This window comes from Streptomyces sp. ISL-99 (assembly GCF_018614005.1).
GTDB classification, from domain to species: Bacteria; Actinomycetota; Actinomycetes; order Streptomycetales; family Streptomycetaceae; genus Streptomyces; species Streptomyces flavidovirens.
Genome location: NZ_JAGGPC010000045.1, coordinates 1 through 115,343, shown reverse-complemented (window position 1 = coordinate 115,343; position 115,343 = coordinate 1). Strand labels below are relative to the sequence as shown.

Below are 115,343 nucleotides of genomic sequence, written 5' to 3'. Positions count from 1 at the left end.
ACACGGCGCAGTGTCGCCTCCTCGGCGACGGCCTTCGCGCCGTTCTCACAGAACTCCGCCCTGTGCCGCTTGTCCTCCTCGGGCCAGGCGCAGCCGGGGCAGTCGAAGCCGTCCTTCTGGTTGACCTTGAGGAGCGTCTGCGCGGTACGGCGCACGCCCATCTGCTGCTGGGCCATCTTCAGCGTGTGTCCGATGGCGGGGAGCCCTGCCGCGGCGTGCTGGGGGGCCGCGACCTGCGGCGCGTCCTGGACCGGGTCACCTGTGGGCGGCTTGGCAGCCATGGCGCTCCCCTTTGAGCGTGCGGTTCTGTTACGTACATCTCCGATCCTGTCACGCTGCGCTGACAGTGAGAGGCCGCGGGCCCCGATTGTCAGTGGTGCGGCCTAGGATCGTGGGCGTGTCAGAGACAGCATCGAAGAAGACCGCAGACAACCGTCCCCGCCTGCTCCTCATGGACGGGCACTCCCTGGCGTACCGAGCGTTCTTCGCGCTGCCCGCGGAGAATTTCACCACCGCGAGCGGCCAGCCGACGAACGCCATCTACGGCTTCGCGTCGATGCTGGCGAACACGCTGCGCGACGAGGCGCCCACGCACTTCGCGGTGGCCTTCGACGTGTCGCGCAAGACGTGGCGCTCGGCCGACTTCCCGGAGTACAAGGCAAACCGCTCGACGACCCCCGACGAGTTCAAGGGGCAGGTCGAGCTGATCGGCGAGCTGCTGGACACCATGAACGCGCAGCGGTTCGCGGTGGACGGCTTCGAGGCCGACGACATCATCGCCACGCTCGCCACCCAGGCGGAGGCCGCCGGCTTCGACGTGCTGATCGTCACCGGCGACCGGGACTCGTTCCAGCTGGTCTCCGACCATGTGACCGTGCTGTACCCGACCAAGGGCGTCTCCGAGCTGACCCGGTTCACGCCGGAGAAGGTCCAGGAGAAGTACGGGCTGACCCCGTCGCAGTACCCGGACTTCGCCGCGCTGCGCGGCGACCCGTCGGACAACCTGCCGGGCATCCCCGGCGTCGGCGAGAAGACCGCCACGAAGTGGATCAACCAGTTCGGTTCGTTCGCGGAGCTGGTCGAGCGTGCCGACGAGGTCAAGGGCAAGGTCGGGCAGGCCCTGCGCGACCACCTGGAGTCGGTCAAGCTCAACCGGCACCTGACCGAGCTGGTGCGTGACGTGGAGCTGCCCAAGGCCGTGGCGGACCTGGAGCGCGTGCCGTACGACCGGTCCGCGCTGAAGGGCTTCCTGGAGGTCCTGGAGATCCGTAACCCGAGCCTGCGGGAGCGGCTGCTCGCTGTCGACCCGGGCGCGGAGGAGGAAGAGGCGCCGGCCCCGGACGCCGGTGTTCAGCTGGACGGCTCGGTGCTGCGCGCCGGCGAGCTGGCCACCTGGCTGGAGCAGCACGGCGGGCAGCCGCTCGGCGTGGCGACCGTCGCGTCCTGGGCTCTGGGTGTCGGCAATGTCAGCGAGGTCGCGCTGGCGGCCGCCGACGGCAAGGCGGCCTGGTTCGACACGACCGAGCTGGACGAGTCGGACGAGCGGGCCTTCGCCGCCTGGCTCGCGGACCCGGCCCGGCCGAAGGTCATGCACAACGCCAAGGACGCGCTGCGGGTCTTCCCCGAGCACGGCTGGCACATCGAGGGCATCACGATGGACACGGCGCTCGCCGCCTATCTGGTCAAGCCCGGCCGCCGGTCCTTCGCCCTGGACGCCCTGTCCGTCGAGTACCTCCACCGTGAGCTGGCCCCGGCCGCCGCCGACGGTCAGCTGTCCTTCGGCTCCGACGAGGACGAGCAGGCCGAGGCCGACGCCCTGATGGCGCAGGCCCGCGCGGTCCTCGACCTGGGCGACGCGTTCGCCGTGAAGCTGAAGGAGGTCGGCGCGACCGAGCTGCTGCACGAGGTGGAGCTGCCCACGTCGCTGCTGCTGGCCCGGATGGAGCGGTACGGCATCTCGGCCGACCGCGCCCATCTGGAGGCGATGGAGCAGCAGTTCGCCGGCGCGGTGCAGCAGGCGGTCAAGGAGGCGCACGCGTCGGTGGGCCACGAGTTCAATCTCGGCTCGCCCAAGCAGCTCCAGGAGGTCTTCTTCGGTGAGCTGAACCTCCCCAAGACGAAGAAGACCAAGACCGGTTACACCACGGACGCGGACGCACTGGCGTGGCTGGCCGCGCAGACCGAGCACGAACTGCCGGTGATCATGCTGCGTCACCGTGAGCAGGCCCGGCTGCGGTCCACGGTCGAGGGTCTGATCAAGACGATCGCCGGTGACGGCCGGATCCACACCACGTTCAGCCAGACGGTCGCGGCGACCGGACGCCTGTCCTCCACCGACCCGAACCTGCAGAACGTGCCGGTGCGCACGGACGAGGGCCGTGCCATCCGCCGCGGGTTCGTCGTCGGCGAGGGCTTCGAGTCGCTGATGACCGCCGACTACAGCCAGATCGAGCTGCGGGTGATGGCGCACCTGTCGGAGGACGAGGGCCTGATCGAGGCGTTCACCTCCGGCGAGGACCTGCACACCACCGTCGCCTCCCAGGTGTTCGGTGTGGAGCGGTCCGCGGTCGACGCGGAGATGCGGCGCAAGATCAAGGCCATGTCGTACGGTCTTGCCTACGGCCTGTCCGCCTTCGGCCTGGCGCAGCAGCTGAACATCGAGGCGGGCGAGGCGCGGGTCCTGATGGACACGTACTTCGAGCGGTTCGGCGGGGTGCGCGACTACCTGCGGCGTGCCGTCGACGAGGCGCGCGCCACCGGGTACACGGCGACGATGCTCGGCCGCCGCCGCTACCTGCCGGACCTCAACAGCGACAACCGCCAGCGCCGCGAGGCGGCCGAGCGGATGGCGCTGAACGCCCCGATCCAGGGCACGGCCGCCGACATCGTGAAGGTCGCCATGCTGAACGTCGACCGGGCGCTGACGGAGGCGGGCCTGAACACCCGGATGCTGCTCCAGGTCCACGACGAAATCGTCCTGGAGCTGGCCCCGGGGGAGCGCGAGCGGGTGGAGGAGATCGTCCGCCGCGAGATGGCCGGCGCCGTCAGCCTGCGCGCCCCGCTCGATGTCTCGGTGGGCGTGGGAACCGACTGGGAGTCCGCCGCGCACTGATACGCGTACCTGATAGGCGTAACTGATACGCGTCCCTGCCTCCTTGCGGAGTGGGGGAGTGCCCTCAGTCGCCGGACCGGCCGGCGTTTCCGGCCGGGACAGGTGATTCGTGCCTGTCCGGTGACTGAGGGCCGACGTCTGCGGCGGCGGCGTCGCGCTGCGGGCTGCCGCGCAGCCACAGCCGCACCCCCACGGCGTACAGGACGAGCCCCACGGCGAGCCCCGCGCCGGCGCCGAAGCATGCGGTCGGGACGAAGTCGAGCGGCGTCAGCGGCACGGTCTGCGCGGCGTACCAGCGCACGCACCGGTGTACGGCGCCGGCCGCCACGCACAGTGTGAGCAGCCCCCAGGCCGCCCACCGCCCGCGCGCGTCCAGCAGCGGTACGGAGCCGGGGGCGGGCCCGTCCGGCCGGCGCCGCAGCGCCGAGACCGTGAACCACACGATCACCACGAGGGCCACCGCCGAGCCGCCGTACTGCGCGTACATGTACATCGGGAAGCCGGCGACGATCTCGCCGAGCACCGGGAGGACCTTCATGCCCCACCGGTCGAGATGCGTGAAGCTGTCCCAGAAGACGTGCGTGCAGCTGCCGATGGCGGCCGAGAGGAAGAACCGCCAGGCCAGTGCGGGGAGTTGGATCCCCTTCCAGTCCTGGCCGCGTACGAAGCCGTGGAAGCGGGCCTGCCGGCGCCGCGGCACCAGCGCGAGCAGGGGTTCGCGCATCAGCAGCCACAGGCCGACGAGCGCCGCCGTGATCAGTACGTCGACGGTGACGAGACCCGGCAGGGAGTGCGTGACATCCCCGAAGGCCATCGCGGCCGGAACGGCGGTGGCCGCGAAGTAGGTCATGTCAGGCGCGAACGACCCTGCGACGAGGGCCGATGCGAGCAGCGGTCCGCGCCCGGTACCGTCTCGTCCAATGCCTGGCAGTACCGCCGCCGCATGGCTGAGTGTGAACGGCAAAAGTCCCCCTTGGTCCTCTTTCGATCAATGACGATCAGTATGCCGCCCATGGTTCCGAGTTGAATTTCGGTGAACAAGCGGCAATAAGACGACAGCGGCCGGTGTCCCGGCACCGCTAGTTGTCGTAGTGTCACCTGAGTCCTCGCGCTGGGGAGCGCGAACAGCCGTTGACGGGAGGGGCCAGACGTATGGCAGCGCAATTCGGTCGCAGGCTGCGCAAGGGGGCGACAGCCACCACGGTGGCAGCGCTCGTAGTGGCAGCGCTCTCCGCCTCTCAGGCGCCGGGCAGCACTTCGGTGCCGGCCGGCGAGAGAGCCGGCGAGGCGACCGAGCCGCCCGGTACGCCGGTGACGGGCAACTCGCCGTACTTCACGGACCTTCCACCCCTGAACACGCCGAACAAACCGAACAAGCCGGGCACTTCCATCGACCTCCCGGTGGTGGCCGGCCCGGCCGAAGCCGGCATACCCGCCACCGTCCTGGACGCGTACAAGCGGGCGGAAGAGACGATCAGGGACACCAAACCCGGCTGCCGCCTCCCGTGGCAACTGCTCGCCGCCATCGGCAAGGTCGAGTCGGGCCAGGCGCGCGGCGGCCGTGTCGACGCCAACGGCACGACGCTGACACCGATCCTCGGCCCGCAGCTCAACGGCGTCGGCTTCGCCAACATCTCCGACACCGACGACGGTGCGTACGACGGCGACACGACGCACGACCGCGCGGTCGGCCCGATGCAGTTCATCCCGTCCACCTGGGCGGTCTGGGGCCAGGACGGCAACGCCGACGGCCGGAAGAACCCGAACAACATCTACGACGCGGCGCTCGCCGCCGGCCGTTACCTCTGCGCCCACGACCGTGACCTTTCGGCGCAGGGCGATCTCGACCAGGCGATCCTCGGCTACAACCGTTCGCGGGAGTACCTGCGTACGGTCATGTCGTGGTTCGACTACTACCGGCGCGGCAACCACGAAGTGCCAGACGGTACGGGAGTCCTGCCGGGCAGCGGCGAACCCGACAGCCACGGCGAGGGACGCGGCAGCGGCAACGGCCTTCCCAACGCTCCGGTTACGACTCCGCCGTCGACCCCGGAAACCCCCGGCCCCGGCAAACCCTCCACACCCGGAAGGCCGGGCGGCGGCGACGGCACCAAGCCCCCGACCAACCCGCCCACCACCCCGCCGGTCAAGCCGCCCACCACGCCCCCGGGCACCAAGCCGCCCACCACGCCTCCGCCCGCCACACAGCCCCCGGCCCCGGCCCCGGCACCCGTCACCGCCCTGGAGCGTCTCGGCAGCGCGAGCGTGACCGCCACCGAGGGCGAGAAGTTCACCGACCGGCTGCGTGTACGGGCCAAGACCTCCGCGGGCAAGGTGGTCGCGGGCGCCAGGGTCCAGTTCCAGATCATCGGCGACACGGCGGCGCGCTTCCCGGGCGCCGAGACCCGCATCGTCGTCACCACCGGCACCGATGGCATCGCCACCGCGCCCACCATCGGCGCGGGCGGCCGGCCCGGAAAGTTCATGGTGCGCGCCAAGGCGCTCGGCACCACCGCCCCCGCCGTGGACTTCGCCGCCAGTGTCGCGGCCAAGCCCGCGCCCGCGCCGCGGTCCGACGCGCTGGTCCGTACGTCCGACAAGGAGCTCAAGGCCGGGACCGGCGGCTCCTTCGCCGACGCGGTCGAGGTGAAGGCGACGTACAAGGGCAAGGCCGCGGCGGGCGTCGGAGTGAGCGCGACGATGGTCACGGACGATGCCGACCAGCCCGTGGAGAACGACAAGGGCCCGTACTTCAAGGACGCCGACGGCAAGACGGTCCGTACTCTGACCGCTCTCAAGACCGACGCCAACGGCCTTTTGAAGCTTCCCGAGATCTTCACCGACGGCAACGCGGGAACGTACAAGCTGCGTCTCACGACCGCCGACGGAGTCGTCCTCACCGTCGAACTGACCGTCACGGCGGCCACCACCGACCCGTCGACCGACCCGTCGACGACTCCCTCCAGCACGCCCACCGAATAGGACTCCCGCTCCTCGGCTCTGCCGCCGCTGCTCCGCCCGGACGCCGTTCCGGACGGGGCAGCGGCATGTGAAGCGGCAGCGGCATGTGCGGGGCAGCGGCATGTCGGTGCGACGTGTTCTCATCTCGCGGCTCCATTGCTACGGTGCCACCGCCCATCCGCCTGACGCAGTATCAGATTCCGGGAGGCCGAGCATGCGTGCTCTCGTCGCCGCCGCCATCGGGCTCGCCGCCGCCCTCGCGCTCGTCCTCACCGTCACGGCCGTCGGCGCCTCGCAGGGGGAGACCTCGCCCAGGCCCCTGCTCACGACCGTTCCCGGGCCGAAGAAGTAGAGGGGCCCGCCGTGCGCCGTAAAGCCAGCCTGGTCCTGCTCGCCTTCGCGGTCTTCCTCGTCGCCCTGGCACCGCTGCTTCGCTGGTACGCCTTCCCGCGCCTAGCCAAGATCCCGGCCGGCCAGTACCAGGAGATGGTGCTGGAGGCGAAACCCGCGACGCTTCTCGAGTACGGCTCCATGAAGGCGAAGGAGGTCGAGAAGGTCACCATCGTCCAGACCCTCAAGGGCAACGTCGAGGAGTCCGAGAAGATCGAGCGGAGCGCCGGCCGCGACGTGGTCGTGTGGGACTCGCTCTCGTACGTACAGGGCCCGGACGGCAAGATGGTTTCGGCCATTCCCGAGCGCTACATCTTCGACGCCCACAGCCAGGACCCGGTGCACGCCACCGGCGAGATGGTCGACGGCGACCGGGTCAGGCGCGAAGGCATCGAATTCAAGTGGCCCTTCCTCACCGAGAAGCGCGACTACGAGTACTTCGACGCGCAGACCCGCACCTCCGCCCCGATCCACTTCAAGGGCGAGCGGACGTTCCGTGGAATGGACGTCTACTACTTCGAGCAGACCATCCCCTGGACCAAGGTCAAGTACCCGAAGAAGATGCCCATGCCGGGGATCGACGCGACGAAGCTGGAGCAGCAGACCGGTACGACGCGCTGGTACACCACCCGACGGATGTTCTGGGTGGACCCCGTTACGGGCGCTCCCGTGAACGGCGAGGAGATTCACCGGGAAGAGCTGCGCGGCGGCAGCCTGCTGGGCGGCCGTGACAAGGTCACCGCTTTCGCCGGTCACGTGAAGATGCGCGAGGACTACATCGACTCCACCGTCGAACTCGTCAGGACCAACCGCGTCGCCGTACTCATGCTCACGTCGTACCTCCCCTGGGGCTTCCTGCTCCTCGGCGGCTCCCTGTTCGCGCTCGCCCTGTACCTGGAGGCGCGCGGTCGCAGACCGGGGGACTTGGCCGAAAACACCACCTTGCGGCCGGAGCCGGTCGGCACGTGACGGGTCCCGAGACGCTCCCCGGACTCAGCCCCGCCCGAGGCGCGCCTTCGTGTACTTCGTCGCGACAGCCGCCGCCGGGTCCTCCGGCCACGGGTGCTTCGGATAGCGGCCCCGCAACTCCGCCCGCACCGCGCGGTACCCGTCCCGCCAGAACGACGCGAGATCCGCGGTGACGGCCGCCGGGCGCCCGGCCGGCGACAGCAGGTGCACCAGCACTGGCACCCCCGCCACCCGCGGCGTCTCGGCCAGCCCGAACATCTCCTGGAGCTTCACCGCCAGTACGGGCTGCTCCCCGCCGTACTCCACCCGGATCCGCGACCCGCTCGGCACCTCGATCCGTTCCGGCGCCAGTTCGTCCAGCCGCGCCGCGTCGCCGGACGCCCACGGCAGCAGCCGGTTCAGCGCCTGGCCCGCCTCGATCCGGCCCAGGTCGGCCCTTCGCCGCGCCCGTGACAGCTCCGGCTCCAGCCATTCGTCGGTACGTTCCGTCAGCGCCGCGTCGGAAACGTCGGGCCACGGGGCGCCCAGCACCCGGTGCAGGAAGGCGAGGCGCTCCCGCAACGCCTGCGCGTCGCGCGTCCAGCGCAGCAGCCCCAGGCCCTCGCGCCGCAGCCCGTCGAGCAGCGCTTCCCGTACGCGTTCCGCATCCGGCTTCTTGAGCGCCCGTACGGCCAGTTCGACCGCGCCGAGGCGCCGCACGTGGCGCGCCACGACATCCCCGTCCTCCCAGCGCACCTCTTCGCCGGACACGAGCAGATGCTCGGCGGCCAGCTTCGCGGTGTCCTCGTCGATGACGGCGGCGAGGCGTACGCGCGCGGAGGCGGCATGGACGGAACGGTCGGCGACGGCGACCGCCAGCCACGGCGCACTGCGCAGCCGGGACCCGTCGCCGAGCTCGGCCCCGGTCCCGGAAGCCATGAGGAAGGCGCCCTCACCACGGGCCCTGGCGACCCGCTCGGGGAACGCGAGGGCGGCCACGAGTCCGGCAACGGCGTCGTCACTCCCGGCACCGGTGCCACCGGCGCCTGCTGCGGCGCCGGTTTCGGTGGCCCCCCGGCCGCCCACGGGACCGCTCCCGACACCCGTGCCACCGGCTGCGCGGTTGCTCCTGCTGCCGGGGCTCGCGGCCACTGGGCTCCCGGCTCCCATGCCGGCCGGCCCTGCGGCGTCGTCGGCTCCGGCGGGGTGACCGGTGCTCTGCCCGCTGCGGGGCTCCGCGCCGGAGCCTTCCGCCGCCGAAGCCAGTCGCCTCGCCTCCTGGCGCCAGCGCGCCCCGTACGCGTCGTTCCCCCGACGGGCCGCCCGCCAGGCCGCGGCCAGGTCGTCGCCGTACTCCCTCGGGGGCTCCTCGCTCAGCAGGGCGACCACCTCCGCCGCACGGCGTACGCCGACCTCCCGTGCCCCGTCGAGGAGCGCCCGCGCGAGCCGGGGGTGCAGGCCGAGGCGGGCCATCCGTACGCCCCTGTCGGTAGCCCGGCCGGATTCGTCCACGGCCCCGATCGCGGTCAGCACCGCACGGGCCGCCGCCATCGCACCGCCCGGCGGCGGATCCAGCAGGGCGAGTCCGCTCGCGTCGGGGTCGCCCCAGCACGCCGCCTGGAGAGCGAACGCGGTCAGGTCCGCGACCTTGATCTCGGGGGAGGGGAAGCGCTGCAGCCGTACGTCGTCGGCCTGGTCCCAGCACCGGTAGACCGTGCCCGGCGCCTCCCGCCCGGCACGTCCCGCGCGCTGCCGTGAAGCGGCCTGCGAGGCCCGTACGGTCGTGAGCGCGCTCAGCCCCCGCGCATGGTCCGTACGGGGCTCACGCGCGAGCCCCGCGTCCACGACGACCCGTACACCCGGCACCGTCAGGCTCGACTCGGCCACCGAGGTCGCCAGCACCACCCTGCGCGGACCGGCGGAGCCGGCCAGCACCGCGTCCTGCACCGCCGCCGGCGCGCGCCCGTGCACCTGGAGCACCTCGGCGCCCACCCCGGACAACTGGCCGGCGACACGCGCGATCTCGCCCACGCCGGGGAGGAAGCACAGCACATCGCCCTCCCGCTCGGCGATAGCTCTGCGCACCACGGCGGCCACATGCGTCAGCAGCGCCGGATCGACGCGCATGCCGTGCGGCGGCCGCACCGGACGCGTAGGCGGCGCCCACACCGTCTCCACGGGATGCGAGACGCCCTGTGCCTCGATCACCGGCGCGTCGCCCAGCAGCCGCGCCCAGCCCTGCGCGTCCGTCGTCGCGGAGGCGGCGAGGAGCCGCAGCTCCGGCCGCAGGGCGGCCCGTACGTCGAGGAGGAACGCGGCGACGGTGTCCGCGTCCAGGTGCCGCTCATGACACTCGTCGAGGACGACGACATCGACCCCGGCGAGTTCCTGGTCGCGCTGGAGACGCTGGAGCAGTACACCGGTGGTCACCACCTCCACCACCGTGTCGCGCCCCACCACGCGTTCTCCGCGCACGGTGAAGCCCACGCGCCCGCCGGCCTTCTCGCCCAGAAGCCACGCCATGCGGCGCGCCGCGGCTCGCGCCGCGATCCGTCGCGGTTCCGCGACGACCACCTTCCGCAGCGGCCGCCCCTCGTCGAGCAACCCGGCCAGCACCAGCGGAACGAGCGTCGTCTTGCCCGTCCCCGGCGGCGCGCACAGCACCGCTGTCCCGTGCGCGTCCAGAGCGCGCTCCAGGGAGGGCACCGCGGTGCGTACGGGAAGCTGCCCGAGGGCGTCGGTGCGGATCACGCCCCTAGTCCCGTACGCAGACGAAAATCGCCGTTCCCGGGATCAGGTTTCCGCGCAACGGGGACCAGCCGCCCCACTCCTGCGTGTTCCAGGCGGGCCATTCCGGCTCGACGAGGTCGATCAGGCGGAAACCCCCGGCCACCACGTCCCGTACGCGGTCCCCGATCGTTCTGTGGTGCTCCACGTAGACCGCGCGTCCCTGTTCGTCCTGCTCGACGTACGGGGTGCGGTCGAAGTAGGAGGCGGCGACCGACAGGCCCTCGGGACCCGGCTCGTCGGGGAAGGCCCAGCGGATCGGGTGCGTGACGGAGAAGACCCAGCGCCCGCCGGGCCGCAGGACACGCCGTACCTCGCGGAAGACCTCCGCCGGATCGGCGACGAACGGCACCGCGCCGTAAGCCGAGCACGCCAGGTCGAAGGACGCGTCCCTGAAAGGCAGCGTTCCTGCGTCCGCCTGCACCAGAGGCACGTCGCCGCCGATCCGCAGTGCGTGCTGAAGCTGCCGGTGGGAAAGGTCCAGGGCCACGGGGCGGGCGCCCTGCGCCGCGAGCCAGCGCGAGCACTGCGCGGCGCCCGCGCCGATCTCCAGAACGTCGAGTCCCTTCAGGGACGCCGCCGGGCCCAGCAGGCCGGCCTCCGCCTCGTCCAGCCCCTCCGGGCCCCACACGAAACGGTCGTCACCGAGGAACGCGCCGTGCTCGCTCTGGTACTCGTCCGCGTTCCGGTCCCACCAGCCCCGGCTGGCCCTGCTGCTCTCCGCCTCGCCGGCCTCGCGGCGGGTCGCCTCCCCCTCTTCGGGGTCGTCCGGCACGTAGGTGTCGAGGGCCTCGAAGGCGTCTTCAGGGCTGCTGGTGTACTTACTGTGGCTCATTGCGCCCGTCTGTCTCGTCTGCGTAGGCTCCGCTCGAACCGGTAGCTGCAGAGTGCGGTGCGGCCGTTGTGGCCTCGCCAAACATTGATTGTGCCGGGTATGGGACGTTCCGCCCCGGGTGTGCGCCTTCGTGCATTGACCCTGCCCGGCTGCCCCCGTATGCTACAAGTTGCGCTGCGAGCCTGCGCACCTCAGACAGAGCAGGCTGCGCTTGCACCGGTTGTATGTCCCCTCGGTTGTCGAGGCGTTTCCGTTCCCGGGAATCGCGCCTCCTAGGCTGCCCGGCGTCAGCAGGTGCCGATACGGGCTCCCGGCGTAGCAGTACCTACGACTTACTGTCCGTACCGGAGCCCTTACCCACATGACGAGCAGCACCGAGACCACCGCGCCCACCACCCCGCAGGTTGCGGTCAACGACATCGGTGACGAGGAAGCATTCCTCGCCGCGATCGACGAGACGATCAAGTACTTCAACGACGGCGACATCGTCGACGGCGTCATCGTGAAGGTCGACCGGGACGAGGTTCTCCTCGACATCGGTTACAAGACCGAAGGCGTCATCCCCTCCCGCGAGCTTTCGATCAAGCACGACGTCGACCCCAATGAGGTCGTCAAGGTCGGCGACGAGATCGAAGCCCTTGTTCTCCAGAAGGAGGACAAGGAAGGTCGCCTCATCCTGTCCAAGAAGCGCGCACAGTACGAGCGCGCCTGGGGCACGATCGAGAAGATCAAGGAAGAGGACGGGATCGTCACCGGCACCGTCATCGAGGTGGTCAAGGGTGGTCTCATCCTCGACATCGGCCTCCGTGGCTTCCTGCCGGCCTCCCTCGTCGAGATGCGTCGTGTCCGCGACCTCCAGCCCTACGTGGGCAAGGAGCTCGAGGCCAAGATCATCGAGCTGGACAAGAACCGCAACAACGTGGTCCTGTCCCGCCGTGCCTGGCTCGAGCAGACCCAGAGCGAGGTCCGTCAGACCTTCCTCACGACCCTGCAGAAGGGCCAGGTCCGCTCCGGCGTCGTTTCCTCGATCGTCAACTTCGGTGCGTTCGTGGACCTCGGTGGCGTCGACGGTCTCGTGCACGTCTCCGAGCTCTCCTGGAAGCACATCGACCACCCCTCCGAGGTTGTCGAGGTCGGCCAGGAAGTCACCGTCGAGGTTCTCGACGTCGACATGGACCGCGAGCGCGTCTCGCTGTCGCTCAAGGCGACGCAGGAAGACCCGTGGCAGCAGTTCGCCCGTACGCACCAGATCGGGCAGGTTGTTCCCGGTAAGGTCACGAAGCTCGTTCCGTTCGGTGCGTTCGTGCGCGTCGACGAGGGCATCGAGGGTCTGGTCCACATCTCCGAGCTGGCCGAGCGCCACGTGGAGATCCCGGAGCAGGTCGTCCAGGTCAACGACGAGATCTTCGTCAAGGTCATCGACATCGACCTCGAGCGCCGTCGCATCAGCCTCTCGCTGAAGCAGGCCAACGAGTCGTTCGGTTCCGACCCGGCCTCGGTCGAGTTCGACCCGACGCTGTACGGCATGGCCGCGTCGTACGACGACCAGGGGAACTACATCTACCCCGAGGGCTTCGACCCCGAGACCAACGACTGGCTCGAGGGCTTCGAGACCCAGCGCGAGGCGTGGGAGACCCAGTACGCCGAGGCGCAGCAGCGCTTCGAGCAGCACCAGGCCCAGGTCATCAAGTCCCGCGAGGCCGACGAGGCCGCCGCTGCCGAGGGTGCTGCTGCCCCGGCCGCCGGCGCCCCGGCTGCCTCCGGCGGCAGCGGTGGCGGCTCCTACTCCTCGGAGTCGGCGGACAACTCCGGCGCCCTGGCGTCGGACGAGGCCCTGGCCGCGCTCCGCGAGAAGCTGGCGGGCGGCCAGAGCTGACGCTCTGACCACCAGCTGGTAACCGGCTGAAAGTAAGGCCCGCTCCCCATTGGGGGTGCGGGCCTTACTCATGCCCGCACCGCTTGATCACAGAAGGGGCGCGGGCCGGGAATGCCCGCGCCCCACGGCACGTTCTTCCGTACGAACACGAGGAGGAGCGGTAATCGTGCTTGATCCGCAGGATTTGTATGAGTGGGAGCCGAAGGGCCTCGCCGTCGTCGACATGGCGCTCGCGCAGGAATCGGCCGGACTGGTCATGCTCTACCACTTCGACGGCTACATCGACGCGGGTGAGACCGGCGAGCAGATCGTCGGGAAGCTGCTGGACACGCTGCCCCACCAGGTCGTGGCACGCTTCGACCACGACAGGCTGGTGGACTACCGCGCCCGCCGCCCGCTCCTGACCTTCCGGCGCGACAAGTGGTCGGAGTACGAGGCGCCCGAGATCGACGTCCGGCTCGTCCAGGACGCGACCGGAGCGCCCTTCCTGCTGCTCTCGGGACCCGAGCCGGACGTGGAGTGGGAGCGGTTCGCCCTCGCCGTACGGCAGATCGTCGAGCGGCTCGGTGTGCGCCTCTCGGTGAACTTCCACGGCATCCCGATGGGAGTCCCGCACACCCGCCCCGTCGGCATCACCCCGCACGGCAACCGCACCGACCTCATGCCGGGCCACCGCAGCCCCTTCGACGAGGCTCAGGTGCCGGGCAGCGCGGAGTCACTCGTCGAGTTCCGGCTCGCAGAGTCGGGGCGCGACGTGCTCGGTGTCGCGGCGCACGTGCCGCACTACGTAGCCCGTTCCTCGTACCCTGACGCCGCGCTGACCGTCCTTGAGGCGATCACGGCGGCGACCGGCCTGGTGCTGCCGGGCGTCGCGCACGCGCTGCGCACGGAGGCCAGGCGTACCCAGGACGAGATCGACCGGCAGGTCGGTGAGGGCGACGAGGAGCTCGTCTCGCTCGTACGGGGCCTTGAGCACCAGTACGACGCGGTGGCGGGCGCGGCGACGCGGGGCAATCTGGTCGCTGAGCCCGTCGAGCTGCCGTCGGCCGACGAGATCGGTCTCGAATTCGAACGCTTTCTCGCGGAGCGGGAGGGCGACGTCTAGGGCCTGTCGTCAAACTCCCGCCGTCCGCCCGAAGGGCGGGTCCTGCGGCGTCTGGTGCGTGCTCTCGGCGTGCCGGGCGGAAGCCCTCGTACTGGACGTACTTGGGCTTTCGCCCGGTGCGGCGAGAGTGCGTGCCAGGCGTCGCGGGGCAGGCGGGAGTTTGACGACAGGCCCTAGGTCCCTCCGGGCCCCTCGTCTAGGCTTCCGCGCATGCTGAAGGTGGGCCTGACCGGCGGAATCGGTGCCGGCAAGAGCGAAGTGTCACGGCTGCTCGTCTCGTACGGAGCCGTACTGATCGACGCCGACAAGATCGCGAGGGAGGTCGTCGAGCCCGGAACGCCAGGGCTCGCGGCCGTCGTCGAAGCCTTCGGGGAGGGCATCCTCGCCGCGGACGGCACTCTGGACCGGCCGAAACTCGGCTCGATCGTCTTCGCGGACGCCGCCCGGCTGGCGACGCTGAACGCGATCGTCCACCCGCTGGTGGGCGCGCGCTCGGCCGAGCTGGAGGGCGGGGCGGGAGCGGACGCCGTCGTCGTCCACGACGTACCGCTGCTCACCGAGAACGGTCTCGCGCCCGTGTACGACCTGGTAGTCGTGGTGGACGCGTCACCGCAGACACAGCTGGACCGGCTCGTGCGGTTGCGCGGCATGACCGAGGACGAGGCGCGCGCCAGGATGGCGGCGCAGGCGAGCCGGGAGCAGCGGCTGGCCATCGCGGACCTGGTGATCGACAACGACAGGCCGTTGGAGGCCCTGGAGCCGCAGGTACGCAAGGTGTGGGCGGAACTGACGGAGCGGGCCGCGTCGGCGACGTCCTGACGGCGGGCTTCCTGGGTGGCGCCCTTCTTGGCCGGCGCCTGCTTGGCCGGCGTCCTGCTCGACCGGTGTCCTGCTTGACCGGCGGCCTCTGGCGGAATACGGCATGTTGCCGGGGCCGTTGGAAAGAATCAGGTGAGCGGAAGGATGCAGGCGTGCCCGAAAGCAGCCCGGAGACCCACATCATCGACTACCGCGCGGCGGAGCATCTGCTGGCCGCGCGGGATCCGCGCGGAGCCGTGAAGCTCCTGGACTCGGTCATAGCGGCCCACCCGGAGAACACGGCAGCCCGGCTCCTGCGGGCCCGCGCCTTTTTCGCGGCTGCCCAATTGCGCTCGGCGGAGCTCGAATTCCAGCTCGTGCTGGAGCGCGAGCCCGACAACGCCTTCGCTCACTTCGCCCTTGCGCGTACGTACGAGCGTGCCTTGCGCGCGGACCGGGCGAAGCGGCACTTCCGGCTGGCGGCGGCCCTTGACCCGAAGCCGGAGTACCTGGCGGCGGCTGGGTTCGACGCGGACGACTGACCGGACGACGCGGACGACTGACCGGGCGGGGCTCACCGGCGCGGCGGATCGTACGGCGGGACGTCGCGGCCGGGCTGGTAGTGCGGGCCCTGACGGATGTGGCGTACGACCATCACCAGGTCGGCGATGATCACGACGGCGAGGATGCCGCAGGCGATGGCCCAGCCGGTGCGGCCGGTGGCGGCGAAGGCGAGCGTTCCGCCGACGGCCCAGAGCAGGCCCCACAGGCCCAGCACGAGCCGGAGCCGCAGGGGACTGCGTGCGGTCTTCGGTTCACTCCCAGTACGCATGATCATGACGAATCGCCTCTTCCCGTGGGACATGTACCCGGCGATGAGTTCCGGGACGCGGCACGGTCTGTATCTGTGAAAGCACAAGGCGCACCGCTTCCCAGGGAGACCACGATGTCCGAGGCAACGACCGTCAGCACCGTCACGACCGCCAGTGAATCCTCTCGGGCGGCGCGTATTGCCGTGCGCGTCCTTCAGATCCTGCTGGCCGTGTTCTTCGCCGTACCGAGCGCGTCTCCCAAGCTGGTCGGTCACTCATCGGCGTCGGAGAGCTTCGACAAGATCGGTTTCGGGGACTGGTTCATGTACGTCGTCGGGGGCCTGGAGCTGGCGGGCGCGATCGCGCTGCTGATCCCCGTTCTGTCCGGGGTGGCGGCGCGCGCTCTCGGTGGGCTGATGGTCGGGGCGTTCGTCACCCAACTCCTGGTGTTCGACGGCCAGTACGCCGCGACGCCGCTGATTCTCCTGGTGCTCCTCATGGCCATCGCGTGGACCCACCGGCACCACAACGCGGAGCTGGTCGCGCGGATACGCCGTCGCGCGTAACCGGGGCCCGACCGGCCACGGAACCGGCGTCCCCCGCGAATCCGGCGCGGGGGACGCCGGGCGTTCGGCGGATGATGGCAGCGCGGCGCGGCGTTCCTCGTCAGCCCGGCGTCGGCTCTGTTACGCGTCCCCGTCCCCGTCCCGGTGCCTGTCTTCCTCGGTGACTGTGCCGGTCCGGGCCGGGTGCCTCATGGCGTGATGTTCATGCGTGCGTTATGCGTACGCCGCCGCCCCCGCCTGCGCGGCGTCACCCGGGACCAGTGTCAGACCCCGCCCGTAGACTCGCACGTGGACAGGGACACAGGCGCCACGAGCGCACGAGTACGACCATGCGACCAGCGGGGACGGGGGTGAAGCCATGACGGGCACGGGATGTCGCGCCGCGGTTTTTCTTCCTGCCGAGCTGCCGCGTGAAGGCCGGATCGCCCTGTGGGATCCCGACGGCGGCGCACTGCCCGACGCCTCCACCGAGATCACGGTCGTACGTCGCCAGGGCGCCGGCACAACCGCCGTACGCAACCACACTGTGCCGGCCGTCCTCCTGCCCCTCTCCGAAGCCCTGCCGCTGCTGGCCCGAGCCCGCCATGACCCCGCCGCCCACGCCGCCACCCGCTGCTGGGGCGCGGCGGCGCTGCACGCCCTGCATCTGGCCGCGCGGGGCCGGCTGCTGCCCGGGCTCACCGCCGGGGACCACGACGCCTGGCGGGCCGGGCCGCTCGACGCCGACGACATCGCGCAGGTACGCGCGATCGCCGCGGCCATGCCCCCCGAGGCGCACGCCGTCCCGCTACCGGGACGTACGCCCCTCGAGCTGCCCGCCCCCGAGGCCCTGGTGAGGGCGTTCCTCGACGCGGTCGTGGACACCCTGCCCCGCACGCCGTCAGCGGCGTACGCGGTGGGCGCGCCCTTCGCGGCACGCACCGCGCAGCACCTTCCGGGCCTGCGGGAGTGGGCGGCGGAGGTCGCGGCCGGGATGGACGCGGGGGTGCGCGTATCGCTGCGCCTCGACCTGTCCCAGTTCGAGCTCTTCGACAGCGCGGCGAATGAGACGCGGGACGAAGAGACGGCAGAGACGGAAAAGTCTGAACAGCCGGCAGAGACTGGACAGACGCGCGAGAGCGGGGAGGGCCGCGTGGAGCGCCGAGCCGGCACCGCCCTGGTCCAGGTGCACAGCCTGGCCGACCCCACACACGTCATCGACGCGGCCGCCCTGTGGTCGGGCGGCGGCAGCGAGGGCTTCGGCCCGCGCGCCCGCATCGACGCGGTGCTGGCGCTGCGCCGCGCGGCGCGCGTCTGGGAACCACTCGGCCGTCTCCTCGAACGACCGGTCCCCGACGTACTGCCTCTGTCCGAGGACGAGTTGTACGAGCTGCTCGGCCCGGCGGCCGCCAGGCTCGGTGCGGCGGGTGTCGCGGTCCACTGGCCCAGAGAGCTGGCCCGTACGCTCACGGCGACCGCGGTCGTACGCTCCGCGCCCGGGTCCGCGACCGACGGCACCCCCTTCTTCGACGCGCAGGAACTCTTCGCGTTCAGCTGGCAGCTGGCGGTCGGCGGCGAGCCGCTCAGCGAGGCGGACATGGACGCACTCGCCGAGGCGCACCGCCCGATCGTCCGGCTCCGGGACCAGTGGGTGGTGGTCGACCCGGCGCTCGTACGCAAGGCGCGCAAGCGTGAACTGGGCCTGCTGCAGCCGGTGGACGCACTGGCGGTGGCCCTCACCGGCAGTGCGGAGGTCGACGGCGAGCAGGTCGAAGCCGTTCCGGTGGGCGCCCTGGCCGCACTCCGGGACCGCCTCACGGCCGGCACCGGCGCGGGCGCGCTCGTCGCCCAGCCGCCCGGCCTCGACGCCACCCTGCGCGACTACCAGCTGCGCGGGCTCGCCTGGCTGGACCAGATGACCTCCCTCGGCCTCGGCGGCTGCCTCGCCGACGACATGGGCCTCGGCAAGACGATCACGGTCATCGCCCTCCACCTCCGCCGCGCCCGCACCGCCCCCACCCTCGTCGTCTGCCCCGCGTCCCTCCTCGGCAACTGGCAGCGCGAGATCACGCGATTCGCGCCCGGCGTCCCCGTCCGCCGCTTCCACGGCGCGGCCCGTACCCTCGACGACGCCGGCGAACCCGACGGCGGCTTCATCCTGACGACGTACGGCACGATGCGCACCAGCGCACCCGAACTGGCCGCCCACACCTGGGGGATGGTCGTCGCCGACGAGGCGCAGCACGTCAAGAACCCGTACTCCTCCACGGCGAAGGCGCTGCGCACCATCCCGGCCCCCGCGCGCATCGCCCTGACCGGAACCCCCGTGGAGAACAACCTCTCCGAGCTGTGGGCGCTCCTGGACTGGACGACGCCGGGCCTGCTCGGCCCGCTGAAGTCCTTCCGCGCCCGCCACGCGCGGCTGGTCGAGAGCGGCGAGGACGACGAGGCCTCCGAGCGCCTGGCCCGTCTCGTACGCCCTTTCCTCCTGCGCCGCAAGAAGTCCGATCCGGGCATCGTGCCGGAGCTGCCGCCCAAGACGGAGACCGACCACCCCGTCTCGCTCACCCGCGAACAGGCCTCCCTCTACGAAGCGTCCGTACGGGAATCCATGGCGGCCATCGAGGAATCGGAGGGCATCGCGCGCCGAGGCCTCGTCATGAAGCTCCTCTCCTCCCTCAAGCAGATCTGCAACCACCCCGCGCAGTATCTGAAGGAGGACACGCGGCGCCTCACCGGCCGTTCCGGCAAGCTGGAGCTCCTCGACGAGCTTCTCGACACGATCCTGTCGGAGGGCGGCTCGGTCCTGGTCTTCACGCAGTACGTGACCATGGCCCGACTCCTCGCCGACCACCTGACGGCCCGCGCGGTGCCGTCCCAGCTCCTGCACGGCGGAACGCCCATCGCGCAGCGCGAGGAGATGGTGGACCGCTTCCAGTCCGCCGAGGTCCCCGTCTTCCTGCTCTCCCTCAAGGCGGCCGGCACCGGCCTGAACCTCACCCGGGCCGCCCACGTCATCCACTACGACCGCTGGTGGAACCCGGCGGTCGAGGACCAGGCGACCGACCGCGCGTACCGCATCGGCCAGACGCAGCCGGTGCAGGTGCACCGCCTGGTCGCGGAGGGCACGGTGGAGGACCGTATCGCCGAACTGATCGCGTCCAAGCGGGCGTTGGCGGACGCGATCCTGGGCGGCGGGGAAGCGGCCCTGACGGAACTCACCGACCGTGAACTGGCCGACCTGGTCTCACTGCGGAGGCCGGCATGAGCGCGACCAGCAGCAGTTGGTGGGGCAACGCGTGGGTAGAGGCCCTGGAAGCACTCTCACTCGACCCGGCCCGGCTGGCCCGTGGCCATACGTACGCCAGTGAGGGCAACGTCGGCGCGATCAGCGTGACGCCGGGCCGGATCATCACGTACGTACGAGGCAGCCGCCCGCGCCCGTACCGTACGGAGATCCGTCTGCGCACGCTCTCCGACGACGACTGGGACCGTTTCCTGGCCATGGCGGCGGCCAACCCGTCCCACATGGCGGCCCTGCTCGACAAGGACATGCCGCACTCCCTGGTCGATTCGGCCGCCGAGGTGGGCGTGGACCTGCTGCCGGCCCCCGGCGACCTGGTCCCGTCCTGCTCGTGCCCGGACCGCGGCCACCCCTGCAAGCACGCGGCAGCCCTCTGCTACGAGACCGCCCGCCTCCTCGACGCGGACCCCTTCGTCCTGCTCCTCATGCGAGGCCGGGCCGAGCGCGACCTGCTCGACGAACTCGCCCGCCGTAACGCCGCCCACTCCGCCCGCGAAAAGCCCGCACCCCCGCCCTTCCCGGGCGTACCGGCCACCACGGCCCTGACCCCGCGTACGCTGCCGCCCCTCCCCGGCACCCTGCCCGTACCCCCGCACCCGGGCCACGCCTCAGGCGCGTACCCAGGCACACGAGGCGCCCCGGACCCCCTCTCCCTCGACCTCCTCGTAACGGACGCGGCGGCCCGCGCCCACACGCTCCTGACCACCGGCACCGACCCCATCGCCACGCTCACCCCCTGGCAGGACGCGGTCCGCCTGGCCGCCGTCCAGCCCGGCTCCGGCCTGACAGCGGCCACGCGCACCCTGTACGCCGCCCTGGCCCGCGCGACCGGCCGCACCCCCACCGACCTGGCCCGCGCGGTGGCCGCCTGGCAACAGGGCGGCCTCACCGGCCTGTCCGTCCTCGAAACCCCCTGGGACCCTCCGGCCGGCCCCTTCGACCGGGCCCGCCCCGCCCTGGCCGCCGCCGACCTCCCCCGCCTGCGCCCCCACCGCAACCGCCTCAGCGACGCGACCCGCGGCATCCAGCTCCGCCTGGGCCACGACGACCGCTGGTACCCCTACGAATCGGACCCGGGCACAGAAGACTGGTGGCCAACGGGCCCCCCGGACGAAGACCCGGTAGGCGCACTGACGGCACTGCTGGACGCCTGACACTTGGACAGTGACCGGATCCCACTGAGCATCCGCGAACCGCAGCCGGGCGCGCGGAAAAGCGCTCGACAACAACCGGTGGCGCGCGACACGCTGCGCACATGCAAGCCCATTGCCAGAGTTCCCCATGTCCCGCACTCTCCACCACGTACCGCTGAAGCACCGCGACACGAGCTGGTGGTCCACCGGCCGAAGTCCGTGGTCATCGCACACGCTCGTAGACCTGCGCTACCCCGGCACCGAGTCGGCGCGAGCTCACCGCGAGGGCCGCCACCCCACACCGGCCTGCCTGAAGCGCACCTTCGCGTCGTACGCATTCCCACGCGCGTCAGGCACCCCGATCCGTCGTCAACGCGAACACGAGGCCTGAGCCCGCACCGCCCTCCCCTTCTTCACCACCCGCGCGTGCAAACAGCTCCGCGGCGCGCCCGCCGAGGATCTGGATCACCCTCCGACCCGCCACCGCAACACCTGCATCTGGCAGGGCTGACAGGCGGGCAGGCTCGCACATGGTCCGGGGTCACAGATCGTCGGTGTCATCCGCCTCGTCGAGACTTATGGGCGCTTCCGAAGCTCCGGGAGCATCGTCCACAATGACTTTGCCCATCTCTGCCGAGATCCTGCCGAGCAGCGCCGCCTTTCGTCCCGCGAAGAACCCGTCGAAGTCATCAGCCTCCATCAACTCCGGGTCGCCGAGGTGGGACCGGATATGCTCCGCCACCACGTCCGCTCCGGTTTCGGCGCTCTTTGCCAGCCGGACCAGGTATTCGGAGGGAGCCGCGCCCCCGATGACCCTGTTGGTGCGAGCGGTCAACGGCGTCTTGTTGACAATGGAGTTGAACATGGCCGGCGCGTATCCGGCATTCAGGCACCACGCCTTGGGGAAGATGTGGTGGATGTCGATCGACTCGTCGAAGTACCCGGTCACTTCGGCCTTCTCACCCGTGCGCCAGTCGACGGCCCCGGCCTTGAGCAGCAAGGCGTAGATGCCCTTGTACGCCGCGCTGTTGCGAGTCCGTAGCGTGAGGAGCCGGGCCGGGGCAAACTGTGCGGCGGTGACCGTGCGGGGTTCGGTTGCCGAACCGCGGACCCATTCGGTGACATCAGGCAGGTCCTGGCTGAACCGGGTCTCGGTGGAGCCCCCGTAGAGCTCGCCGAACACCCCGCGCCAGTACCAGCGGGCGATCTTCTGCTGAGCTCCCGCGCTCTGCGCGTCGACGCCGACGAGTGCGAAGACAGCAGCGAGGGGGATCAACTGAGTGCCGTACGGAAGAAATTTGGTGTCGAAGAGGTACTGCTGGTGCAGAAACTTCGCCGCGGCCTTGAAACCCGTGACCACGGCAGGGGCGAACCGTCGGTACTCATCCAGCGACAGCGCGAGCATGTCCTTGCGCTTGCAGCCGATGCGGGGCAGACGCTCGGCATCCTCGCCCCGCGCGGCGGCCGCGTTGCGCCGCTCGGCGGTGGCGAGCAGGGTGACTGCCTGGAGGAAGTCCGTATTGGAGACGTCCTTGAGGATGCGGTACCCGGGTGCGTTCCAGGCGGCTTTGCACTGCTCCTCCCAGTGCCGTCTCAGGTCGAATTCGTCCGCCGCGAATGTGGCGGTCAGCAACTCGAAGACCGTGAGAGTGACACCCCCGGTGTTGACCTTCTCGAATACCTGGCAGACGGCCTGACGCGGAGTGGCCTTCCCGAGTTCGATGACGGGAACGTGGTATCGGTCGAAAGGCTTGACGAATGCACTGTAGAAGGCCTTCCAGAGCTTCCTCTTGGACCTGTCGTCCTCCCAGTAGTCCTCGAACCCGGTCTCCCAGTCGTCGTAGTCGAATACAGAGCTCAGCGGAAAGAGGTGAGCCGCGTACTCCCTTTCCGGCGTCGTGTAGTCCTCGACCACCTCGCTGCGGAAGTTGCGTACGACGCGATCCGCAGGAAGGAACCGGATCGCCTCCTCGCGATCGGCGGTCTCGTCGACCGCCGCGAGCATGTCCACGTAGAACCAGCCGGACACCCGGTGCTTGCGGAGATCCTGCGTGACGACGGGTTCGCCAAGCTTCAGCGACTGGTACAAGGAGGTGAGCCGCTGCTGACCGTCGAGAACGAGGGTGTCCGGCTCGGTCCTGTCAGGGGGTGTCGCGCCCTCGATCGGCCGGCACTTGAACCGGACGTCGCCGCCGGCCTGGAGCAGCATCACCGTTCCGACGGGGTAGCTCAGCGAGATCGACGCCAGCAGACTGGTGATGTTCGGGTGTGGCCAAACCCAGCCCCTCTGGAATTCGGGCAGTTGGGCTCGCCCGTCCTCGACCTGCCGAAGCAGATCTCGCAGCGGTCGCTTGTCGATGCTGAATGCCTCGTCGGCCACATTGCCTCCTTGAGGGACTCGCCGCCGGGTGCGGTCGGTTGCGTACGTACTCCGGGGGCGTGGCGCCGGATGTCGCGCGTACAGATGAGATTACTGGCTGTGAAGTGACGGGGACTCCGCTTCCGCATCAACCCCAGCGTCCCCCGGCAGGTGGCTCTTGCTCAAGATGAGCCGGTCGACCTCGGAACGAGGCTTCTGGCACACGGGATCACGTACGGGCCGGGCACCAGGGTTCGGCGCGTCTCCTGTCACCCTGTCAGCAGAGGCCGCAAGAAGCGGCTCGGGGTACCGTGCCAGAAAATGGCGAGCGTGTCCCGCGAGCGGGTTGCCGCGACGAACAGTAGGGAGCGAGCCCGTTGCAGTTCCCTGCGGTAGCGCATCGCATCCGTATGCTCCAGGTGTGTCACCGCATCCCGGGGGACCAAACCGTCGCGGACACCGGCGATGATCATGCGTTGATATTCAAGCCCTTTGAATCGGAACATGGTGCCAATGTGCACGCCGCCGCCGTCACGTGTCCCGTCCGGGCCGATCTCAACTGCTTTGATGCCGTGTTGGGCCAAGGTGTAGGCGACCTGCTGAGCCATCGCGTTCGTAGGAACGCAGATGGCGATCTGTTCGAGGGGAATGTCGTCCCAGTCGGAGATGCGCTCGGCGACGGCTTCTCGCTCGGCATCCCAGTCGGAAGTGGCATGCAGTTCGGGGAGGCCACCGCTCAGGATCGAGCGGTATCCGGCCAGCGTCTCCTCGTTGCCGTCCAGGTCATCGAACTGCTCTCCGCTGAGCAGGCCGATCGCGGACCCCAGGATCTGACGTGTGGTCCGGTAGCTGAGCATGAGTTTGGCAGAGCGGCCGCGGATATTGACGCCGAGACTGCCCAGCGTCACATGGTTGTTGTAAATCCTCTGATGCGTGTCACCGACCAGAAAGATGTCATTGCGCCCACGCGGCACCATGGCTCTGAGCATCTTCCAGTGCGCGGCTTTGAGGTCCTGGGCTTCGTCGACCACGACGTGCTGGTAGCGGTACCGCAGCCACCCCCCGGAACCGGCTTGAAGATGGATGTTGTCCAAGCCCCCGGCCTCCTCACGCTGCCGGTCGATGGCCTGGATTCGCTGTTCTCTTTCCAGTTCGAGACGGGCGGCCCGCTCGGCCACCTGCTCCCAGGTCTGTCGGCCAAGGCGGTCCAGGCGCTGTGTGAAGCGCTCGGCCAGCTGCCAGATCTCGGCCCGCTCGGCCCGACCGATGCTCTTGCCACGACCCGCACGTCGGGCCCGGAAGTACTCAGTACGCGAGGTCACGGCCTGACCGAGAATGACCTGGGTCCACTCGTCGTGCAAGAACTGCGCGTCCCAGCCCGTCTCATCCAGCTCGTCAAGCAGCGACCGCCACTCACGCAGCGCCTGGCTGTCGTCGAGAGTCTGCTTCTTGCTGCCCGGCTCGGCCTCGCGGACGATACGCAGAGCGACCTGGTCGACGTGGCTGATCTCCACTCGGGAGAGAAGCCGCTCGCCGCCGAGTTCCAGCAGTCGCGCCCGGAGGTCCGCAGCCAGGTTCTTGTTGTACGTGGTGAGCAGTACGGGCTTGTCGCGTCCCGGTGGGAGCTGCTCCACGAGGTGTTTGACGCGGTGCAGGGCGACGATGGTCTTGCCCGTGCCAGGGCCACCGCCCACACGGGCGGGCCCCGAGTAATCACGTCCCACGAGCTTTGCCTGCGTCGGGTGCAGGAAGACCTTCCAGCGGCCGAAATTGCCGCCTTCCAGGGCTTCGCGCAGCGCTTCGTCCGTGGTCGTGACCATGGTGGCCGGCCGCTCGGCCGCCACCTGGAAGTCCTCAGGGTCCACGGCTTCCGGCGCCGCCACCGGTGCGGTGACCTGGTCCAGTACGTCCTCGTACGACTTTCCGTCGGCGAGGGCGAGCAGGACTTCGCCGGTCAGCTGCGGTGCATATTCGACGAGGCCGAGGAGCTGATCCTCGGTGGTGAGCGTGCGGACGACCGGGACGAGCGGCTCGGCCACACCGAGGTCGGTGAGTTGCTCGTCGGAGAAGAGTGCGAACAGCGGTTCCGGCTGCGGCGGCTGGGTGGGGGTCCGAGCAGGCTCCGGCCGCGCGGGAGCAGCCCGGCGCAGCACACTTTCTTCAACGATCTGGAGATCGACGTACTCAATACCACCGGTGATCTGGTTGATGCCGTAGCTCAACCGGCCGAGATTGTCGTAGACATCCTTGCGGTGTTTCACCGCGACAATCAGCCAGTCGCCGTCCGCGAGACGCAGGAGAAGGGCCCGGTACTCGTCATTGACCCGCGCCGACCACAGGCGGTCATGTCCCTTGAGCTGCTTCAACTGCAGACCGGTTGCCCCGGGGTTGTCCTTGAACTTGTGCTGGAAGTCGTAGATCGCGCCCTTGACCGAGCGGGGGAGCTTCAGGATCTCCTTGTCGGCCTTGTCGAGGAGACGCAGAGAAATGGCGGAATAGGTCATGACTGTGCTTCCCCGTGGGTTGACGCGTTGTCCTGTGGATCACGATGCTCGGCGCGGCCGAATGGTTTCACGCCGAGGACTTCTGAGAGCTCGGTGACAGTCCATGCGGGAGCCGGACGTACCTCCCAGCCGGCGGTGGCGAAGGCCTTGTCCCGGTCTTCGGCTTCGTAGTCGGGCTCGTCGCTCGCCGGCCTGGGTGCTGTGACGATGCCAATCCTGGCACCGGGCCAGGCGAGCTCGGCCATCCACCCCCGGTCATCGAGCTCGTAGCCGGCAGCTGGTACGGGCACCCCCAGCATGGCCAGGTCTTGGGCGAGTTCGGACAGTCCGGGCTCGTCCGGGTCGAGATACTCAAGCACCTTGGTCCAAGCTCCTTCACGTACGACCGTGAAGGGTGCCGGGGCCGGTTCCGGGGCGGGGGCCATCTCGGCGGGGGCACTCTGAGTCTCCGGCCCCGGAAGCTCGATACGCGTGGAGGTCAGCCAGCCGGAACCCCCGGTCACGGCCAGCACCTCGGTGGAAAAACCGTCAAGCTGGCTTGTTGTCAGCTGAGCGCTGTCGCCACCTCCTCGCTCCAGGAATTGCAGCAGATTGCTCCAGTACAGCCACGCCTGCCAACGGCGCTTGTGTGCTTCGTCGGCGAGCGCACGGGCACTGTCGTCCAGCACCGTGAGTGCTGTCCAAGCGGGTGGCTTGTGACGTCCGTCGGCTGCGGCAGCCACCGGGCACCCGGACAGGTCGGCTGCTGTCAGCACCTGTACGGGACCTCTCGGCCCGGTCGGGTCTGAGCCGCGCAGCACGGCGGAAAGCTGTGCGCCGACCACTTCCGGGGAGAGCGCCACCGCACGGGCGCCGGCCCCGGTGAGCCCGGCGACGGCAGCCTCCGCACGCCACAGCCAGCGATCGGCATCGGGCGCACGCAGATAGGAGAGAAGCAGGTCCGCCGGGTTGACCCACACCGTCTCTGCCAGTTCGCCCGGGAGGCCGCCGCGGGCACTCGCGTAGTACGAGCGGGCGCGGGCCTGCCCGCTGTCCCCGTACGGCCGCCAGACCGGATCGGCCGGTCCGGCACCGGCGTAGCCCGTGTCGCGTACCCGCGTACGCCACTCCTTGACGTCGTGGTACGTGAGCTGGAATACCCGCAGGCCCTCGGCCCGCAGCCTGGTCCGCTTCGCGGCGTCATCGGCGAGCCTGTTGTGTTTCTGGCTCGCGTGGAACTCGAAGCCGTCCAGGTAGAGGGCGAGGCGGGGCCCAGGAGCGTCGAGGCGCTCGAACAACACATCTGGGCGTGTGCCGTCCAGCACACGCTGCTGGGACACACGCCAGCTCAGGGTTGCCCCGTCGACGCCGGTCAGGCGTAGGTCGAGGGAGTAGGTGCCGGCCGTGGTCGTGTAGGCGTCCGCGCTCGCTCGCGAGTCGGCCAGCCCGGCCCAGTCCTTGAGCGTGTCGATGAACATGACCTCGAGGTCGCTCTCGGCCTGTCGGTCCATCGGGATGTCATGGGTTGCCGCGACCGTGGACGTCTGCCACGCCTCGCCGTGCTCGCCGAGCAGCTCGTCCAGCATCTGCCGTACTTCGTTGCGGCTGACCTTGTCGTAGTCTCCGGCCGGAACCCGGCGCAGCAGACAGCGGTGGCAGCCGTCCAGGCCCTTCTCGATACAAGGGCAACTCTCGATGACCTCCCGGGCCTTGAGCAGCACCTCACGGAAGCCTTCGGCGCTGGCGAGCCGGTGCAGGTATCCCGTGCCGCCGGGCAGCCGGTCGTACACGACGAGGAAGCGGCGCGGCCAGTCGGAGTCGCCGCCGTCCGGCATAGAGGCAGGGGCGATGTCGATGTGGTCCGGGTCGCCGCCGTAGCGAGCGGCAATCCCTGCGAACATGGCCGCGGTAAAGGAGGCGAGACGTTCCTTGGCGCGCGCGACAGACGCGGGCAGGAGGATGCGTACGGCCTCCGTCACCAGTTCATGGGCGAGCAGCAACGGCACATCCTGCCCCTTGCCCTGGCTCCCGGCATCGGCCGGTGCGGTCCTGCGCCGGGGACACCACAGCAGGTGGTGCGTGCTGGCCTTCGTGCTGGCTGCCAGGGACTCGGTGAGCGCCCCCTGCGGCTGGTCCACGACCGGGCGCCCGTCTGCCGTGGCGCCACCACAACTCGTACAGACGTAGAAGGGATTGAGCCGGACGTCGTCCCCCGCGACCGGGACGGTGCTGCTGCCGTCCTGCCGGTCCAGGCCGAGGTTGAGGGTCCTGATGACGGCCCGGCGGGTGAAGTCGACACCGAAGATAGCTGTGTCATGCCGCCAGGAGCCAGGCACGAGGTGCACCGGGTCGATGTCGACGGTCGTGAGCATGGCGAATCGTTTACGGTCCCGCTCTTCCTTGTCGTCCCGTACTCTCGCGTCATCCCGCTTGTCGCGCGCGATGACGCGCTTGGGCTCCAGCACGTACTGAACGCAGCCGGCGTCGGCGATTTCCCGGCCACCACAGCGCGGACAGGCGGACGTATCGGCCTGGGCGTTCTCCGTACGGGCGTAGCCGCAGGCCGGGCACAGCCGCCAGACCGACCACGCGCGTCGCTCGGGGCTCCCGATGTCCAGCGCACGCACCACATGCTTGTAGCCGTTGACATAGAAGGTGTTGCCGGGGGCGAGCTCGGAGAGGGCGAGCTTGCGGGACCGCTCGTAGTCCCGCACTTCGCTCCGGTACGCCTTCTTGGCGCCTTCGTCGCTGCCGCCGGCCGGCTCCTCGGTCCAGTACAGCGTGGCTTCGAGCTGGGTTGTGGTGTCGGCGAGGCTGTAGTTCGGAAGCAGGCCCAGCTCAACCAGAGCGCCATGCGCACTCGACTGGCTCAGGTCGCGCAGCAGGTTGCCGGTCGCACGGCGCTCGGCCAGCAGCTCCCTTCGCTCACGGTCCTGTTCGGGATCGCTGCGCACCAGGCTGTCCATGGCTGAATCGATGGCCTTGATACGACGGCGCAGCTCCTCGCCGCGCGCGGTCCAGTCCTCCTCAGCCTCCTGCAGTGCGCGGGCGATGCCGGAGACCGCGTAAGCCCTCAGCTCCGCAGCGGCATGATCGGATACGCCGCTCTCCTCCGCGCCCGCAATGGACGGGAAGAGCGCGAGGAAGTCCTCAGCCAGTGCGGTGCCGTGGGTGAGCGCGGCGTCGGCAAGGTCCTGACACCAGCCGGACGTACCGAACAGTGCGGACACCATGCGGGGGACGGGCTGCATACGCTCACCGTCAGCCGTTGTCAGCGCCCCACGTGCGGCAAGGTCGAGGAGGTGCGCCGTGTACTGACGACGCAGAATCTCGACCGCTGAGACATAGCAGCCTGGCGGCACGATCTCCCCGGCGATCATTTCCCGAGGCTCGTCCAAGTAGTACAGGTCTCGAGCGCGCCTGCCACCGAAGGCCACTACCAGAGTGTTCCCCGTCTTGCGGCCGGCGCGGCCCGCTCGCTGGACATAATTTGCGGGGCCCTTCGGGAGAGACCCCAGGAGTACGGCTGACAGATCACCGATGTCGATGCCCAGTTCGAGCGTCGGCGTGCAGGACAGCACATTGGGGTCCGTGTAGTGGGTGCCGTCGCGGAACGTCCGCTCGACCCGCTCACGCTGCGGCCGCGTGAGCATGCCTGTGTGTTCTGCGGTGGCAACACGGAATGTGCCGCCAGTGATGTACAGGTGGCGGTAGTAGTCGTCTCGGTAGTCACGTGCCTTGGAGCCGCCGAAGCTGCTACTGCCGGTTACGGGAGACCCCGGCTGTGGAGCTGTCATGTAGCCCCGGCAGCGGTATCGCGGGCACGGATGTCCGTACCAGCGGGTGCGCTGCGCGGGGTCCACGACTTGCTGCCAGCCGCAGTCCTCACAACTGACAAAAGCCTTGTTCACCGCGGTGTCGGCCAGTGGCCGCACCTGGATGTGACCCGGCTGGAGCCCGTACACCCTGGTCGTACGGTCCTGAGCCGTACGCACCGCGAGTGCGCCCTCCTCGGCGAGTACGGGAAGGAGCCGTCGCAGGTACTCGGTGGCCCCGGCCGCGTCGAGCTCCAGGCATCGGCTGGTCCAGTCCTGGTACCAGCCGAGGCGCCCGGTGATCGTGTCGAAAGCCGACCGGTCCTTCTGCCCGTCCAGCAGAAATCGCGGCGCGGCGATCCCATCCGGAAAGGCGGGCATACCGTCGGGGCGGCCGCCCCAGATCTTGAAGCGGGTGACTCCCGCATCCTTCATCCAGGGCTCCAGCCAGCGATGGCGAATCCCTCCGCGCTGACGGATGCGTTCCAGCAGCCCGCGTACGAAGGCCAGATAACGCTCAGCGGTCGGCAGACCGCCCACCGCGAGAAGCTGCCCAGGCAGTGAGAGATGCAGATCCCGTGCGAGGCTGGTGATCCGGTCCGGATTCTCGATGAGTACCTCGGCCGCCGCCGTGCGCGTCAGCTCCAGCGTCCGTCCCTGGCGGGACCGGAGTCCGAACTCCATCACCGTGGCGAACGCGAGCCGCTCACCGATGAGCTTCCACGTACGTACGTCTCCCGTGCCTCGCCCGGACAACAGCCGGTCCACGCCGGGCTCGTCATGCAGATCCGGCGGAACGACGGCGGCCAGCGCCTGTGGGTCGTCGACCGAGTCGAGGATGTTCCCGATCAGGTCGTTGAGCGCGATGGGCTCCCCGGAATCCTCCAGGTTGTGCGCGAGTAGAGAGCGCAATGAGAACGTGTACGACCGGTTTGCCACATATCCGGCCCGATGTGCCGCGTCCTGCGTCGAGTCGTTGAACAGCAGCGTCTTGCGCTCTTCCGGTACGAGCGCGATGTCGCCGCCGGTGAACAGCTGAGTGACGGTGGCAGCGGCCAGCGCCGCCAGCCGCGTACCGAGAAAGCGCACCGCGTTGTCGCTGTTGCATGCCGGGCAGCGGTCGTCCAGCGCCGCCTTGTCCGCGGACTTCTTCTCCGTGATGGCGAGGGCGAACCAGGCGTCCTGAAGCTCTTCCGCATCGGAGGCAACGGGGAGCCGGTACGTCCCGTTCGCCCCGTCCAGGACCACAACCGGTGGCGCGTCCGTCCCGGGCGAGGGCTTCGCCGAGGTGACTGCGTCCAGCGCGTTCTGCGCCTCCGCGGCTGTCGCGGCGATGAAATACCGGATGCGCCTCTTGTCCCGGCCCACGCCGGCCCGCCAGATCTTGTCCTGGCCCATGACCAGCTGCTGCGGGTCCGCCTCCGGAGAGATCGTTGCCCATCCCGAGCGTCCGCAGTTGCGGCAGTACACGGCCGGAAGCCGGACAGAGGCTTCGCGCACTGTGGTGTCCGTGCCGGGGAAGGGCTGCGGCCGCCGTGAATCGCCCGAAGTCCACCCGCTCGATGCCCCCTCTTCGTCTTCGCTTCCACCGGCGGGTGCGGCAGCCAGCGCGGCTCGGCGGGCCGCCGTACGGTCGTCCTCGAACCACCAGAACTCGGGCTTGGGGCCCACACCGCGCAGGATGCGTCCCACCGGACGAACCCACAGATGGGCTTCGATATGCAGCAGCGGCCTTGGCCGCCTCTCGTCCGACTCCGGGTCGCGAGCCGCCGACAGCAGCGCCACGAAACGAGACAGTGCCCGGAGCGCCAGGCGGGGATTCTCCCGCGCGGTCCGCCCCCACGCGTACCCGAACCGCCCCATGCGATCTCGCAGTTCCCACTCGCTCAGCGGCTCACCGTTCAGCAGCGACAGAACGCCTTGTGTGAAGTCGTGCCGCTTCAGCATCCGGCCGATCTGGAATGCGGTCAGCCCCCGCTTGCCCAGCAGCCGGGCCGCCAGCCCGTCCATGTCCAGCCGGTCGGGATGCGACTCCACCCCAGGGCCGCCCGAGCACTCGATGACCTCCTTGGGCGACGGCGGCTCCGGCAGCTCGTAGTCCACCTCACCGGTGAACTGCTCGGCGGTCATCCGCTCTTCACCGATCACCGCATCCGCCGGGAACGGCATCCCGAAGACCTGCGCCGCGACCTCCAGGAGCCCGCCCGAGCTGCTCCCCGGCCGACCTTCGCCGAGTGTCGCCGAAGTCGCCACGGGGCAGATCGACCCGAGCGGTTTCCCCGGCCGGCTCTGCCCGGTGGCCGACGCGAGCCTGCGCAGCAGCATCGCAACATCCGTGCCCTGCGCACCGTCGTAGGTGTGGAACTCGTCCAGTACGACGTAGGAGATCTCGGCGTCCGCCCACAGCGCCCGGTCCTCGCTCCGCTGCAACAGCAGATCGAGCATCTTGTAGTTCGTCACCAGCACATCGGGAGGCGATACCCGCATCTCCTCGCGCCGGGTCATCACGCGCCGGAAGTCCGTGTCCGGCCGGTCGCCGATGTACAGCCCCGCTGTGACCTGTGCCAGTTCAGGCTGCGCCAGGTACTCCCCGATGCGCCCCGCCTGGTCGGTTGCCAGAGCGTTCATCGGATAGAGCAGTACTGCCTTGACGCCGCTGCGCCCCTTGGCGCGCTCCCGCCGGCAGTGATCCAGCACCGGTACCAGAAAGGACTCGGTCTTGCCGGAGCCCGTGCCCGTGGTGATCAGCGTCGGCTGAGCCGCTCCGCGCAAGGTGCTCAGCCGCTCGTAGGCCTTGGCCTGATGCCGATAGGGGGTGAAGTCCGGCGCCCACTCCAGATGCTGTCGCCACGCGTCCCCGGCCTGGTGGAACGGTGTCCTGATCCGCAGATACGGACCCCGGAAGATCCCCCCTTCCGGGTCCTCGAGAAACCGTTCCAGCGCGACCCGGGTGTCCTCGTCCGTGAGCGCGTACGTCGTCGTGAGGTACTGCGTCAGACTGCCCTGCAGCTGCGCGGCTGCCAGCGTCGGCCTCACGGCGATCTCCTTCGTGCTGTGGGGTGCTGTGTCAGATCAACGAACTGGATCAACCGTATAGCCGACCTCCGACAAAGACTCCCGACGGATGTGGGCTGATATATACGCTGACCGGATACGGAGTCTCGGGGGAAGCGGTGCGTATGGCTCAGGCAGGACTGCCCTATCCGGCGGAAGAACTTCTGGCCGCGGTCCGTGCCGAGATAGCCGCGGAGTACCGCAGCGATGCCGAGGGCGCTGTAAAAGTCTCGCTCTCCAAGGGGCGGCGTACGTCACGGGCCGGCGAAACCCATGAGTACGTTTTCGAGTGCCGAAGGTGGCACGATTCCCTGGACGGCCACCCGGTAGTCGTCCGGGGGTCCCGGTCACGGGGCGCCTGGGCGTCGGCGGAAGCGTCCCGGGCACCGGATGGGAGCGTGCGGCTCGCCACCAAGGCCGATCTCGGCGCGAATCCGGGAAATGTTCAGCTTCGCCTCGATGAAGCGGCCAACTGGGCTGCGCTCGCGGAACGCATTGAAGCGGTTGGCGAGAAGAGCAGCCCCGTCAATGCCCAGCGCGCCGGTTGGCTGGTCGGGCAGGGGACCCCGCGCGTCGCGCAAGAGGCGAACCCGGGCCGATGGGTCGCGAACTGGCCAAAGCTCCGCCTCAATCCACGCCAGCGTCAGGCCGTCACTCAGGCTCTCGCCAGCGAAGCTCTCTTCCTCTGGGGGCCGCCCGGCACCGGGAAGACGGATGTCGTCGCCCACATCGTCGAGGGCAGTTACCGCCAAGGCTTGAACGTTCTCTTCCTCGCCCCGACGAAGGTGGCGGTGGACCAGGCCCTGGAGCGCATCTGCGACCTTCTCGCGCGGGAAGAGCGATTCGGCGAAGGACTGGTGCAGAGGGCCGGAGAGATCGAACTGCCGTCACTGCGCAGCCGTTACGGTGAGCAGCTTGATCCATCGCGGATCGCCGCCAGGCTGATGCACGACATCGATGCGGCTCTCAGCACCGCCACCGCCCGCGTCAAGGAAGCCAGGGGAGCGGTGGCGCTGCATGACACCGTGACCGACCTGGAGGCGGCGATCAGTGACGCGACTACCGCGCATGCCAATGCCGTGACGGCGGAGACGAACGCCAACGGCGCGATCTTGAAGGCTGAGGCGAAAGCAGCCCCGCTCCGGCTGAAGATCAGCAAAGTTGGACAACCCACCGGGATCTTCGCGGATCGCAAGGCCGCGAAGCTGCGCGAGCTTCAAGCGGCGCTTGGCGAAGAGACCGGGAAGTTGTCGGCCGCCAAGCAGGCCCTCGGCTCGGCTCAACGGACAAAGCGGGAGGCCGTGGGCACTCTCACGAGCAGCCGCGCCGCGCTTCCCGCCGCCCATGCCGCCGCAGCCGGTGTCCCGCCCCGCGTGAACCTGGTACTCACCATCACCGCATGTCAGCAGGAGATCGACACGCTCAGCGAGCGACGCAGGCGCATACAGGACGACATCCGGTCGCAGTGCCGCGTATTGGGAGCCACCGTTGCCAAGGCCGTGCAATCCCGGAAGCTGCTCGACCGGATCGATGTCGTGGTGATCGACGAAGCGGGAATGGTCAACCTCCCGTCCGCATGGTTCGCAGCCGGCCTGGCGGGCAAACGCCTCGTCGTCGCCGGTGACTTTCGCCAGTTGCCTGCGGTGATCAAAGGCGAGGGGGACCGCAAGGCCAGTACGGCGGAGCGGTCTCATTCCCGGGAGTGGGCGGCGAGGGATGCCTTCCACGCCGCAGGGCTTGTCGGACCATCCGGAGCGGTCCGTCAGGACCCTCGATTGGTGGCGCTCGACACTCAGTACCGCATGAGGAAGGCGATCTGCGCGGTCGTCAACGATGTCGCCTACCCCGACTCGCCCTTGAAAACAGGGAGGGACGACAACAGCCGCCTTCCATTCGCTCCGCTCATAGACGCACCCGTGATCCTGGTCGACACATCCGGCAAGTGCATCAGGAGCACGACCCGAGATGCGCACAAGTCGAATGTCGTCCACGAGGCAGTAATCCACGAACTCACTCGCGGGCTGCAGTACGAGAAAGTTCTGCCCGGTCGCAAGTGGCAGGACGTGCCGGAGGGCGAGAGAGCAACCGACCGGCTCGGAGTGATCGCCCCCTACCGGAATCAGGTCAAGGCGCTCAAGGGCAGCCTGGCCTATCGCTTCGGCGAGGACTACGAAGGCCTCGTCGATACGGTTCACCGGTTCCAGGGCAGCCAGCGACCGGTCATGGTTGTCGACACCGTGGCCGGCGCCGGCAGGGACCCTGGGTTCTTCTACTCCGGCCTTGGGCTGTCCTCCAGTACCTGCCGTCTGCTCAATGTGGCACTCAGCCGTGCTCAGGACCACCTGGTGGTCGTTGCCGATGTGGCATTTCTGCGCAGGCATCTGCCGCCCGGCAGCGAGGCATTGGCGATGCTGGATCATCTCCAGGCCCATGCGCAAACCATCTCCGCGGATCAGCTCATCCCGGTCCGGGGCGCGGAAGAGCTGGCAGAGCTCTCCGACGAGGAACTGTCAAGGCCCGCCTTCTTCGACCAGAGCGAAGTGCCGCGCGCGGTGACTTGGGACATCGAACGCGCGGTACGTGGCATTGAGCTGTACTCCGCCTTCATTGACCAGGGCCCGGTCACCAGGTGGGCAAGTCTGCTGGGCGCTCGTGCCGCTCAAGGCGTCAACGTCACCGTGTTCACAAGGCCGCCGGAAGAACAAAAAGAAGCGGCTGCCGAAGCGCGCCACAAGCTTCGGGTCGACCAGCTCAGGGCGGCCGGTTGCCGGGTGGAGTTCCGTGACCGTATGCACGAGAAGGTGCTGATTCTCGACGATGCCGTTCTCTGGCACGGTTCCAAAAACCTCCTGGCGAATGCGGGGCCCACCGACATTATGATGCGCATCACCGACCCCGATTCCTGCACCCGGGTCCGGCGCCTGATGGACTCCTCCCGGCTGGAGAAGCCCGCTTGGAATCCCCGTCGCACAGAAGCCGCGAAGGCGGTCCCAGCGCAGCCCAAACCAGGAGAAAGGCCCGCCCCCGGAGTAGTTCTCAACGGACGCCTCTACCTCAATGTGCCCTTCCACGAAAAGGATGAGGCAAAGCAGCAGCTCAAGGCCAAGTGGGACGGAAAGTTGTGGCACGTCGACGCGGCGACGGTCACGCGCGAGCAGGCTGCTCGATGGTTGCCCCAGGGGTAACTGCCAGAAACGGGCGAATTGGTTCAAGGAGCCGGAACGGGGGCGCGCGTGCAACGTGCGCGGTACGACCAAAGGGTGCTCGCGCTGGTCGAAGTGCGGGGCGAACAACGGGACCACGACCAGGCGGAGCAGGAATTCGAGCATCGTGGCTGGCCGGTCGTCACCTCGTTTCCCCGAGGGCAAGGCGCATCGGCGGGCGTGCTGAGCGCTGCCCTTGCCTCACGGTTTTACTGCGTAGAAGTACGGCTGTTCGGCGCCCGGAACCGCAGGACGGAGCGTGCGGCTGCCTGGCGTGTGCAGCGTCTGGCGAAGGCGGCGCGGCTGGAGATGTACGTAAGACGCTGCGACCTGGTGGACCGGGACCGGGAGCAGCTGACCGAATGGCAGGTCCACACCGTCTCTCACCGCCCATCGCTTCGCCCTGCGCCAGGACCGATGACGGTCTCCGCGAGACTGCGACGACGGTGGCTCATGGTGCGTGCCCGGTACACCGAGCGGCGGGGGCGCCACGACACGGGCTCGCTCGTGACCGGCACCGCCTCGGAGGCCCGGCGGCTCTCCCGTATGGCCATGCCGGAGGGGGCTCCGGGCCGTACAGACATCGACGTACGCGCGCTTCATGGACGGGAACGCAGCTCGATCGTGCAGCGCCGTGAAGAGGCTGGGACGCGACGGGTGTACCGCCTTGCGGCGTGGCTGCTCGCGATGACGTTCTGTGCCGTTCTCGCCCACCACCACACGGGGTTCCGCCGGTGGCTTTGGGGGGCGGTCGCGGTTGCATGCTTCGCTGCCGGTCTGCGCATCGGCAGCACAATGTTCGCGTCCGGTGGTCGTGCGCACAGTGTCCTTGTCAGTTGTGTGGCAGCGGTCCTCTTCCTGGGTGCTGCACTCGGCTGGATCTCACCCGACGCACAAGTCTGGAGCCCGGAGCAAATGGTGGTGCTCGGGGCTGTCACCCTCACGGTTGTCGGGATCTGGCTCCTGGTGCGGCAATGGACATGGGGCGAGTGGCTGGCCTGGGCGGCCCCGCTGGCTTTCACCGCGGTGGTTTCCTTCGTCGTCGCGTCCGGATCAGTGCTGCACGCGCTGTACGCGGACGGGCTCGGCCTCACGCCGGAAGATCTGGACGTACCGGGTATCTGGCAGGCCTTGTCCGCGGCCAAGTTGCTGGGGTTCCTGAGCCTGGCGCTATTTGCGCCGGCCGTCTGGGGCATCGTCAAGCATGTCCATGCCCCGTTCGCGCGCCCTGGAGAGCACCTCAGCGTTCCGCTGTACGTGCTGGCGCAGACCATGGTGATCGTCCAGGTCGCCGGCCTGGCGGCAGATTCTGCAGGTCGTGCGGTGGATGCCGTGAAGACAGCGGCGGTTCGGAGAGAGGAACCACCGCCGTACTTCGGAGTCGAGCCCGAGTGGACCTGCGTCGAGCCGACCGTCCTGGTAACGCGGCTGAACGTTCAGGGCGGCGAGCTCCGCGCGGAGCGCCCATACCTCTCCTTCGGAGTGGCCGGGGGCATGGTCAGTCTGTGGAACACCGACACCGAGGAGCCGCTCAAACTTCCGGCCGGACAAGTGCGGCTCCTTCCTGCGCAGGACAGTCGGAGCGCCTGCGAGTTCCCGCACAGGGAGCGGGCAGGCGTATAGCGTCGCGAATCGTTTGATGGCTCATGGCTTACGCTGCGGCGGTCTTGTTCTCGAAGAGGGTGTACGCCTGTCTCGTGTCGATGCAGGTGGAGCCGATTCGTCGGGCAGGGGGCCCAGCGGCTGGACGGGCGGGGCTTCCAGGCCGTCCACGGTTCCCATACCCGGCAGCATGTCCTTGGCTGTGGCGGAAGGGCGAGGAGAAGCGGCGTGGGCGGGGGCTTCGAGGATGCCGCGCCGAGTCAGTTCCGCGACGTTGACCAGTGGTCCCGACACCACAGCGGTCAGCAATTCTGCCTGCACCGGCTCCACCTCGGTGAGGTGCCGGAGGGCGCTGAGGACTTCGACGAGTTCGATACTCCACTCAGCGCGCCATCGTTCGCTGTGTATCCCGTCCAGCGGGCTGCCGACGCGGCCGGTCGGCCGACTGCTGCGGGCCGCCAGCCAGTTGTCGAGGACCTTCCGGTGCCCGACGGTGTAATTCCGCATGCGGTCGCTGACGCCCGTGAAGATGCCCGTGCCGATGAGGAGAGCCTGGCGCCCCGCGTCGTACGACAGGGAATCGGGCAGCGGGGCCGGTGCAACGCGCTGGGTGTACGTGACTTCGGGCTGAGCCTGTCGGCACACTCCGGCTGAGCCGGCCGGGCGCCCGTTTCGGGGATCGGCGTACCGCTCTCCGAAGGTGGAAGCCCAGATGACACGACGACCGATGCTGACGCCTTCACGCCACAGTCCGCGGTCTGCGGTGAGGGGGACACGTACGCCCAAGGAATTGAGATCCTCGGCGAAGGTGGCGGTGAAGCCGGGATGAGCGGTGAGGCCGGCAATGTACGCGGCGAGGTCGTCGATCGAAACTGACGCCAGACCATAGGAGTTGGCCAAGTGCTCCAACAGACCGGGTGCGACATTCGGTGTGCCGTCCTGGTGCCTCAGCGGCAGCACCCGGCCGCCGTTGTTGTTGAAGTAATGCACGTCTGGCACAAGCGAGGTGAAGACGAGGGCAGGTCCTGACGTGATGGGCTGCCGGTGCTGCTCGACCAAAAAGACCTGATTGTCCTGCTGGGCTTTCCAGAGGTCCGGCCGGGGGTAGTCGACGACGCGGCTGTCGGGTATGAGCCACTGCCGGTCGAAGCTCCGGCGCGCGATGCGCACGGGCTCAGGGCAGGCATGGTGTTCTGTGGCAAGTGGTTTTCGAGGGGTGGGGTGCCCCGGAAACGGTAGGGCCGAGCTGTTCAGCTTCCGGTCTCTCGTTGCTTTGAGCAGCTTTTCCTTTGCCGCGAGGTCAGGCTCGCACACGAGGCGTTCCCAGCGCTGACGCAGCAAGTCGGGATCTGGACTCAGTACCCAAGTGCGGTTCGGGTTGAATCCCGGCTTGTGCCAGGGCATCAGCGTCCCGACTGCGGGGAAGTCGTCCCAGCCGCTCTCGGGTGCGGGAGTAAACGGGGCGAACCACTCCGTCCGGGTCGACCGCCAGCCTGCTCCGCCGACGGCCAGTCCACGCAGCTGTTGGAGCTTCTCTTCCCGACTGCCCTGCAGGGCGACGTAGTGGACCGGCGCTGCCTGGCGAGAGTCCTGATCGCGATGGCGTACGAAGATCGCAATGGCGAGTTCCCGCTGCACCCCCGGAAAGAACCGACTTGAAATGGGGGGCTGTTTGCCCTCTGGCGAGAGGTCGATGATCCAGCCCTCGGTGCATGTGCTCCGCAGGTACTCGCGCATTCCCTGGAATGCGGGGCCGCGGAGAAAGCCGGCGGTGGAGATGAAGCTCACCACGCCCTGCTGGTGGTCGGGGGAGTGCTGCTCAAAGACTTTGTGTGTGGCCCAGCGCCAGAAGTAGACGTAGAGGTTCTTGAGCTTGTTCTCGTGCCTGCCGTTCTTTCCACCAAGACGGAAGCGGTCGAGGGGAGGCGGGCCATGGCCCACCGCTCCCAGCTCGATCCATCCACCCTCCCCCTGGGCCCGTTCGCGGTCGGGCGGGTTCCCGATGACCACGGTCAGCCGCTCTTCGCGCTTGATCTCGTTCGCGGCCTCGGCGTCCTCCCGGAGGGGGGCCATCGCGGCGCCTCCTATTCCGAAGAGTGCGGACGGTCGCCAGGGGTCGGCCAGCGTATCGGTGAGATGGAGCCGGAGATCTCGCAGCCCGATGTCCGCGTCTTGCGCACGGAGAGTATGCGCGATGCGCATTTGGGCAACGGCGTAGGCGGCCATCTGCTTTTCGAATCCGATGAGCCGACGAGAGAGCTCCTCTACGGCTTCGGCGCGGAATCCGAAGTTTCCACCCGACGAGCGGCGCTTCGCCACGAGATCGATGATCGCGCTGAGAAAAGTGCCGGTGCCCATGGCCGGGTCAATGATGGCGACGCGTGAATCAGCGAAGCCCTCGGGGCAGTTGAGTGATTCCCGCAGTACCTCGTCCACGAGGCGCACCATCTCGTCGACGAGAGGCGCCGGTGTGTAGTACGTCCCTGAAGCTTTCCTGAGGTCGGGATCGTATTCCTGCAGGAAGTGCTCGTAGAGATGGATGTGGGCCTCGGGTTCCCGGCTGAGTACGGCCGGCCAGTCGACGGCACCGATGACGCGGACCATCATGTCGAGGCTGTTCCTGAACTGCTTCCCGACGTGGTCTGTGAGGATTTGCAGGGCCCTGCCCATGACGGTGTGATCGGCACCGAGCATGTCACCGATCTCGTGCAGGCTGTGGTCGGTCAGGGAGATGCCCTCGGCGCGGGCCAGGAGCAGGGCGAAGGTTACGGTTTGTGCGTACCGATCGGCGAACGCCATATGCGGGTCACGGTCATCGGTCTTCGGGAAGAGAATGAGCTCCCAGGTCTCGGCCAGCTCCGTGAACGGACGTTCCCGACGCCTGTCTGTCGGCCCTCGCCTCTCATCCTGGAGCCGGTCCCGCACTTCCTCGCGCAACAGTCTGCACAGTGGCGCTACCGAGCCGACCAGTTGAGCTACGGTCCGCAGTGGTTCCGGCTGCCATATCAGGAACTCCCGGAGCAGCCGTTCGAACGATGTGCCCGCGGCGCCGGGGGCACGTAATCGGCGCCCTGCCCGGTAGAGATCCCCTTCCAGGTGCACGGGTTCGCCGTGCTGTTGCCCGAGGCGATAGAGGATCCAGGTCTGACCGTTGGTGTAGATCAGATTCGGCAGTCTCGACATGCCCTCCCACTGCTTGCGGTCATTCCCGCGCAGAGCCCCCGGGCTGATGTTCGGCTTCTCTGGGCTCTTCAGCTCGATGTAGCCGACGATGTGCTGCCTGTCCCGTCCGACTCTGGCCGCGAGATCGGGGCGGATTCCGAGGTCGGGGCGCCTGGCCTCGGGATGGAGGTGGAGTTCGAGCCCGAGGTGCGTGGCAGCCGCCGACAGTAGATTCTCCACCGGCCTGCGGATCGCTGCCTCGTCCTCGGCGACCTCGCCGAGGATCTGTCTGCACTCGGTTCCGAACCTGGCGACGATCTGCTCGATCCACACTCCGGCCGTCATGTCCCGCTCGCCCCCCAGCAAGTTCACCGGACACTCTGGGTATCCGGGGCATTCACGGTAGGTACTTGCGGGCCGCCCGTCGAGAGTGCCTGCGGGTACGGCGGCGAACCAGCGTCAGAGGTGAGGGCCGATGTAGGCGATGCGGAGGGTCTTCAGCTCCGGTACGAGACGGAAGTAGATCCGTCCCGCATCCCGGTTCATCCGGCCGTGCATGTCGAAGCAGCGGCTGACCCCGTCCAAGTCGTCCCACCAGCGATGCCGCTTTGCCCCTTCGTGCTCGGGGGTTATGCGAGGGGCCTGCCAGTCGGGGAAGTAGGAGGCGACCGGATCCCAACCGGCGGCCGATGCTTCGAGTCCGGCGAGGAGTCGCCGCGCCGGCCTGAACCACTTGGGATCCAGGTCTTCGAGATCCTCCTGAACGCGGGGCAGGAATTCGAGGTTGGGGAAGAAGTCCGCTCTCTTCTCCCACATCTCGATCGGCGACCCGACGGTATCCAGCCCGTTCGAACGACCCCATGCCTCGTGTACGTCCAGATGCTCGACTTCTGCAGCATGCCGGACGGAGTCCGTGAGGTTCTCGACGACGAGTTCACCGTTCGCATCTTCGGAAAGCTGCTCGACATCGACCTCCAGCCAAGAGGTCTTCCACGCGACGTCGAGCGGCAGACTGACTGCTAATCCCCCTGCGAGGCGGGCCGCGCCAATGCCCTCAACAGTCCGCCCGTCAAGGCGGTGCTCTGCCTCGCCCTGGTCGGGTGCGGCCGCGTCACGAAGCGCGGCGGCGAAAGACGGCTGCCGGTTGCGCAGGGCCAGAATGTATTGATGCCGGGTCTTGTTCCGGTTGTCGGCGCACCACTGGCCGTAGTAGTAGCCGGAGGCGAGCTGGGACTGCGGGAGTGGGCTCTTCGTGACGAGTTTCAGCTCCCGCCATGTCTTTATCTGTTTCAGTACGTCGATGAACTTGCCCATCGCGTCGGCGACTTCCGCCGGCGTGGACTCGGACTCGCAGGAGCGCTCGTTCAGAAACACCAGCAGTGCCATGGCCCCCACCCCCTCCCCAGTGGCTGTGTTGTCAGTCAGTCCAGCAGCTGTTCGATCGAGTTCTCCCACTCGTCGAAGAAGCCTTCGGGCCAGTCGGACAGCATGCCGTCCTCGCCCATGCGCGGGCTGATGATCTCCGCGGCCTGGCCATGGCGACGGAAGAAGTGCACAGCGGTGGAGGCGGCCGGGAGCCGACCGTCCTTCACTGCGATACGCAGCCCGTTGAGTACGTGATCGGAGTGGGTCTCCATGATGACCTGTGCACCCGCGGCCACCGCCGCGACCGTGAGATACGCCAGCCAGGTTTGCCCCTGGGGGTGGAGGTGGGCCTCCGGGTTCTCCAGCAGGATCAGCGAGCCCGGCTGCGCGGAGAGACAGGCGACGACGACCGGCAGCGCATAAGTGAGTCCGAAGCCGACATTCGTGGGCCGGCGCCGACGAGTGGAGTCCAGCCCGGCCGTGCCACCGAACCCGTAACTCAGCCGTACGGAGTCGATGCCCGGGATCTCCTCCGCGGCCAGGTTGACTCCAGGACACAGCTTCTGCATCCAGGCGACGACCTGGTCCATGAGGGTGTGGGCCCGGGCCTGCGGGTGGCGCAGCGGCCCGTCCGGCACCACGTCCTGCGCATGGTGTCGGAGGAAGTTGACCGTGTGTTCTCCTCGGGCCCCGAGGAAGCCGCGGCCGATCGCCTGGTGATGCGATCGCGGGTACGTCGTCGCAGGGACAATGCGATCGGCCTTCAGGTACTGGAAGTGCCGTGAGAACAGAGGGAGGTCAGTGAGAGGCGTATCGGAGGCGGTCCGGGTCAAAGGAAGTACATCGTCTTCCGGGGAGTACTTGGCGCTCCATGAGTAGGTGCGCCCCTGGTCAGTGCGGAACGCGACGCTGATCGTGGGGTCCGGCTCGTCCGGCTCTGTGCGAACGAAATCCTCGTGCAGCAGGTCCTGCCCTGTCCCCAGCTCCACGAGTTCACCGTCGAGGAGGAAGCCGCCGCGGCTGTCGGAGTCGCCGTCGGTGGAGAGCAGGGTGCCGGACTCGTACGACTGCCGCAGCAGGGCCAGCGACTGGAGGACCGTGCTCTTGCCGGACGAGTTGAGACCGGTGAGCAGCGTGATCGGGGCGAGCCGGAGGTCGGCCGACCTGAAGGCTTTGAAATTGGTCAGTGACAATTGCTCGATCACTGTGCGCTGCTCCCGATCTGTTCCAGGACGGTACGGAAAAGCTTCCGCACCTCGGCGAAGCGTGTGACTACCTTGGCCCGGTCACCGGTACCCACGGACACCGCGCGCTCGAAATCCCGGTTGCTCATGAGGTGTTGGAATCCCTCGATCACCTGCTCGCGCGACGCTACCAGCACCTCGTGCTCGAAATCCGTGAGCTCGGAGAGGTTCACCGCGACCGACTCGAAGATGGCCTTGTTGACCGGCGAGCGCCGCACCTGGCCCAGATACAGCTTCCGGAAAGCGTGCCCGTCGAAGATGCGCTCGGCCGTCACCATCGCCCGCTTGAAGTCGTGAGCGTGTACGGCTCGCTCCTCGGGCGAGAGCCGGTTGACCTGCCGCATGGTGAGTGCGAGGAACTGATCGAAGTCCTGAGACTTGAAGGTGCTGGGTGGCATCAGCCGGAACGCGAGGAATCGGAGCACCATTTCCCGGTCCGCCATGCGCTCGCTGTAGACGCCGTTACTCGTCGCCGACGCGAATTCCGGCGACTCGGCGAGCGAGGACAGCAGCTGCCGAGCCGGCCCCGGGATGAGCGCGTGCCGGATTTCCTGGCGGGTGAGGGGAAGCCCGCCCGTATTGATCCGGGCGAAGATATTGAACTTGACCGCCTCCGGTGTGCCGGGGCGGATGACGTGCACGACGACCTGCGTCTCATTGAGGCGGATCTGCATTCGCCCCGCGAGGTCGGCGTACCCCTTGCCCTCGAAGTCCTCCTTCAGATACTCCAGCCCGCGCAGCCTGAGTGGCCTGGCGTCGATCCCGGCCATCTGCGCCAGGGCGTCCGGGGCGATGAACCGTGCGATGGCTGTCAGCCGCTGGATGCCGTCGACGATCGCCCAGGAGCTGTCCTGCGCCCAGGAACTGTCGTCGAGCTCGGCCGCGTAGAAGGAAGGGATCGGGATGCGAAGCAGCAGCGACTCGATCAACCGGCTCTGCTGTTCGTCGGACCAGATGCCGGCCTTGCGCTGGAAGTCAGGAGCGAGGTCGATCATCTTGTTGTTCAGCCGGGACATGAGCAGGTTGATCGTGGGATTGGAAGTCTGGATCTCGATCTTGGAGGGGTCGTACGGAGCTGTGATGTGGTCGGGACTGCCCTCGGGACTGGTGTCGGGAAGTTCCAGCTCCACATCCGTCCCGCCACCGTCTGCACCGACTTCGACCCGAAAACCGCCGCTGTCCTCGATCGAGGTCTCGTCCTGATAGCGGCCGTACAACGACAGCTGTTCCTTCGCCGCTGCGGTACGGCTGCCGGTGCTGTCCTCCAGCGACATATGTCCTCGTGTCCCGTTTCCTGGTCGGAATGGCGTTCAGCCCCTGGCCTCCGATTCTGCCTGACGCGGCTCTCGCGGGCCACGGTCTGAGATCTTGCGGCGGGCATGAAGCGTGCCGAGGAGACTGATTAGAGCGCACAGGGTGACACAAAGGCTCAAGGACACCTCCGCGCGCAGGTCCCATGGCATCCCGGCTGCCGGTTCGGCGGGAGGGCACCACAGGGCGAGGAGAGACGTCATGGTGAGCAGGGTGGGCCAGCGCTTGCGTACCGGATAGCCGGCTGCAATGGCGCAGGCGAGCACCAGCAGTCCCACGGAGAGCGGCAGCAAGAGGGGGTACCCGAACCAGACACGGTCGCCGCCGTATCGAAGCGCTGCCTTCGTGAACCACACAAGGCCGAACAGCGAGACGACTCCCCCCATCGCCGCTGCGAAGGCCGGTGCGGTGCGCAGGCCGGGCGGCACGATGCGTACCCGCCATGGCTTGGCGCCGACAAGCTCTGTTCCGCTCATACGGGCGGCGAAGTCGTTCGCACTCGCTCCGGCAGACCGGTGGGCGATCCAAGTGAACAGTCCGCCCAATGCCGACAGCACGATGGCCAGCAGCAATGAGCTGCCCAAGAGCGCTCGGGAAAGCGAAGCATGGCGGTAGAGGGCGGGCGCCATCAGGAGGGCTGCGACGAGACCGAGCAGCAGCCCGTGCAGCATGCGGCGGCGGGCCGCCTGCTGCCGCCGGGTGTGGTCGAACGCCGCAACGGTCCCGTCCCATGCCTCCGCTGTCCGCAGCAAGGCGTTCTCCGGCGTACGGGCCGACAGATCCCGCAGCAGGTCTGCGGCGAGCCGGCGAGGCAGCACCCCCGAGTGGTGGAAGTAGAGGATGTGGTCCGCGACCGGCTGCCCGGTCGCGGAGATCCACGGTTGATCGACACCCTCGGGAACGCCAGGTCCCAGCATGCGTCCCACCATGTCGTGGGGGCTCGTGTACTCACGCCACTCGATGCCCCGGCGCTGATGGTCCAGGGAGAACGTGGCCGACGGCTGGGCGCGCAACGCAGCGTGGGCGACGCTCCCCGCCAGACAGGACAGGCTGATCCCACCGGCGATGGCCGCCGTGTGCGCCAAGTCCAGGCGGAAGCCGGCCGCGACGACTGACGCGAGCTGCCACAGCTCCGCGGCGACGCCAGCCAACCAGAGACGTACGACTTCGGGATCAGAGGCGAGCGCAGCCGGCATCACCGTGGCGTGCAACGTCATGTAACAGGAGCGGAGGAGAGCGCTCAGCTCGGGGCCGAGCAACTTCCACGTCAATGGGCCGATTCCCCAGAGGGTAAAGGGCATGGCGAGGACAGCGAGCCAGACCGCGGCTTTGAGGTCGGGGCGAGCAAAGGCCTTGAGGAGGGTGATGGGTTTCAGCCCCGACCCGACCCCGATGAACCGCCGCACCTTGGGGTGCTGATGCCCCGAGTCCGGGGAGAGGACACGATGCATGAGATACCCGCCCTGGGAGTGGGCGACCACCGTCACCTCGTCGCAGTGCTGTTCCATCCAGCGCAGCTTCTGATGAAGGTGCGCGAGTAGCTGCTCCGTACGTTCCTCGTCCGTGGCCGCGACCCGGACGTGCCAGATGACGTTCTTGTGCGAGCGCGCCAACCAGCCGAGCAGGCCAAGAAGGATGAGCAGCAGGACGCTGAAGCCTACGGAGCCGCCGAGGGCCAGCGCGGTGCTGTAGACCACCATCCACACCAGGACGGTCAAGGTCATGACGCGCCAGAGAAGCCTTCCCATGCTGCGCGTCTCTGGCGCGGCGAGCGACGAGACCGGCGCGGTGATTGTCCGCCCCGCCTTGGTCAGCCCGTCGCGCAGTGCGCTGCGCCAGGTGACGGGGGTCGAGCCGAGGGCCTGTAAGTCACGGTGGTCCGGCCCGATGATCCAGAACAGCAAGGGAAGGCTGGCCAGCAGGAACGCGAGTGTCCGCCGCATGGACGGTCGCCCCAGGGAAGCGAACTTCTCGGACCACAGCGCTTCGGCGAACAACGCGGTGCTTACGGTTCCGCCGATCCTCAGGGCGACTTCGGCGTGGCGGGTCGCGGTGTCTTCTCGTGTGGCCGCGAGCGGCTGGTTCGTCCACTGCACGGCGTCCGGGCCGTGCACATCCCGCAGGGCCCCGGCAACGGTCTCGCCCCATGCGAGGGCGTCCCCGGGCTGTTGATTGCCGACTCCATGGACGAACAGATAGCCGACGCGCCAGCGAGCGGATGGTGTGAGGTTGGTTGAACGCGACGCAGGGCGAGGGATACGCCGGTCACGCTTCTTGGTCCTGCTCAAAGTGGCTTTCCTCGACGTCAATTGACAATGCCGGGTGCTGGAGCTCCAGAGATGGGGGCAGTCTGCACCCCGTCACTGACAACGACCTGTTGTCACTTGTGGTGCTGCGTAGGTGCAGCTCGGCCCAGACCGTTTTGCCGGGGGCGGCGGTGCGCCGGGTGACACCCCAGTGGGTGGCGAGGGCGGCGACGAGGAGGAGGCCGCGTCCGGAGGTGGCGTCGGCGGGGGTGTGGGCGAGGAGGGGCTGCTTCTCGGTGCGGGTGTCGGTGACTTCGATACGGAGGGTGGCGGCGGTTTGCGTGAGACGCAGGTGGAAATCGCGGCCGGGGACATGGCCGTGGCGCACGGCGTTGGAGGTGAGCTCGGCGGTGATGAGGGTGAGGGTGTCGTTGGTGTCGACGCCGTAGGGGTGGCCCCACTCGTGGAGGCGGTGCGAGACGAGACGGCGGGCGAGTCGTGCGCCGCGTGGGGTTGATGTGAATCGCATATCGAACTCACGTGTGTCGGCGAGGTGTTGGGGTTCGATCGTGGGGTGGGGAGTTGCTGGCTTCATGAGGTAAACGGTCCCGCTGCGTGAGTAACGTTGACCAGGAGTGACGCCCTGACGGGCACGGAGTGTGTGCGGCTGTGGCGCGGGTGTGTGAGGTGCGGGGCGTGACCGGAGAGGGTGCGGGTGCGTTCGCTTGGGTTGGTTCGGGTCGGTTTGGGTTCAGGAGGTGCGGGTCGTGGACGATCAGTCGCCGGGAGCGGAACATGAGGTTGGGTCGGGCATCTTGGTGGTGTTCGGGCGGCAGCTGAAGGGCTTCCGAGTGTGGGCGGGGCTGGAGCGGTCGGAGTTCGGGAAGCTGACCGGTTACTCGGCGTCGACCATCGCGGCGTTCGAGCAGGGGGTACGGATCCCGCCGCCGAGGTTCATCGACAAGGCGGATGAGGTGCTGGGCGCGCGCGGCATCCTGAAGGAGATGAAGGAGGAGGTGGCTCGGGCGCAGTACCCGGCGTTCTTTCGGGACGCGGCCAGGCTGGAGGCGGAGGCAGTTGAACTGCATGTGTACGACAACCAAGTGGTCAACGGCCTGTTGCAGACGGAGGAATACGCGCGGGCGGTATTCGCGATCCGCCGGCCCCTGCTGGACGAGGCGACGATCGAGCAACGAGTCGCGGCACGCTTGGACAGGCAGAAGATCTTCGACAGGAGGGCCTTGCCTACGATTAGCTTCGTCATCGAGGAATCGGTGCTGAGGCGTCCAGTCGGCGGGCGTTCTGTCATGCACGGCCAGTTGGAGCAGCTGCTGCTGCATGGTCATCGGCGGAACGTCGAGATTCAGGTGATGCCGACGGTCCAGGGAGAACATGCCGGACTTGCAGGGCCCTTCACCTTGATCGAGACCAAGGAAGGGCGGAGGATCGCCTACGTTGAGGCCCATAAGGACAGTCGTCTGTACACGGAGCGGAAGTCGGTTCGGGAGCTCGAAGAGCAGTACGGGCTCCTGCGAGCCCAGGCGCTCACTCCGCGCGAATCGTTGACCTTCGTTGAAAAGTTGCTGGGAGAGACATGAGTGTCGAAGAACCCGTGTGGTCCGTGCCTGAGTGGGCCTGGTTCAAGAGTAGTTACAGCAGCGGTGAAGGTGGTCAATGCATCGAGGTGGCCATGACTTGGTGCAAGTCCAGCTACAGCGCCGGCAACGGTGGTGAGTGCGTGGAGGTCGCGACGTGCCCCAGTGCGGTGCATGTCCGTGATTCGAAAGTTACCGCTGGGCCGATGCTCACGCTGGGGACGCAGGCGTGGGGGGCGTTCGTCGGGTTCGCGGCGGAGGTTCGTAGAGCGTAGGGGTGTAGGCAGTACGACGTGGGGCGGCTCCCGGTGGTTTCGGGAGCCGCCCCACGTTCATGCGCGTCAGTCTTCCGTTACGGCGGCGGGTGCTGCCGGGGTGGGCGGGGTCCAGCGGCCGGCGGCGATCTCCGCTTCGAGGCGGGCTGTGAAGTGCGCGTGGGCGGCGCGCATTTCGGATTCGCGGTCGGCCTTGTAGAAGGGGGCGGTGTAGCCCTCGGGGGGTGGCGTGGTGGCGGGGCTGGTCAGGTGATCGAGGAGGGTGAGGTAGTCCTCCTTGGTCTGGCCGTGGCCGTAGGTGTTGAAGTCTCCCGCGACCTTGCGGCCGTTGGCGTCGAAGTAGGTCACCGACTCGTAGTTGTACAGCTGCGGGTAGCGGGACTTGAAGATCGCAACGAGCTGGTCGGCGGTGATGCCGAGCCAGACGGCTACGAGGGCGTCGAGCTCGACGACGGCGGCGCGGCGCTCAAGCTCGGTGCGGAGCGGGGTGGTGTACTCCCAGGTCGGCTTGAGGCCGGAGGCAAGGGGCCTCAGGTACGGCCAGTGGGGATTGCCCCAGTCCTCGTAGCCCGCCCAGCGAGGATCGAACAGCTCCTCCCAGAGCGGTGCGTAGTGGGCGGTGAGAGCGTTCAATCGGAGCGCGCGGAGAAGAAGGGCGGGGGCGAGAGGGTGCTTTGCGTCCGGGGCTGGCATCTTGCGGGCCTCGCCGACTTGGAGGTGCGACTGGCCGGTGATGCGCAGCAGATAGTCGAGCGGCAGAGTCGCCCAGAAGCCCGCGTTAAGGGCGGTCAGCCGATTGTTTTCCAGGGCTGCGGAGTGCACGTTGTGGATGTGTGCGGGACCGGGCGGGATGAGGGCAGCCTGCAGACTGCGGCTATTGTTGCTGGGGATCATGACTCGCCAGGCAAGCCGGAAGAACGTGGTGAACGGCCTTCCTTGCCAGGAGTCCTGAGCCGCCCGATACGTTGCCTCGTCGGTGGCCCGGACATAGTTAGTCACGGGGACGCTCGCTTCGGACAGTTCTGTTGGCACGAACGAGACCCAGTCCCTGTTACTCCGGCAGGGAATTCTCGGCTCCTTCGAAAAGGGAAGTGCCGAGGAGAAGTGCGGTCCCTGAACAATGACGTCTGACAACTCATGGACGGCCCGGTTGCCCCAGCGGATCAGCCCCTGCTTCTTGGCCCCAGCTTCGTCGTATCCTCTTGTGATCATCGGGCTGTAATCGGCCAGGCTCTTGCCAAAAGCAGCCAGTGCCTCGATTGCCCCTTGCTCGCTCACGAGGACGGGGTAGAGCAGAGGGGTCTCGGCCGCCTTACCCGTTGAGCCCGTCAGGGCCTGCCAGCTGGCGAGCAAGGACGAGTTCACATGTACCACGCGCTCGCGGTGTGGCCTGATGTCCCACGAACCGCTGTGCTTGATGCCAGGCACCGCGCCTCGCCCGTCATGAATCAGAGAAGCTGGAAGGACCTCGGCGTCGCGGAGTTCGCTGAGATGCAAGAAGTCGGGATCCTGCGACGTTCCGTAGATGTGCATCCCGAATTGCTGGGCCCAGTCCAGGTCGTCGAACGCCCATTGGGCTGAGTTGACGAAATGCGCGTGAACACGGAGATGCCGGTATGCGGCAGCCCGGATTGCACCCTCGCGTACGCCACGGAAGTGTGTGTCCGGATGGATCAGGCCCGCACTGCCGCGAGGTACGGTGTGCTGCCATACCTGCGCCATGAAGGCCCGGTACAGGTCGCCTTGGGTACCGACAAGCAGCGGATACGTGGCCGGACTGCCCAGCGCGGCGACGGCTCCCGCATGGGTGGCCAGCTCGCCGAGGAGATAACCCGGGCCGTCCGCCCGCGCGCCCAGCACTTCCTCCTTGCGAAGCCGCCACTCCGCCGCCCCTGGCTTCTCCGCGAGCACGAACCAAGGCTCCGACTCCGCCAGAACCAGATCCTCCTGCCATCGAGGCCGAACCCAAGGCGGATTACCCACCTGCAAGTCGTACCCGCCCCGATCAAACACCTGGGCGTACTCCAACTCCCAGTGGAAGAAGCCCTGCCGGCCCGCGATGTCCTTCGCCTGGGCCGCCCACGGGAACCGACTTTCCAGCCAGTAGCTGCGGTCCATTCCCATGTAGTCCGGCAGCGCGTCCTCGTACGGAGTCAGCTCCGTCAACGACTCGAACTCTCCGACCAGCGACTCCGCCGGAACATCCTGCGTGCCCAGCAGCGACTCCGCGAAGTCCAGCCAGTCGTCCAGGTTCGCCAGCGCGATGACCGCTCGGCGCTGTTCCGTGATCGCTTCCTTGCGGCGGCCAGTGCGCCGCTTGCTCACCGAGTCGCGGGTGAGCGCGCCCGCCTTCGTTTCACCGCCGAAGAGGTCGTCGGACTCCCAGGCCATCAGTACGCCGTCGCCCTCCTCCGCCGCAGAGGCGAGCGCGGTCTCGTACGCCGCCGACTGCTCGGCGAGCTGCGCCGCCTGCTGGTAGCGCGGGTGCGTACCGTCCAGCAGCGCCGCCTCCTGGACCGGCCAGAACCAAAGAGCGCACCACGCGTCCATCAGCGTCTTCAGCCGCCAGTACGGGGTGTCGACCGCCTCCAGGTCGGCGAGGACATCCTCGCGCTGCACAGCCTCCACCGGCTGACGCAGCCAGTCCGGCTCCGCGCCCCACACATCGATGCGGCGCGAGATGTCCCGCTCGGAGATTTCCAGGCGGCGCACGACCAGCTGCCACAGGTACTCCGCCCTGCGCGCCAGGCCCTGAAGCCGGACCGTCTGCCTGGCTGACGGGGTCTTCGTGATCGCCCTGCGCCAGGCCGCCAGCGCCTTCGCCTCCTCCGGGGCCAGCGCCTTCGCTTCCTTCTCGGCCGCTACCGCGCCCCACTCCTTAGCCGGGAGCAGGAAGTGGTGGACCGAGCCCTCCGGGAGGCCGCTCGCCGCCTCCGTCAAGGGGAAGCGTTCCGGGGTCGTGCCCAGCCAGGCCGCCTTCTTCAGCTTGTCCGCCGGGTAGATCTCGCGGCGACCGCCGATCAGTGAGTTCCCCCGCCGCAGATGCAGCCCGAACCACGGGGCCTCCATGCCGGGGTGCATTGTGTTCAGCCACAGCGACACCTCCGCCAGCTCGACCGCCGTCGAGTTGAGGTCGACGCCGTAGGAGTTGTGGAGGGCGATGTACGCCTTGGCCTTCTGGTACTCGATCGGGTAAGCCTCGGTGTCGATCGCGACACCCGTCTCGTCCTGCCGGCGGCGCAGGTACTCGGCGGCGACCTGGTTGATCGCCTCGTTCAAGAACGCGCCCGAGCCGAGCGCCGGCTCGCAGATCTTCCAGTCCAGCATTTCCCGGGCGGGGGTGATCGTGTCGTCCTGGTCCAGGCGGTGCTGGAGCGCCAGCTGCACGGTGACCTTCGTCAGGGGCTCCGGCGTGTAGTACGACGCCGACGTCTGACGGTCGCGGCCCGACAACCGGTAGACGAACGCACCCGGGCGGTACCGGACTCGCACGTCGTCGCCGGTGTCCTCGTCGCGGCGGTGGACGAAGACCTTGTCCTCGTACTCCCCGATCTTGGAGGCCGGGACCAGCCATGAGCCGTCCTTCGGGTCGCCGTTCTTCGCGACCTCGTACAGCTCCTCGTCCGCGATGAAGCCCGAGTACGACATCAGGCCCTCGTACACCGCGCCCAGCTGGTTGATGCCGAGCTGCGCGTACGAGATGAAGCCTCCGCGCTCGCCCTTCTTGCCCTTGGTGAGCATCAGCAGGCGCAGCACCTTGTAGAGGGTGGCGTTACGCAGACGCGTGTCCAGGTAGCGGGGAGCGTCGGTGGCGTCCTCGTCGTGGCGGGGGTCGCGGACCGACTCCTTGCCGATGAGGCGGATGGATTCCGGCTCGAAGAGCTTCGAGTGGAGGGGTTCGAATCGGAGGCCGATGTCCTCCGAGACGTCGGAAACAGAGGCCGAGGCGGGCGCGCCGTGCGTTCGGCGTGGGCGGTAGCCCTCCTGGACCTTCTGGAAGAGCAGGTCCAGGGACTCGTAGAGGTACACACCCTCGCGGGCCTTCTCGCCCACCAGGTCCCGTTCCGCGACCAGCTCGCCGAGGCGGCCCAGGCCGTACCCCTGGTGGTACTCCGGGTAGTCGGACGGGAGGATGCCCAGCTCCGGTCGGGCTTCCGCGTACAGCAGGAAGAGGATGCGGTACAAGTAGCGCAAGGACTCGCGGGTCAACTGCTCAGCAAGATCCGGGAGTTCCTTGACCTCGGCCAGTTGGACGCCCGCCGTGCGGATGCGCTCCAGGACCTCGTTCGCGATCAGCTCGATCGACAGGCGCAGTCCGTCCCGCAGGTCCGAGGACACACCCACCGCGTGTTTCGTGGACTTGTCGACCAGGCCGGCCAGCGGGTTCTCGCCGCCCTCCTCCGGCGTACGGAGTGAGTCCGCGCCGAAGAGGGCCGCCAGGGTGTCGAGCTCCTGGCCGTCCTTCGTGTTGTTGCGCTCAAGCGCCGCGTCCAGCGAGGCCGCGAGGTACCGGCCCTCGCCCCACGTGGCTCGGTCCGCCAGCACGATCACGCCGCCGATCAGGAGCAGAACGTACCGCGGGGAGTCCTCCGTCGCGAAGAGGAAGGAGGCCAGCTTGGAGCCCGTGGCCAGGGTGTTCTGGGCGTCGAGCTGGACGGGGTGGAGGAGGCGGCCCGGGCCCTCGGGGTCCATGGCCGCGTCCGGTTCGGCGGACCAGCCGCAGTCCAACGCCACCAGGCCCGGCTCGGCGTGGGCGACCTGGACCTCGTACGTGTGGTCCGCGCGATCCACCGTCAGGGTCCGGTGCTTCGCGTCGTATCCCAGGGCGCGGAGTACGGAGGCGTTCAGAGCGGCAGCCGCCTCGCGCCACGCCGGAGAGTCGTACGTCGTGGCGTCGTCGAGAGCTGCTTCCGCGAAGAACGCCCGCGACTTGAAGTACTCGCGGCGCAGCGCGCGCAGGCCGAGGCGCGGGGTGACGGGGAGGGCGTCCTCAGGCCGCGGTCGCTCCTCCTCGCGAGCGGCGGCCTCGCGAGCGGCCTCCTCGCGCTCCTTCCAGGTCGCCAGAAGCCCGGACTTGAGGTCCTTCGGGAAGACCTCGGCCAGGTAGTGCGCGGAGAAGTAGTCGCCGCGGTTGACCAGGGAGTCGTACGTCATGGTCGTGAATCTCCTAGGCGCGGGCGGCGGCGGAATTGAGGACGGCCAGGACCCGGAGCATCGGGCGGCCGGTGGTCAGCAGGGAGTCGGCGAGGTCGGCGAGCTTCGCCTTCGTCTGCTCGCCGGTGAGCGTCGGCTGTTCCCACTTGCCCAGGCGCTGCTTGTACTGCTCGATGGGTTCGACGAGGGCCTTGTCCCACTCGGCGCTGTGCCGGGACAGGAACGCCTCCGCCGCCTCCAGTGCGGCCGGGATGCCGGCCCGCAGGGACTCCAGGTCGTGACGCTGCATGGGGTTGGCCATGGTCGGACCGACGCCGGCCCGGCGCAGTACGCCGACCATGTCGTCCGCCACCACGTCGCCGGTGACGGCCATCCACTTCACCACCGTCGGGCGGCCGACCGCGTTCGAGTAGATGCCCTGGACGAGATACGTCGGGGCCGGGACATCGGCGGTGATGACCGGGGCCTCCTGGCGGCCGAGCCGTACGAGCACCTTGTCGGTCAGCCACTCCACCACCGGGTGGAGGTCGGTGAGCAGCGAGATCTCCGGCCAGCTGGAGGTGGAGGACTCCCGGGCCCGTACGAGCGAGAGGTCGGCCAGCTTGCGGTTGAGGGTCACCAGCAGCCGCTCGCCGAGCCGTTGTTCGCGCCGGTAGTCCGGTGGCAGGGCCTTCATGCGGTGGACCAGGTCGGACGGGGGCTTGAAGGAGATGAGGCCCGTCTCGGTGTCGCGGTCCATGTCCAGCTGCGCCTGCGCGTCCGGGTAGACCTCCCGTACCGCCTCGTCGATGAACTCGCGCGTGCCGGTGAACAGGCGCGGTACGTCCGCCGCCGGCGTCGACTCGGCGGCTACTTCTTCGCCGACCGAGCCGAAGAAGTCCGCCAGGAAGTCGTCCGTACCGCCCGCTTCCTCGGCCGTCTGCTGCAAGGACTCGTCGACCGTACGGCCCTTCAACAGGTCGTGGATCAGGGACTTCTCCTCGGCCTCGGCCCGGTACAGGCCCGATACGGCTTCCGCTGTGCCCAGGCTGCGGTGGGCCTCGTCCTCGCGCTCCAGCAGCCGCTCCGCGACCGTGCGGTCGTCCTTCGCACCCTCGGTCTCGCTCGTGAGGATCAAGGCGCGGAACTGCGGTGGGTGAGCCTGCCCGTAACGGTCGATACGGCCATTGCGCTGCTCGATACGGATCAGCGACCACGGCACGTCGTAATGGACGAGCTGGTGGCACTGGCGGTGCAGGTTGACGCCCTCGGACGCCACATCGCCCGTGAACAGCATGCGTACGGGAGCGTCCGCGAGACCGAAGTCCTCGACGCACTGCATCTGCTGCTCGTCGGAGAGGCCGCCGTGCATGACGCGCGCGGCCTCTTGGAGCGCCTTGCCCTTGAAGCCGAGCGCGACCGGGACCGCCGCCCGCAGCCATTCCAGGGTCTGCACCCGCTCCGAGAAGACGACGACCCGCGTCTCGCTTCGCGGGCCGACCCCGATCGCCTTCAACTGGTGTACCAGCGCGGCGAACTTGGCCGAGTCGGATTCGGACATGTCCGCCGTGAGTTCCCTGAGGCGGTGCAGGGCAGCGAGCTCGGGGGCCGTGGCGGTCGGCGCGTCCTTCTTCTCCAGGGTCTTGATGCGCGCTTCGACGGTCGCTTTGAGCGCGACGTGCGAGGAGAGGAAGGATTTCAGCAGCGTGTACGGGAAGAGCGGCACGTCGCTCACCGACTTGCCCTCGACCGGCAGCCACACCTGTGCCAGTTCCTCGAAGACCTTCTCCTCGACCGGGGTTGCCGCACAGTGAACCGACTCGGACGGGCCACGGTCCGCCCACTGGCCCTTCATCTGGTCGCGGACCTCGGGGCTGACCTTCGTACGGCGGATGAAGAGGTGCTCGATGTCCTTGGCCTCGTACCGCTCGGGGTCGCGGATCGCGGCCGGGTCGAGCAGTGCGATGAGCTCGGCGAAGGACCGGGCGTTGCCGTTGTGCGGGGTCGCGCTGGCCAGGATGAGGGCGTCGGTGCGCGGGGCGAGGAGCTGGGCCAGCTGGTTGCGGAGCGAGCCGCGGTTGATGAGGTTGTGGGACTCGTCGATGACGACCGCGTCCCAGGCGATGCGCTCCAGGTGGTGCTTGTACTGGTCAGTGTTCTTCAGGGTGTCGATGGAGACGATGACCCGCTTGAAGTACGTGAAGGGGTTGCGGCCCGCCGGGATCTCGCGCTGCACCTTTTCGATGCCCGCCGAGTCGAGCCGGATCAGCGGGATCGCGAAACGCGTCCACAGCTCGTGCTGGAACTGCTCCAGCACATGCTGTGGGGTGACGACGAGGATGCGCTCGCCGCGGCCGCGGCGGATCAACTCGGCCAGGGTGAGGCCTATTTCGAGGGTCTTGCCGAGGCCGACGACATCGGCGATCAGCATGCGCGGGCGCAGATTCTTGCCGGAGAGGGCCAGCTGGGCCGGGCGCTGCTGGTAGGGGAGGGCGTCGAGCAGGAAGCTGTCGGCCAGGGCCAGGCCCCGCTCGGACTGCGGAAGCGGGGTCTTGCGCAGGACGGCTTCCAGGAAGAGGCGGCTGCGGCGGAAGTTCGGGGAGTCGTCGTCGATCAGCGTCGTCTTGCGGGGGTCCATCAGCTCGACGTCGTCCAGAGCGGTGAAGAAAACCACCTCCTGGTCGCGCACGAACTCAGAGATGCCGACAGCCTCGATGCGGTCCCCGTCGTGCGTGGTGCGGGTGACGTTCTTGACCAGCCACTCCTCGTCGCGCACGACGATCTGCGCACCCGGCGGGTATGTGGACTCCTGCGCGAACTGCTGCGCCGACTGCTGGTCGGTCACCCGCGGTACCTCCTAGTGAATGCTGAATATTGGATCGTCTTGGTGGTCATGTCCCCGGTCAAGGGGTGAAGGTCAGGGGCCGGTCCCGGGAGCGCGGGCTAGAAGGGTGCGCCCTGTGCGTACGCCTCGCGCAGCTGACCCGCAACCCTGCGCGCGGCGGCGGAGCGGACGGCGGGCCTGGGCACGACCTCCCGTACGGACGGTGCCGGTCCGGGGGGCGCGGGGGCGTACTCCTTGACCGTGGGGATGTACACGGCCGGGGCCGGTAGCGGGACGGTGGGTGCTTCGGGAGCAGCGGCCTTCGCAACGGTCACGGTGGTGGCCACTGGCCCGAGGTCGGGGGCCGTGTGCGCAGCGTCTTCGACGGCGATGAGGCTCGTCAGACGGCGCCGGGCCTGAGCCACCGCGAGACCGTGTCCCTTGATGACCGCGACGCACTGCTGGACCACCCCGGCCAGTGTCGGGCGGTCCGCGGCCGACTGCGACAACATCGCGGTCAGGAGTGGGAGCAGCTCCTCCGGGACGCCGGAGAGGTCGGGCTGCGTATGTGGGTCAGTGATCTTGTTGAATACTGCGTGGACGTTGGCGGCCGGGTATGGGTAGTGGCCAGTAGCGACGTACATCATCACCGCGCCCAGCGCGTAGACGTCCACTGCGGGTGAGAGAGGCTTGACGCCGTTCGCCTGCTCCGGGGACATGCAGGCCGGCGTGCCGACCACCACGTTCGGGGCGGTGAGTGATGCACTGGACTCGGCGAACACCGCGAGCCCGAAGTCGATGATCTTCGGGCCGTTGGGGCCGAGCAGGATGTTCGCCGGCTTGAGGTCCCGGTGCAGCAGGCCCTGTTTGTGCACACCGGACAATGCCTCTGCGAGTGTCGCCCCCAGGGAGGCGGCGAGCTCGCTGGACAGCGTGCCGTGTGCGTCGACCTGGCGTCGCAGGTCAGGGCCTTCGACGTACTCCGTGGCGAGCCAAGGCCGCTCCGCCTCCGTGTCGGCGTCCATGAACGCGGCGATGCGCGGGCCCCAGACAGTCTTGAGGATCTCGATCTCCTGCGCGAACCGCTGCCGGGTCTCCGAGTCCACGACTGACGGCTTGATCACCTTGACCGCCGCGGCCTCACCGGCTGGGGACTCGCCCAGGTAGACCTGGCCCATCCCGCCGTGGCCGATCCGCCCGGTCAGCCGGAACCCGCCGAGTTCGGTCGGATCCTCAGGACTCAGCGGTGTCGCGTTCACTTGGCTCCTCGACCTGCGGCTGCTCTGTGGTCATCTGCTCCGCCGACAAGGTTATCGGCGGACGCGTACTGACAGGTCGAAGAGTCTCCCTTTGCCGCCAGAGCCGTGCTTCAGGGGCTTCCGGGCTGCTGGCAGGGCGCAATACACCAGCAGCCGTCAGGTCACCGACCGTGATGAGTGCACCGGTGCAGACGGTCGCCAATCGGTCCGGTTGAGTGGATTCCTCCTGCACCAGCAGGCCCAGGGCGTTGGACAGCTTCTGACTCGTGTCGCGTGCATGCGTAGTTCGGCAGCGGTGTAAGGGCCGGTCCGCTTCTCGAACCCGATCAGTTTGCGGCCGGCGAGGTCCCGTAACGGAGGGCGACGGAACCTGGCCCCTCTTCGTCAGCGATGGTCTCGGCGGCACGCTCGAGTACGAGAGAAGAAGGGTGCTTGTATCCATGGCCGGATCTACGACTGCGCCCTCTGGCGACGCCACCCGCGAGTCGAGTTCAGTTCCTGGCGGAGGGCGTGTTCACGAGACGGACCATGCTGGTCGCGCTGCCTGCCGTCCCCGGCCCCCGGCCTATGGCTCCGCCTGCCAGGTGGTCAGGACCGCATCTATCGCAGGTGTTACCCGCGCCCGCGCCGTGTTCCTCGGGATACCGCTCATCAGCAGGTTGTCGTACGCCGTGTCCTCGTGGCGTACGGCGGCCCTGACCGCCGCCGTCACCGCGTCCTCGGCCAGTGAGCGGCCCGCCGCGCTGCGGCCCACCCTGCCGCTGCCGCGTTGTGAGGTGTGGGTGGCGATGGCCTGGGCACGGGGGAGTGGGCAGGACGGGAAGAGGCGGAGGATCTCGGCGGTCAGGGCGGCGGTGAAGCGTACGTCCTCGGCCGCTCGGCGGGCCGCGTCGCGTTCGCGGCGGCGGGCCCGGGCTTCGGCGTCGGCCAGACAGGCCGCCTCGGCGCGGGCCAGGGCCGGTGACTCGACGAGGAGGCCCTGGCGTTCGTAACGCTTGCGGCGTCGGTTGTGGCGGATGACCACCGCCCAGAGCGAGCTCGCCTCGCGGGCTCTGCGCGTCAGGGCCGCGTTGCCTCGCGGGAGGTAGACCAGGTGAGCCAGGTCCGTGCAGTCGAGGCAGATGACCGCGTTGAACTCGAGGAGGTGGAAGCGGAGAGGGCCCTGTCGGCACTCGGCGCAGTGCCGTCGCTTCCGTGGTTCTGGTTCGATCGCCACCAGGTCCATGCGGGGAGCGTACCCAGCTGCCAGCAGTGGTCAGCAGTCGTCAGCGCACGCTCGGAGCCGCCGCTTCGATGAACTTCGACAGGGCTTCCTTCGCCTGATCCGAGCGGCGGGCGCGTTCCGGCTCGTCCCCCGCGCCGTGCATGCTGTGCGTGAACTCCAGGGCAGCCTCGGCCAGTCGTACGGCTTCCCTGTCCGCGCAGACGAGCTGCACGCGGATCAGAGCCTGTCGGGCGGCCGAGCGCAGCGGATACGAGTCGAGGCGCGAGGTCTTGGCGTCGGCACTGTCCGGCGCTTCCGCCTTGCGGTACCAGCGGTCGTTCTGCGCGCGGCGGTAGTCCACGAGTGCGGCGGCGAAGGCACTGTACGCGGAGATCCGCTCCTGGCGGAGTTGTTCGGCGCGGGCGAGCGCGGCGGTCCGTTCCGCTGTCTGGCGCTGGAAGAAATGAGTGGCGACCGAGCCGAGCAGGGTGCCTATGACGGCGATCAGGGCTGTCCCCATGGCGGTGTGTTCTCCCGGGCATTGTGAATAATCGTTCGAGTCGGGACAGTTGATGTTGCTAGCGTCATGGACGTGGCGAAACTCAATCAGATCATCGCAGTCGAGAAAGGCGTCAAGTCCAAGGCGCAGCAGGACCTGACGGCAGCTCAGCACAGCCTTCAGAAGCCTGCCCTGCTCGCGGGCATTTCGCGTACGTACCAGGCGAAGGACGAGGAGGGCGAGCAGCTTCCGCCCGAGTCCACGCGGGTCCAGGTCAGGGCCGAGGACGTGCTGCGCGAGACCGCGAAGACGCTGACCAGGCTGTTCGACGTGACCGCCACGAAGGACTGGGCCAACTGCACCGCCCGCGCCGATGTGACCGTCGACGGGCGGGTGCTGGTGAGCGAGGCGCCGGTGTCCTATCTGCTCTTCCTGGAAAAGCAGTTGGCGGACATCAACGCCTTCGTGCGGAAGCTGCCGGTGCTGGACGCCTCCGAGGCGTGGACGCTGGACCCGTCGACCGACGACTGGAAGACGGATCCGGTACGGACACTCCGTACGAAGAAGGTGCCGCGCAACCACGTGAAGGCGGAGGCGACCGACAAGCACCCGGCGCAGGTCGACGTGTACTACGAGGACATTCCGGTCGGTTACTGGACGACCGTGAAGTTCTCCGGGGCGCTGACGGCCCGCCGCGTGAACGAGCTGCTGGAGCGGGTGGAAAAGCTCCAGCAGGCCGTGAAGTTCGCGCGGGAAGAGGCGAACGGCGCCGAGGTCGTCGACCAGCGCGTCGGAGACGCTGTCTTCGGCTACCTGTTCGGGTAACCGGTCGGGTAATTTCAATGACTCCCCGGGCGCCATCGTGCGCTCGGGGTGCGCGAGGAGCGCAAGCTGAAACTGAAGTTTGTCGTGACTGCCGCGGTACGTGCCGGATACCCGGACACGGGCCGCGATCAATCTCAGACTCTCGCTCCAGACTCAGCATTCGCCGCCGATCGCCGGTTCAACCGGGCCCAGGCCCATGCACGTCGAGATGCCGGTTCAATTCCGGCCCGCGGAGCTCGGTCTGCGGTGGTCTAAAGGCATGACGCGGCGACATAATGACTGACCTGGTTCCCTAACTGGACGGCGTGCCAGATGGGCGGCATTGAACAGGGCTCGGGGGCCGGCTACGCCCCCGGGCCCGCTTCCGCGCTCCGGAACGAGACTCCGCGGCCCGCGAAGAAGCGTTCGAAGGTGGCGAGGGGGAGGTTCGCCGCCCGGGTGGCCGCGGTCGTGCCGGACGGGTTGTGGAAGTGGACGCCCTTGCCGTCGGGCGTACGAGCCGTGATCAGGACCAAGTGGCCGCCCCTGCCGGGCGCCCCGCGGTCCGGGTTGCGAATCTCGTAGTGGACCGACGCCATGACCGTCCGGCCCCGGTCCAGCAGTCCGAGGATCTCGGGCGCGGTCAGGTGGCGGTGGACGGTGGTGGGCAGAGTGAGTGCCTCTTCGGCGTACGCCGCCAGGGGAGCGTAGATCAGGCCGCGGATCGTCCCCTGTGCGTCCTGGGTGTACGCCCCGTACTTCAGCGCCCCGTCGCGGAGCGCGAAGAGGGAGGGGGCGTCAGGGCCGAGGGCCATGCGCAGGCATGTCATGCCGCAGAGGTGGCCGCACCACCGGGCGTACTCCTCCACCGTCGCCGCGCCCGAGGACTCCCATGCCGGGTCTGACGCCGGGTCCAGGCCGCCGTACACGATCTGCTCGATCAGGTCCGGGGAGGCGAACTGCGTGTGGACGGGGGCGCGGCAGGTCGGGCAGGGGGATTCGGCTGGGCTGTTCATGGGGCGTATCCACTCCGGAAGCGCCGGATGCGGCCGGTCACCGCATCAGGGGCGCCAGCGTACGGGAGGCGCTTGCGGTCTGGTGCGGATCTCTCGGGCAACCGTTGTGCGCAACCCCTGGGGCGTGGGGTGGGTCTCGGATACGGTGAGGCCGTTTCGGCGGTTCAGGCGACGGGGGTACCGGTCGAATTCTGGCCCCACGCCCGGAAGTTGGAGGGTACCCATGAGGTTCTTTGGGTTGCTGCGGTCACTGCGGTCATCGCGTTCACCGCGGTGGCTGCCGCTCGTGCGGAGTGGTGAGCAGAGGTGGGGGCGCAAGGGCATGGTCCTCGGCGGATGTGTGGCGGCGCTCGGGATGGTGCCGTCCGCCGCGCTCGCGACGCCCGGCAGTGGAGTGAGCGGCACGGTGCTGGCCACCGGTACGTCCTCCGGGACCATGAAGGTGGTGGCCAAAGGGGCCACCGATGTGGTCGTACGCACCATAACCATCGCTCCAGGCGGCTCGACCGGCTGGCACCACCACCCCGGGCAGCTCATCGCCGTCGTACAGAAGGGCACGCTGTCGCGGACGCTCGACGACTGCTCTGTCGAGACGACGACCGCCGGCCAGTCCTTCATCGAACCGTCCGGAGCCAAGCACCGGCACATAGGGCGCAACCTCGGGAGCGAGCCGGTCGTGCTGTACGTGACCTACATGCTGCCCGCCGGCAGCCCGCTCTCAGTGGACGCCGAAGCGCCCGGCTGTGAGGCGGGGGAGTAGAGGCGGGGGAGTAAGGAGCGCGGCCCTGGCCAGCAACGCGGGGCGACGAGGTTCGTCGCGGGCTGTGCCTCCGCGGTCTCACGCGCGAGCGCGCCGAGCGGTCCGCCGCTCACTGTGCGCGACCGGCGGGCGGGGCCCCTGCGGCGGCGGACATCCGGGCCGTGGCGCGGCCGATGCCCGTACCGGCGCCGGTGACTATGAGGGCCGGTGAGTGGGGTGCGGCTAGGGTCGGTCTCATGACTTCCGATCTCTGGGCCGCGCTGCCCGCCGCCGTACGCGAAAAAGTCGACGAACTCGTCGTCGAGGGGCGGTCGGTCCAGGCCGTCTTCGCCGTCCGCTCCTCCGGTGTCACGCCGAGGCCCGGGCTGCGCGCCTGCCAGGACCTGATCGCGGAGCGCGGTGCGGCGCTCGCCGGCCGATCGGAACCCGGCTCGTCCGGCTCGCCCTCATGAGGTGACTGTGCGGTTCGAAGCGATCACCTGGGAACGGCTCACCGCCGCCCTCGCCGACCATCTCGGCGGCGCGGAGGCCGACGGGCAACCGTCGTCGCCGTGGCTCAAAGTCGCTGTCGACGGCGCGCCTGCCGCCCGTACCGGTGAGGTCGCGGAGCGGCTCGCCGAAGAGCTGAGGCTACGTGGCCGAACGGTCCTGGTCGTCGGTACGGAGGGGTTCCTGCGGCCCGCTTCGCTGCGCTACGAGTTCGGCAAGGAGGACGCCGGCTCCTACTACGACGGCTGGTTCGACACCGGCGCCCTGTGGCGCGAGGTCTTCGGCCCACTGGAGCCCGGCGGCAGCGGACGCGTGCTGCCCGACCTGTGGGATCCGGCCACCGACCGGGCGACGCGCAGTCCGTACGTCCACCTGCCGCCCGGCGGTGTGCTGTTGCTGCACGGCCCGATGCTCCTGCGGCACTGGTTCCCGTTCGACTTGACCGTGCATGTGCGGTTGTCAGCAGGGGCGTTGGAGCGCAGGACGGAGGCGGGGGCGAAGTGGACGCTGCCTGCCCTCGCCCGTTACGAGCGGGAGGCGGAGCCGGGGGAGGCCGCCGATGTGCTCGTACGGGCCGATGATCCACGGCATCCGGCGTGGACGGGCCTGCCGGGTCACCACAGCTAGCGGCGGGAAAGGGAAAGTTCCGGCCCGTTTCCTGCCCACCGTTACCGCCGCGGCGGCGGCCGCCCGCCCACCACGGTCACCGCACGCGCACCCGCCCCGCACCCCGCCGCCGCGGCCCGCGCATCGTCCGCGCCGGCAAGGCGCGCCGCGAGGAACGCACCCGCGAACGCGTCGCCCGCACCCGTTGTGTCCACCGGCTTCTCCGGAACAGCCGGAACGCGGTCGTGCACGCTGCCGGCGGCGGCGAGCAGCGCTCCGCCCGCGCCCAGGGTGGCGGCGACGAGCGGAAAGTGGCGGCTCAGCTTGGCCGCCGCGTCAGCCGGCTCCGGCAGCCCGGTGAGCAGCCGGGCCTCGTCCTCATTGGGCAGCAGCACATCCGCCCCCGACACGGCCTCCAGGAAACGGTCCACCCCCAGCTCGGTGATGAACCCCGCCGACGCCGGATCCACGCTCACCGTCACCGCCCGCTCCCGGGCAGCCCGCAGCGCCAGTCGGGCCGTCTCCCGGCTCGTATCGGCGAAGAAGAGGTAGCCGGAGAGATGGAGGTGGGCGACACCGTCCAGGAGGGACGCGGACCAGTCGGCGGGGGAGAGGCGCAGGGCGGCGCCGCTGTCGGTGAGGAACGTGCGCTCGGCGGCGGCGTCGACCAGGGAGATCACGGTGGCGGTCGCCGCCTCCTCGTCGAGCACCACCTGCGGACGCACACCCGCACTCCGCAGCCGCTCCTCGTGCCAGACACCCGCATCCGTACCGACCCGCGCCAGAAGCCGTACGTCCGCCAGTCCCGTGTACGCCGCCCAGCAGGCCACGTTGGCGCCGGCTCCGCCCGGCAGCGTCCTGATCTCCGCCGCCGTGTCGGTCGCCCGCGCCAGCGGCGTGCGATGGCGGGCCACGACATCGGTGACCACATCGCCGACCACCAGCAGCGCGCCGCCCGGGCCGCCGTTCCCACCCGCATTCGCGCCTCCTCCGTCGCGTCCTGCGCTCTCTCCCATCCCTCCTCTCGTGTCCTCGCTCATGCCTGCGCCCACGCGGCCGAGATCCGTGCCGCCAGTCGTACGTTGCCGCGCACCGCAGCCAAGTTGGCCTCCAGCGAAGCCCCGTCCGTCTGGCGGGCCAGGTAGTCCAGCAGGAACGGCGTGACGCCTTGGCCCGCGATCCCGCGCCGCCCGCACTCCTCCAGCGCTTCGGCCAGCACCCGGTCGTGCAGCGCCGGATCGAGCTGCTCGGCCTCCGGTACGGGGTTGGCGACGACCAGCGCCGCTTCCGGCCCGCCCAGCGCGTCCTGGGCACGCATCACGGCCGCCACCTCACCAGGCGTCCGCACCGTCCAGTCGACCGGTTCTCCCGAGCTGCTCAGGTAGAACCCCGGAAAGTGCCCCGTGCCGTACCCGAGGACCCCGACTCCGAGTGTCTCCAGCCGCTGCAAGGTCGCCGGTACGTCGAGGATCGACTTGACCCCCGCGCACACCACCGTGATCCGCGTCCTGGCCAGCAGCGCCAGGTCCGCCGACTCGTCCTGCGTCTCGGTCCACTCCCGGTGTACGCCGCCGAGCCCGCCCGTGGCGAAGACCCGCAGACCGGCCCGGGCGGCCAGGAACGCCGTCGCCGACACGGTCGTCGCCCCGCTCGCGCCCGCCGCCAGCGCCGGCGCGAGATCGCGATGACCCAGCTTGCGTACCGAGTCGTCGTTCGCGACCCGCTCCAACTGGGCTTTGTCCAGGCCGATATGCGCTCTGCCGTCGAGGACGGCGATAGTGGCGGGAACGGCTCCGACCGTACGTACCACCTCCTCCAGCTCCTCCGCGACCCGCAGATTGCGTGGACGAGGCAGACCGTGCGCGATGATCGTCGACTCGAGAGCCACGACGGGGCTGCGCCGCTCCAGCGCCTCCCGTACCTCTTCGGACATCAGCAGTGCGGTGTCAGGCATGCCCCCATTCCTGGCGCGTCGGCCGGGCCCTCAAACGTCGCACGGCGCGCCCCTTGCACCCGGTGGCGATCACACCGCAGCCTGTGGGGATGACAGAAACACATCTCGATCACGTCGTACTGTGGGTCAACGACCCCCTCGCCTCACTGGAGTTCTACGAGAAGACCGTCGGCCTGACGGGCGTACGAGCCGCCGAGTACGCGGAGGGCAAAGCGTCCTTCCCCTCCGTGCGCGTCTCCGCCGGGTCCCTGCTCGACCTCGTCCCGCTCACCATGGCCGGGTCCATGAACGCCATCCCGGGCGCCGAGGCCACGGCCGGTCAGCCGGTCAATCATGTCTGCCTCGCCATGGACAAACAGGCCTTCGAAGCCCTGCGCGGGCGCCTGGAGGACAGCGGTGTCGCTGTCTCGCCGTACTCCCACAACAGTTTCGGCGCCCGCGGCGCCGCCCCTCGCTCGTTCTACTTCCGCGATCCCGACGGCAACGTCATCGAAGCCCGCCACTACGACGAGTGACCAACGGTCACCACGGACAACGGGCCTCGGTGGGGCCCTTCGGGGACCCCCGCTAAGGTGACGCGCCATGACGACAATCGATCAAGTTCCCGCCTCGTTCTCCGTGCACATCCCGGACGCCGACCTGGAACCGGAGCCGCTCGACCCGGACCAGATCGTGTCCGGCGAACCGGTGGTGACGGGCAAGGTGCTGTGGGAGTCCCCCGACGGCAAGCAGGTGCGCGGGATCTGGCAGATCACGCCCGGTGTGGTCACCGACACCGAGGCCAACGAACTCTTCGTGGTGGTCAGCGGGCGCGCCACGGTCGAGGTGGAGGGCAGCGACACCCTGGAGATCGGCCCCGGTGACGCGTGTGTGCTGCGCGAGGGCGACCGTACGACCTGGACCGTGCACGAGACGCTGCGCAAGGCCTACCACATCAGCCTTTAGCGGCCGGTTCGGTCTCTCCCGCCGGCTCGGCAGGGCGGTTGCGGGTGGCCATCAGGGCGAGCGCGGCCATCGGCAGCAGAAGGCAGGCGCCGATCGCGTTGAGCCAGCCGTAGCCCGCCTGCGCGACGATCAGGCCGGCGGCAGCGCCACCGATGCCCGCCGCCGAGTTCATGGTCAGGTCCGACAGGCCCTGGACGGCGGCGCGGGCGGGCTGCGGCACCGAGTCGGTGAGCAGGGCGGAGCCCGAGACCAGGCCCGCGGACCAGCCGAGGCCGAGTACGAAGAGGCCGGCGGCGGTCTGGGCGTGGCTGGGACCCGCCGTACCGGCCAGCAGGGCGGCGAGGCTGAGCAGCCCGGCCGCCAGGCCGATGACCGCGAGTCGGCCGACCCGGTCGGACAGCCAGCCCATGACCGGCGAGAACGCGTACATGCCGGCGATGTGACCGCTGATGACGAGACCGACCAGTTCCAGATCGGCTCCGTGATGGCCCAGGTCGACGGGGGTCATCACCATGATCGAGACCATGACGGTGTGGCTGACAGCCACGGTCACCAGGGCGAGCCTGGCCCGCGACGAGGCGGCGACCGCCGCGACTCCGGCGCGCAGTGAGCGGCCCTGCGGGGACTGCGACTCCGCCGGGGCCAGGGCCCGCGCGGTGAGGAGCGGGTCCGGGCGCAGCAGTACGGCGACGACCAGACCGGTGACGAGGAAGATACCGGCGGCCCACAGGAACGGGCCCGCCGTCACGGGTATGGAGGTACCGCTGAAGCTGCGGCCCGCCGGGGCCGCGATGTTGGGACCGAGGACCGCGCCGATCGTCGTGGCCCAGACGACCGTCGAGATCGCCCGGGCGCGCCGGTCCGGTTCGGCCAGATCGGCCGCGGCGAAACGCGCCTGCAGGTTGGCCGAGGACGCGGCACCGAATCCGGCCATGCCGAGCAGGAGCAGCGGGAAGTTCCCGATGACGGCGGCGACGACCACGAGTGCCGCGCCGAGAGCTCCGATCAGGTAGGCGAGGACGAGTCCCGGGCGCCGGCCGCGCGAAGTCATCAGGGAAGCCAGCGGGATGGACAGCAGGGCCGTGCCGGCGACGGAGGCGGTCGGCGCCAGCCCCGACACAGCCTCGGTACCGCTGACTTCGACCGCCAGAACGGGCGCGAGGGCGATGCCGATGGGCACACCGAGCCCGCCGAGGATCTGGCTCACGACGAGCACGACGGAGGTACGCCGCTGGAGGGCGCGCAGCGCGTCGGGTCCGGGCACGGCCGCTGCCGCGGATGCCTTGCCGGCCGGCTTACCGGCCGCCTTGTCGGTCGTAGTCACAGCGCGTACGCCTTTCCCCCGTCGGCGGCGAGCGCTGCGGCGATTCGGCGGTCCGTCCGGCGCCGCTCGCCGCCCTCACCCCGCTTGCTGCTGTGGACGCGCTCGGTCATGCCGCCGGACGACTGGAGCGGCTTGACCGGCGTCTCTCCCTCCAGCGGGAAGATGTCCCGGGTCACGAGGGAGTCGTCGGGTATCGGCAGGCTCTTACCGATCGGCAGACGGTCGACGAGGGAGCCGGGTCCGGGCTCGCGCGCAGCAGAGGTGGTAGTCACCGCCGCAGTGTGCCAGTCCTTACGCACGTACGAAACCGAGATTGCTCACCCACGCCCGTCAGGCCGGTCCGGGCTCAGAACAGCGGCTGCGGCAGCACCCCTTCGAGCGCCAGCAGCGCCCGCTTGGTCTCCAGACCGCCGCCGAACCCGCCGAGTCCGCCGTCGCTTTCCACCACCCGGTGGCAGGGCACCACCACGGGCAGCGGATTCGACCCCATCGCCGCCCCGACCGCCTGCGCCGCCCCGGGCTGTCCGACCCGCTCCGCCAGATCGCCGTACCCGACGACTGTGCCGTACGGAACGCCGGTCGCCAGCTCACGCAGGACCTGCCGGTTGAACCCGGCGCTGAGCGACCAGTCCAGCGGCAGAGTGAAGGCGCGCAGTTCACCGGCGAAGTACGCCGCGAACTGCCGTATGGGCTCGGCCAGCCGTACGGAGCCGGGCGCCTCGGTCACCTCGGTGCCCAGCCGCGTCCGCAGCTGGGCGAGCGTCTTCTGCCGTACCGCTGGACCGGCGTGGAAGGCCACGCACACCAGGCCCGCATCGGTGGCGGCGAGAAGCAGCGGCCCGATGCCGCTGTCGCCGCTGCCGATGACCGCCCACTCCACGAACTGCCCGTCGCTGTTCATGCGCACCACGGTACGACCGGGCACTGACAACGGTCCGGGCCACAGCCCCGGCGTCAGCCGCCGACGGCGTCCCGGACGATGTCGGGGTTGTTGGTGATGATCCCGTCCACGCCGAAGCCGTTCACCCGCGTCGCGGCCGCCGCGGTGTTCACCGTCCAGGTGTTGACCTGGAGCTGCTTGCCGTGCGCGCCCTTCAGCCTGTGGACCGCAGCGACGTAGTCGGCCGTGAGCGAGGTGTGCGTCGGATTGATCTGGTCCGTGAACCGCGCGTACTGGGGCAGGTCGGCGACCGCGGGCGTCCCGAGGAAGCCGGTCGTGAGGTCGGGCCGCTGCTCGTGCACGCCCTTCACGCTGTCGGCGCCGAAGCTCTGGATGACGAGCTTGTGCTTGACATGGTGGCGGTTCAGCCAGCCCTCCTGGCGCAGTACGCGCAGGGTGTCCTTTTCGATGCCCGGGTAGAGCTCGGGCTTCTTGATCTCCAGGAGCAGCTTCTGGTGGTTGCGCTCGACCCGGTTCACGTACTGCTTCAGGGTCGGCACGCGCGCGCCCGTGAACTCCGGTCCGAACCAGCTGCCCGCGTCCAGCGTGGCGATCTCCGCCGCGGTGAAGTCCTTGATCTTCCACGGTGCGCGGCCGGGGAAGAGCTGCTCGACGTTCGTGGTCCTGGCGAGGCTGTCGTCGTGGACGACTACCAGTTCGCCGTCCTTGGTGCGCTGTACGTCGTTCTCCACCCAGTCGAAGCCCATCCGGTCGGCCAGGTTGATCGCCGCCAGCGTGTTCTCGGGCGCGTATGCGGACGCGCCCCGGTGGGCGATGACGGCGGGCTCGTCGTGGCCGCCGGCGGGACCGGCGGCCTGGGTGGCGGGGGCGGGCAGCAGCAGTGCGGCGGCGCCCAGGAGCGCGGCGGCCGTGGCGGTGCGTGCGTACACAAGGACTCCTCGCATGGAGTGATCACGGACGGTCCGAGAGTGACAGCACATAGTCAACGACGGACAGGCGAAGGATGGCCACGAAGTGAACGAAACCGACCCCGGCCGCGTCACGTGTCAATTTCCCCGTCCGCTGAATTGCCGGGAAAGCGTGTACTGATCACCAGGCTCCGCCTACTCTCGCCAAAAACAGGCCTCCATACCACCAGTGGGGCCCTCCCCACCCGGCGACGGAAGCTGAAGGGCGCAAAAACGCATGCAGGGCACTGTCGACGGATTCAGCTACGGCCTCGTCACCCCGGTCGCGGCGTACGTCATGGCCTGTCTCGGCGGCGCGCTCGGACTGCGCTGCACCGCGAGGTCACTCATGAACGAGCGTGCCTGGAAGGCCGGCTGGCTGGCGCTCGGCGCGACCGCCATCGGCTCGGGAATCTGGACCATGCACTTCATCGCGATGATGGGTTTCGCGGTGAAGGAGACCCCGGTCGGCTACGACGTGACCCTGACGTACGCCAGTCTCGGAGTCGCCGTCGTCATGGTCGGCGTCGGCGTCTTCATCGTGGGACACCGGGGAGTGAGCCCGATGGCCCTGGTCACGGGCGGCACGATAACCGGTCTGGGGATCGCCACCATGCACTACCTCGGTATGGCCGGAATGCGACTGCGAGGCCAGCTCCAGTACGACACGTTCACCGTCGCCCTCTCCGTAGTGATCGCGGTGGTCGCCGCGACCGTCGCGCTCTGGGCGGCCGTGTCGATCCGCGGATTCTGGCCCACGCTGGGCGCGAGCCTGGTCATGGGCGTCGCGGTGAGCGGCATGCACTACACCGGCATGGCGGCGCTCAGCGTCCATCTCCACGGGGCCGCGACCGCCGCCGGCGGCGGGACGTCCACTCCGGCCCTCATGCCGATGCTGATCGGCCCGGCGATCTTTCTGTTCCTGGCGGGCGTCGTCGTGCTGTTCGATCCGCTGCTGGTCATGGGCCGGTCCGACCGGCAGGGATACGGCGGACCCGGCATCCCGCGCCCGGCCCCGGGAACCTCCCGGCGCCGGTGACCCGGCGCGATCACCACGTGAGTGTCAGTGCCGGGTCGTACGGTTGATGCATGCGGCCCGTTTCAAGCATCGAACGTACGGTGGCGCCCTTCGAGGTCGTCAGTTCCTACCAGCCCAGCGGTGACCAGCCGGCGGCCATCGCCGAGCTGGAGCGGCGTATTCGCGCAGGTGAGAAGGATGTCGTCCTGCTCGGCGCGACCGGCACCGGCAAGTCGGCGACCACCGCCTGGATGATCGAGAAGCTCCAGCGGCCCACGCTCGTCATGGCGCCGAACAAGACCCTGGCGGCCCAGCTGGCGAACGAGTTCCGCGAGCTCCTGCCGAACAACGCCGTCGAGTACTTCGTCTCGTACTACGACTACTACCAGCCCGAGGCGTACGTCCCGCAGTCGGACACGTACATCGAAAAGGACTCCTCGATCAACGAGGAGGTCGAGCGGCTGCGCCACTCCGCGACGAACTCGCTGCTCACCCGCCGCGACGTCGTCGTGGTCGCCTCCGTCTCCTGCATCTACGGCCTCGGTACGCCGCAGGAGTACGTGGACCGCATGGTGCCGCTGAAGGTCGGCGAGGAGATCGACCGCGACCAGCTGCTGCGCCGCTTTGTCGACATCCAGTACACGCGCAACGATGTGGCCTTCGCGCGGGGCACCTTCCGGGTCCGCGGCGACACCATCGAGATCTTCCCGGTCTACGAGGAGCTGGCCGTCCGTATCGAGATGTTCGGCGACGAGATCGAGGCGCTCTCCACCCTCCATCCGCTGACCGGCGAGATCATCAGCGAGGACCAGCAGCTCTACGTCTTCCCTGCCAGCCACTACGTCGCCGGACCCGAGCGCATGGAGAAGGCGATCAGGGGCATCGAGAAGGAGCTGGAGGACCGGCTCGCGGAGATGGAGAAGCAGGGCAAGATGCTGGAGGCGCAGCGTCTGCGCATGCGCACCACGTATGACCTGGAGATGATGCGCCAGATCGGCAGCTGCTCCGGCATCGAGAACTACTCGATGCACATGGACGACCGGGCTCCCGGCACCGCGCCGCACACCCTCCTTGACTACTTCCCCGAGGACTTCCTGCTGGTCATCGACGAGTCGCACGTCACCGTCCCGCAGATCGGCGCGATGTACGAGGGCGACGCGTCCCGCAAGCGGACCCTCGTCGACCACGGCTTCCGGCTGCCGTCCGCCCTGGACAACCGGCCCCTGAAGTGGGAGGAGTTCCAGCAGCGCATCGGCCAGGCGGTCTATCTCTCCGCCACCCCCGGCGCGTACGAACTCTCGCGCTCCGACGGCTTCGTGGAGCAGATCATCCGCCCCACCGGCCTCATCGACCCCGAGGTCGTCGTCAAGCCGACCGAGGGCCAGATCGACGACCTGGTGCACGAGATCAGGAAGCGCACCGAGCGGGACGAGCGCGTCCTGGTCACCACCCTCACCAAGAAGATGTCCGAGGACCTCACCGAGTACTTCCTCGAACTGGGCATCCAGGTCCGCTATCTGCACAGCGACGTCGACACGCTGCGCCGCGTCGAGCTGCTGCGTGAGCTGCGCTCCGGCGAGTACGACGTCCTGGTCGGCATCAACCTGCTGCGCGAGGGCCTCGACCTGCCCGAGGTGTCGCTCGTGGCGATCCTCGACGCCGACAAGCAGGGCTTCCTGCGGTCGGGCACGTCCTTGATCCAGACCATCGGCCGCGCGGCGCGCAATGTCTCAGGTCAGGTCCACATGTACGCCGACAAGGTCACCCCGGCGATGGAGAAGGCCATCGACGAGACGAACCGTCGCCGGGAGAAGCAGATCGCGTACAACACGGCGCACGGAGTCGATCCGCAGCCGCTGCGCAAGAAGATCAACGACATCGTCGCCTCGATCGCGCGCGAGCAGGTCGACACCGAACAGCTCCTCGGCACCGGCTTCCGGCAGGCGAAGGAGGGCAAGGGGGCCAAGGCTCCGGTGCCCGTACTCGGCGGGAAGGCGGCCAAGGGGGCAAGGGCGGGCAAGAAGGGCGATGTGCTCACCGACCGCCCCGCCGCCGAACTGGCCGCGCTCATCGAGGAGATGACGGAGCAGATGCGTGGCGCGGCCGCGGAGTTGCAGTTCGAGGTGGCCGCGCGGCTGCGCGACGAGGTGGGGGAGCTGAAGAAGGAACTGAGGCAGATGAGGGAGGCGGGGCAGGCCTGACGGGTCGGCAGTCGCCCGGGCACCTGGTGTGTTGCAAGACCGACACAAAGTCCGACGCGACTGTGGCGGCTCGGACGCGACTGCGTAGGGTTCTGGGCAGCCGCACGCACACGGGCGGGCCGCGGGGTATGCAAGGAGAGGGGACAGCGCGTGGTGGATGTATCCAAGGGCAGCGCGCCCGGGGGACCTGGCGTCAATCTGACCAAGGGTCAGGCCATCAGCCTGGAGAAGAAGGGCGGCGGCACGCTGACGGCGGTCCGGATGGGGCTCGGCTGGCAGGCGGCGCCGCGGCGCGGTCTGTTCGGCTCGCGCACCCGGGAGGTCGACCTCGACGCCTCGGCGGTCCTGTTCGCGGACAAGCAGCCGGTCGACGTCGTCTTCTTCCGTCACCTCGTCAGCGACGACGGCTCCGTCAAGCACACCGGTGACAACCTGGTCGGCGGCGCCGGCCAGGGCGGGGACGACGAGGCGATCCTCGTCGACCTCCAGCGCGTGCCGGTGCACATCGACCAGATCGTCTTCACGGTGAACTCCTTCACCGGCCAGACCTTCCAGGAAGTGCAGAACGCGTTCTGCCGCATCGTCGACGAGACCAACGGCCAGGAGATGGCCCGCTACACGCTCGACGGCGGCGGCCAGTACACCGCCCAGATCATGGCCAAGGTGCACCGCGCCGGCGCCGGCTGGCAGATGACGGCCATCGGCACCCCTGCCAACGGCCGCACCTTCCAGGACCTGATGCCGTCGATCCTGCCGCACCTGTAACAGGCGACTGCCGAAAAGTACGCGCAGCTCCCGGAGGCATCGCGGCCGCCGGGAGCTGCACCACATACACGCCACGCACGCACTTCACACATGCCACCACCGGCCACCGCTGTGGCCGTCGACGACGCGACACGGGGGAGACAGGCGATGACGGCCGAGCTGGTCCGGGGGCAGAACCACCCCTTGCCCCAGGCCCGTTTGGAGATCCGGGTCTCGGCCGGCAAGCCGGTCGTGGCCGGTGCCACCCTCGGCGACGAACAGGGAACGGTACGCGGCACGGAGTGGGTCGCCCACCCCGGCTCGCCGAACCTCCCCGGGCTCGAAGTGTCCAAGCAGGCCGCGGCCGACCACCGGCTCGCCGTGGATCTGGAGGCGCTGCCCGAGACCGTGCACCGCGTCAACGTCCTGCTCGCCCTCCCCATGGGCGTGGGCGGCCCCGCCCGCTTCGGTGCCGTCGCGGCCCCCTTCGTCTCCGTCACCGGACTCGACGGCTCCGAGGTCGTCAACTACACCGTGACCGGCCTGGACAGCGAGTCCGCCGTCGTCGCCCTGGAGCTCTACCGCAGGCAGGGCATGTGGAAGGTACGCGCCGTCGGTCAGGGTTACGCGGGCGGCCTCGCCGAGATGCTCGGCGACCAGGGGCTCGCGCAGGCCCGCGAACTCGCCGCCGCCATCCAGGACGCCGTCAGCAGCGGCATGGCCCGCTCCGTCGCGCCGCCCCCGCCCCGCGGCCAGGACGACGACCGGGCGCGGCGTACGACGTCCCGCGCGACGAACGGCGGACGCGAGGCGCAGACCGACGCCACGCCGCCCCGCGCGCCCGCCCCCGCACCGGCCCCCTCGCCCGTTCCGCCCGTACCCACGGCGTCGGGCGGCCCGGAAAGCGGTGCTCCACAGACCCCACAGGGCGGCCCCATCGACTACGCGCACCCGCGCCGCCGGAACGCCGCGCCCCTGCCACCGCCGCCCACCGCCCCACCCACCCCGCCGGGCCAGTACCCGCAGCCCGTCGCCGGTGACGCGACCGGCTGGTCCATGGAGGAGCGGCTGTACAACCAGGTGTGGGGCATGTTCGAGGACCTGGCCCGTACGGTCGCGGCGTACCGCAGCGCGGTCGACTTCGCCGAGTCCCGGATGGGCCAGGAGCTCGACAAGGCACTCTCCGACCCCCGCAGCCGGATCGGCACCGCGGGCGACACCGCCCGCGCGACGGCCCAGGCCAAACACGACAGGCTCGTCGGCCAGGCTCGCGAGGTACTGGAGCGCGACCTGGCTCAGCTCGCCGCCGAGACCGACGTCGTCGAGCCCGCCCTGCCGCCCGCCTTCGCCTCCTGGGGCAACCCGGTCTGGCACGGCTACCGGGTCCCCATGGAGATCCCGATGGCCCTGCGCGTCGGCGACCTCCACCTGCCCGAACGCCCGGACCTGCGCATCCCCATGCTGGTGCGGCTGCCGCTGGAACGCGGTCTGTGGATCGACAGTGGCCGTTCCGGTTCCGAGGCCGCGCTGATGACGGAGTCCGACCAGCTGCGCAGGGCGGCCATGGAAACCGCCGCGGCGCACGCCGCACGCCTGCTGGCGGTCTACCCCGCGGGCGAGTTCACCGTCCATGTCATCGACCCGGCGGGGACGGGCGCGCCCGCGCTCGCCCCGCTGACCGAGACCGGCGTACTCGACGCGCCGCCCGCGGCCGGCGCCCAGGGCGTGGCGGCGGTGCTGACCAGGCTCACCCAGCGGGTGGAACTGGTGCAGATGGCCGTCCGCGGCGGGGCGGTGGACTCGCTCCCGCCGGACCTGGACACGGCCGAGCAGCTCCTGATCGTCAACGACTTCCCGCACGGTTTCGACGACCGCGCCGTCACCCAGCTCCGCTACCTGGCCGACGAGGGCCCGTCGGTCGGCGTGCACCTGCTGATGGTCGCGGACCGCGAGGACGCCAGTGCGTACGGTCCGGTGCTCGACCCACTGTGGCGGGCGCTGCTGCGCGTCACACCGGTGCCCGACGACCACCTGATCGACCCGTGGGTCGGTCATACGTGGACGTACGAGCCGCTGCTGCCGCCGCCGGGCAGTCAGGTCGTGCGGCAGGTGCTCGCGCAGGTGGCGGCGGCGAGGCGGTCGCTGCCCCACTGACCAGCGCTTTTGGGCGTACTTTACCCATCCCTTTACCTTCTCTTGGGTGTTCCTGTACCCTTCGAGGAGCGGAGGGGAGTACTCCCGGCTGCGACGTACCCGTCAATACGGACCGCCATCGGTCCCGGGGCGTCGGCCCGAGTCGCGCGGATACGCACTCGGGTGGAAGAGACCTCCGGCAGCGACGACGCTGAGTGAGATGCCGTAGCTATCTGCCGGAGGCGCAGTGGACGTTTCTATGACCCTTTGGGCTGTGACCATTCTTGGTCTGATCGCCCTGATCGCTGTCGACTTCCTCATCGGCCGCAAGCCGCATGACGTGTCGATCAAGGAAGCCGGAATCTGGACGGTCGTCTGGATCGTCCTGGCCGTGCTCTTCGGCCTGGGACTGCTGATATTCGGCAGCGCGCAGGCATCCGGTGAGTTCTTCGCCGGCTTCATCACCGAGAAATCGCTCAGCGTGGACAACCTCTTTGTCTTCGTCCTGATCATGGCGAAGTTCTCGGTGCCGTCCCACCTGCAGCAGCGTGTGCTGCTCATCGGTGTGCTGATAGCCCTGGTGCTGCGAGCGATATTCATCGCGGCCGGCGCCGCGGTCATCGCCAACTTCTCGTGGGTCTTCTACATCTTCGGCGCGTTCCTGATCTACACCGCCTGGAAGCTCATCCAGGAGGCCCGTGCCGACGAGGAGGAAGAGGCGTACGAGGAGAACCGTCTCCTCAAGTCGATCGAGACCCGCTTCGGCGTCGCCGACAAGTACCACGGCACCAAGCTCTTCATCCGGAACAACGGCAAGCGCGTCCTGACGCCCCTGATGGTCGTCATGCTCGCCATCGGCACCACCGATGTGCTCTTCGCGCTGGACTCGATCCCGGCGATCTTCGGCCTCACCCAGGACCCGTACATCGTCTTCACCGCCAACGCCTTCGCCCTCATGGGTCTGCGGCAGCTGTACTTCCTCATCGGCGGACTGCTCAAGAAGCTGGTCCACCTGAGTTACGGCCTGTCGGTCATCCTGGGCTTCATCGGCGTCAAGCTGGTGCTGCACGCCCTGCACGAGTCCGGGGTGCACGTCCCCGAGATCTCCATCCCCTTCTCGCTGACGGTCATTTGCGGCGTCCTGATCATCACCACGATCACAAGCCTCATCGCCAACAAGAAGACGGAGCAGCGCGCGGAGGCCGAGGCGGCAGAGGCTGCCAAGGCCGACGACAAGGAGAGCGTCGAGTCCTGACCGCGTCACGGACTCACCGGCCGGTGCGAGCGGGCAACACCGCTCGCACCGGCCGGTTCTCGTTGTGCGGGTCGGGGTCAGGCAGCGGCGGGCTCCGCCACCGGGTCGGCCACCGGCCTGGTCTCCGGCAGCAGTGCGAAGCAGCCCAGGCTCAGCAGTGCGATGGCGGTGAGATAGAGGGCGACACCCCACGGCGGCCCTTCACCGTGCGCCACCGCCGTCGCGACGAGGGGGGTCAGCGCGCCGCCGAGCACGCCCGCGAGGTTGTAGCCGACGGCCGCGCCCGTGCAGCGCACCCTGGGCTCGTACAGTTCCGGCAGGTACGCGGCGACCACAGCGAACATGGTGATGAAGGCCAGTTGCGCACCGAGGAAGCCCAGGAACATCAGCAGCGGCTCGGCGGTATGCAGCAGCGCGACCATCGGGAACATCCACAGCGCCGCCGCCGCGCAACCCGCCAGACACAGCGGCTTGCGCCCGTAACGGTCACTGAGCATCGCGGCGAACGGAGTGGCCGCGCCCTTGATCGCCACGGCGGCCATGATGCAGGTGAGCATCACCGTGCGGCTGACCCCCAGGTGCTCGGTCGCGTACGACAGGGACCAAGTCGTCACGGCGTAGAACACGGCGTATCCGACGGCGAGCGCGCCGGCCGTGAGCAGGACGAGCCGCCAGTGGTCGCGTACGACCTCGGCGAGCGGGACGCTCGCGCGCTCGCCCGTCTCGGCGAGCTCCTTGAACTGCGGGGTCTCGGACAGGGACCTGCGCAGCAGGAGTCCGGCCGCGGCCAGCAGGCCGGCCGCCCAGAACGGCACACGCCATCCCCACGCCGCGAACTGTGCGTCGGTCAGTGAGGCCGAGAGGGCCAGCATGACGCCGTTGGCCAGGAGGAAACCGACGGAGGGACCGATCTGGGGGAAACTTGCCCACAGTCCGCGGCGGTTCGCGGGAGCGTGTTCGGCGGTCAGCAGGACGGCACCGCCCCACTCGCCGCCGAGCCCCAGACCCTGCAGAAAGCGCAGCACCAGAAGGAGTACGGGCGCCGCGACTCCGATCGACCCGTACGTCGGTACGCAGCCGACGGCGACGGTCGCGATTCCCGTGAGCGCCAGTGAGGCGAACAGGACAGGACGGCGTCCGTAACGGTCGCCGATGTGCCCGAAGACGACAGATCCAAGCGGTCGTGAAATGAAACCGACTGCGAAGGTGCCGAACGCTGCGAGCGTTCCCGCGAGCGGCGAAAAGGTGGGGAAGAAGAGCGGCCCGAGAACGAGCGCGGCGGCTGTTCCGTAGATAAAGAAGTCGTAGAACTCGATGGCTGTTCCGGCGAGCGACGCGGTGGCTAGGCGGGTCATGGAGGGAGGTCGTTCTTCACGCATGCGCCCACAACTACCCAGCGTGAAGCAGGGTTACGGCGCGTACGGAAGTAGTCGTACCGGCTCGCGCGGCACATCACCCTCAGGGGGCAAGCCGCTCTACCAGCCGCGCTCGCGCCACTCGGCCAGGTGCGGGCGCTCGTTGCCGAGGGTGGTGTCGTTGCCGTGTCCGGGGTAGACCCACGTCTCGTCGGGCAGCCGGCCGAAGAGCTTCTCCTCGACGTCATTGATGAGGTTCGCGAACGCCTCCGGATCCTTCCACGTGTTGCCCACCCCGCCCGGGAAGAGGCAGTCCCCGGTGAAGACGTGCGGGTGCCCGTGCGGGTCGTCGTAGACCAGGGCGATGGAGCCCGGGGTGTGGCCGACGAGGTGGCGGGCGGTGAGCTCGACGCGTCCGACGCGGACGGTGTCGCCGTCGTCCAGCAGCACGTCGGTCGGGACGGGGATGCCCTCCGCGTCGTACCGGCCCGCGTACGTGCGCGCCCCGGTCGCGGCCACGACGTCGGCGAGGGCCTGCCAGTGGTCGCCGTGGCGGTGCGTGGTGACGACGGACGCGATGCCGTCGTCACCGATCAGTCGCAGGAGGGTCTGCGGCTCGGCGGCCGCGTCGATCAGAAGCTGCTCCCCGGTGTCGCGACAGCGCAGCAGATACGCGTTGTTGTTCATGGACCCGACCGCGACCTTGGAGATCATCAGGTCCGTGAGCTCGTGCACGTTCGCCCGGCCGCCGACCCTCACCGCTCCGCTGTACGTCATGGAGTCAGCCTATAGCGGCGGCAGCGCGGGCAGCGGGGCGCCGGCGGTGTTGAGAGCGGCCCCGTCGCGCCGGCCCGCGAGCCAGCCCAGCAGGTCGGGAGCGCTGCCGGTGACGTTCACGGGATCGCCTTCGGTGCTTCCCGTACGCCACTGCCGTCCGTCGGCGGCCGTCAGCACGATCGCGGGTACGTCGGCGTTCCCCGCGAAGCGGTCCGCGAGGAACGCGATCTCGCGTCCCGTGAACTCCTCCGGCAGGTCCTCCAGCTCGTAACCGATGCCCAGGTCCACGTGGTGCAGCTCGACCTCGACGAGGCGGCGGAAGGGGATGCGCGAGGCCGAGTCCGTGACGCCGTTGCGCAGCGCGACCGTACGGGACCAGTCGGCGGGGGCGGCGGCCGTCTCGCCGAAGCGGGCCGCGCTGTCGCACACGTCCTCCAGCTGTACGGCGAGGGGGCGCGGGGCGTCGCGCTCGATGTCGGCGTCGCGCACTTCGGCGCTGGCGTACATGGGCCGGCCGGACAGGACATTCACGAGAGCGTCCGCGTTACGGGCCACGTGGGCCAGTACGTGGCCGCGGGTCCAGCCGGGCAGCCGTGACGGTTGCGTCACGTCGGCGTTGTCCAGCTTGCCGGTCGCGGCGAGGAGCCGGTCGGTCGCTTCGCGTACAGAGGCCAGGTCGCGCACGTGATCATTCATGACGCCGACGATAGTCCGCTCACACGATCGGGTGAAGCCGATCGGGCGAGGCCGTAATTCGAATGCACGTGCTATACGCTCGTCGGAGGCATCAGGAATCCTTACAACATCGCTGTGGTTACCCCCATAGTCTGAGAACCGGGGGGCTCAGTCCCCTCTGCCTCTCTCAAGAAAGGTGCGGACCGGCGTGGCCGACCGTCTCATCGTTCGTGGCGCTCGCGAGCACAACCTCAAGAACGTCTCGCTCGACCTCCCGCGTGACTCCCTCATCGTGTTCACCGGGCTCTCGGGGTCGGGCAAGTCGTCCCTCGCGTTCGACACGATCTTCGCCGAGGGGCAGCGCCGGTACGTCGAGTCGCTCTCCTCCTACGCCCGCCAGTTCCTGGGCCAGATGGACAAGCCCGATGTGGACTTCATCGAGGGCCTGTCGCCCGCGGTGTCCATCGACCAGAAGTCGACCTCGCGCAACCCGCGCTCGACGGTCGGCACCATCACCGAGGTCTACGACTACCTCCGCCTGCTGTTCGCCCGCATCGGCAAGCCGCACTGTCCCGAGTGCGGCCGGCCGATCGCCCGCCAGTCGCCGCAGGCCATCGTCGACAAGGTGCTCGAACTGCCCGAGGGCAGCCGCTTCCAGGTCCTGTCCCCGCTGGTGCGCGAGCGCAAGGGCGAGTTCGTCGACCTCTTCGCCGACCTCCAGACCAAGGGCTACAGCCGCGCCCGGGTGGACGGCGAGACGATCCAGCTGAGCGAGCCGCCCAAGCTCAAGAAGCAGGAGAAGCACACCATCGAGGTGGTCATCGACCGCCTGACGGTGAAGGACAGCGCCAAGCGCCGGCTCACCGACTCGGTCGAAACCGCCCTCGGGCTGGCCGGCGGCATGGTCATCCTCGACTTCGTCGACCTCCCCGCGGACGACCCGGACCGTGAGCGGATGTACTCAGAGCACCTCTACTGCACGTACGACGACCTGTCGTTCGAGGAGCTGGAGCCCCGGTCCTTCTCCTTCAACTCGCCCTTCGGCGCCTGCCCGGACTGCACCGGCATCGGCACGCGCATGGAGGTCGACCCCGAGCTGATCGTCCCGGACGAGGACAAGTCCCTCGACGAGGGCGCGATCAACCCCTGGTCCCACGGGCACACCAAGGACTACTTCGCGCGCCTGGTCGGCGCGCTCGCCGACGCCCTCGGCTTCCGTACGGACATCCCATGGGCGGGGCTTCCGCAGCGCGCCAAGAAGGCCCTGCTGCACGGCCACAAGACCCAGATCGAGGTCCGCTACCGGAACAGGTACGGCCGCGAGCGCGCGTACACCACGTCCTTCGAGGGCGCGGTGCCGTTCGTCAAGCGGCGGCACTCCGAGGCGGAGAGCGACTCCAGCAGGGAGCGCTTCGAGGGCTACATGCGCGAGGTGCACTGCCCCACCTGTAACGGCACGCGCCTGAAGCCCCTGGTCCTCGCGGTCACGGTCATGGAGAAGTCCATCGCCGAGGTCGCCGCCATGTCGATCAGCGACTGCGCGGAGTTCCTGGGCCGGCTGACGCTGAACGCCCGTGACAAGAAGATCGCCGAGCGCGTGCTCAAGGAGGTCAACGAGCGGCTGAGGTTCCTGGTCGACGTGGGCCTGGACTACCTGTCGCTCAACCGCGCGGCCGGGACCCTGTCCGGCGGCGAGGCGCAGCGCATCCGGCTCGCCACCCAGATCGGCTCCGGCCTGGTCGGTGTGCTGTACGTCCTGGACGAGCCGTCCATCGGCCTGCACCAGCGCGACAACCACCGCCTCATCGAGACGCTGGTGCGCCTGCGCGACATGGGCAACACGCTGATCGTCGTCGAGCACGACGAGGACACCATCAAGGTGGCCGACTGGATCGTCGACATCGGCCCGGGCGCGGGCGAGCACGGCGGCAAGGTCGTCCACAGCGGCTCGCTGAAGGAGCTGCTGGACAACAAGGCGTCCGTCACCGGTCAGTACCTGGCGGGCAAGCGGGCCATCGCCATGCCGGACATCCGCCGCCCCGCGGACCCGGCGCGGCAGCTTACCGTCCACGGCGCCCGTGAGAACAACCTGCGCGACGTCGACGTGTCGTTCCCGCTCGGCGTGCTGACGGCCGTCACCGGCGTCTCCGGTTCCGGAAAGTCGACGCTGGTCAACGACATCCTCTACACACACCTGGCGCGCGAACTGAACGGCGCCCGTACGGTGCCGGGGCGCCACACGCGCGTGGAGGGCGACGACCTCGTCGACAAGGTGGTCCACGTCGACCAGTCGCCGATCGGCCGGACGCCCCGGTCCAACCCGGCGACGTACACGGGTGTCTTCGACAACGTGCGCAAGCTGTTCGCGGAGACGATGGAGGCGAAGGTGCGCGGCTATCTGCCGGGCCGTTTCTCCTTCAACGTCAAGGGCGGCCGCTGCGAGAACTGCTCGGGCGACGGCACCATCAAGATCGAGATGAACTTCCTGCCGGACGTGTACGTCCCGTGCGAGGTCTGCCACGGTGCGCGCTACAACCGGGAGACCCTGGAGGTCCACTACAAGGGCAAGTCCATCGCCGAAGTGCTGGACATGCCGATCGAGGAGGCCCTGGACTTCTTCGAGGCCGTCCCGACGATCGCCCGTCACCTCAGGACTCTCACCGAGGTGGGGCTCGGGTACGTCCGCCTCGGGCAGTCCGCGCCGACGCTGTCGGGTGGTGAGGCGCAGCGCGTGAAGCTCGCTTCCGAGCTCCAGAAGCGATCCACGGGACGCACGGTGTACGTCCTGGACGAGCCGACCACGGGTCTGCACTTCGAGGACATCTCGAAGCTCATCAAGGTGCTGTCCGGGCTGGTCGACAAGGGCAACTCGGTGATCGTCATCGAACACAACATGGACGTCATCAAGACGGCCGACTGGGTGATCGACATGGGTCCCGAGGGCGGCAACGGCGGTGGCCTGGTCGTCGCCGAGGGCACGCCGGAGCAGGTGGCCGCCGTCCCGGCGAGCCACACGGGCAAGTTCCTCAGGGACATCCTGGGCGACCGGGTGAGCGATGCGACTCCGGTGAAGAAGAAGGCGCCGGTGAAGACGGCGGTGGCGGCGGCGAAGTCGGCGCCTGCGCGGAAGACGGCGACGGCCAGGACGGCCACCGCGAAGAAGGCTCCCGGCGCGACCGCTCCGGCAAAGGCGGCACGCTCCCGCAAGGCGTGACGTTCGCGTTCCAGTGCGGCCCCTTACCCGCCAGGGTGAGGGGCCGTTCGCGTGGCAGGGGCGGGCAGGGGCGGGCAGGGGCGGGGGCGCGGGAAAGGTTCCGCCGGACACGTCCGCGTTACGGCGCCAGTTCCGTCGCGTACGGCGGGTCCGCGCCCGGGCGGGAGCACGTGATCGCCGCCGCGCGGGCCGCGAAGGCGAGGGTGTCCGTCCAGGCGGCTGTGCCGAGCGCCGCCACCGCCGGTGCCGACAGCGCTCCGTGCGCCGAAAGCCGGTGCAGCAGGGCCGCGTTCACCGTGTCGCCCGCACCGATCGTGTCGGCCACCTCGACCCGTACCGCCGCGGCGTCCACCACCGCCCCGCCCCGCGTCCGTACCGTCATCCCCTCCGCGCCCCGCGTCAGCACCACCGCCGCGGGTCCCGCCGCGAGCCACTCCCGCACCGAGCCGCCCAGCCACGCCGCGTCCTCCTGCGACAGCTTCAGCAGGGAGACGTACGGCAGCCAGCTCCTGAAGCGGGCGCGGTAGGCGTCCGGGTCCGGGATCAGACCGGCCCTGATGTTCGGGTCGAGCAGGGTGAACAGCCCGCGCCCCGCTTCGCGCCGCAGCAGCGCCTCGTACGCGCTCGCTCCCGGCTCCAGGGCCAGCGAACAGGTGCCGAGCGCCAGTGCCCGTACACCGGAAGGGAGCGGCGCGGCCGGGAGCTCGAAGAGGCGGTCCGCGCTGCCCTGCGCGTAGAAGCCGTAACCGGCCGATCCGTCGGCGCCCAGCGCCGCCACCGCCAGCGTCGTCGGCTCGGGACCGCGCTGCACCAGCGAGGTGTCGACCCCGGCCGCCCGCAGCCCGTCGACGAGAGCTTCGCCGAAGCCGTCGGTCGAGACCCGGGAGCAGAAGGATGTACGGGCGCCCAGCCGCCCCAGGGCCACAGCGGTGTTGTACGGCCCGCCGCCGAGCCGCGGCGACAGGGGCGCCAGCGCGCCCGTCCCCTGCGGCACCAGGTCGATCAGGGACTCTCCGGCGACGACGATCACGGGCCCGAACGTAACCCATCGCCGCCCGCCGGGACAGCCCGCGGAAGAGCCGCCGATGTCCGCCGGTATCGTCGGGTCTGTCACCGACCCCCCTGACCAGTGGAGACCGTATGTCCGGCCAGTCAGCCCCCCGCCGCACCGTGCTGAAGGGCGCCGTCCTCGCCGGCGCGGCGGGACTGGGTGTGGCGGCCTGCTCCACCGAGTCGAAGCTCGGCCACGCCAAGCCGTTGCCGTCCACGCCCGTGGAGCTCGGCGCGGCGGACGAGGTTCCGGTCGGCGGCGCCAAGCTCTACCGGGAGCAGCGGATCCTCGTCAGCTGCCCGGCCGAGGGGAAGTACAAGGCGTTCAGCGCCCAGTGCACGCACGCCGGCTGTGTCCTGGACAAGATCGAGAAGGGCGAGGGCAACTGCCCCTGCCACGGCAGCCGTTTCGACGTGACGACGGGGGAGGCGCTCCAGGGCCCGGCGACCGTGCCGCTGCCCGCGATACCGGTCAGGGTCGAGGGCGGCAAGCTCATCACGGGTGCCGCAGGCGCGGCCACGAGCGACCCGGACGCCTGACCCACTCCGCAGGGACCACCCTCCGCAGGGACCACCCTTCGCAGGGACCACCCTCACTTCACTCCCAGTCCCAGTCGATCCCGAGAATCCCGGCCCGCACGCCCTGCTCCACCAGGTGCACGGTCCCGTGCCGTCCGCTCAGCGTGAGGTCCTTGCGGGCGCCGCGCGCCGCGCCCGCCGAGGTCTGCGCGAAGCGCCGGCACCGTACGGGCAGCGCCTGCTCGTCGAAGCGCACCTGGAGCACGTACTGGCCGCCGGTGAAGCTGAAGCCGCGCACGTACTCGCTGCTGGGGCCTCCGGTGCCGTCGTCTACGGCGTAACCGAAGAGGTACGTCTCACCGGCCCGCAAACGCGTGTCGAAGAGCAGCTCGGCCACGACGACCCCCGAGTCCGCGTCCCACCGCACACGCCCCGTCCGGCAGTTCTCCCGCGCCCGCACCGCCACCCGAGCGGGGTCGCAGCCCGGGTCGCCGTGGTGGATGGCCAGGTAGCGGTCGATGCCGTCGCGGTGGGCCCGTACGACGTGCTGCGAGTCGCGGCCGACCAGCTCCCGCCCGGCTCCGATCCGTACGCGCTCGTGGTGGCCCACGGTGTGCAGCCCGCCGTCGGCCGGGAACTCCAGCTCGGCAAGCAGCGCCTCCAGGGCGTCGGAGGCCTCCACGAGGGCGCGGTACGAGCGCGTGGCGGGGCGCTCGACGTCACCGGGCACGGCCCCGGGGCCGAGCAGCCGGATCAGTGAATCGCCGGGCAGCCGCAACAACTCCTCCAGGGCGCGTACGGCGCGCAGTGACTCGGCGCGCTGCGGGCGCCGTGCGCCCTGCTGCCAGTAACTGAGGCTCGTGACGCCGACCTTGATCCCGCGGCCCGCCAGATGGTGCTGCACGCGCTGCAGCGGCAGCCCGCGCGCGGCGAGCGCGGCACGCAGCGCCAGGTGGAAGGGGCCGGTGTGCAGCGCCTGCTCCAGACCGGCTGCCGAGGTGTCGTCCGGACCTCCGGGCGCCCGCCGCCCCGCTGCGCGGCCTCCCGCCCCCTTCTCTGTGGTCTGCGGCATCGGGAATCCTCCAGTGAACGTTCACGACGGGGCGGGTGCGACGGTGCGCCGGCGGGGCCGGTGGCCAGGTGGGCGGATGGGGAACGTTCACTCCCGGGCCACACCGTTCACAGCGCTGTGTCACCCGCATTGAAGCGTGTTGACCTGCCCCCGACAACTCCCTGATGCTCCTCAACAGCGTCCGGACGCGCTCCTCCACTCACCCCCCGCCTCGGGAGGAACGCGATGCGCAACCGAAGGAGACGGCTCTCCCCGGCCGTCGTGACCGCCGCCGTCCTGCTCAGCATCCCCGCCACCACGGCCACCGCCGCGGCCACCACCGACGACGCACGAGCGGCACTGGCCGCCAAGCGTCTGAACATCACCATGCAGGCCCAGCAGAAGACCAACTGGTGCTGGGCCGCCGGCGGCAACACCATCGCCGCCTGGTTCGGCAGGAACCACACCCAGAACCAGTTCTGCAACGCCGCTTTCGGCCGCCAGCAGGGCACCGAGTGCCCCAACAACCAGGCCACCCTCGGCAACGTCCAGAACGGCCTCGACTGGGCGGGCATCAACCCCGGCTCGTACGTCAGCGGCTGGCTCCGCTACCCGACCGTACAGACCGAGGTCAACGCCGACCGGCCCATCGAGACCCGCATCCAGTGGCAGAGCGGCGGCGGTCACATGCACGTCATCTACGGCTACGACACCGCCAACAGCTGGGTCTACTGGGGCGACCCGTGGGCCACCAGTGACCGCTACAACTGGGCGTCCCACAGCTGGTACGTCAACAACAACTCCTTCTCCTGGACCCACTCGCTCTACCGGATAGGGGCGTGACAGCGATGACCGGACACGTCACCCGGGCCGCCGTCGCCGCGACAGCCGCGACGTTCCTCCTGGGCCTCGCCCCGTCGGCCGGCGCCGCCGAGAACCCGGCGCCCCCCGCTCCCGCCGCCCCCTCCGCCGAGCACCGGGCCGCCGCGCTCCGGGCGGCCGCCGCACCCGCCACCCGCGCCACCCTGACCCGCTTCTTCGCCCGCGAGGGCGCCGTCACCACGGCGGCGGAGGACCCCCGTATCAGCGGCGCCACCGTGCCCGTCTACACGCTCGCGCCCGACTTCGTCGCGGGCCGCGAGGGCGCCCCGGTGGCGAAGCTGGAGTACCTCGCGGGAACGGCCGTCTCCTCGGACGGCCGGAAGGCGTCCCTGTGGACGGTTCCCGCGAACGGCAGGAGCCGTTCCTGGCAGGTGGTGAACATCGCCACCGGTGACGACGAGACGCGCTACGCCGCGAAGGGCGCCCGGACGCTTCCGGGAGGCACCGTTTTCCGCGAGCCGCAGCTCGACGCCTGGTTCGTGCAGCGCCACGCGCGCGTGCTGCCCCTGGACGAGGACGCGGTACGGGCGGTGGGCGCCGCCGGCACCACGCTCGCCGCCTACCAGGACCGCGTCCGCAAGGCGTACGGCGACAAGCTCCCCGGCTCGGCGTACGCGAAGAAGGGCAAGGCGGGCGGTTACGGGGCGGCGCCGGCGGCGGCACCGGTCGCAGCCGCCTCTGCCGGCGCTACCGCCTCCGGGCCGTCGCCGGCTGTGGGAGCGGCGGGAATCGCCGTCCTGGTTCTCGCCTCCACGGTGATTGTCCTGCGCCGCCGCACGGCCCGCGGCGCGTAGGAGCCGGACCTTCCTGCGGAGCAATCGCCGGAGAGGCTCACTATGAGCCCCTCCGGCGATTGAGGAGCTCCCGCTCCCGCGCCGCGTTGTCACTGCCCGCAAGTAGGGTGTCTGACATGGCCGACCCCTCCAGCTACCGCCCCAAGCCGGGACAGATCCCCGACTCGCCGGGGGTCTACAAATTCCGCGACGAGCACCGCCGGGTGATCTACGTCGGGAAGGCGAAAAGCCTGCGCCCGCGCCTGTCCTCGTACTTCCAGGACCTGGCCAATCTCCACCCGCGCACCCGCACCATGGTCACCACGGCCGCGTCCGTCGAGTGGACGGTCGTCTCCACCGAGGTGGAGGCGCTCCAGCTGGAGTACTCCTGGATCAAGGAGTACGACCCCCGCTTCAACGTCAAGTACCGCGACGACAAGAGCTATCCCTCCCTCGCTGTGACCCTCAACGAGGAGTTCCCCAGGGTCCAGGTCATGCGCGGCCCCAAGAAGAAGGGCGTGCGCTACTTCGGTCCGTACGGACACGCCTGGGCGATCCGCGAGACCGTCGACCTGATGCTCCGCGTCTTCCCCGTACGCACCTGCTCGGCCGGTGTCTTCAAGAACGCCGCCCGGACCGGCCGCCCCTGCCTCCTCGGCTACATCGGCAAGTGCTCGGCGCCCTGTGTGGGCCGCGTCACCCCCGAGGAGCACCGCGAACTGGCCGAGGAGTTCTGCGACTTCATGGCCGGCCGCACCGGCCAGTACCTCAAGCGCATCGAGCAGCAGATGCACGAGGCCGCCGAGGACATGGAGTACGAGAAGGCCGCCCGTCTGCGCGACGACATAGGGGCGCTGCGCCGCGCCCTGGAGAAGAACGCGGTGGTGTTCAACGACGCCACCGACGCCGACCTGATCGCCGTCGCCGAGGACGAGCTGGAAGCGGCCGTACAGATCTTCCACGTACGCGGCGGACGGGTCCGCGGCCAGCGCGGCTGGGTCACCGACAAGGTCGAGGCCGTCGACACCGCCGGTCTCGTCGAGCACGCGCTCCAGCAGCTGTACGGCGAGGAACAGGGCGACGCGGTGCCCAAGGAGGTCCTCGTCCCGGCCATGCCCGAGGACTCCCCGGCGGTGTCCCAGTGGCTCGCGGCGCGGCGCGGCTCGAACGTGTCGCTGCGCATCCCGCAGCGCGGCGACAAGAAGGACCTCATGGCGACGGTCCAGCGCAACGCCCAGCAGGCCCTCGTCCTGCACAAGACCAAGCGCGCGTCCGACCTGACCACCCGCTCCCGCGCCCTGGAGGAGATCGCGGACGCGCTCGGCCTGGACTCCGCCCCGCTGCGCATCGAGTGCTTCGACGTCTCCCACCTCCAGGGCGACGACGTGGTGGCCTCCATGGTCGTCTTCGAGGACGGCCTGCCGCGCAAGAGCGAGTACCGCCGCTTCCAGATCAAGACCTTCGAGGGCCAGGACGACGTCCGGTCCATGCACGAGGTGCTCACCCGCCGCTTCAGGCGCTATCTCCAGGAGAAGGCGAAGACGGGGGAGTGGATCCAGGAGAACGGGGCCACGGAGGTACCCGCCGAGCCGGAGCCGAACGTGGAGGACGACGGCAGGCCCAAGCGTTTCGCGTACCCGCCGCAGCTCGTCGTCGTCGACGGCGGGCAGCCCCAGGTGGCCGCCGCCCAGCGTGCCCTCGACGAGCTCGGCATCGACGACGTGGCCGTCTGCGGGCTCGCCAAGCGCCTCGAAGAGGTCTGGGTGCCCGACGAGGACGACCCGGTCGTCCTGCCCCGCAGCAGCGAGGGTCTCTACCTCCTCCAGCGGGTCCGTGACACGGCTCACGACTTCGCCATCCGCTACCAGCGCACCAAGCGCGCCAAGCGGTTCAGGGCGGGCCCGCTCGACGAGGTTCCCGGCCTCGGCGAGACCCGTAAGCACGCCCTGATCAAGCACTTCGGTTCGGTGAAGAAGCTCCGGTCCGCCACAATCGACCAGATCTGCGAGGTGCCGGGGATAGGCCGCAAGACGGCCGAGACCGTCGCCGGGTTCCTCGCACAGGCGGCGCCTGCCGCACCCGCCGTGAACACGGCGACAGGAGAGATCATTGAGTACGACGAGGACACTGCGGAAGCCGCGGACACCGTGGACACGGCACCCGCGGTCTCCCCGCCGGAACGGGGGCAGCAGGAATGACTGAGCACGACGGAGATGGAGCACACGTGAGTACGGGCACGACCGGAGAAACCGGCGAGACCGGTCAGAACGGTCAGAACGGCCACAACGGTGAGGCGGGCGAGCCGGCCATCCCCGAGCTGGTGATCATCTCGGGCATGTCGGGAGCGGGCCGCAGCACCGCCGCGAAGTGCCTCGAAGACCTCGGCTGGTTCGTCGTCGACAACCTGCCGCCCGCCCTGATCCCCACCATGGTGGAGCTCGGCGCCCGCTCGCAGGGCAACGTCGCCCGGATCGCCGTAGTCGTCGACGTCCGAGGCCGGCGCTTCTTCGACAACCTCCGCGAGTCCCTGGCCGACCTGGACGCCAAGGAGGTCACCCGGCGGATCGTCTTCCTGGAGTCCTCGGACGACGCCCTGGTACGCCGTTTCGAATCCGTACGCCGCCCCCACCCGCTCCAGGGCGACGGCCGGATCACCGACGGCATCGCGGCCGAGCGCGACCTGCTGCGCGAGCTGCGCGGCGACGCCGACCTGGTCATCGACACCTCCAGCCTCAACGTCCACGAGCTGCGCGCCAAGATGGACGCCCAGTTCGCGGGCGACGACGAGCCGCAGCTGCGCGCCACGGTCATGTCGTTCGGCTACAAGTACGGCCTCCCGGTCGACGCCGACCTCGTCGTCGACTGCCGCTTCCTGCCGAACCCCCACTGGGTCCCGGAGCTGCGCCCCTTCACCGGCCTCAACGAAGAGGTATCCGGTTACGTCTTCAACCAGCCGGGCGCCAAGGAGTTCCTCGACCAGTACACCGAGCTGCTCCAGCTCATCGCGGCCGGCTACCGCCGCGAGGGCAAGCGCTACGTCACCATCGCCGTCGGCTGTACGGGCGGCAAGCACCGCAGCGTCGCCATGTCGGAGAAGCTGGCCGCCCGCCTCTCCTCCGAAGGCGTCGAGACCGTCCTCGTCCACCGGGACATGGGGCGCGAGTGACCGGACGCAACTTCCGTCTGCGGCGGCTGCGTGGCAATGACGCCGCGCGGCCGCAGCGCAAGCGCGGCGCCCAGCCCAAGGTCGTCGCGCTCGGCGGCGGGATGGGCCTCTCGGCGTCGCTCACGGCGCTGCGCCGCATCACCGGCGACCTGACCGCGGTGGTCACCGTCGCCGACGACGGCGGCTCCAGCGGGCGGCTGCGCGACGAACTCGGCGTGCTGCCGCCGGGCGACCTGCGCAAGGCTCTCGCCGCGCTGTGCGGGGACGACGACTGGGGCCAGACCTGGTCGCGCGTCATCCAGCACCGCTTCTCCAGCCGCGGCGACCTGCACGACCACGCCGTCGGCAACCTGCTGATCGTCGCCCTGTGGGAGCAGCTCGGCGACCACGTCCAGGCCCTGGACCTGGTCGGCAAGCTCCTCGGCGCGCACGGCCGGGTGCTGCCCATGTCCGCCGTGCCGCTGGAGCTCCAGGCGCTCGTACGCGGGCACGATCCCCTGCGCCCGGACGACGTGGACACGGTCCGCGGCCAGGCGACCGTGGCGCTCACCCCCGGCGAGGTGCAGTCCGTACACCTCGTCCCGCAGGGCCCGCCGGCCGTTCCCGAGGCCGTCGCCGCCGTGCTCGACGCGGACTGGGTGGTGCTCGGGCCCGGGTCGTGGTTCTCGTCGGTGATTCCGCACCTCCTGGTGCCCGAGCTGCTCGACGCGCTCACGGAGACGAAGGCCCGCCGCGTCCTGTCGCTCAACCTCGCGCCGCAACCCGGAGAAACCGATGGGTTCTCTCCGCAGCGTCATTTGGAGGTTTTGGGACGACACGCCCCTAAACTCGCCCTGGACGTGGTGTTGGCCGACGAGGCTGCCGTGCCCGATCGCGAGTCTCTCGACGATGCCGCCAAGCGGCTCGGGGCCGCGGTCGAGCTGGCGCCGGTCGCCGCGCCCGACGGCTCCCCGAAGCACGACCCGGAGCTGTTGGCCGCCGCGTACGACCGTATTTTTCGGATGCATGGAAGGATCGGCCCATGGCGATGACGGCAGCGGTGAAGGACGAAATCTCCCGGCTCCCCGTCACCCGGACCTGCTGCAGGAAGGCGGAGGTCTCGGCGATTCTTCGGTTCGCGGGCGGGCTGCACCTGGTGAGCGGCCGGATTGTGATCGAGGCGGAGCTGGACGTGAGCTTCGCGGCGCGCAGGCTCAAGAAGGACATCCTGGAGATTTTCGGGCACCACTCCGAGCTGGTGGTGATGGCGCCGAGCGGCCTGCGACGCGGCTCCCGTTACCTCGTACGGGTGGTGGCGGGCGGCGATCAGCTGGCGCGCCAGACCGGGCTGGTCGACGGTCGCGGGCGCCCCATCCGCGGGCTGCCCCCGCAGGTCGTCTCGGGCGCCACGTGTGACGCCGAGGCCGCCTGGCGCGGCGCGTTCCTCGCGCACGGCTCGCTCACCGAGCCGGGCCGCTCGTCCTCGCTGGAAGTCACCTGCCCGGGACCCGAGGCCGCCCTCGCCCTCGTCGGCGCCGCCCGCAGGCTCTCCATCGGTGCCAAGGCGCGCGAGGTGCGCGGCGTGGACCGTGTCGTCGTACGGGACGGGGACGCGATCGGGGCCCTGCTGACCCGTCTCGGCGCGCACGAGTCGGTGCTGGCCTGGGAGGAGCGGCGGATGCGCCGCGAGGTCCGCGCCACCGCCAACCGCCTGGCCAACTTCGACGACGCCAACCTGCGCCGCTCGGCGCGTGCGGCCGTCGCCGCCGGCGCCCGCGTGGGGCGTGCGCTGGAGATCCTCGGCGAAGAGGTGCCCGAGCACCTCGCCGCCGCCGGGCGGCTGCGCATGGACCACAAGCAGGCATCCCTGGAGGAGCTGGGCGCGCTGGCCGACCCGCCGCTCACGAAGGACGCCGTCGCGGGCCGCATCCGCCGTCTGCTGGCCATGGCGGACAAGCGGGCTCAGGACCTGGGCATCCCCGGTACGGAGTCCACGATCACCGAGGAGATGGCCGACGGCCTGGTCGGCTGATCCGGCACCTCTCAGCAGCTCTCCGCGCGTCTCCGTACGGCTCGCCGCCGCCGGTGTCCCCTGGGGCGCGGCGGCGGTTTCCGTACCCCGGAGGCGCTATTGACATGATCATGAACTGTCATGAGCCTGTCGTCTGTCTACTTACGTGGCAGGCAACAGCAAGGGGGGCTCATGAGACGCAGAGCGAGATCGATCCTCGCAGCGGGCGCATTGCTCATCGGCGGTGTGACGGTGGCACCGTCCGCGCAGGCCGCCGGGACGGGCGCCACCGGCGCGGCCGGGGCCGACGCGGGCGCCGACGCCGTCAAGGTGTTCAACGCCGACGTCACCAAGGAGCAGATACCCCTGCTCCTGGCCGCCGGCCAGGACGCCCACGAAATGGGCGAACGCGCACCGGAGAAGGGCACGGCGCGCGTCGAGCTCTTCCTCACCGACGCCCAGGCCGAGGAACTGGCCGCCAAGGGCGTCAGGAACCTCGCTGAGCGCAAGGTCTCGGCGAAGACGGAGTCCCGCATCGCCGCGGCCGGAGACGGCGTCTACCGCCCGTACAGCGGCAAGGGCAATCTCCAGGAGGAGATCGTCAGGACCGGCCAGGCGCACCCGGACCTCACCAAGGTCGTCTCCATCGGCAAGACCCACCAGGGCAAGGACATCCTCGCCCTCAAGCTCACCAAGGGCGCCAAGAAGACCAAGGACGGCGCCAAGCCCTCCGTGCTCTACCTGTCCAACCAGCACGCCCGTGAGTGGATCACCCCGGAGATGACCCGGCGGCTGATGCACCACTACCTGGACCGGTACGGCAAGGACCGCCGCATCACGAAGATCGTGGACTCCACCGAGCTGTGGTTCGTGCTCTCCGCCAACCCGGACGGCTACGACTGGACCCACGACCCGGCGGGCGACCGCCTCTGGCGCAAGAACATGCGCGACATCGACGCCGACGGCAAGTACACCGCGAGCGACGGCGTCGACCTCAACCGTAACTTCGGCTACAAGTGGGGCTACGACAACGAGGGTTCCTCGCCGAACCCCGCCAGCCAGACCTACCGCGGCGCGTCCCCCATGTCCGAGCCCGAGACGCAGGCGCTCGACCGCTTCCAGAAGCGCATCGGTTTCGAGTACGGCATCAACTACCACTCCGCCGCCGAGCTGATCCTCTACGGAGTCGGCTGGCAGGTCGCCACGCCGACCCCCGACGACGTGCTCTACAAGGCGCTCGCGGGAACGCCCGAGAAGCCCGCCGTTCCCGGATACCACCCGCAGGTCTCCTCCGAGCTCTACACCACCAACGGTGAGGCCGACGGACACGCGGCCAACGTCAACGGCACGATGATGTTCACCCCGGAGATGACCACCTGCCAGACGGCGTCGAACATCGACCCCGACGACCAGTGGAAGCCCGAGGACTGCCAGTCCGGATTCAACTTCCCCGACGACGAGAAGCTGATCCAGGCGGAGTTCGCCAAGAACATCCCCTTCGCGCTCTCCGTCGCGGAGACCGCCGCCCACCCCGACCAGCCGTCCTCGGCCGTCGGTATGGCGGCCCCCGACTTCACACCGGACACCTTCACGACGTCCTACGCGCGCGGAGGCGACCAGGACGTCGCCGTAACAGCCCGCAAGTCGCTGCGCGACAAGGAGCTCAACTACCGCATCAACGGCGGCCGTACGCACGACGAGGACCTGGAGCGCTGGAAGGGCGGCGAGACGTACGGCGGCGAGGACAACCTCTGGTTCGACGAGTACCGCGCCGAGGTCGAGGACGCCGAGCCCGGTGACAAGGTGGAGGTGTGGTTCACCGGACGCACCAAGGCAGGCAAGCGCACCTCCAGCGAGCACTTCACGTACACGGTCGCGGAGCGCTCCCGCGCGGACACACTGGTGATCGCCGAAGAGGGCGCACCCGCGCAGCACGCACAGAAGTACGTCGACGCGCTCAGGGCGAACGGCCGCAGTGCCGCCGTCTGGGACGTCGCCACCCAGGGCGCGCCGCACGCGCTCGGCGTCCTCTCCCACTTCCGCACCGCTGTCCACTACACCGGCGCCAAGGCGCCCACAGGCCCCACCCAGATGGCCGTACGGGCGTTCCTCAACGCGGGCGGCAAGCTGATCGAGGCCGGTGAACTGGCGGGCGGAAACGCGGTCGTCGGCCCGGCCGTCACCAACGACTTCAGCCAGTACTACCTCGGCGCCTACGGGCGTACGAGCGCCGCCGGCGCCACCGGATTCACCGGCACGGGAACACTCGCGGGAACGGACAGCCCGCTCACGGGAGCGCCCGGAAACTCGCTGGACGCCGCGGGCGCGTACACCGTCACCTCGGACACGCTGCCGGCCGAGCGGTTCCCGCAGTTCCGCAGCGCGCACGCGGGCCGCTACACGGGAGTCGTCAATCCGTACGCCCCGTACGCGGGCCAGTGGATGGCCGCCGCCGCGCACGAGGACGGCACCTGGAAGCGCCTCGCCCGTACGGTCGACCTCACCGGGGTGAGCGCGGCCGACAAGCCGCAACTGCGTCTCGCCCTCAACTGGAACACCGAGAACGCCTACGACCACGCCGTCCTGGAGGCACGCACCGTGGGCGCCGAGGACTGGACCACGCTGCCCGAAGCGGGCGGCGCCACCCGGACCGCGGTACCGGCCGAGTGCGACCAGGGCTACTACATCAACGGACACCCCTTCCTGCGCCACTACCTCACCCTGGAGGCGGGCGGCTGCACGGCGACCGGCACCAGTGGCGCGTGGAACAGCTTCACCGGCTCGTCCGGCGGCTGGAAGCCGGTCTCCTTCGACCTCAGCGCCTACGCGGGCAAGAAGGTCGAGCTGGCGCTCAGCTCGATCACCGACCCCGGCAGCGGCGGCCGCGGCGTCTTCGTGGACGACGCACGCCTGACCGTCGGCGGGGCCGACAAGGAGAGCGAGGGCTTCGAGACGTCGCTCGGTGCCTGGACCGTGCCGGGAGCCCCGGCCGGAAGCCCCGCCGCCGGGAGCGACTGGGCCCGCTCGGGCGAGCTGTTCAAGTCCTATGCGGCGGTCACTACGCGTGACACGGTCCTCTTCGGATTCGGCCTGGAGCACGTTCCGGGCGCCGCCGAGCGGGCCGCGCTGCTCGGCAAGGCGCTGAGTTCGCTGCGGCGCTGACACCGGGGCCGCTCCGGCCTCACTCTGGGTGACCGGGGCCCGAAAGGCCGCAGGGCCCGGCGGTCCGTGCCCCTACTGGGGAGTACGGACCGCCGTGCCGCGTACGGGGCCGCTCGATGTCACCCACAGCGCCACGTAGAGGTAGGGTCGGAACCGGTCGGGGACATCCCATACATCTCGCCGGCGTCGAAACCCGGCGTACCAACGAGGAGATCGGTTTCGTGACGATCCGCGTAGGCATCAACGGCTTCGGCCGCATCGGGCGCAACTACTTCCGGGCGCTGCTGGAGCAGGGTGCGGACATCGAGATCGTGGCTGTCAACGACCTGGGTGACACTGCGACCACGGCACACCTTCTGAAGTACGACACCATCCTCGGCCGCCTCAAGGCCGAGGTGTCGCACACGGCGGACACCATCACCGTCGACGACCACACCATCAAGGTGCTCTCCGAGCGCAACCCGGCGGACATTCCGTGGGGCGAGCTGGGCGTCGACATCGTGATCGAGTCCACCGGCATCTTCACCAAGAAGGCGGATGCCGAGAAGCACCTCGCCGGTGGTGCGAAGAAGGTCCTCATCTCGGCTCCGGCCAAGAACGAGGACATCACCATCGTGATGGGTGTCAACCAGGACAAGTACGACGCGGCCAACCACCACGTCATCTCCAACGCCTCCTGCACCACCAACTGTGTGGCGCCGATGGCCAAGGTTCTCGACGAGAACTTCGGCATCGTCAAGGGTCTGATGACCACGGTGCACGCGTACACCAACGATCAGCGCATCCTGGACTTCCCGCACTCCGACCTGCGTCGCGCTCGCGCCGCCGCTGAGAACATCATTCCGACCACCACGGGCGCCGCCAAGGCCACCGCGCTGGTCCTCCCGCAGCTCAAGGGCAAGCTCGACGGCATCGCGATGCGTGTCCCGGTCCCGACCGGTTCGGTCACCGACCTGGTCATCACGCTGGAGCGCGACGTCACCAAGGACGAGATCAACGCGGCCTTCCAGAAGGCCGCCGAGGGCGAGCTCAAGGGCATCGTCGAGTACACGGTCGACCCGATCGTGTCCTCCGACATCGTCAACGAGCCGGCTTCCTGCACCTTCGACTCGTCGCTGACGATGGCCGAGGGCAACCAGGTCAAGGTCATCGGCTGGTACGACAACGAGTGGGGCTACTCCAACCGCCTCGTCGACCTCACGGTCTTCGTCGGCAGCCAGCTCTGATCCGTCCGGCAGGCACCTCGATGTGAGCACAGGGCTCGGGCAGCGCAACGCGGCGCCGCCCGGGCCCTGTCACGTGTTTTGTCTCCCAAGGAGTCCAGAAAACAGATGAAGACGATCGACGAACTTCTCGCCGAAGGGGTCGCGGGCAAGCGGGTATTCGTCCGCGCCGACCTCAACGTGCCGCTCGAAGGCACCACCATCACCGACGACGGCCGCATCCGCGCCGTCCAGCCGACGATCGAGAAGCTCGCCGCCGCGGGCGCCCGGGTCGTCGTCGCCTCGCACCTGGGCCGCCCCAAGGGCGCCCCGGACCCGGCCTTCTCGCTCGCCCCGGCCGCGGAGCGCCTCGGTGAACTCCTCAAGACGGACGTCGCCTTCGCGACCGACACGGTCGGCGAGTCCGCCAAGGCCGTCGTCGCGGGCCTGGCCGACGGCCAGGTCGCGGTCATCGAGAACCTCCGCTTCAACGCCGGCGAGACCTCGAAGGACGACGCCGAGCGCGGCGCCTTCGCGGACCAGCTGGCCCAGCTGGCGGATGTGTACGTCGGTGACGGCTTCGGCGCCGTGCACCGCAAGCACGCCTCGGTCTTCGACCTCCCGGCCCGCCTGCCGCACGTCGCGGGCGGCCTCATCGCCACCGAGGTCGGCGTCCTGAAGAAGCTCACCGAGGACGTCGACCGGCCGTACGTCGTGGTCCTCGGCGGCGCCAAGGTCTCCGACAAGCTCGGCGTGATCGACCACCTCCTCGAGAAGGCCGACCGCATCCTGGTCGGCGGCGGCATGGCGTACACCTTCCTCAAGGCGCAGGGCCACGAGGTCGGCATCTCGCTGCTCCAGAAGGACCAGGTCCCGACGGTCCTGGAATACCTGGAGCGCGCCAAGGCCAAGGGCGTGGAGTTCGTGCTCCCCGTCGACGTACTGGTCTCCGCGGAATTCCCGGACCTCAAGACGAAGGCTCCGGCGAACCCGACGACGGTCGCCGCGGACGCCATTCCGGCCGACCAGGAGGGTCTGGACATCGGTCCGGAGACCCGCAAGCTGTACGCATCGAAGCTCGCCGACGCGGCCACCGTCTTCTGGAACGGTCCGATGGGCGTCTTCGAGCACCCCGATTACGCCGAGGGCACCAAGGCGGTCGCCCAGGCCCTCGTCGACAGCCCCGCCTTCACGGTGGTCGGTGGTGGCGACTCCGCCGCCGCCGTCCGCATCCTGGGCTTCGACGAGAACGCATTCGGCCACATCTCGACCGGTGGCGGCGCCAGCCTCGAATACCTCGAGGGCAAGACGCTGCCCGGCCTCGCCGCACTGGAGGACTGACCCTTAATGACTGTTATCGGCCAAGGCCGTACCCCGCTGATGGCGGGCAACTGGAAGATGAACCTCAACCACCTCGAGGCCATCGCGCACGTCCAGAAGCTCGCCTTCGCGCTCACCGACAAGGACTACGACTCCGTAGAGGTCGCGGTCCTGCCCCCCTTCACGGACCTGCGGTCCGTGCAGACGCTGGTGGACGCCGACAAGTACAAGATCAAGTACGGCGCTCAGGACATCTCGGCGCACGACTCCGGCGCGTACACCGGTGAGATCTCGGGCGCGATGCTCGCCAAGCTCAAGTGCGCGTACGTCGCCGTCGGGCACTCCGAGCGCCGGCAGTACCACAACGAGAGCGACGAGCTCTGCAACGCCAAGGTGAAGGCCGCGTACAAGCACGGTCTGACCCCGATCCTGTGCGTCGGTGAGGGTCTGGACATCCGCAAGGCGGGCAACCAGGTCGCGTACACGCTCGCCCAGCTCGACGGCGGCCTCAAGGACATCCCGGCCGAGCAGGCCGAGTCCATCGTGATCGCGTACGAGCCGGTGTGGGCCATCGGCACCGGCGAGGTCGCCACTCCCGAGGACGCGCAGGAGGTCTGCGGAGCGATCCGCGGCCGTCTCGCGGAGCTGTACTCGCAGGAGCTGGCCGACAAGGTCCGCATCCAGTACGGCGGCTCGGTCAAGTCCGGGAACGTCGCCGCGATCATGGCGCAGCCGGACGTCGACGGGGCCCTGGTGGGCGGCGCGGCGCTGGACGCGGACGAGTTCGTCAAGATCGTCCGCTTCCGCGACCAGTGAGTAGGCCCTAGGGCCGATCCGTCGTACCCTGGCGGGGGCCGAGGCGGCTGTGCAGCAGCCGTCCGGCCCTCGTCGCCCGTCTTCGAAGTCCGAAGTCCGAAGTCCGAGGAAGTTGGTCCAGCCGTGGTTATGGGGTTCTCGATCGCCCTGATCGTCTTCAGCCTGCTGCTGATGCTGCTGGTTCTGATGCACAAGGGGAAGGGCGGCGGTCTCTCCGACATGTTCGGTGGCGGCATGCAGTCGTCCGTCGGTGGGTCCTCGGTCGCCGAGCGCAACCTCGACCGCATCACCGTGGTGGTCGGTCTGATGTGGTTCGCCTGCATTATCGTGCTTGGTCTGCTGATGAAGCTGGACAGCTGACCCTGGACAGTTGACCCGTCGTCCGGTATGGAGGCGGGAGCGCGGCCTATCATGGGGTCCACGGCTCGCGTTCGCGGGGGCGGGGGTGTAACTCCGGTCGGTGGATGCGCGTTGGGCCCTACGTAGACTGGGGCGCTCGCAGCTGAGCTGTTCGGCGACTCCGCGGCGGTAGCCGCTGACTGATGCAGCGCAGCACCATCACGCAGGGAGTTACGACCGTGGCAAGTGGCAACGCGATCCGGGGAAGCCGGGTCGGAGCGGGGCCGATGGGCGAGGCTGAGCGCGGCGAGTCCGCGCCCCGTCTCCGCATCTCCTTCTGGTGCTCGAACGGGCACGAGACGCAGCCGAGCTTCGCCAGTGACGCTCAGGTCCCGGACACCTGGGACTGCCCGCGCTGCGGGTTCCCGGCCGGACAGGACCGGGACAATCCGCCGGCTCCGCCGCGCACCGAGCCGTACAAAACGCATCTCGCGTACGTACGGGAACGGCGCAGCGACGCGGACGGCGAGGCGATTCTCGCCGAGGCCCTCGCGAAACTGCGGGGCGAGATCTAGGAATTGTGGTCCGGCCGGACGCCTGCGGGTGTCCGGCCGGACTGCTTCCCGGGCCGATTGTCAGTGGCGCCCTCTACGGTTCTTGAAACAGGGGACCGGAAGGGGGAGTTGTGACGACGAGCGAGGCCGCGGCGGCAGAACCGGCCGCGACGGATGTCCGGGCTCCGGCCTGGCGCGGGGGATTCGGCCGGCTGTGGACGGCTGCTGTCGTCTCGAAGTTCGGCGACTCGCTGCGCACGGCCGCGATGCCGCTGCTGGCCGCCTCACTGACGTCCGACCCGGTGCTGGTGGCCCTGGTGACGGCGTGCGGCTATCTGCCGTGGTTGCTGTTCGGGCTGCTCGGCGGTGCGGTGGCCGACCGGGTGGACCAGCGGCGGGCGATGTGGGCCGTGGATCTGGTGCGGGCCGCCCTGATGGCCGCCTTCGCGGTGACGGTCGCCCTCGGCCACGCCTCGATAGCGCTGCTCATCGCGCTGGCCTTCGCGCTCACCACCCTCCAGACGCTCTTCGACAACGCGGCCACGGCCCTGCTGCCCTCTCTGGTGCCCAAGGCCGCGCTGGGCAGTGCCAACGCCCGGCTGCTGACCGGACAGCAGATCGCGGGCGGTTTCCTCGCCGCACCGCTGGTGCCGGTGCTGCTGCTGGCGGGGGCAGCCGTACCGTACGCCGCGGACGCCGCGACGTACGTCCTGGGGGCCGTGCTGATCGCCTCCCTGCGGGTGACGGGGCCGGAGCGGCCGCCTAGACCGGCGGGCAGCACGCTGCGCGGGGACATCGCGCAGGGGCTGCGGGCGCTGTGGCGCGACCGGGTGCTGCGCGGGCTCTGCGTCGCCACCACGCTGTGCAACATCGGCATGGCCGCGCTCATCGCCACGCTGGTCCTCCACGTCACCGGCTGGCTCGACGGCGGGCAGGGCGGTTACGCGGCGGCCCTCACGGCGTACGGCGTGGGCAGCGTGGTAGGCGGGCTGCTCGCCGGGCGGCTCTCCACGCGGATAGGGCGGGTGCGGAGCGTGTTCGCGGCCGGAGCCGTGCAGGTGGGCTGCCTGGCCGCGATGGGGCTGGTCCGTGAACTATGGGTGACGATCGTGGCGATGGCCCTGTTCGGACTCATGGGGCTGGTGTGGAACACGAATCAGGTGACGCTGATGCAGGAGCGCAGCCCTGAGGCGCTGCTGGGAAGGATCGGTTCGGCCTTCCGCACGCTCGCGGTCGCCGGCGCACCGCTCGGCGCGCTGCTCGGCGGCGCGGCAGCGGCCGCCTGGGGACTGAACACACCCGCCTTGCTGGCGGCGGCGCTCTTCGCGGCCGCCATAGCATCGCTGGCCGCTCTGATCAATTAGGTTGGAGCTGCCAGGGGGCATGCACGCAGGTACGAGAAGAAGTGGGCTGATGTCCGGATGAACACAGAAAGCCGTACGAGGCTCAACCAGATGCCCGAGTGGGCCGCTCTCGCCAAGCACCGTGAGCAGCTGGGCCGGACGCATCTGCGCGAGCTGTTCGCCGCCGATGCCGAGCGAGGCACGGCGTACACGCTCAAGGCCGGCGACCTGTATCTCGACTACTCGAAGCATCTGGTCACGGACGAGACGCTGGGGCTGCTGCGCGAACTGGCCGGTGCGGCCGGGGTGGCGGAGCTGCGGGACGCGATGTTCCGCGGGGAGAAGATCAACACCACCGAAGACCGCGCGGTGCTCCACACCGCCCTGCGCGCCCCGCGCGACGCGGTGATCGAGGTCGACGGGGAGAACGTCGTCCCCGCCGTGCACGAGGTGCTCGACAAGATGGCCGCCTTCGCCGACCGGATCAGGTCGGGGGAGTGGACCGGCCACACGGGAAAGCGCATCAAGAACATCGTCAACATCGGCATCGGCGGCTCGGACCTCGGACCCGCCATGGCGTACGAGGCGCTGCGCTCCTTCACCGACCGGGACCTCACGGTCCGCTTCGTGTCCAACGTCGACGGGGCCGATCTGCACGAGGCCGTGCGGGACTTGGACGCGGCCGAGACGCTGTTCATCATCGCGTCCAAGACCTTCACCACGATCGAGACCATCACCAACGCCACGTCGGCGCGCGACTGGCTGCTGACCAGCCTGCGGGCGGAAAGCGACGCCGTCGCCAAGCACTTCGTGGCGCTGTCCACGAATGCCGGGAAGGTCGCGGACTTCGGCATCGACACAGCCAACATGTTCGAGTTCTGGGACTGGGTGGGCGGGCGCTACTCGTACGACTCGGCCATCGGCCTGTCGCTGATGATCGCCATCGGCCCGGCCCGCTTCCGCGAGATGCTCGACGGCTTCCACCTCGTCGACGAGCACTTCCGCACCGCGCCCGCGGAGGAGAACGCGCCGCTGCTGCTCGGTCTGCTGGGCGTCTGGTACGGGGCGTTCTTCGACGCGCAGGCGCACGCGGTGCTCCCGTACTCGCACTACCTGAGCAAGTTCACGGCGTACCTCCAGCAGCTGGACATGGAGTCCAACGGCAAGTCGGTGGACCGCGAGGGCAACCCCGTCGACTGGCAGACGGGGCCCGTGGTGTGGGGCACGCCGGGGACCAACGGGCAGCACGCGTACTACCAGTTGCTGCACCAGGGCACGAAGATGATCCCGGCGGACTTCATCGGCTTCGCCAGGCCGGTCGCCGACCTGCTGCCCGGCCTGGAGGCCCAGCACGACCTGCTCATGGCGAACTTCTTCGCCCAGACGCAGGCGCTCGCCTTCGGCAAGACGCCCGACGAGGTGCGGGCGGAAGGAGTGGCCGAGGACCTCGTGCCGCACAAGACGTTCCGCGGCAACCACCCGACGACGACGATCCTCGCGGACGAGCTCACCCCCTCTGTGCTGGGCCAGTTGATCGCGCTGTACGAGCACAAGGTGTTCGTCCAGGGCGCCATCTGGAACATCGACTCGTTCGACCAGTGGGGTGTCGAGCTCGGCAAGGTACTGGCCAAGAAGATCGAGCCGGTGCTCACCGAGGGCAGGGGCGGCGAGCAGCTGGACAGCTCGACGGCGACCCTCGCCGCCAAGTACCGCACACTGCGCGGGCGCTGACCGACCGACAGGAGGCCGGGCCGATGACCGGGGGGACCGTGCGGCTCAGGCCGCCGAACAACACGCTCGACCGGCGGGTCATCGGCTGGTGGCGGACCCAGTGGCTGCTGCTGACCGTGGTGCCGGTGGCCGTACTGGCTGTGCTGAGCGTGCTCGTCGCGCCCGCACGCCCGTGGTTGCTGCTTGCCGCCGGCGTGGTCGCGGTGCTCGGCGCGGCCGTCACGGTGTTCCTGCCGCTGTGGTGGTTCCGGGTACACCGCTGGGAGGTCACGCAGGACGCGGTGTACGTGCGTACCGGCTTCTTCTGGCAGGAGTGGCGGATCGCGCCGATGTCGCGGATCCAGACCGTGGACACGGTGCGCGGACCGCTGGAGCAGGCGTTCAGGCTGGCCACGGTCATCGTCACCACCGCGTCCTCCAAGGGAGCGGTGAAGATTGAGGGACTGGACCATGAACTCGCCGCGGAGCTCGCCGAGCGGCTGACGCTGATCACACGGGCCACCCCCGGGGACGCGACGTGAGCGTCGCGGGGGGCGGGACGCGGCCGGAGAGCGGCGACGGGTGGCGGCGGCTGGACCCGCGCACCGTTCTCGTCGCCGCGCTGGTCATGGCGGGCATCGCGGTGGGCGCGGGAGTGCCCGCCTTCATCGGGCTGGTGGGCGGCAGGCCGGTGTGGCAGGCGTTCACCTGGGTGTTCACCGGAGCCGTGCTGCTGATCGTGGGCGGCGCCGCGCTCGACTACGTACGGTGGCGCAGGACGCGGTACCGCATCGGTGCCGAGCGTGCCGAACTCCACACGGGCCTGCTGCTGGTCAAGCGCCGCTCGCTGGCACGTGAGCGCATCCGCAGCGTCGACCTGACGGCGAATGTGCTGCTGCGGGTCCTCGGGCTGGTGAAGGTCCGTATCGGTACGGGTGAGCACACCGGAGGCGGCGAGTCCACCCTCGAACTCGACCCCGTCACACGGGAAGAGGGCGAACGGCTGCGCAGGGAGCTGCTGGACCGGGGGACGGCCACCGCCGGCCCCGGCCCGCACCGCGAGGGGGAACTGGCCGTCCTCGACCCGGCGTGGATCCGGTACGCGCCGGTGTCCTTTGTCGCCCCGGCTCTCGGCGGCGCCGCGGCGGGCGGGCTGATGCAGGTCAGCGAATGGTTCGGTGCGCAGGGGAAGCTGATCGGCTGGGTGCGGGACCGGTTCCAGGACACGCCGGTCGTCTGGATCGTCGTGGCGCTCGTCGCGGGGGCGTGTGCGGCGGGAGTCGTGGGTGCGCTCGGCCTGTGGGTCGAGATGTGGTGGAACTACCGGCTGGAGCGGGAGCCGGGGGGTACGTTGCGGGTCCGTCGTGGCCTGTTCACCACGCGGTCCGTCTCCATCGAGGAGCGCAGGCTGCGCGGTGTGGAGCTTGTCGAGCCACTCGGCGTACGGACGTTGGGCGCGGCGCGGGTGGACGCGGTCGCCACCGGGCTGGCGGCCGGCGAGGACAGCGGGCACGCGGACCACAAGACGCTGCTGCCGGCCGCGCCGAGGGCCACGGCGGAGGGGGTGGCGGCGTCCGTCCTGCGTGAGCCCGCCGCACCGACGGGCACGGCCCGCCTCACGCCGCATCCGCCGGCCGCCCGCACGCGCCGGCTGCGCTGGGCGCTGGGCGCGGCGCTGCTGCCGGTCGTCGTCCTCACCGTCCTCGGTGTGCTGGTGACCGACGTCCTTCTGTACGTCGCCGGGGTGTGCGCGGTGGTGCTGCTGCCGGTGGCGGTGCTCCTGGCGCTGGACGCGTACCGCAGCCTGGGGCACGGGATCAGCGGCGACTACCTGGTGGCGCGGTCGGGGACGGTGCGGCGTACGACGGTCGCATTGCAGCGGGGCGGCGTGATCGGGTGGACGGTCAAGCAGTCCGTCTTCCAGCGCCGGGCCGGACTGGTCACGCTCACCGCCACGACTGCGGCCGGGGACGGGGCGTACTCGGTGTACGACGCCGCCGAGAGCGAGGGGTTGGGCTTCGCCGACGCGGCGGTGCCGGGGCTGCTGGCGCCGTTCCTGGAGCGGGCGGAGTAGGCGCTCGCGGGTGCGGGTGCGGCGTGTGCGGGGGTGCCGCTGCGCGGGGCTTTCCCCGACCCGCCCCTTCCCGAACTGGGGCTCCGCCCCAGACCCCGGTCCTCAAACGCCGGACGGGCTGGAGGGGGTGGAGGGTGCTGCTGAGGCTCCGCCCCGGAAAAGCTCCGCCGCTGAGCGGTCGGACGCGGTGCGCGTCTGCGGGTCAGGCCGCCGTGGTCAACGTGTCGGTCGGGCGGCGGTGGGTTGCTCGGGTCGCGGGGAGGGTGGAGGCCGCGATCGCTCCCAGGACCGCGGCCGCCACCACCGTCAGGAGGACGAGCGCGGGCGGGGACTGGGCGATGCCGGCGCCGATTCCGCTCGACCGGCCCTGCGCGTCGATCAGGCTGCCGCCAAGCAGTACGCCGAGCGCCGTGCCGGACATGGCCGCCGCCAGCGCGGTGAGCGCGGCGGACGTCACGATCATCGACGTCACCTGGCGCGGGGTCAGGCCCATCGCCTTCAGTGCGAGCAGGTCCCGCTCGCTCTCGCGCACGCTCGCACCGATCGTGGTCAGCAGCTCCGTCAGCCCGATCAGCGCCAGCACCGCGATCAGGCCGGTGACCAGCCCGCGCGCGGGAGTCAGCCCGTCGGCCGGGCTCGTCGCCTTCCCGATCTCCAGGCGGCCGTCCAGCGCGCGCGTCAGTTCGGTGCTCACCGCGGCCGTGTTCGCGCCCGCGTGCAACCGCAGTTGGTAGAAGGCGGGTTCCAGCGAGGGGTCGCGCTCGCGGAGCGTGTCGAGGTCGGTGGTGACCACCCGGCCCGCGTTCTCCGGCTCGATGGCGCGGCCGACGATGTGCAGGATCTGCGGGCGGCCTCCGACCGTCATCCGCACCCAGTCGCCGACCTCGATGTCCAGGAGGTCGAGCAGGCCCTGGCCCGCCACCGCCTCGTCGGGTCCGTTCGGGGCACGGCCCTCGGCCGGTGCGAAGGGGTACGGGTTCGCCCAGGAGCCGAGGCCGCGCAGGGCTATCGTGCCCGTCTGGCCGGGAACCAGCGCCGCGACCTCCACGCCGGGGTGGGCCGACGCGACCCGCGGGTTCGCGTTCAGTACGGTCCGTACGTCGTGATCCTTCAGGCCTTCCGCCGCGCGCGCCGTCAGCTCACCCGTCGGACCGTTCCCTGCCGCCCGGCTCTGGAAGCCGTCCAGCGTGGACCACGCGCTCAGCGCGACCGTGATCAGCAGCACCGGCAGGGCCAGCCGGGCGATCGAGGACAGTGAGCGGGTCCGGCGGCCGAACGCGTTGTGCCAGCCGAGCACCAGAGCGGGCGGGACCTTCAGCCCGAGCGCGCCGCGGGCCACCGCCGACATCCGCCCGCCCACCGGTGCGGCGGCCCGCAGCGCCGGTACGGGCGGGACGCGCCCCGCCCGCCACGCGGCGAGGCCGGTCGCCGCACCGATGAAGAGGAGGGTGGCGGCGGGCAGGGCCAGGAGTACGGCCGTGTGGCCCGGGAGGTCCTGCCACACCCCGACCGCCTCACCGATCCGGCCCGGCGTCCGGGCGCCCAGCGTCTCCACGAGCGCCGTTCCCAGGACGACACCGGACAGGGCGAAGGCGAGGTGCTGGATGAGGAAGATGCGTACTACCTGCCCCGGCGTGAAACCGATCGTCTTCAGGACGGCGATGTCCCGCAGATGGCCGCGGACCCGGGTGCTGATCGCGCCCGTGACCGCAAGCGCGGCGGCCAGCAGCGCGCCGAGCCCGAAGACGCCGAGGAGAAGGCCGAGCAGCCGGCTGTCGCTCTGGGCTTCCGCGCGCGCCTGATGCCAGTGGGAGACCTCGGTGACTTCGCCGGCGCCGAGCGCGGTGACAGCCCGCTGTACGGCGAAGTCCGTGTCGTCGGGGTGGTCGAGCCGCACCCCCACGACCTGCCCGGTGCGGTCGTCCGGCGCGCCGGTGAGGGCGGGCTCGCCGGGCAGCACCCAGCCGGTGCCCGGCCGGTCACCGGGCCGGTACGGGGACTCGGCGCTGTCGGCGACGCCGACGACAGTGAGGCGGCGTACGGATGATCCGTCTGCGCCGGGCAACGAGAGGGTGTCCCCGGGGCCGGCCCACAAGGCGCGGGCCAGGCTGCTCTCCAGGACGATGCCGCCGGCTGCCCCCGGGTCGAGCCAGCGCCCGGATGTGATCAGTGGGCGGCCCGTCTCCGAGCGGTCGGGGGCGGCGCCGCGCAGTTCGACGGCGGCCTCGGCGCCCTGGGACCGTACGGTCGTACGGGCTGTGCGGTACGGACCGGAGAGCGCGTCGACACCGTCGAGCCGGGCCAGACCCGCCGCGTCGGCGGAGGGGCTGGTGTGGATCCACACATGGGCGCCGCGGGACTCGTTGAACACGCGCTGCCAGGGGTTGGCGGCGTAACTGAGCAGCGCGCCGGCCAGCAGCAGCGAGACGATGATCCCGGCGGTCGCGAGAACGATGAAGAGCGCCTCGCCGCGGTGCGTGCGCAGATCGGCGTGTGCCCAGCGCAGAGTGGCCCGCACCGCGGTCAGTCCTTCAGTTCGAGGACACTCGCGACGCCTCGGCGGCCGGTCCCCGCGCCGAGTGTCGCGTCGTCGGCCACGCGGCCGTCGAAGAAGCTGATGACCCGGTCCGCCGCGCTGGCGAGCCGGTGGTCGTGCGTGACCAGCAGGATGGCCTGGCCGCGCTGGTGGAAGCGGGACAGCAGCCGCATCACCTCGCGGGTGCCCTTGCTGTCCAGGCTGCCGGTGGGCTCGTCGGCGAGCAGCAGGCCCGGGTGGTTGACCAGGGCGCGCGCCAGGGCTACGCGCTGCTGTTCGCCGCCGGACAGTTCGCCCGGCATGCTGCGCTCCTTGCCTTCGAGGCCCAGCTCGGCGAGGAGCTTCTCGCGCTCGCCGCGGGCCTGGCGCGCGTTGCTGCCCGCGAGCAGCGCCGGCAGCTCGATGTTGTCGGCGACCGTCAGATTCGACACGAGGTTGAAGAACTGGAAGACGACGCCGATACGGCGGCGGCGCAGTACCGCCCAGCGGGCCTCGCTGTAGGAGTCGACGCGCTCGCCGTCCAGCCAGATGCTGCCGCTGTCCGGCCGCTGGAGACCGCCGAGCAGATGCAGCAGGGTGGACTTGCCCGCGCCCGACGGGCCGGTGACCGCGACGAACTCGCCCGGGCGGATCGTGAGATCGACGCCGCGTACGGCGTGGGCGGGTGCGCCTTCGCCGTGGTGGGTCTTGACCAGCCCTTCGGCACGCAGGACGGGAGGTGCGGCGGGAGGCGAGACCGGAGGCGCAAGGGGAGGCGCGACGGGAGGCGCTTCGTCGCTCATTCCAGCTCCTCCTGACAGCGTTCCAGCCAGTCGAGGTCGGCCTGCAGATGCAGCATCGCGCCCTCGATCAGCAGTTGGGAGATCCGGTTGTCCCGGTCTTCGGACGCGGCGAGTTTCGACAGATCCCGCAGGGTGTTGAGGTACTGACGCCGCTGTTTGTTGATGAGAGTGATCTGGTCGGCCATGCCGGACGCCGGTGCGAGGGCGAGCTTCATGAAGAACTCGTCCCGTACGCGCGGCTCGTCCGTAGGGTCCTCGAACCAGACATGCAGCGCTTCCCGCCCGGCGTCGGTCAGCCGGTAGATCTTCTTGTTGGGCCGGTTCGACTGGGCGATTTCCTCGCCCTCGATGAGGCCGGACTTCTCCAGCCGGCCGAGAGTGACATAGATCTGGCCGACGTTCGGCTGAGGGTACGCGGCACCCAGCAGTTGCTCAAGCCCCTGCTTGAGCTCGTATCCGTGGGCGGGTCCGCGGGCGAGGAGGGCGAGAAGGGGCAGGCGCACGCGTGCTCTCCTCCTCCCCGTTCCGTACGTGTTCCGTACTTGCTCGTAGCGGCCGGACCCGACCGCCGTCGGAGTGTGGCCCGTATCGCCCTGGTGTGGTGCGTCGGGCTCTAGTATCGCCCATGCCTAACGGGTATACATGGCCCCTGACGTCAGTCGAGGATGAAGGGCGCCGGTGTCCAGGGAGGGAACCTATGCGGTGGATACGAGCCGCCGGTAGGGGTCTCCTCGCCGTCGCCGTGATCATGGCCGGTTACGCGGGTGGCGGCGCGCGCGCCGAAGGGCCGCCGGGCGGCCGGGACGGGCGCGGGCCCATGACGCTGGCCACGGCCGGTGACCTGACCGGTTATCTCGGCCCGCTGCTGGACGGCTGGAACCGTACGCATCCCGGCGAGAAGGTCACCCTCGTCGAGCTGCCGGACTCGGCCGACGAGACCCGGGCGCAGATGATCACTGAACTGCGCGCGGGCAGCGGCCGGTTCGACGTACTCAACATCGATGTGGCCTGGACCTCCGAATTCGCGGCCGCGGGCTGGATCGCCCCGGTCGACCGCAGTCGCTTCCCGCTCGACACCTTCCTGCCACCGGTGGTCGACACCGCCACCTTCCAAAGTCGGCTGTACGCCGTCCCTTATGTCACCAATGCCGGGTTGCTCTACTACCGCAAGGACATCCTGCGGCGCGAGGGCGAACAGCCGCCGCGCACCTGGGCGGACCTGGAGCGGCAGGCGTCGACGATCGCCCCGAAGTACGGAATCGACGGGTACGCCGGACAGTTCCTGCCGTACGAGGGGCTGGCCGTCAACGTCACCGAGGCGGTGCATTCGGCGGGCGGATCGTTCCTCCGGGACGAGGGCGAGCGGGTCACCGTGGACTCCGCTGCCGCCCGCGCCGGACTCGGTTTCCTCGCCGGGGGAGTGCGGGACGGCTGGATTCCGCAGGAGGCGCTGCGCTTCAAGGAGGAGGAGTCGCGGCAGGCCTTCCAGGACGGCCGGCTGCTCTTCCTGCGCAATTGGCCGTACGTCCATTCCGGAGCCGGCGGCAAGGAATCCGAGGTCGCGGGGAAGTTCGGCGTGACAGCGCTGCCGGGGCCCGACGGGCCGGGCGCGAGTGTGCTGGGCGGCTCCAATCTCGCGGTCAACGCCCACTCCCGGCATCAGGAGTCGGCCACCGACCTGATGGCCCACCTGACCAGCGAACCCGTACAGCGCAAGGTCCTCACCGAAGGCTCGCTGCCGCCGGTACGGGCCGCGCTGTACGCCGATCCGGAGCTGGTGCGCGCGTATCCGTATCTGCCGACGCTGCGCAGGAGTGTGCTCGCGGCGGAGCCCCGGCCCAAGAGTCCGCGCTACGACCAGGTGAGCCTGGCGGTGCAGGCGGTGGCGTACGACGCGCTGGCGCTGCGCCAGACGCCGGAGCAGGCCGTGGACCGGCTGGCGCGGGAGCTGCGGGCCGTGGCCCGCAGAGGCTGAGGGCCTTCCTGCCGCTCGCCTAGTTACACGTTAGGCATTCAAACCCCTTTAAGTTTTGGGACATAAGTACGCAACTCAGGGCGGCTTTCTGCCCCTCCGTTGACACCCTCTCGTCACGCCTACTTAACATGCATGCATAACGGGGGGCCTGCTCTGGGTGCTCCCGCACGCACAAGTAGGAACAGGTCCACGGGTGATGCTCACTGCCCCGGCCGACAACGGCCTCCCCCTTCGCGTCGCGCACCACTGGTGGCGGGACGCGGTGATCTACCAGGTGTACGTCCGCAGCTTCCTGGACAGCACCGGCGACGGCATCGGTGACCTGGCCGGCGTACGGGCGGGGCTGCCGTACCTCAAGAAGCTCGGCGTCGACGGCATCTGGCTGAGCCCGTTCTACCCCTCGCCGCAGCACGACCACGGCTACGACGTCGCCGACTACTGCGACGTCGACCCGGTCTTCGGTGACCTCGCCGAGTTCGACCTGCTGGTCACCGCCGCCCGGCGGCTCGGCATCAAGGTGCTCCTCGACATCGTCCCCAACCACTGCTCCAGCGAGCACGTCTGGTTCCGCGAGGCGCTGGCCGCGCCGCCCGGCAGCGCCGCCCGCGCCCGCTTCCACTTCGCCGACGGCAGGGGGCCGGGCGGCGACGAGCCGCCCAACAACTGGCGCGCGATGTTCGGCGGCCCCGCCTGGTCCCGCGTCACGGAGCGGGACGGCGCCCCCGGCCAGTGGTACCTCCACATGTTCACCCCCGAGCAGCCCGACCTGAACTGGCGCAACCCCGAGGTCGCCGCCCACTTCGACCACGTCCTGCGCTTCTGGCTCGACCGGGGCGTCGACGGCTTCCGCATCGACGTCGCGGCGGGACTCTTCAAGCACCCCGACCTCCCCGACTCCCCGGACCCCGAGGCCGACGAGCGGACCCGCGACTCCGTCAACCCGCTCGCCTGGAACCAGCCCGAGGTGCACGACGTGTGGCGCCACTGGCGCGCGGTCTGCGAGGAGTACGCCGCCCGCGACGGCCGGGACCGGCTGCTGGTGGGCGAGGTCTCCGTGCCCACCGCCCGCGAACACGCCCTGTACGTACGCCCCGACGAGCTGCACCAGGCGTTCTTCTTCGACCTGCTCGGCGCCCCCTGGGACGCCGACGCGTTCCAGAAGATCATCTCCGGCGCGATGCAGGACATCGCGGGCACCGGCTCCACCGTGACCTGGGTCCTCAACAACCACGACCAGGTCCGCACCGTCACCCGCTACGGCGAGTCCGGCACCGGGGGCAGCGGCCTCGGCTCGGCGCGCGCCAGGGCCGCCGCGCTGCTGATGATGGCGCTGCCGGGTTCGGCGTACATCTACCAGGGCGAGGAGCTCGGCCTGCCCGAGGTCGTGGACCTGCCCGACGATGTCCTCACCGACCCCATATTCCGGCGTACGGGCAGCCGCAAGCGCATCCGTGACGGCTGCCGCGTCCCGCTCCCGTGGTCGGGACACGCCTCCCCCTTCGGCTTCACCTCGGGCGCGGAAGGGGCCAGGCCGTGGCTGCCGCAGCCCGAGTGGTTCGCCGAGCACGCCACGGACCGGGCCCTGGCCGACACCCGCTCCTTCTGGCACCTCTACCGCGACGGGCTGCAACTGCGGCGCGGACTCCCGCAGTTCGGCGAAGGCGGCCTGCGCTGGCTGGAGAGCCCGCCCCAGGTGCTCGCCTTCACACGGGGCGACGGGCTGGTGTGCGCGGTCAACTTCGGCACCGGCCCCGTACCGGCCCCGGTCGCCGGCACCCCGCTGCTGGCCAGCGGCCCCTGCGTCAACGGCGTACTGCCCGGATCCACCGCCGCCTGGTGGATCAGCGACAGCGCCACCCTGTGACCCCTCCCTCTCCACCTCTTCGGAAGGAACAGTCATGATGAGACTGAAGCGACGGACCGTGGCAGCCTGCTCCTCGGCGCTCGCACTCGCGCTGGGCGCGACCGCGTGCGGTGGCGGTGACATCGCCCCCGCGGGCAGCGGCGGCGGGAAGCTCGACGGCAGCAAGGTGGTCGTCGCCGGTGTGTGGTCCGGCACGGAACAGAAGAACTTCCGGAAGGTGCTCGACGCCTTCACCGAAAAGACCGGCGCCAAGACCGAGTTCATCTCCACCGGTGACAACGTCTCCACCGTTATCGGCAGCAAGATCGAGGGCGGCAACGCCCCCGATGTGGTGATGGTGCCTCAGACGGGTGTGCTGAAGCAGTTCGCCCAGAAGGGCTGGCTCCAGCCACTCGGCAAGAAGACCGAACAGACCGTCACCGACAACTTCGCCCCGGTCTGGAAGAACTACGGCACCGTCGACGGTGACTTCTACGGTCTGTACTTCAAGGCCGCCCACAAGTCGACGGTCTGGTACAGCCCGGACGCCCTCGACCAGGCGGGCGTCAAGCCGCCGAAGACGTACGCCGAGATGCTGAAGAGCTCCGCCACGGTCGCGGACTCCGGCCTGCCCGCCTTCGCCGTCGCCGGAGAGGACGGCTGGACGCTCACCGACTGGTTCGAGAACATCTACCTCTCCCAGGCCGGTCCTGAGAAGTACGACCGCCTCGCCGCCCACAAGCTGCCGTGGACCGACCCGAGCGTCGTCAAGGCACTCACCACCCTGGGCGAGCTGTTCTCCGGCAAGGACCTCGTCGCGGGCGGCAGGCAGGGCGCGCTGAGCACCGACTTCCCCAGCTCCGTGGGACAGGTCTTCGGCGCCGACCCCGAGGCCGCGATGGTCTACGAGGGCGACTTCGTCGGCTCGATAGCCAAGGAGGAGTACGGGAAGAAGATCGGCCAGGACGCGGCCTTCTTCCCGTTCCCCGCCGTGGACGGCGGCAAGGCACCGGTGGTCAGCGGCGGGGACGCCGCGGTGGTGCTGAAGGACGGCCGCAACCGCAAGGCCGCCATGGCACTGATGGACTACCTCGCCACGCCCGAGGCGGCCGAGGTGTGGGCCGCGGAGGGCGGTTTCCTCTCGCCCAACAAGAAGGCCGACCCCGCCGCCTACGGTGACGACACCGCCCGCAGCATCGCCAAGTCGCTCGTCGACGCCGGTGACACGGTCCGGTTCGACATGTCCGACCAGGCCCCGGCGGCCTTCGGCGGCACAAAGGGCATGGGGGAGTGGAAGATCCTCCAGGACTTCCTGCGCGACCCCGCCGACCCGAAGGGCACCGCGGCCGCGCTCGAAGCCGCGGCGGCCAAGGCCTTCAAGAACTGAGGGCGACAGCCATGACCGCCCTCACGACTCCCGCCCGTACCACCGCCCGGTCCTCGCCGGCTGTTACGCCGCCCTCCGGTCCCCGGCGCAGCGCCATCCGCCGCCGCTGGCTCGTGGCCGTGGTGTTCGCCCTCCCCGCCCTGCTGCTGCTCGGCGTACTGGTCGTCTACCCGATGCTGTTCTCCGTGGGACGCAGCTTCTTCGACGCCACGGGCACCCGCTTCGTCGGCGGCGACAACTACACCGAGATGTTCCGCGACCCGGCCACGCTCAAGGCCATCCGCAACAGCACCATCTGGGTGGTCGTCGCCCCCACACTGCTCACCGGCCTCGGGCTGATCCTCGCCGTACTCACCGAGAAGGTCCGCTGGGCGACCGCCTTCAAGCTGCTGCTCTTCCTGCCCATGGCGGTCTCCTTCCTCGCCGCGGGCATCATCTTCCGGCTCGCATACGAGGAGGACCCCGACCGCGGCGTACTCAACGCGGTGGCGGTCGGCGTCCACGACACCTTCCAGGACTCCTCCTCCTATCCCACCGCCCGCGCACGCGACGGGCAGGGACTCGCGAAGGCCGCGGACGGCTCGTTCCGTACGACCGGCGAGGCGCGTCCGGGACGTACCGTCACCCTCGGACTCGTCGGCGTACAGCCGGACGAGCTGCCCGCCGGGGCCGCACCCGCCCGGCGCGCGGCGAGCGCCGCGGCCGCCCCGGACGAGCTGCGCGGTGTCGTCTACCTCGACTTCACCCCTGGCGGGGGCGGTGAACAGGGCAAGGTCGACGCGAAGGAGCGCGGACTGCCGGAGGTGGCGGTCGAGGCGGTCAGCGACGACGGCAAGGTGGCCGCGCGGGCCACCACCGGGGCCGACGGGTCGTTCCGCTTCGCGGATCTGGCCGCTGGTTCCTACGAACTGAGGCTGCCCGCCCAGAACTTCGCGCCGCCGTACGAGGGCATCTCCTGGCTCGGGCCCGCCCTCGTCACACCGGCCGTCATCGGCGCGTACCTGTGGATCTGGACCGGCTTCGCGATGGTGCTCATCGGCGCCGGGCTCTCCGCCCTGCCGCGGGAGACCCTGGAGGCGGCCCGGATGGACGGCGCGAACGAGTGGCAGATCTTCCGCAGGATCACCGTGCCGCTGCTCGCCCCGGTCCTGACCGTGGTCTTCGTGACCCTGGTGATCAACGTGATGAAGGTCTTCGACCTCGTCTACATCATCGCGCCCGGCCCGGTGCAGGAAGAGGCCACCGTACTGGCCACCCAGATGTGGCTGGTGTCCTTCGGCGGAGGCCAGGACCAGGGGCTCGGCAGCGCGCTCGGCGTGCTCCTGCTGGTGCTGGTCGTGCCCGCCATGCTCTTCAACGTCCGCCGCTTCCGCAGGAGTCAGTCATGACCGTCATCACTGACAAGCCACGTCAGTCGTGGTCCGCGAGGCTGACACGCGGGCTCAGCAGCGGAGTTGTCCAGGCGGTACTGATCATCGTGGGGCTGATCTGGATCACACCGCTGGCCGGGCTCTTCCTGTCCTCGCTGCGCACCGAACGCGACAACGCGGGCAGCGGCTGGTGGACCGCACTGGCCGAACCCGGACAGCTCTCGCACGACAACTACAGCACGCTGCTCGCCGATACGGGCATCACGCAGGCGTTCTGGAACACCGTGCTGATCTCGGTGCCCGCCACCACGCTGGTCGTCGTACTCTCCGCGCTGGCCGCGTACGCCTTCGCCTGGCTGGAGTTCCCGGGACGGGACGCGCTCTTCCTGGTGGTCGTGGCGCTGCTCGTGGTGCCGGTCCAAGTCGGCCTGCTGCCGGTGGCCAAGCTGTTCGGGCAGCTCGGGCTCTTCGGCACCATTCCGGGCGTCGTCCTCTTCCATGTCGCGTACGGGCTGCCGTTCGCCATCTTCCTGCTGCGCAACTACTTCGCCGAGATCCCGCGCGAAATGCTGGAGGCGGCCCGGATGGACGGCGGCAGCGAGTGGCGGATCTTCGCCCAGCTGGTCCTGCCGGTGGGCCGACCCGCCCTCGCCAGCCTCGCGATCTTCCAGTTCCTGTGGGTCTGGAACGACATGCTGGTGGCGCTGCTCTTCGCGGACAGCGCCTCGCAGCCGCTCACGGTGGCGCTCCAGTCCCAGATACGGCAGTTCGGCAGCAACATCGATGTGCTGGCGCCCGGCGCGTTCCTCTCGCTGGTCGTGCCGGTGGCCGTCTTCTTCGCCTTCCAGCGCCACTTCGTGCAGGGCGTCATGGCGGGCTCCGTCAAGTAGCGGCGCCTCATGACGAGGGCCCGGCGCCGCCGCAAGGCGATGCTGTTGGTTAATTCGGGCCTGTGCGTGACGTCGGCCTTCAAGACCCGGTTGTGGTCTTGAAGGCCGACGTTGTCGTGTGGGGTGGGTGCGGATGTCGATGCAGCCGAAGGGGTCCGGGGAGATCCCGGCGGAGACGGTGCGGGTGGCGCGGGCCGCGTTCCCGAAAGGGAGCCTGGCGATCCGTGTGAGGGACGAGCTGGGGTTGTTGTT

At 69.5% G+C, this 115,343-nt stretch carries 84 protein-coding genes (1 of these 84 running past the window's edge); 50 read left to right on the top strand and 34 right to left on the bottom strand.

The genetic code is table 11. The features are described from left to right. Positions 1 to 281: the 5' end (the start) of an FdhF/YdeP family oxidoreductase gene (locus J7E91_RS26555; RefSeq protein ID WP_214908941.1), read on the bottom strand. The gene continues 1,999 nt to the left of window position 1, outside the view; the window shows 281 of its 2,280 coding nt (coding positions 1–281); it begins with the start codon at positions 279 to 281; its stop codon lies off the left edge, out of view. A 170-nt stretch (positions 282 to 451) separates the two neighbouring features. Between J7E91_RS26555 and polA the strand changes: the two genes are divergently transcribed. After that, a complete protein-coding gene (gene polA, locus J7E91_RS26550; RefSeq protein ID WP_251016300.1) occupies positions 452 to 3,112 on the top strand; it encodes a DNA polymerase I in 2,661 nt (886 codons plus the stop codon). A 64-nt stretch (positions 3,113 to 3,176) separates the two neighbouring features. On the opposite strand, the gene J7E91_RS26545 is transcribed toward polA, so the two are convergent. Beyond that, complete coding sequence (locus tag J7E91_RS26545; RefSeq protein WP_214908939.1) at positions 3,177 to 4,076, bottom strand: DUF4184 family protein; 900 nt, start codon at positions 4,074 to 4,076, stop codon at positions 3,177 to 3,179. Between the two features lie 188 nt (positions 4,077 to 4,264). Between J7E91_RS26545 and J7E91_RS26540 the strand changes: the two genes are divergently transcribed. The 3 genes from J7E91_RS26540 (at position 4,265) to J7E91_RS26530 (ending at position 7,432) form a co-directional block, all read left to right on the top strand. Continuing rightward, positions 4,265 to 6,094, top strand: a complete 1,830-nt coding sequence (locus J7E91_RS26540; protein WP_214908938.1) for a lytic transglycosylase domain-containing protein — start codon at positions 4,265 to 4,267, stop codon at positions 6,092 to 6,094. Between the two features lie 193 nt (positions 6,095 to 6,287). Then, positions 6,288 to 6,425, top strand: coding sequence for an SPW_0924 family protein (locus tag J7E91_RS26535; protein WP_214908937.1), 138 nt, complete (start codon positions 6,288 to 6,290; stop codon positions 6,423 to 6,425). An 11-nt stretch (positions 6,426 to 6,436) separates the two neighbouring features. After that, the gene (locus J7E91_RS26530; RefSeq protein WP_214908936.1) at positions 6,437 to 7,432 is read left to right on the top strand and encodes a DUF3068 domain-containing protein; all 996 of its coding nucleotides are present in this window, start codon (positions 6,437 to 6,439) and stop codon (positions 7,430 to 7,432) included. A 24-nt stretch (positions 7,433 to 7,456) separates the two neighbouring features. Here J7E91_RS26530 and J7E91_RS26525 read toward each other — a convergent pair whose 3' ends face one another. Beyond that, complete coding sequence (locus J7E91_RS26525; protein WP_214908934.1) at positions 7,457 to 10,162, bottom strand: ATP-dependent RNA helicase; 2,706 nt, start codon at positions 10,160 to 10,162, stop codon at positions 7,457 to 7,459. 4 nt (positions 10,163 to 10,166) lie between these two features. Beyond that, complete coding sequence (locus J7E91_RS26520) at positions 10,167 to 11,033, bottom strand: class I SAM-dependent methyltransferase (protein WP_251016272.1); 867 nt, start codon at positions 11,031 to 11,033, stop codon at positions 10,167 to 10,169. A 361-nt stretch (positions 11,034 to 11,394) separates the two neighbouring features. Between J7E91_RS26520 and rpsA the strand changes: the two genes are divergently transcribed. The 4 genes from rpsA to J7E91_RS26500 all read left to right on the top strand — a co-directional run bounded on the left by rpsA (position 11,395) and on the right by J7E91_RS26500 (position 15,354). Continuing rightward, a complete protein-coding gene (gene rpsA / locus J7E91_RS26515) occupies positions 11,395 to 12,909 on the top strand; it encodes a 30S ribosomal protein S1 (RefSeq protein WP_214908933.1) in 1,515 nt (504 codons plus the stop codon). 223 nt (positions 12,910 to 13,132) lie between these two features. After that, on the top strand, positions 13,133 to 14,014 hold the full coding sequence (locus tag J7E91_RS26510; protein ID WP_251016297.1) for a PAC2 family protein: 882 nt from the start codon (positions 13,133 to 13,135) through the stop codon (positions 14,012 to 14,014). Between the two features lie 210 nt (positions 14,015 to 14,224). Continuing rightward, positions 14,225 to 14,833 (top strand): dephospho-CoA kinase, encoded by a 609-nt coding sequence (gene coaE, locus J7E91_RS26505; protein WP_214908931.1) that lies wholly within the window; start codon positions 14,225 to 14,227, stop codon positions 14,831 to 14,833. Between the two features lie 152 nt (positions 14,834 to 14,985). After that, positions 14,986 to 15,354 carry a tetratricopeptide repeat protein gene (locus tag J7E91_RS26500; RefSeq protein ID WP_214908930.1) on the top strand — a complete coding sequence of 123 codons (369 nt, stop codon included), beginning with the start codon at positions 14,986 to 14,988 and terminating at the stop codon, positions 15,352 to 15,354. A gap of 32 nt (positions 15,355 to 15,386) precedes the next feature. Here the strand turns inward: J7E91_RS26500 and J7E91_RS26495 are convergent, their stop codons facing one another. After that, positions 15,387 to 15,644, bottom strand: coding sequence for a DUF6343 family protein (locus J7E91_RS26495; protein ID WP_214909038.1), 258 nt, complete (start codon positions 15,642 to 15,644; stop codon positions 15,387 to 15,389). Positions 15,645 to 15,758: 114 nt separating this feature from the next. On the opposite strand from J7E91_RS26495, the gene J7E91_RS26490 reads away from it, so the two are divergent. From J7E91_RS26490 to J7E91_RS26475, 4 genes are all read left to right on the top strand, one after another. Continuing rightward, positions 15,759 to 16,190 (top strand): DoxX family protein, encoded by a 432-nt coding sequence (locus J7E91_RS26490; protein ID WP_214908929.1) that lies wholly within the window; start codon positions 15,759 to 15,761, stop codon positions 16,188 to 16,190. Positions 16,191 to 16,548: 358 nt separating this feature from the next. Further along, a complete protein-coding gene (locus tag J7E91_RS26485; protein WP_214908928.1) occupies positions 16,549 to 19,437 on the top strand; it encodes a DEAD/DEAH box helicase in 2,889 nt (962 codons plus the stop codon). Next, positions 19,434 to 20,627, top strand: coding sequence for an SWIM zinc finger family protein (locus J7E91_RS26480; protein WP_214908927.1), 1,194 nt, complete (start codon positions 19,434 to 19,436; stop codon positions 20,625 to 20,627). Before J7E91_RS26485 ends, J7E91_RS26480 begins: the two co-directional genes overlap by 4 nt. 127 nt (positions 20,628 to 20,754) lie before the next feature. Beyond that, entirely contained in the window at positions 20,755 to 20,997 is a 243-nt protein-coding gene (locus J7E91_RS26475) for a hypothetical protein (RefSeq protein WP_251016271.1), read from the top strand. Positions 20,998 to 21,147: 150 nt separating this feature from the next. Here J7E91_RS26475 and J7E91_RS26470 read toward each other — a convergent pair whose 3' ends face one another. The 3 genes from J7E91_RS26470 to J7E91_RS26460 all read right to left on the bottom strand — a co-directional run bounded on the left by J7E91_RS26470 (position 21,148) and on the right by J7E91_RS26460 (position 32,299). After that, positions 21,148 to 22,986: a DUF262 domain-containing protein gene (locus tag J7E91_RS26470; protein WP_214908925.1), complete on the bottom strand. Its 1,839-nt coding sequence runs from the start codon at positions 22,984 to 22,986 to the stop codon at positions 21,148 to 21,150. A gap of 248 nt (positions 22,987 to 23,234) precedes the next feature. Next, positions 23,235 to 25,469, bottom strand: a complete 2,235-nt coding sequence (locus tag J7E91_RS26465) for a UvrD-helicase domain-containing protein (protein WP_214908923.1) — start codon at positions 25,467 to 25,469, stop codon at positions 23,235 to 23,237. Then, the gene (locus J7E91_RS26460) at positions 25,466 to 32,299 is read right to left on the bottom strand and encodes a DEAD/DEAH box helicase (protein WP_214908921.1); all 6,834 of its coding nucleotides are present in this window, start codon (positions 32,297 to 32,299) and stop codon (positions 25,466 to 25,468) included. The genes J7E91_RS26465 and J7E91_RS26460 overlap by 4 nt, the downstream gene beginning before the upstream one ends. Before the next feature lie 416 nt (positions 32,300 to 32,715). Here J7E91_RS26460 and J7E91_RS26455 point away from each other — a divergent pair, with 416 nt between their 5' ends. Together J7E91_RS26455 and J7E91_RS26450 are read left to right on the top strand one after the other, a co-directional pair. Continuing rightward, the gene (locus tag J7E91_RS26455; protein ID WP_214908918.1) at positions 32,716 to 35,502 is read left to right on the top strand and encodes an AAA domain-containing protein; all 2,787 of its coding nucleotides are present in this window, start codon (positions 32,716 to 32,718) and stop codon (positions 35,500 to 35,502) included. Between the two features lie 75 nt (positions 35,503 to 35,577). Continuing rightward, positions 35,578 to 37,143: an NnrS multi-domain protein gene (locus tag J7E91_RS26450; RefSeq protein ID WP_308377161.1), complete on the top strand. Its 1,566-nt coding sequence runs from the start codon at positions 35,578 to 35,580 to the stop codon at positions 37,141 to 37,143. A gap of 21 nt (positions 37,144 to 37,164) precedes the next feature. Here the strand turns inward: J7E91_RS26450 and J7E91_RS26445 are convergent, their stop codons facing one another. From J7E91_RS26445 to J7E91_RS36835, 6 genes are all read right to left on the bottom strand, one after another. Continuing rightward, positions 37,165 to 40,617: a type ISP restriction/modification enzyme gene (locus J7E91_RS26445; protein WP_214908914.1), complete on the bottom strand. Its 3,453-nt coding sequence runs from the start codon at positions 40,615 to 40,617 to the stop codon at positions 37,165 to 37,167. Positions 40,618 to 40,743: 126 nt separating this feature from the next. Next, positions 40,744 to 41,670 carry a hypothetical protein gene (locus tag J7E91_RS26440; RefSeq protein WP_214908912.1) on the bottom strand — a complete coding sequence of 309 codons (927 nt, stop codon included), beginning with the start codon at positions 41,668 to 41,670 and terminating at the stop codon, positions 40,744 to 40,746. A 35-nt stretch (positions 41,671 to 41,705) separates the two neighbouring features. Continuing rightward, positions 41,706 to 42,854, bottom strand: a complete 1,149-nt coding sequence (locus tag J7E91_RS26435) for a DUF3696 domain-containing protein (protein ID WP_214908910.1) — start codon at positions 42,852 to 42,854, stop codon at positions 41,706 to 41,708. Continuing rightward, complete coding sequence (locus J7E91_RS26430) at positions 42,851 to 44,167, bottom strand: DUF262 domain-containing protein (RefSeq protein WP_214908908.1); 1,317 nt, start codon at positions 44,165 to 44,167, stop codon at positions 42,851 to 42,853. The genes J7E91_RS26435 and J7E91_RS26430 overlap by 4 nt, the downstream gene beginning before the upstream one ends. Before the next feature lie 36 nt (positions 44,168 to 44,203). Next, entirely contained in the window at positions 44,204 to 46,492 is a 2,289-nt protein-coding gene (locus J7E91_RS26425; protein ID WP_214908906.1) for a hypothetical protein, read from the bottom strand. Continuing rightward, complete coding sequence (locus tag J7E91_RS36835) at positions 46,470 to 46,979, bottom strand: ATP-binding protein (RefSeq protein ID WP_214908904.1); 510 nt, start codon at positions 46,977 to 46,979, stop codon at positions 46,470 to 46,472. Before J7E91_RS36835 ends, J7E91_RS26425 begins: the two co-directional genes overlap by 23 nt. Before the next feature lie 238 nt (positions 46,980 to 47,217). Between J7E91_RS36835 and J7E91_RS26415 the strand changes: the two genes are divergently transcribed. Then, positions 47,218 to 48,048, top strand: coding sequence for a helix-turn-helix transcriptional regulator (locus J7E91_RS26415; protein ID WP_214908902.1), 831 nt, complete (start codon positions 47,218 to 47,220; stop codon positions 48,046 to 48,048). Further along, positions 48,045 to 48,320 (top strand): DUF397 domain-containing protein, encoded by a 276-nt coding sequence (locus tag J7E91_RS26410; RefSeq protein ID WP_214908901.1) that lies wholly within the window; start codon positions 48,045 to 48,047, stop codon positions 48,318 to 48,320. The genes J7E91_RS26415 and J7E91_RS26410 overlap by 4 nt, the downstream gene beginning before the upstream one ends. A gap of 66 nt (positions 48,321 to 48,386) precedes the next feature. On the opposite strand, the gene J7E91_RS26405 is transcribed toward J7E91_RS26410, so the two are convergent. The 5 genes from J7E91_RS26405 to J7E91_RS26385 all read right to left on the bottom strand — a co-directional run bounded on the left by J7E91_RS26405 (position 48,387) and on the right by J7E91_RS26385 (position 59,260). Beyond that, a complete protein-coding gene (locus J7E91_RS26405; protein WP_214908900.1) occupies positions 48,387 to 53,474 on the bottom strand; it encodes a class I SAM-dependent DNA methyltransferase in 5,088 nt (1,695 codons plus the stop codon). 13 nt (positions 53,475 to 53,487) lie between these two features. Further along, a complete protein-coding gene (locus tag J7E91_RS26400) occupies positions 53,488 to 56,298 on the bottom strand; it encodes a DEAD/DEAH box helicase (RefSeq protein WP_214908899.1) in 2,811 nt (936 codons plus the stop codon). Between the two features lie 98 nt (positions 56,299 to 56,396). Then, on the bottom strand, positions 56,397 to 57,536 hold the full coding sequence (locus J7E91_RS26395; protein WP_214908898.1) for a serine/threonine-protein kinase: 1,140 nt from the start codon (positions 57,534 to 57,536) through the stop codon (positions 56,397 to 56,399). A gap of 565 nt (positions 57,537 to 58,101) precedes the next feature. Next, positions 58,102 to 58,761, bottom strand: a complete 660-nt coding sequence (locus J7E91_RS26390) for a DUF2293 domain-containing protein (protein WP_214908897.1) — start codon at positions 58,759 to 58,761, stop codon at positions 58,102 to 58,104. A 40-nt stretch (positions 58,762 to 58,801) separates the two neighbouring features. Further along, positions 58,802 to 59,260, bottom strand: coding sequence for a hypothetical protein (locus tag J7E91_RS26385; RefSeq protein WP_214908895.1), 459 nt, complete (start codon positions 59,258 to 59,260; stop codon positions 58,802 to 58,804). 72 nt (positions 59,261 to 59,332) lie between these two features. On the opposite strand from J7E91_RS26385, the gene J7E91_RS26380 reads away from it, so the two are divergent. Beyond that, complete coding sequence (locus J7E91_RS26380) at positions 59,333 to 60,064, top strand: hypothetical protein (protein WP_214908893.1); 732 nt, start codon at positions 59,333 to 59,335, stop codon at positions 60,062 to 60,064. A gap of 344 nt (positions 60,065 to 60,408) precedes the next feature. On the opposite strand, the gene J7E91_RS26375 is transcribed toward J7E91_RS26380, so the two are convergent. Beyond that, positions 60,409 to 61,059 carry a C39 family peptidase gene (locus J7E91_RS26375; RefSeq protein ID WP_214908891.1) on the bottom strand — a complete coding sequence of 217 codons (651 nt, stop codon included), beginning with the start codon at positions 61,057 to 61,059 and terminating at the stop codon, positions 60,409 to 60,411. A 322-nt stretch (positions 61,060 to 61,381) separates the two neighbouring features. Between J7E91_RS26375 and J7E91_RS26370 the strand changes: the two genes are divergently transcribed. The 3 genes from J7E91_RS26370 (at position 61,382) to J7E91_RS26360 (ending at position 62,935) form a co-directional block, all read left to right on the top strand. Further along, positions 61,382 to 61,819 (top strand): cupin domain-containing protein, encoded by a 438-nt coding sequence (locus tag J7E91_RS26370; protein ID WP_214909037.1) that lies wholly within the window; start codon positions 61,382 to 61,384, stop codon positions 61,817 to 61,819. A gap of 236 nt (positions 61,820 to 62,055) precedes the next feature. Next, a complete protein-coding gene (locus J7E91_RS26365) occupies positions 62,056 to 62,271 on the top strand; it encodes a hypothetical protein (protein ID WP_214908889.1) in 216 nt (71 codons plus the stop codon). A 7-nt stretch (positions 62,272 to 62,278) separates the two neighbouring features. Further along, positions 62,279 to 62,935 (top strand): uridine kinase, encoded by a 657-nt coding sequence (locus J7E91_RS26360; protein ID WP_214908888.1) that lies wholly within the window; start codon positions 62,279 to 62,281, stop codon positions 62,933 to 62,935. Between the two features lie 41 nt (positions 62,936 to 62,976). Here J7E91_RS26360 and J7E91_RS26355 read toward each other — a convergent pair whose 3' ends face one another. Then, complete coding sequence (locus J7E91_RS26355) at positions 62,977 to 63,930, bottom strand: carbohydrate kinase family protein (RefSeq protein WP_214908887.1); 954 nt, start codon at positions 63,928 to 63,930, stop codon at positions 62,977 to 62,979. 20 nt (positions 63,931 to 63,950) lie between these two features. Further along, the gene (locus J7E91_RS26350; RefSeq protein WP_214908886.1) at positions 63,951 to 64,868 is read right to left on the bottom strand and encodes a pseudouridine-5'-phosphate glycosidase; all 918 of its coding nucleotides are present in this window, start codon (positions 64,866 to 64,868) and stop codon (positions 63,951 to 63,953) included. Between the two features lie 89 nt (positions 64,869 to 64,957). Between J7E91_RS26350 and J7E91_RS26345 the strand changes: the two genes are divergently transcribed. Together J7E91_RS26345 and J7E91_RS26340 are read left to right on the top strand one after the other, a co-directional pair. After that, positions 64,958 to 65,383 carry a VOC family protein gene (locus J7E91_RS26345; RefSeq protein WP_214908885.1) on the top strand — a complete coding sequence of 142 codons (426 nt, stop codon included), beginning with the start codon at positions 64,958 to 64,960 and terminating at the stop codon, positions 65,381 to 65,383. 67 nt (positions 65,384 to 65,450) lie between these two features. Beyond that, positions 65,451 to 65,813 (top strand): cupin domain-containing protein, encoded by a 363-nt coding sequence (locus J7E91_RS26340; RefSeq protein WP_214908884.1) that lies wholly within the window; start codon positions 65,451 to 65,453, stop codon positions 65,811 to 65,813. On the opposite strand, the gene J7E91_RS26335 is transcribed toward J7E91_RS26340, so the two are convergent. From J7E91_RS26335 to J7E91_RS26320, 4 genes are all read right to left on the bottom strand, one after another. Beyond that, positions 65,803 to 67,137 carry an MFS transporter gene (locus tag J7E91_RS26335; RefSeq protein ID WP_374224783.1) on the bottom strand — a complete coding sequence of 445 codons (1,335 nt, stop codon included), beginning with the start codon at positions 67,135 to 67,137 and terminating at the stop codon, positions 65,803 to 65,805. The genes J7E91_RS26340 and J7E91_RS26335 overlap by 11 nt on opposite strands. Beyond that, positions 67,134 to 67,409 carry a hypothetical protein gene (locus J7E91_RS26330; protein ID WP_214908882.1) on the bottom strand — a complete coding sequence of 92 codons (276 nt, stop codon included), beginning with the start codon at positions 67,407 to 67,409 and terminating at the stop codon, positions 67,134 to 67,136. Before J7E91_RS26330 ends, J7E91_RS26335 begins: the two co-directional genes overlap by 4 nt. A 74-nt stretch (positions 67,410 to 67,483) precedes the next feature. Then, positions 67,484 to 68,038, bottom strand: a complete 555-nt coding sequence (locus J7E91_RS26325) for a methylated-DNA--[protein]-cysteine S-methyltransferase (protein ID WP_214908880.1) — start codon at positions 68,036 to 68,038, stop codon at positions 67,484 to 67,486. 53 nt (positions 68,039 to 68,091) lie between these two features. After that, the gene (locus J7E91_RS26320; protein ID WP_251016269.1) at positions 68,092 to 68,982 is read right to left on the bottom strand and encodes a glycerophosphodiester phosphodiesterase family protein; all 891 of its coding nucleotides are present in this window, start codon (positions 68,980 to 68,982) and stop codon (positions 68,092 to 68,094) included. A 241-nt stretch (positions 68,983 to 69,223) separates the two neighbouring features. Here J7E91_RS26320 and J7E91_RS26315 point away from each other — a divergent pair, with 241 nt between their 5' ends. The 5 genes from J7E91_RS26315 to J7E91_RS26295 all read left to right on the top strand — a co-directional run bounded on the left by J7E91_RS26315 (position 69,224) and on the right by J7E91_RS26295 (position 76,336). Beyond that, entirely contained in the window at positions 69,224 to 70,024 is an 801-nt protein-coding gene (locus J7E91_RS26315; protein ID WP_214908878.1) for an MHYT domain-containing protein, read from the top strand. Positions 70,025 to 70,074: 50 nt separating this feature from the next. Then, positions 70,075 to 72,204: an excinuclease ABC subunit UvrB gene (gene uvrB / locus J7E91_RS26310; protein WP_214908877.1), complete on the top strand. Its 2,130-nt coding sequence runs from the start codon at positions 70,075 to 70,077 to the stop codon at positions 72,202 to 72,204. 198 nt (positions 72,205 to 72,402) lie between these two features. Continuing rightward, the gene (locus tag J7E91_RS26305) at positions 72,403 to 72,969 is read left to right on the top strand and encodes a TerD family protein (RefSeq protein ID WP_069930790.1); all 567 of its coding nucleotides are present in this window, start codon (positions 72,403 to 72,405) and stop codon (positions 72,967 to 72,969) included. 147 nt (positions 72,970 to 73,116) lie between these two features. Then, the gene (locus tag J7E91_RS26300) at positions 73,117 to 75,102 is read left to right on the top strand and encodes a TerD family protein (RefSeq protein WP_214908876.1); all 1,986 of its coding nucleotides are present in this window, start codon (positions 73,117 to 73,119) and stop codon (positions 75,100 to 75,102) included. Positions 75,103 to 75,328: 226 nt separating this feature from the next. After that, entirely contained in the window at positions 75,329 to 76,336 is a 1,008-nt protein-coding gene (locus tag J7E91_RS26295; protein WP_214908875.1) for a TerC family protein, read from the top strand. A 77-nt stretch (positions 76,337 to 76,413) separates the two neighbouring features. Here J7E91_RS26295 and J7E91_RS26290 read toward each other — a convergent pair whose 3' ends face one another. The 3 genes from J7E91_RS26290 to J7E91_RS26280 form a co-directional block, all read right to left on the bottom strand. After that, positions 76,414 to 77,691, bottom strand: a complete 1,278-nt coding sequence (locus tag J7E91_RS26290) for an MFS transporter (RefSeq protein ID WP_214908873.1) — start codon at positions 77,689 to 77,691, stop codon at positions 76,414 to 76,416. 120 nt (positions 77,692 to 77,811) lie between these two features. Then, complete coding sequence (locus J7E91_RS26285) at positions 77,812 to 78,468, bottom strand: MBL fold metallo-hydrolase (protein ID WP_214908871.1); 657 nt, start codon at positions 78,466 to 78,468, stop codon at positions 77,812 to 77,814. Positions 78,469 to 78,477: 9 nt separating this feature from the next. Then, complete coding sequence (locus J7E91_RS26280) at positions 78,478 to 79,164, bottom strand: maleylpyruvate isomerase family mycothiol-dependent enzyme (RefSeq protein WP_214908869.1); 687 nt, start codon at positions 79,162 to 79,164, stop codon at positions 78,478 to 78,480. A 187-nt stretch (positions 79,165 to 79,351) separates the two neighbouring features. Here J7E91_RS26280 and uvrA point away from each other — a divergent pair, with 187 nt between their 5' ends. Then, positions 79,352 to 82,357, top strand: a complete 3,006-nt coding sequence (uvrA, locus tag J7E91_RS26275) for an excinuclease ABC subunit UvrA (RefSeq protein ID WP_214908866.1) — start codon at positions 79,352 to 79,354, stop codon at positions 82,355 to 82,357. Between the two features lie 118 nt (positions 82,358 to 82,475). Here uvrA and J7E91_RS26270 read toward each other — a convergent pair whose 3' ends face one another. Beyond that, entirely contained in the window at positions 82,476 to 83,387 is a 912-nt protein-coding gene (locus tag J7E91_RS26270; RefSeq protein WP_214908864.1) for a carbohydrate kinase, read from the bottom strand. A gap of 110 nt (positions 83,388 to 83,497) precedes the next feature. Between J7E91_RS26270 and J7E91_RS26265 the strand changes: the two genes are divergently transcribed. Next, positions 83,498 to 83,947, top strand: a complete 450-nt coding sequence (locus J7E91_RS26265) for a Rieske (2Fe-2S) protein (protein WP_214908862.1) — start codon at positions 83,498 to 83,500, stop codon at positions 83,945 to 83,947. Positions 83,948 to 84,005: 58 nt separating this feature from the next. Here J7E91_RS26265 and J7E91_RS26260 read toward each other — a convergent pair whose 3' ends face one another. Continuing rightward, complete coding sequence (locus tag J7E91_RS26260) at positions 84,006 to 84,998, bottom strand: hypothetical protein (RefSeq protein WP_251016267.1); 993 nt, start codon at positions 84,996 to 84,998, stop codon at positions 84,006 to 84,008. Positions 84,999 to 85,223: 225 nt separating this feature from the next. On the opposite strand from J7E91_RS26260, the gene J7E91_RS26255 reads away from it, so the two are divergent. The 16 genes from J7E91_RS26255 to J7E91_RS26180 all read left to right on the top strand — a co-directional run bounded on the left by J7E91_RS26255 (position 85,224) and on the right by J7E91_RS26180 (position 104,308). Continuing rightward, positions 85,224 to 85,820 (top strand): papain-like cysteine protease family protein, encoded by a 597-nt coding sequence (locus J7E91_RS26255; protein ID WP_214908860.1) that lies wholly within the window; start codon positions 85,224 to 85,226, stop codon positions 85,818 to 85,820. Between the two features lie 5 nt (positions 85,821 to 85,825). After that, entirely contained in the window at positions 85,826 to 86,653 is an 828-nt protein-coding gene (locus tag J7E91_RS26250) for a hypothetical protein (protein WP_251016283.1), read from the top strand. A 116-nt stretch (positions 86,654 to 86,769) separates the two neighbouring features. Beyond that, positions 86,770 to 88,830 (top strand): excinuclease ABC subunit UvrC, encoded by a 2,061-nt coding sequence (uvrC, locus tag J7E91_RS26245; protein ID WP_214908855.1) that lies wholly within the window; start codon positions 86,770 to 86,772, stop codon positions 88,828 to 88,830. Then, positions 88,827 to 89,798 carry an RNase adapter RapZ gene (gene rapZ, locus J7E91_RS26240; RefSeq protein WP_214908853.1) on the top strand — a complete coding sequence of 324 codons (972 nt, stop codon included), beginning with the start codon at positions 88,827 to 88,829 and terminating at the stop codon, positions 89,796 to 89,798. The genes uvrC and rapZ overlap by 4 nt, the downstream gene beginning before the upstream one ends. Continuing rightward, positions 89,795 to 90,829, top strand: a complete 1,035-nt coding sequence (gene yvcK / locus J7E91_RS26235; RefSeq protein ID WP_214908851.1) for a uridine diphosphate-N-acetylglucosamine-binding protein YvcK — start codon at positions 89,795 to 89,797, stop codon at positions 90,827 to 90,829. The genes rapZ and yvcK overlap by 4 nt, the downstream gene beginning before the upstream one ends. Further along, positions 90,820 to 91,809 carry a DNA-binding protein WhiA gene (gene whiA, locus J7E91_RS26230; protein ID WP_028813910.1) on the top strand — a complete coding sequence of 330 codons (990 nt, stop codon included), beginning with the start codon at positions 90,820 to 90,822 and terminating at the stop codon, positions 91,807 to 91,809. The genes yvcK and whiA overlap by 10 nt, the downstream gene beginning before the upstream one ends. Before the next feature lie 171 nt (positions 91,810 to 91,980). Further along, entirely contained in the window at positions 91,981 to 94,950 is a 2,970-nt protein-coding gene (locus tag J7E91_RS26225; RefSeq protein WP_214908849.1) for a M14 family metallopeptidase, read from the top strand. 221 nt (positions 94,951 to 95,171) lie between these two features. Continuing rightward, positions 95,172 to 96,176: a type I glyceraldehyde-3-phosphate dehydrogenase gene (gene gap / locus J7E91_RS26220; protein ID WP_214908847.1), complete on the top strand. Its 1,005-nt coding sequence runs from the start codon at positions 95,172 to 95,174 to the stop codon at positions 96,174 to 96,176. A 105-nt stretch (positions 96,177 to 96,281) separates the two neighbouring features. After that, on the top strand, positions 96,282 to 97,493 hold the full coding sequence (gene pgk, locus J7E91_RS26215; protein WP_214908846.1) for a phosphoglycerate kinase: 1,212 nt from the start codon (positions 96,282 to 96,284) through the stop codon (positions 97,491 to 97,493). Between the two features lie 6 nt (positions 97,494 to 97,499). Beyond that, entirely contained in the window at positions 97,500 to 98,288 is a 789-nt protein-coding gene (tpiA, locus tag J7E91_RS26210; RefSeq protein WP_214908845.1) for a triose-phosphate isomerase, read from the top strand. Between the two features lie 129 nt (positions 98,289 to 98,417). Further along, positions 98,418 to 98,648 carry a preprotein translocase subunit SecG gene (gene secG, locus J7E91_RS26205; RefSeq protein ID WP_028813905.1) on the top strand — a complete coding sequence of 77 codons (231 nt, stop codon included), beginning with the start codon at positions 98,418 to 98,420 and terminating at the stop codon, positions 98,646 to 98,648. Positions 98,649 to 98,866: 218 nt separating this feature from the next. Then, positions 98,867 to 99,202, top strand: coding sequence for an RNA polymerase-binding protein RbpA (locus J7E91_RS26200; RefSeq protein ID WP_010352468.1), 336 nt, complete (start codon positions 98,867 to 98,869; stop codon positions 99,200 to 99,202). A 110-nt stretch (positions 99,203 to 99,312) separates the two neighbouring features. Then, positions 99,313 to 100,545 carry an MFS transporter gene (locus J7E91_RS26195; RefSeq protein WP_214908844.1) on the top strand — a complete coding sequence of 411 codons (1,233 nt, stop codon included), beginning with the start codon at positions 99,313 to 99,315 and terminating at the stop codon, positions 100,543 to 100,545. Between the two features lie 57 nt (positions 100,546 to 100,602). Beyond that, complete coding sequence (gene pgi, locus J7E91_RS26190) at positions 100,603 to 102,255, top strand: glucose-6-phosphate isomerase (protein WP_214908843.1); 1,653 nt, start codon at positions 100,603 to 100,605, stop codon at positions 102,253 to 102,255. A 23-nt stretch (positions 102,256 to 102,278) separates the two neighbouring features. Then, positions 102,279 to 102,776 (top strand): PH domain-containing protein, encoded by a 498-nt coding sequence (locus J7E91_RS26185; RefSeq protein ID WP_214908842.1) that lies wholly within the window; start codon positions 102,279 to 102,281, stop codon positions 102,774 to 102,776. Further along, a complete protein-coding gene (locus tag J7E91_RS26180) occupies positions 102,773 to 104,308 on the top strand; it encodes a PH domain-containing protein (protein ID WP_308377139.1) in 1,536 nt (511 codons plus the stop codon). The genes J7E91_RS26185 and J7E91_RS26180 overlap by 4 nt, the downstream gene beginning before the upstream one ends. A gap of 202 nt (positions 104,309 to 104,510) precedes the next feature. Here the strand turns inward: J7E91_RS26180 and J7E91_RS26175 are convergent, their stop codons facing one another. Genes J7E91_RS26175 through J7E91_RS26165 form a run of 3 tightly spaced genes read right to left on the bottom strand, consistent with a single transcriptional unit; the run spans position 104,511 to position 108,129 of the window. Further along, entirely contained in the window at positions 104,511 to 106,826 is a 2,316-nt protein-coding gene (locus J7E91_RS26175; protein WP_214908840.1) for an FtsX-like permease family protein, read from the bottom strand. Between the two features lie 5 nt (positions 106,827 to 106,831). Further along, on the bottom strand, positions 106,832 to 107,626 hold the full coding sequence (locus tag J7E91_RS26170) for an ABC transporter ATP-binding protein (protein ID WP_214908838.1): 795 nt from the start codon (positions 107,624 to 107,626) through the stop codon (positions 106,832 to 106,834). Further along, positions 107,623 to 108,129 (bottom strand): PadR family transcriptional regulator, encoded by a 507-nt coding sequence (locus J7E91_RS26165; protein WP_214908836.1) that lies wholly within the window; start codon positions 108,127 to 108,129, stop codon positions 107,623 to 107,625. Before J7E91_RS26165 ends, J7E91_RS26170 begins: the two co-directional genes overlap by 4 nt. A gap of 194 nt (positions 108,130 to 108,323) precedes the next feature. Here J7E91_RS26165 and J7E91_RS26160 point away from each other — a divergent pair, with 194 nt between their 5' ends. The 5 genes from J7E91_RS26160 (at position 108,324) to J7E91_RS26140 (ending at position 115,091) form a co-directional block, all read left to right on the top strand. Further along, the gene (locus J7E91_RS26160) at positions 108,324 to 109,601 is read left to right on the top strand and encodes an ABC transporter substrate-binding protein (protein WP_214908834.1); all 1,278 of its coding nucleotides are present in this window, start codon (positions 108,324 to 108,326) and stop codon (positions 109,599 to 109,601) included. Positions 109,602 to 109,797: 196 nt separating this feature from the next. Then, positions 109,798 to 111,465 (top strand): glycoside hydrolase family 13 protein, encoded by a 1,668-nt coding sequence (locus tag J7E91_RS26155; protein WP_214908832.1) that lies wholly within the window; start codon positions 109,798 to 109,800, stop codon positions 111,463 to 111,465. 37 nt (positions 111,466 to 111,502) lie between these two features. After that, positions 111,503 to 112,831, top strand: coding sequence for an ABC transporter substrate-binding protein (locus tag J7E91_RS26150; RefSeq protein WP_374224782.1), 1,329 nt, complete (start codon positions 111,503 to 111,505; stop codon positions 112,829 to 112,831). An 11-nt stretch (positions 112,832 to 112,842) separates the two neighbouring features. Further along, the gene (locus tag J7E91_RS26145) at positions 112,843 to 114,219 is read left to right on the top strand and encodes an ABC transporter permease subunit (RefSeq protein ID WP_214908828.1); all 1,377 of its coding nucleotides are present in this window, start codon (positions 112,843 to 112,845) and stop codon (positions 114,217 to 114,219) included. Then, positions 114,216 to 115,091: a carbohydrate ABC transporter permease gene (locus J7E91_RS26140; protein ID WP_214908826.1), complete on the top strand. Its 876-nt coding sequence runs from the start codon at positions 114,216 to 114,218 to the stop codon at positions 115,089 to 115,091. Before J7E91_RS26145 ends, J7E91_RS26140 begins: the two co-directional genes overlap by 4 nt. Positions 115,092 to 115,343: the final 252 nt, after the last annotated feature.

Excerpts from the sequence above, each read along its gene's own strand:
- J7E91_RS26260 (WP_251016267.1), bottom strand. The coding sequence starts at position 84,998 with ATGCCGCAGACCACAGAGAAGGGGGCGGGAGGCCGCGCAGCGGGGCGG.
- J7E91_RS26340 (WP_214908884.1), top strand. The coding sequence starts at position 65,451 with ATGACGACAATCGATCAAGTTCCCGCCTCGTTCTCCGTGCACATCCCG.
- J7E91_RS26315 (WP_214908878.1), top strand. The coding sequence starts at position 69,224 with ATGCAGGGCACTGTCGACGGATTCAGCTACGGCCTCGTCACCCCGGTC.
- J7E91_RS26440 (WP_214908912.1), bottom strand. The coding sequence starts at position 41,670 with ATGGCACTGCTGGTGTTTCTGAACGAGCGCTCCTGCGAGTCCGAGTCC.
- J7E91_RS26160 (WP_214908834.1), top strand. The coding sequence starts at position 108,324 with ATGCGGTGGATACGAGCCGCCGGTAGGGGTCTCCTCGCCGTCGCCGTG.
- J7E91_RS26390 (WP_214908897.1), bottom strand. The coding sequence starts at position 58,761 with ATGGACCTGGTGGCGATCGAACCAGAACCACGGAAGCGACGGCACTGC.
- J7E91_RS26320 (WP_251016269.1), bottom strand. The coding sequence starts at position 68,982 with ATGCGAGGAGTCCTTGTGTACGCACGCACCGCCACGGCCGCCGCGCTC.
- secG (WP_028813905.1), top strand. The coding sequence starts at position 98,418 with ATGGGGTTCTCGATCGCCCTGATCGTCTTCAGCCTGCTGCTGATGCTG.
- J7E91_RS26145 (WP_214908828.1), top strand. The coding sequence starts at position 112,843 with ATGACCGCCCTCACGACTCCCGCCCGTACCACCGCCCGGTCCTCGCCG.
- J7E91_RS26375 (WP_214908891.1), bottom strand. The coding sequence starts at position 61,059 with ATGAACAGCCCAGCCGAATCCCCCTGCCCGACCTGCCGCGCCCCCGTC.
- J7E91_RS26355 (WP_214908887.1), bottom strand. The coding sequence starts at position 63,930 with ATGGGAGAGAGCGCAGGACGCGACGGAGGAGGCGCGAATGCGGGTGGG.
- J7E91_RS26485 (WP_214908928.1), top strand. The coding sequence starts at position 16,549 with ATGACGGGCACGGGATGTCGCGCCGCGGTTTTTCTTCCTGCCGAGCTG.
- J7E91_RS26185 (WP_214908842.1), top strand. The coding sequence starts at position 102,279 with ATGACCGGGGGGACCGTGCGGCTCAGGCCGCCGAACAACACGCTCGAC.
- whiA (WP_028813910.1), top strand. The coding sequence starts at position 90,820 with ATGGCGATGACGGCAGCGGTGAAGGACGAAATCTCCCGGCTCCCCGTC.
- J7E91_RS26325 (WP_214908880.1), bottom strand. The coding sequence starts at position 68,038 with ATGAACAGCGACGGGCAGTTCGTGGAGTGGGCGGTCATCGGCAGCGGC.
- J7E91_RS26225 (WP_214908849.1), top strand. The coding sequence starts at position 91,981 with ATGAGACGCAGAGCGAGATCGATCCTCGCAGCGGGCGCATTGCTCATC.
- J7E91_RS26365 (WP_214908889.1), top strand. The coding sequence starts at position 62,056 with ATGACTTCCGATCTCTGGGCCGCGCTGCCCGCCGCCGTACGCGAAAAA.
- J7E91_RS26495 (WP_214909038.1), bottom strand. The coding sequence starts at position 15,644 with ATGCGTACTGGGAGTGAACCGAAGACCGCACGCAGTCCCCTGCGGCTC.
- J7E91_RS26250 (WP_251016283.1), top strand. The coding sequence starts at position 85,826 with ATGACCGGACACGTCACCCGGGCCGCCGTCGCCGCGACAGCCGCGACG.
- J7E91_RS26430 (WP_214908908.1), bottom strand. The coding sequence starts at position 44,167 with ATGTCGCTGGAGGACAGCACCGGCAGCCGTACCGCAGCGGCGAAGGAA.
- J7E91_RS26520 (WP_251016272.1), bottom strand. The coding sequence starts at position 11,033 with ATGAGCCACAGTAAGTACACCAGCAGCCCTGAAGACGCCTTCGAGGCC.
- J7E91_RS26255 (WP_214908860.1), top strand. The coding sequence starts at position 85,224 with ATGCGCAACCGAAGGAGACGGCTCTCCCCGGCCGTCGTGACCGCCGCC.
- J7E91_RS26535 (WP_214908937.1), top strand. The coding sequence starts at position 6,288 with ATGCGTGCTCTCGTCGCCGCCGCCATCGGGCTCGCCGCCGCCCTCGCG.
- pgi (WP_214908843.1), top strand. The coding sequence starts at position 100,603 with ATGAACACAGAAAGCCGTACGAGGCTCAACCAGATGCCCGAGTGGGCC.
- J7E91_RS26345 (WP_214908885.1), top strand. The coding sequence starts at position 64,958 with ATGACAGAAACACATCTCGATCACGTCGTACTGTGGGTCAACGACCCC.
- J7E91_RS26540 (WP_214908938.1), top strand. The coding sequence starts at position 4,265 with ATGGCAGCGCAATTCGGTCGCAGGCTGCGCAAGGGGGCGACAGCCACC.
- J7E91_RS26155 (WP_214908832.1), top strand. The coding sequence starts at position 109,798 with ATGCTCACTGCCCCGGCCGACAACGGCCTCCCCCTTCGCGTCGCGCAC.
- J7E91_RS26300 (WP_214908876.1), top strand. The coding sequence starts at position 73,117 with ATGACGGCCGAGCTGGTCCGGGGGCAGAACCACCCCTTGCCCCAGGCC.
- rapZ (WP_214908853.1), top strand. The coding sequence starts at position 88,827 with ATGACTGAGCACGACGGAGATGGAGCACACGTGAGTACGGGCACGACC.
- J7E91_RS26280 (WP_214908869.1), bottom strand. The coding sequence starts at position 79,164 with ATGAATGATCACGTGCGCGACCTGGCCTCTGTACGCGAAGCGACCGAC.
- coaE (WP_214908931.1), top strand. The coding sequence starts at position 14,225 with ATGCTGAAGGTGGGCCTGACCGGCGGAATCGGTGCCGGCAAGAGCGAA.
- J7E91_RS26410 (WP_214908901.1), top strand. The coding sequence starts at position 48,045 with ATGAGTGTCGAAGAACCCGTGTGGTCCGTGCCTGAGTGGGCCTGGTTC.
- J7E91_RS26150 (WP_374224782.1), top strand. The coding sequence starts at position 111,503 with ATGAGACTGAAGCGACGGACCGTGGCAGCCTGCTCCTCGGCGCTCGCA.
- polA (WP_251016300.1), top strand. The coding sequence starts at position 452 with ATGGACGGGCACTCCCTGGCGTACCGAGCGTTCTTCGCGCTGCCCGCG.
- uvrC (WP_214908855.1), top strand. The coding sequence starts at position 86,770 with ATGGCCGACCCCTCCAGCTACCGCCCCAAGCCGGGACAGATCCCCGAC.
- J7E91_RS26170 (WP_214908838.1), bottom strand. The coding sequence starts at position 107,626 with ATGAGCGACGAAGCGCCTCCCGTCGCGCCTCCCCTTGCGCCTCCGGTC.
- J7E91_RS26370 (WP_214909037.1), top strand. The coding sequence starts at position 61,382 with ATGGTCCTCGGCGGATGTGTGGCGGCGCTCGGGATGGTGCCGTCCGCC.
- J7E91_RS26140 (WP_214908826.1), top strand. The coding sequence starts at position 114,216 with ATGACCGTCATCACTGACAAGCCACGTCAGTCGTGGTCCGCGAGGCTG.
- J7E91_RS26285 (WP_214908871.1), bottom strand. The coding sequence starts at position 78,468 with ATGACGTACAGCGGAGCGGTGAGGGTCGGCGGCCGGGCGAACGTGCAC.
- J7E91_RS26490 (WP_214908929.1), top strand. The coding sequence starts at position 15,759 with ATGTCCGAGGCAACGACCGTCAGCACCGTCACGACCGCCAGTGAATCC.
- J7E91_RS26290 (WP_214908873.1), bottom strand. The coding sequence starts at position 77,691 with ATGACCCGCCTAGCCACCGCGTCGCTCGCCGGAACAGCCATCGAGTTC.
- J7E91_RS26350 (WP_214908886.1), bottom strand. The coding sequence starts at position 64,868 with ATGCCTGACACCGCACTGCTGATGTCCGAAGAGGTACGGGAGGCGCTG.
- J7E91_RS26465 (WP_214908923.1), bottom strand. The coding sequence starts at position 25,469 with ATGACCTATTCCGCCATTTCTCTGCGTCTCCTCGACAAGGCCGACAAG.
- J7E91_RS26405 (WP_214908900.1), bottom strand. The coding sequence starts at position 53,474 with ATGACGTACGACTCCCTGGTCAACCGCGGCGACTACTTCTCCGCGCAC.
- uvrB (WP_214908877.1), top strand. The coding sequence starts at position 70,075 with ATGCGGCCCGTTTCAAGCATCGAACGTACGGTGGCGCCCTTCGAGGTC.
- J7E91_RS26480 (WP_214908927.1), top strand. The coding sequence starts at position 19,434 with ATGAGCGCGACCAGCAGCAGTTGGTGGGGCAACGCGTGGGTAGAGGCC.
- J7E91_RS26265 (WP_214908862.1), top strand. The coding sequence starts at position 83,498 with ATGTCCGGCCAGTCAGCCCCCCGCCGCACCGTGCTGAAGGGCGCCGTC.
- J7E91_RS26385 (WP_214908895.1), bottom strand. The coding sequence starts at position 59,260 with ATGGGGACAGCCCTGATCGCCGTCATAGGCACCCTGCTCGGCTCGGTC.
- J7E91_RS26475 (WP_251016271.1), top strand. The coding sequence starts at position 20,755 with ATGTCCCGCACTCTCCACCACGTACCGCTGAAGCACCGCGACACGAGC.
- tpiA (WP_214908845.1), top strand. The coding sequence starts at position 97,500 with ATGACTGTTATCGGCCAAGGCCGTACCCCGCTGATGGCGGGCAACTGG.
- J7E91_RS36835 (WP_214908904.1), bottom strand. The coding sequence starts at position 46,979 with ATGCGATTCACATCAACCCCACGCGGCGCACGACTCGCCCGCCGTCTC.
- J7E91_RS26510 (WP_251016297.1), top strand. The coding sequence starts at position 13,133 with ATGGCGCTCGCGCAGGAATCGGCCGGACTGGTCATGCTCTACCACTTC.
- rpsA (WP_214908933.1), top strand. The coding sequence starts at position 11,395 with ATGACGAGCAGCACCGAGACCACCGCGCCCACCACCCCGCAGGTTGCG.
- pgk (WP_214908846.1), top strand. The coding sequence starts at position 96,282 with ATGAAGACGATCGACGAACTTCTCGCCGAAGGGGTCGCGGGCAAGCGG.